This is a genomic window from Rhodanobacter sp. UC4443_H10 (assembly GCF_052978325.1).
On sequence record NZ_CM129668.1, the window covers coordinates 3,292,853 to 3,407,022 of the forward strand.

Annotated in this window: 100 protein-coding genes and 2 pseudogenes (2 of these 102 running past the window's edge); 64 read left to right on the plus strand and 38 right to left on the minus strand. The window is 68.9% G+C overall.

The genetic code is table 11. The annotated features are described in order from the left end of the window. Positions 1-135, plus strand: the 3' end of a protein-coding gene (gene hemF, locus ACVCMB_RS14900) for an oxygen-dependent coproporphyrinogen oxidase (protein WP_447105531.1). Its footprint begins 768 nt before the window's first position; the window shows 135 of its 903 coding nt (coding positions 769-903); its start codon lies beyond the left edge, outside the window; the stop codon is at positions 133-135. A 96-nt stretch (positions 136-231) separates the two neighbouring features. Here hemF and ACVCMB_RS14905 read toward each other — a convergent pair whose 3' ends face one another. Then, positions 232-888: a hypothetical protein gene (locus ACVCMB_RS14905; RefSeq protein WP_447105532.1), complete on the minus strand. Its 657-nt coding sequence runs from the start codon at positions 886-888 to the stop codon at positions 232-234. Positions 889-1,030: 142 nt separating this feature from the next. Here ACVCMB_RS14905 and gpmA point away from each other — a divergent pair, with 142 nt between their 5' ends. Together gpmA and ACVCMB_RS14915 are read left to right on the plus strand one after the other, a co-directional pair. Continuing rightward, complete coding sequence (gene gpmA / locus ACVCMB_RS14910) at positions 1,031-1,774, plus strand: 2,3-diphosphoglycerate-dependent phosphoglycerate mutase (protein ID WP_395116283.1); 744 nt, start codon at positions 1,031-1,033, stop codon at positions 1,772-1,774. A 103-nt stretch (positions 1,775-1,877) separates the two neighbouring features. After that, the gene (locus ACVCMB_RS14915; protein WP_447105533.1) at positions 1,878-2,438 is read left to right on the plus strand and encodes a DUF1453 domain-containing protein; all 561 of its coding nucleotides are present in this window, start codon (positions 1,878-1,880) and stop codon (positions 2,436-2,438) included. Between the two features lie 19 nt (positions 2,439-2,457). On the opposite strand, the gene ACVCMB_RS14920 is transcribed toward ACVCMB_RS14915, so the two are convergent. From ACVCMB_RS14920 to ACVCMB_RS14930, 3 genes are all read right to left on the minus strand, one after another. After that, a complete protein-coding gene (locus ACVCMB_RS14920; RefSeq protein ID WP_447105534.1) occupies positions 2,458-3,774 on the minus strand; it encodes an amidohydrolase in 1,317 nt (438 codons plus the stop codon). 95 nt (positions 3,775-3,869) lie between these two features. Next, entirely contained in the window at positions 3,870-4,988 is a 1,119-nt protein-coding gene (zapE, locus tag ACVCMB_RS14925) for a cell division protein ZapE (protein WP_447105535.1), read from the minus strand. Positions 4,989-4,996: 8 nt separating this feature from the next. After that, a complete protein-coding gene (locus ACVCMB_RS14930; RefSeq protein ID WP_447105536.1) occupies positions 4,997-5,686 on the minus strand; it encodes an alpha/beta hydrolase in 690 nt (229 codons plus the stop codon). Between the two features lie 42 nt (positions 5,687-5,728). Here ACVCMB_RS14930 and ACVCMB_RS14935 point away from each other — a divergent pair, with 42 nt between their 5' ends. Beyond that, the gene (locus ACVCMB_RS14935; RefSeq protein ID WP_447105537.1) at positions 5,729-6,319 is read left to right on the plus strand and encodes an acyl carrier protein phosphodiesterase; all 591 of its coding nucleotides are present in this window, start codon (positions 5,729-5,731) and stop codon (positions 6,317-6,319) included. Between the two features lie 345 nt (positions 6,320-6,664). On the opposite strand, the gene ACVCMB_RS14940 is transcribed toward ACVCMB_RS14935, so the two are convergent. Continuing rightward, positions 6,665-7,129 (minus strand): c-type cytochrome, encoded by a 465-nt coding sequence (locus ACVCMB_RS14940; protein ID WP_395121332.1) that lies wholly within the window; start codon positions 7,127-7,129, stop codon positions 6,665-6,667. A 503-nt stretch (positions 7,130-7,632) separates the two neighbouring features. On the opposite strand from ACVCMB_RS14940, the gene ACVCMB_RS14945 reads away from it, so the two are divergent. From ACVCMB_RS14945 to ACVCMB_RS14970, 6 genes are all read left to right on the plus strand, one after another. Further along, positions 7,633-8,850, plus strand: coding sequence for an efflux RND transporter periplasmic adaptor subunit (locus ACVCMB_RS14945; RefSeq protein WP_395116293.1), 1,218 nt, complete (start codon positions 7,633-7,635; stop codon positions 8,848-8,850). 84 nt (positions 8,851-8,934) lie between these two features. Then, positions 8,935-12,174 carry an efflux RND transporter permease subunit gene (locus tag ACVCMB_RS14950; protein WP_447105538.1) on the plus strand — a complete coding sequence of 1,080 codons (3,240 nt, stop codon included), beginning with the start codon at positions 8,935-8,937 and terminating at the stop codon, positions 12,172-12,174. Between the two features lie 160 nt (positions 12,175-12,334). After that, complete coding sequence (locus tag ACVCMB_RS14955; RefSeq protein ID WP_447105539.1) at positions 12,335-15,472, plus strand: efflux RND transporter permease subunit; 3,138 nt, start codon at positions 12,335-12,337, stop codon at positions 15,470-15,472. 76 nt (positions 15,473-15,548) lie between these two features. Next, complete coding sequence (locus ACVCMB_RS14960) at positions 15,549-15,863, plus strand: LysM peptidoglycan-binding domain-containing protein (protein ID WP_447105540.1); 315 nt, start codon at positions 15,549-15,551, stop codon at positions 15,861-15,863. Positions 15,864-16,120: 257 nt separating this feature from the next. Beyond that, positions 16,121-16,651: a hypothetical protein gene (locus ACVCMB_RS14965; RefSeq protein WP_447105541.1), complete on the plus strand. Its 531-nt coding sequence runs from the start codon at positions 16,121-16,123 to the stop codon at positions 16,649-16,651. A gap of 235 nt (positions 16,652-16,886) precedes the next feature. Further along, the gene (locus ACVCMB_RS14970) at positions 16,887-19,112 is read left to right on the plus strand and encodes an NADP-dependent isocitrate dehydrogenase (RefSeq protein WP_447105542.1); all 2,226 of its coding nucleotides are present in this window, start codon (positions 16,887-16,889) and stop codon (positions 19,110-19,112) included. Between the two features lie 18 nt (positions 19,113-19,130). On the opposite strand, the gene ACVCMB_RS14975 is transcribed toward ACVCMB_RS14970, so the two are convergent. Then, positions 19,131-20,075 (minus strand): aldo/keto reductase, encoded by a 945-nt coding sequence (locus tag ACVCMB_RS14975; RefSeq protein WP_447105543.1) that lies wholly within the window; start codon positions 20,073-20,075, stop codon positions 19,131-19,133. 102 nt (positions 20,076-20,177) lie between these two features. Beyond that, complete coding sequence (locus tag ACVCMB_RS14980; RefSeq protein WP_395116319.1) at positions 20,178-20,375, minus strand: hypothetical protein; 198 nt, start codon at positions 20,373-20,375, stop codon at positions 20,178-20,180. 108 nt (positions 20,376-20,483) lie between these two features. Between ACVCMB_RS14980 and ACVCMB_RS14985 the strand changes: the two genes are divergently transcribed. The 4 genes from ACVCMB_RS14985 (at position 20,484) to ACVCMB_RS15000 (ending at position 24,344) form a co-directional block, all read left to right on the plus strand. Further along, positions 20,484-21,404, plus strand: coding sequence for a LysR substrate-binding domain-containing protein (locus ACVCMB_RS14985; RefSeq protein WP_447105544.1), 921 nt, complete (start codon positions 20,484-20,486; stop codon positions 21,402-21,404). Between the two features lie 73 nt (positions 21,405-21,477). Continuing rightward, positions 21,478-22,590 carry an S-(hydroxymethyl)glutathione dehydrogenase/class III alcohol dehydrogenase gene (locus tag ACVCMB_RS14990; RefSeq protein WP_447105545.1) on the plus strand — a complete coding sequence of 371 codons (1,113 nt, stop codon included), beginning with the start codon at positions 21,478-21,480 and terminating at the stop codon, positions 22,588-22,590. A 234-nt stretch (positions 22,591-22,824) separates the two neighbouring features. Further along, entirely contained in the window at positions 22,825-23,784 is a 960-nt protein-coding gene (locus ACVCMB_RS14995) for a class I SAM-dependent methyltransferase (protein ID WP_447105546.1), read from the plus strand. A gap of 23 nt (positions 23,785-23,807) precedes the next feature. Continuing rightward, the gene (locus ACVCMB_RS15000) at positions 23,808-24,344 is read left to right on the plus strand and encodes a pseudouridine synthase (protein WP_395116325.1); all 537 of its coding nucleotides are present in this window, start codon (positions 23,808-23,810) and stop codon (positions 24,342-24,344) included. A 61-nt stretch (positions 24,345-24,405) separates the two neighbouring features. Here the strand turns inward: ACVCMB_RS15000 and ACVCMB_RS15005 are convergent, their stop codons facing one another. After that, on the minus strand, positions 24,406-25,203 hold the full coding sequence (locus ACVCMB_RS15005) for a TatD family hydrolase (protein ID WP_447105547.1): 798 nt from the start codon (positions 25,201-25,203) through the stop codon (positions 24,406-24,408). 205 nt (positions 25,204-25,408) lie between these two features. Here ACVCMB_RS15005 and ACVCMB_RS15010 point away from each other — a divergent pair, with 205 nt between their 5' ends. The 13 genes and pseudogenes from ACVCMB_RS15010 (at position 25,409) to gspD (ending at position 41,127) form a co-directional block, all read left to right on the plus strand. Further along, positions 25,409-27,001: a M4 family metallopeptidase gene (locus ACVCMB_RS15010; RefSeq protein WP_447105548.1), complete on the plus strand. Its 1,593-nt coding sequence runs from the start codon at positions 25,409-25,411 to the stop codon at positions 26,999-27,001. 134 nt (positions 27,002-27,135) lie between these two features. Then, positions 27,136-29,586, plus strand: coding sequence for an ESPR-type extended signal peptide-containing protein (locus ACVCMB_RS15015; protein WP_447105549.1), 2,451 nt, complete (start codon positions 27,136-27,138; stop codon positions 29,584-29,586). A 149-nt stretch (positions 29,587-29,735) separates the two neighbouring features. Then, the gene (gene gspE / locus ACVCMB_RS15020) at positions 29,736-31,466 is read left to right on the plus strand and encodes a type II secretion system ATPase GspE (protein WP_447105550.1); all 1,731 of its coding nucleotides are present in this window, start codon (positions 29,736-29,738) and stop codon (positions 31,464-31,466) included. 141 nt (positions 31,467-31,607) lie between these two features. Next, on the plus strand, positions 31,608-32,825 hold the full coding sequence (gene gspF, locus ACVCMB_RS15025; RefSeq protein ID WP_447105551.1) for a type II secretion system inner membrane protein GspF: 1,218 nt from the start codon (positions 31,608-31,610) through the stop codon (positions 32,823-32,825). A gap of 277 nt (positions 32,826-33,102) precedes the next feature. Continuing rightward, a pseudogene (gspG, locus tag ACVCMB_RS15030) lies at positions 33,103-33,492 on the plus strand (type II secretion system major pseudopilin GspG); the annotation flags it as partial. A gap of 8 nt (positions 33,493-33,500) precedes the next feature. Continuing rightward, the gene (locus tag ACVCMB_RS15035) at positions 33,501-33,983 is read left to right on the plus strand and encodes a GspH/FimT family pseudopilin (protein WP_447110573.1); all 483 of its coding nucleotides are present in this window, start codon (positions 33,501-33,503) and stop codon (positions 33,981-33,983) included. 116 nt (positions 33,984-34,099) lie between these two features. Beyond that, on the plus strand, positions 34,100-34,513 hold the full coding sequence (locus ACVCMB_RS15040) for a prepilin-type N-terminal cleavage/methylation domain-containing protein (RefSeq protein ID WP_447110598.1): 414 nt from the start codon (positions 34,100-34,102) through the stop codon (positions 34,511-34,513). Then, on the plus strand, positions 34,510-35,172 hold the full coding sequence (locus ACVCMB_RS15045) for a prepilin-type N-terminal cleavage/methylation domain-containing protein (RefSeq protein WP_447105553.1): 663 nt from the start codon (positions 34,510-34,512) through the stop codon (positions 35,170-35,172). The genes ACVCMB_RS15040 and ACVCMB_RS15045 overlap by 4 nt, the downstream gene beginning before the upstream one ends. Then, positions 35,169-36,041 (plus strand): type II secretion system minor pseudopilin, encoded by an 873-nt coding sequence (locus ACVCMB_RS15050; protein WP_395116338.1) that lies wholly within the window; start codon positions 35,169-35,171, stop codon positions 36,039-36,041. Before ACVCMB_RS15045 ends, ACVCMB_RS15050 begins: the two co-directional genes overlap by 4 nt. Next, complete coding sequence (locus tag ACVCMB_RS15055) at positions 36,038-37,192, plus strand: type II secretion system protein GspL (protein ID WP_395116340.1); 1,155 nt, start codon at positions 36,038-36,040, stop codon at positions 37,190-37,192. The genes ACVCMB_RS15050 and ACVCMB_RS15055 overlap by 4 nt, the downstream gene beginning before the upstream one ends. Next, positions 37,189-37,827, plus strand: a complete 639-nt coding sequence (gspM, locus tag ACVCMB_RS15060; protein WP_447097243.1) for a type II secretion system protein GspM — start codon at positions 37,189-37,191, stop codon at positions 37,825-37,827. The genes ACVCMB_RS15055 and gspM overlap by 4 nt, the downstream gene beginning before the upstream one ends. Then, the gene (locus ACVCMB_RS15065; RefSeq protein ID WP_395116344.1) at positions 37,824-38,546 is read left to right on the plus strand and encodes a hypothetical protein; all 723 of its coding nucleotides are present in this window, start codon (positions 37,824-37,826) and stop codon (positions 38,544-38,546) included. Before gspM ends, ACVCMB_RS15065 begins: the two co-directional genes overlap by 4 nt. A gap of 4 nt (positions 38,547-38,550) precedes the next feature. Continuing rightward, on the plus strand, positions 38,551-41,127 hold the full coding sequence (gene gspD / locus ACVCMB_RS15070; protein WP_447097242.1) for a type II secretion system secretin GspD: 2,577 nt from the start codon (positions 38,551-38,553) through the stop codon (positions 41,125-41,127). Between the two features lie 71 nt (positions 41,128-41,198). Here gspD and ACVCMB_RS15075 read toward each other — a convergent pair whose 3' ends face one another. After that, entirely contained in the window at positions 41,199-44,195 is a 2,997-nt protein-coding gene (locus tag ACVCMB_RS15075; protein WP_447105554.1) for a diguanylate cyclase, read from the minus strand. Between the two features lie 346 nt (positions 44,196-44,541). Between ACVCMB_RS15075 and hrpB the strand changes: the two genes are divergently transcribed. The 17 genes from hrpB to deoD all read left to right on the plus strand — a co-directional run bounded on the left by hrpB (position 44,542) and on the right by deoD (position 66,546). Beyond that, a complete protein-coding gene (hrpB, locus tag ACVCMB_RS15080) occupies positions 44,542-47,166 on the plus strand; it encodes an ATP-dependent helicase HrpB (protein WP_447107181.1) in 2,625 nt (874 codons plus the stop codon). 240 nt (positions 47,167-47,406) lie between these two features. Further along, entirely contained in the window at positions 47,407-50,019 is a 2,613-nt protein-coding gene (locus ACVCMB_RS15085; RefSeq protein WP_447105555.1) for a bifunctional diguanylate cyclase/phosphodiesterase, read from the plus strand. An 89-nt stretch (positions 50,020-50,108) separates the two neighbouring features. Further along, positions 50,109-51,350, plus strand: coding sequence for an NnrS family protein (locus ACVCMB_RS15090; protein WP_447105556.1), 1,242 nt, complete (start codon positions 50,109-50,111; stop codon positions 51,348-51,350). Positions 51,351-51,766: 416 nt separating this feature from the next. Next, positions 51,767-53,287, plus strand: a complete 1,521-nt coding sequence (gene nirK, locus ACVCMB_RS15095) for a copper-containing nitrite reductase (RefSeq protein ID WP_447105557.1) — start codon at positions 51,767-51,769, stop codon at positions 53,285-53,287. A gap of 2 nt (positions 53,288-53,289) precedes the next feature. Next, positions 53,290-54,054, plus strand: a complete 765-nt coding sequence (locus tag ACVCMB_RS15100; RefSeq protein ID WP_447105558.1) for a formylglycine-generating enzyme family protein — start codon at positions 53,290-53,292, stop codon at positions 54,052-54,054. A gap of 10 nt (positions 54,055-54,064) precedes the next feature. Continuing rightward, positions 54,065-54,637, plus strand: a complete 573-nt coding sequence (locus tag ACVCMB_RS15105; RefSeq protein WP_447105559.1) for an SCO family protein — start codon at positions 54,065-54,067, stop codon at positions 54,635-54,637. Between the two features lie 191 nt (positions 54,638-54,828). Next, positions 54,829-56,085 (plus strand): alginate export family protein, encoded by a 1,257-nt coding sequence (locus ACVCMB_RS15110; protein ID WP_447105560.1) that lies wholly within the window; start codon positions 54,829-54,831, stop codon positions 56,083-56,085. 68 nt (positions 56,086-56,153) lie between these two features. After that, positions 56,154-56,444: a DUF2249 domain-containing protein gene (locus tag ACVCMB_RS15115; protein ID WP_395116363.1), complete on the plus strand. Its 291-nt coding sequence runs from the start codon at positions 56,154-56,156 to the stop codon at positions 56,442-56,444. After that, on the plus strand, positions 56,425-57,678 hold the full coding sequence (locus ACVCMB_RS15120) for a hypothetical protein (RefSeq protein ID WP_447105561.1): 1,254 nt from the start codon (positions 56,425-56,427) through the stop codon (positions 57,676-57,678). Before ACVCMB_RS15115 ends, ACVCMB_RS15120 begins: the two co-directional genes overlap by 20 nt. Before the next feature lie 279 nt (positions 57,679-57,957). Further along, positions 57,958-58,983 (plus strand): quinolinate synthase NadA, encoded by a 1,026-nt coding sequence (gene nadA, locus ACVCMB_RS15125; RefSeq protein ID WP_395116368.1) that lies wholly within the window; start codon positions 57,958-57,960, stop codon positions 58,981-58,983. Next, positions 58,980-60,428, plus strand: a complete 1,449-nt coding sequence (locus ACVCMB_RS15130; protein ID WP_447105562.1) for an FAD-binding protein — start codon at positions 58,980-58,982, stop codon at positions 60,426-60,428. Before nadA ends, ACVCMB_RS15130 begins: the two co-directional genes overlap by 4 nt. A 124-nt stretch (positions 60,429-60,552) precedes the next feature. Next, on the plus strand, positions 60,553-61,068 hold the full coding sequence (gene fabA / locus ACVCMB_RS15135; RefSeq protein WP_395116372.1) for a 3-hydroxyacyl-[acyl-carrier-protein] dehydratase FabA: 516 nt from the start codon (positions 60,553-60,555) through the stop codon (positions 61,066-61,068). A 1-nt stretch (position 61,069) separates the two neighbouring features. Next, complete coding sequence (gene fabB / locus ACVCMB_RS15140) at positions 61,070-62,278, plus strand: beta-ketoacyl-ACP synthase I (protein ID WP_395116374.1); 1,209 nt, start codon at positions 61,070-61,072, stop codon at positions 62,276-62,278. A 255-nt stretch (positions 62,279-62,533) separates the two neighbouring features. Then, the gene (gene deoC / locus ACVCMB_RS15145; RefSeq protein ID WP_395116376.1) at positions 62,534-63,286 is read left to right on the plus strand and encodes a deoxyribose-phosphate aldolase; all 753 of its coding nucleotides are present in this window, start codon (positions 62,534-62,536) and stop codon (positions 63,284-63,286) included. After that, positions 63,283-64,617, plus strand: coding sequence for a thymidine phosphorylase (locus ACVCMB_RS15150; protein WP_395116378.1), 1,335 nt, complete (start codon positions 63,283-63,285; stop codon positions 64,615-64,617). Before deoC ends, ACVCMB_RS15150 begins: the two co-directional genes overlap by 4 nt. Continuing rightward, positions 64,614-65,822 (plus strand): phosphopentomutase, encoded by a 1,209-nt coding sequence (locus ACVCMB_RS15155; protein WP_395116380.1) that lies wholly within the window; start codon positions 64,614-64,616, stop codon positions 65,820-65,822. Before ACVCMB_RS15150 ends, ACVCMB_RS15155 begins: the two co-directional genes overlap by 4 nt. A gap of 10 nt (positions 65,823-65,832) precedes the next feature. After that, the gene (deoD, locus tag ACVCMB_RS15160) at positions 65,833-66,546 is read left to right on the plus strand and encodes a purine-nucleoside phosphorylase (protein WP_447105563.1); all 714 of its coding nucleotides are present in this window, start codon (positions 65,833-65,835) and stop codon (positions 66,544-66,546) included. A 22-nt stretch (positions 66,547-66,568) separates the two neighbouring features. Here deoD and ACVCMB_RS15165 read toward each other — a convergent pair whose 3' ends face one another. Beyond that, entirely contained in the window at positions 66,569-66,937 is a 369-nt protein-coding gene (locus tag ACVCMB_RS15165) for an ArsR/SmtB family transcription factor (RefSeq protein WP_395116384.1), read from the minus strand. A gap of 165 nt (positions 66,938-67,102) precedes the next feature. Here ACVCMB_RS15165 and ACVCMB_RS15170 point away from each other — a divergent pair, with 165 nt between their 5' ends. The 6 genes from ACVCMB_RS15170 to ACVCMB_RS15195 all read left to right on the plus strand — a co-directional run bounded on the left by ACVCMB_RS15170 (position 67,103) and on the right by ACVCMB_RS15195 (position 74,113). Continuing rightward, positions 67,103-67,309: a YgaP family membrane protein gene (locus ACVCMB_RS15170; protein ID WP_395116386.1), complete on the plus strand. Its 207-nt coding sequence runs from the start codon at positions 67,103-67,105 to the stop codon at positions 67,307-67,309. A gap of 18 nt (positions 67,310-67,327) precedes the next feature. Further along, positions 67,328-67,711 carry a DUF302 domain-containing protein gene (locus ACVCMB_RS15175; RefSeq protein ID WP_447105564.1) on the plus strand — a complete coding sequence of 128 codons (384 nt, stop codon included), beginning with the start codon at positions 67,328-67,330 and terminating at the stop codon, positions 67,709-67,711. 93 nt (positions 67,712-67,804) lie between these two features. Then, on the plus strand, positions 67,805-69,094 hold the full coding sequence (locus tag ACVCMB_RS15180; protein ID WP_447105565.1) for an NAD(P)/FAD-dependent oxidoreductase: 1,290 nt from the start codon (positions 67,805-67,807) through the stop codon (positions 69,092-69,094). Positions 69,095-69,198: 104 nt separating this feature from the next. Further along, a complete protein-coding gene (locus tag ACVCMB_RS15185) occupies positions 69,199-70,275 on the plus strand; it encodes an efflux RND transporter periplasmic adaptor subunit (RefSeq protein WP_447097228.1) in 1,077 nt (358 codons plus the stop codon). After that, complete coding sequence (locus ACVCMB_RS15190) at positions 70,272-73,520, plus strand: efflux RND transporter permease subunit (protein WP_447105566.1); 3,249 nt, start codon at positions 70,272-70,274, stop codon at positions 73,518-73,520. Before ACVCMB_RS15185 ends, ACVCMB_RS15190 begins: the two co-directional genes overlap by 4 nt. Positions 73,521-73,603: 83 nt before the next feature. Beyond that, a complete protein-coding gene (locus ACVCMB_RS15195) occupies positions 73,604-74,113 on the plus strand; it encodes a DnrO protein (protein ID WP_447105567.1) in 510 nt (169 codons plus the stop codon). A 20-nt stretch (positions 74,114-74,133) separates the two neighbouring features. On the opposite strand, the gene ACVCMB_RS15200 is transcribed toward ACVCMB_RS15195, so the two are convergent. From ACVCMB_RS15200 to ACVCMB_RS15235, 8 genes and pseudogenes are all read right to left on the minus strand, one after another. Further along, positions 74,134-75,333 (minus strand): acetate/propionate family kinase, encoded by a 1,200-nt coding sequence (locus tag ACVCMB_RS15200; protein WP_447105568.1) that lies wholly within the window; start codon positions 75,331-75,333, stop codon positions 74,134-74,136. Between the two features lie 13 nt (positions 75,334-75,346). Continuing rightward, on the minus strand, positions 75,347-76,318 hold the full coding sequence (locus ACVCMB_RS15205; protein WP_447105569.1) for a bifunctional enoyl-CoA hydratase/phosphate acetyltransferase: 972 nt from the start codon (positions 76,316-76,318) through the stop codon (positions 75,347-75,349). A 102-nt stretch (positions 76,319-76,420) separates the two neighbouring features. Beyond that, a complete protein-coding gene (locus ACVCMB_RS15210; protein WP_447105570.1) occupies positions 76,421-77,221 on the minus strand; it encodes a universal stress protein in 801 nt (266 codons plus the stop codon). Between the two features lie 357 nt (positions 77,222-77,578). After that, on the minus strand, positions 77,579-77,731 hold the full coding sequence (locus ACVCMB_RS15215; RefSeq protein WP_447105571.1) for an RHS repeat domain-containing protein: 153 nt from the start codon (positions 77,729-77,731) through the stop codon (positions 77,579-77,581). A 377-nt stretch (positions 77,732-78,108) separates the two neighbouring features. Continuing rightward, a complete protein-coding gene (locus ACVCMB_RS15220; protein WP_447105572.1) occupies positions 78,109-79,122 on the minus strand; it encodes an IS30 family transposase in 1,014 nt (337 codons plus the stop codon). 9 nt (positions 79,123-79,131) lie between these two features. Then, positions 79,132-79,614, minus strand: a complete 483-nt coding sequence (locus tag ACVCMB_RS15225; protein ID WP_447105573.1) for a hypothetical protein — start codon at positions 79,612-79,614, stop codon at positions 79,132-79,134. 308 nt (positions 79,615-79,922) lie between these two features. Continuing rightward, positions 79,923-80,390: pseudogene (locus ACVCMB_RS15230) on the minus strand (ATP-dependent helicase C-terminal domain-containing protein); the annotation flags it as partial. 49 nt (positions 80,391-80,439) lie between these two features. Next, entirely contained in the window at positions 80,440-81,174 is a 735-nt protein-coding gene (locus ACVCMB_RS15235) for a cyclic nucleotide-binding domain-containing protein (RefSeq protein WP_447100963.1), read from the minus strand. A gap of 227 nt (positions 81,175-81,401) precedes the next feature. Between ACVCMB_RS15235 and ACVCMB_RS15240 the strand changes: the two genes are divergently transcribed. Together ACVCMB_RS15240 and ACVCMB_RS15245 are read left to right on the plus strand one after the other, a co-directional pair. Next, a complete protein-coding gene (locus ACVCMB_RS15240) occupies positions 81,402-81,689 on the plus strand; it encodes a toxin-antitoxin system TumE family protein (protein WP_447105574.1) in 288 nt (95 codons plus the stop codon). Beyond that, a complete protein-coding gene (locus ACVCMB_RS15245) occupies positions 81,686-82,024 on the plus strand; it encodes an HVO_A0114 family putative DNA-binding protein (RefSeq protein WP_447100961.1) in 339 nt (112 codons plus the stop codon). Before ACVCMB_RS15240 ends, ACVCMB_RS15245 begins: the two co-directional genes overlap by 4 nt. An 89-nt stretch (positions 82,025-82,113) precedes the next feature. Here the strand turns inward: ACVCMB_RS15245 and ACVCMB_RS15250 are convergent, their stop codons facing one another. From ACVCMB_RS15250 to ACVCMB_RS15265, 4 genes are all read right to left on the minus strand, one after another. Beyond that, on the minus strand, positions 82,114-82,896 hold the full coding sequence (locus tag ACVCMB_RS15250; RefSeq protein ID WP_447105575.1) for a prephenate dehydrogenase/arogenate dehydrogenase family protein: 783 nt from the start codon (positions 82,894-82,896) through the stop codon (positions 82,114-82,116). Then, positions 82,893-84,848, minus strand: a complete 1,956-nt coding sequence (locus tag ACVCMB_RS15255; protein ID WP_447105576.1) for a pyridoxal phosphate-dependent decarboxylase family protein — start codon at positions 84,846-84,848, stop codon at positions 82,893-82,895. Before ACVCMB_RS15255 ends, ACVCMB_RS15250 begins: the two co-directional genes overlap by 4 nt. Beyond that, positions 84,845-85,249: a SirB2 family protein gene (locus ACVCMB_RS15260; protein WP_447107182.1), complete on the minus strand. Its 405-nt coding sequence runs from the start codon at positions 85,247-85,249 to the stop codon at positions 84,845-84,847. The genes ACVCMB_RS15255 and ACVCMB_RS15260 overlap by 4 nt, the downstream gene beginning before the upstream one ends. A 73-nt stretch (positions 85,250-85,322) precedes the next feature. Then, positions 85,323-87,605: a nitric-oxide reductase large subunit gene (locus ACVCMB_RS15265; protein ID WP_447105577.1), complete on the minus strand. Its 2,283-nt coding sequence runs from the start codon at positions 87,603-87,605 to the stop codon at positions 85,323-85,325. A 165-nt stretch (positions 87,606-87,770) separates the two neighbouring features. Here ACVCMB_RS15265 and ACVCMB_RS15270 point away from each other — a divergent pair, with 165 nt between their 5' ends. After that, positions 87,771-88,436: a DUF2238 domain-containing protein gene (locus ACVCMB_RS15270; protein WP_447105578.1), complete on the plus strand. Its 666-nt coding sequence runs from the start codon at positions 87,771-87,773 to the stop codon at positions 88,434-88,436. A 28-nt stretch (positions 88,437-88,464) separates the two neighbouring features. Here the strand turns inward: ACVCMB_RS15270 and ACVCMB_RS15275 are convergent, their stop codons facing one another. Continuing rightward, positions 88,465-89,313 (minus strand): universal stress protein, encoded by an 849-nt coding sequence (locus ACVCMB_RS15275; protein WP_447105579.1) that lies wholly within the window; start codon positions 89,311-89,313, stop codon positions 88,465-88,467. A gap of 27 nt (positions 89,314-89,340) precedes the next feature. Further along, a complete protein-coding gene (locus ACVCMB_RS15280; RefSeq protein WP_136257633.1) occupies positions 89,341-89,913 on the minus strand; it encodes a GNAT family N-acetyltransferase in 573 nt (190 codons plus the stop codon). 271 nt (positions 89,914-90,184) lie between these two features. Between ACVCMB_RS15280 and ACVCMB_RS15285 the strand changes: the two genes are divergently transcribed. Further along, the gene (locus ACVCMB_RS15285; RefSeq protein WP_447105580.1) at positions 90,185-90,748 is read left to right on the plus strand and encodes a cytochrome b; all 564 of its coding nucleotides are present in this window, start codon (positions 90,185-90,187) and stop codon (positions 90,746-90,748) included. 102 nt (positions 90,749-90,850) lie between these two features. Further along, on the plus strand, positions 90,851-92,200 hold the full coding sequence (locus tag ACVCMB_RS15290; protein WP_447105581.1) for a ferredoxin reductase family protein: 1,350 nt from the start codon (positions 90,851-90,853) through the stop codon (positions 92,198-92,200). Positions 92,201-92,342: 142 nt separating this feature from the next. Here the strand turns inward: ACVCMB_RS15290 and ACVCMB_RS15295 are convergent, their stop codons facing one another. The 6 genes from ACVCMB_RS15295 to ACVCMB_RS15320 form a co-directional block, all read right to left on the minus strand. Continuing rightward, complete coding sequence (locus tag ACVCMB_RS15295; protein ID WP_447105582.1) at positions 92,343-94,031, minus strand: cbb3-type cytochrome c oxidase subunit I; 1,689 nt, start codon at positions 94,029-94,031, stop codon at positions 92,343-92,345. Continuing rightward, complete coding sequence (locus ACVCMB_RS15300; RefSeq protein ID WP_447105583.1) at positions 94,031-94,993, minus strand: c-type cytochrome; 963 nt, start codon at positions 94,991-94,993, stop codon at positions 94,031-94,033. Before ACVCMB_RS15300 ends, ACVCMB_RS15295 begins: the two co-directional genes overlap by 1 nt. Further along, positions 94,990-95,241: a hypothetical protein gene (locus tag ACVCMB_RS15305; protein ID WP_447105584.1), complete on the minus strand. Its 252-nt coding sequence runs from the start codon at positions 95,239-95,241 to the stop codon at positions 94,990-94,992. Before ACVCMB_RS15305 ends, ACVCMB_RS15300 begins: the two co-directional genes overlap by 4 nt. A 226-nt stretch (positions 95,242-95,467) precedes the next feature. Then, positions 95,468-96,019 (minus strand): hypothetical protein, encoded by a 552-nt coding sequence (locus tag ACVCMB_RS15310; RefSeq protein ID WP_447105585.1) that lies wholly within the window; start codon positions 96,017-96,019, stop codon positions 95,468-95,470. Between the two features lies 1 nt (position 96,020). Beyond that, positions 96,021-97,409 (minus strand): hypothetical protein, encoded by a 1,389-nt coding sequence (locus ACVCMB_RS15315; RefSeq protein WP_447105586.1) that lies wholly within the window; start codon positions 97,407-97,409, stop codon positions 96,021-96,023. 145 nt (positions 97,410-97,554) lie between these two features. Then, entirely contained in the window at positions 97,555-98,946 is a 1,392-nt protein-coding gene (locus tag ACVCMB_RS15320; RefSeq protein ID WP_447105587.1) for an MBL fold metallo-hydrolase, read from the minus strand. Between the two features lie 163 nt (positions 98,947-99,109). Between ACVCMB_RS15320 and ACVCMB_RS15325 the strand changes: the two genes are divergently transcribed. From ACVCMB_RS15325 to ACVCMB_RS15350, 6 genes are all read left to right on the plus strand, one after another. Further along, on the plus strand, positions 99,110-100,531 hold the full coding sequence (locus ACVCMB_RS15325; protein WP_447107183.1) for a diguanylate cyclase: 1,422 nt from the start codon (positions 99,110-99,112) through the stop codon (positions 100,529-100,531). A gap of 66 nt (positions 100,532-100,597) precedes the next feature. Beyond that, the gene (locus ACVCMB_RS15330) at positions 100,598-100,870 is read left to right on the plus strand and encodes a PepSY domain-containing protein (protein ID WP_056081726.1); all 273 of its coding nucleotides are present in this window, start codon (positions 100,598-100,600) and stop codon (positions 100,868-100,870) included. Between the two features lie 30 nt (positions 100,871-100,900). After that, positions 100,901-101,497, plus strand: coding sequence for a cytochrome b/b6 domain-containing protein (locus ACVCMB_RS15335; RefSeq protein WP_447105588.1), 597 nt, complete (start codon positions 100,901-100,903; stop codon positions 101,495-101,497). A gap of 4 nt (positions 101,498-101,501) precedes the next feature. Then, positions 101,502-102,176 (plus strand): winged helix-turn-helix domain-containing protein, encoded by a 675-nt coding sequence (locus ACVCMB_RS15340; RefSeq protein WP_447105589.1) that lies wholly within the window; start codon positions 101,502-101,504, stop codon positions 102,174-102,176. Continuing rightward, positions 102,173-103,552 (plus strand): ATP-binding protein, encoded by a 1,380-nt coding sequence (locus ACVCMB_RS15345; RefSeq protein ID WP_447105590.1) that lies wholly within the window; start codon positions 102,173-102,175, stop codon positions 103,550-103,552. Before ACVCMB_RS15340 ends, ACVCMB_RS15345 begins: the two co-directional genes overlap by 4 nt. Positions 103,553-103,583: 31 nt before the next feature. Then, positions 103,584-104,006 (plus strand): OsmC family protein, encoded by a 423-nt coding sequence (locus tag ACVCMB_RS15350; protein WP_395116430.1) that lies wholly within the window; start codon positions 103,584-103,586, stop codon positions 104,004-104,006. Between the two features lie 92 nt (positions 104,007-104,098). Here the strand turns inward: ACVCMB_RS15350 and ACVCMB_RS15355 are convergent, their stop codons facing one another. The 5 genes from ACVCMB_RS15355 to ACVCMB_RS15375 form a co-directional block, all read right to left on the minus strand. Next, positions 104,099-105,418: an NRAMP family divalent metal transporter gene (locus ACVCMB_RS15355; protein WP_447105591.1), complete on the minus strand. Its 1,320-nt coding sequence runs from the start codon at positions 105,416-105,418 to the stop codon at positions 104,099-104,101. 196 nt (positions 105,419-105,614) lie between these two features. Beyond that, entirely contained in the window at positions 105,615-108,134 is a 2,520-nt protein-coding gene (locus tag ACVCMB_RS15360) for a cation-translocating P-type ATPase (RefSeq protein WP_447105592.1), read from the minus strand. Positions 108,135-108,156: 22 nt separating this feature from the next. Next, positions 108,157-108,594: a universal stress protein gene (locus tag ACVCMB_RS15365; protein WP_447105593.1), complete on the minus strand. Its 438-nt coding sequence runs from the start codon at positions 108,592-108,594 to the stop codon at positions 108,157-108,159. A 25-nt stretch (positions 108,595-108,619) separates the two neighbouring features. After that, positions 108,620-109,381 carry a glucose 1-dehydrogenase gene (locus ACVCMB_RS15370; protein WP_447105594.1) on the minus strand — a complete coding sequence of 254 codons (762 nt, stop codon included), beginning with the start codon at positions 109,379-109,381 and terminating at the stop codon, positions 108,620-108,622. A gap of 108 nt (positions 109,382-109,489) precedes the next feature. Next, positions 109,490-110,608, minus strand: a complete 1,119-nt coding sequence (locus ACVCMB_RS15375) for a PLP-dependent cysteine synthase family protein (RefSeq protein ID WP_447105595.1) — start codon at positions 110,606-110,608, stop codon at positions 109,490-109,492. A gap of 241 nt (positions 110,609-110,849) precedes the next feature. Here ACVCMB_RS15375 and ACVCMB_RS15380 point away from each other — a divergent pair, with 241 nt between their 5' ends. Beyond that, a complete protein-coding gene (locus tag ACVCMB_RS15380; protein ID WP_447105596.1) occupies positions 110,850-111,287 on the plus strand; it encodes a CopD family copper resistance protein in 438 nt (145 codons plus the stop codon). A gap of 25 nt (positions 111,288-111,312) precedes the next feature. Then, positions 111,313-111,813, plus strand: coding sequence for a thiol peroxidase (gene tpx / locus ACVCMB_RS15385; RefSeq protein WP_395116444.1), 501 nt, complete (start codon positions 111,313-111,315; stop codon positions 111,811-111,813). Between the two features lie 90 nt (positions 111,814-111,903). On the opposite strand, the gene ACVCMB_RS15390 is transcribed toward tpx, so the two are convergent. Then, on the minus strand, positions 111,904-112,311 hold the full coding sequence (locus tag ACVCMB_RS15390) for a group III truncated hemoglobin (protein WP_447105597.1): 408 nt from the start codon (positions 112,309-112,311) through the stop codon (positions 111,904-111,906). 88 nt (positions 112,312-112,399) lie between these two features. After that, the gene (gene azu / locus ACVCMB_RS15395) at positions 112,400-112,846 is read right to left on the minus strand and encodes an azurin (RefSeq protein WP_395116448.1); all 447 of its coding nucleotides are present in this window, start codon (positions 112,844-112,846) and stop codon (positions 112,400-112,402) included. A gap of 141 nt (positions 112,847-112,987) precedes the next feature. Between azu and fdxA the strand changes: the two genes are divergently transcribed. Continuing rightward, positions 112,988-113,311 carry a ferredoxin FdxA gene (fdxA, locus tag ACVCMB_RS15400; protein WP_447107184.1) on the plus strand — a complete coding sequence of 108 codons (324 nt, stop codon included), beginning with the start codon at positions 112,988-112,990 and terminating at the stop codon, positions 113,309-113,311. 465 nt (positions 113,312-113,776) lie between these two features. Here fdxA and katG read toward each other — a convergent pair whose 3' ends face one another. Then, positions 113,777-114,170 carry the 3' portion of a catalase/peroxidase HPI gene (gene katG / locus ACVCMB_RS15405; protein ID WP_447105598.1) on the minus strand. Its footprint extends 1,796 nt past the window's final position, so only the last 394 of its 2,190 coding nucleotides appear in the window; its start codon lies off the right edge, out of view; its stop codon occupies positions 113,777-113,779.

A 114,170-nucleotide genomic window follows, 5' to 3' on the forward strand; every position in this document is an offset into this window, starting at 1 on the left:
CAATCCGGCGGCCGCACCGAATCGATCCTGATGAGCCTGCCGCCGCGCGTGCGCTTCGAGTATGCGTACCAGCCGGAAGCCGGCTCCGCCGAGGCGAAGCTCGCCGACTACCTCAAGCCTCGCGACTGGCTTTGAGAGCCAAGGAGTGAGTGGAGAGGAGTGAGAAGCGAGAGAGTGCAGTCGAGCGCCGGCTTTTCTCCCTTTCTCACTCTTCTCCACTCACTTCCGCTCTTACGGCGTGGCCCCGCTGAACTTCTCCACCGTGGCACCCTTCACCGGGCCGATCTGCGCGCTGTCGCTGACTTTCAGTTCCACCTCGCGGCGGAACTCCAGCGTGCCCTGCACCGCGGCGTGGGGGCCGATGACCACCACCGGCTTGCGACCGTTGAAGTTGAACCAGCCGTGCGGCTTGTCGATCAGGATGCCGCCTTCGACGCGCGAGTTTTCGCCCACGGTGATGTCGCCGCTCACCGTGGCCAGACCGCCGGCGACGTGGGCGGCATCCAGCACGATGGCGCCGTTGACGTTGCCCAGCTTGCCGCCGACCTCGGCGCCGCGCGCCAGGCGGATGCTGCCGTTGACCGCGCTGACGTCACCACTGACCTTGCTGGCTTCGCCCAGCGTGATCGAGCCGTTGACGGTGTCCACCGCGGTGGCCTGGGCGCGGTCGCCGAGCTCCACCGCGCCGTTGACCGTGCCGGCCTTGCGCACGGTGGCGCCATCGCCGACATGGACCGCGCCGTTGACCGAGCTGACGTCGCCGGCCTGTTGGCCCGCCTCGACGCGTACCGCGCCGTTGACCTTGTCGATGTCGCCGTCGCGGGCCACTGCCAGGGCAGGCAGCAAGGCGAACGTGCACAGGAGAAGAATGGTCGAGATGCGGTGCATGGCAGGCTCCGTGGTCGGTGGGAGTCTCTAGGATGCCGCCGCCGCGGCAAAGGTTTGCCATGACCTGTGGCAGGGTGCGGATTTGACGCTGCCGGGGCCGCACTGCACCATTCGCGGTTCATCCCGTTTGCTGAGCACACCCATGCACAAGCTCGTCCTGATCCGCCACGGCCAATCGCAGTGGAACCTCGACAACCGCTTCAGCGGCTGGGCCGACGTCGACCTCACCGAGCAGGGCAGGGCGGAGGCGCGCGAAGCGGGCCGCCTGCTGACCGAAGGCGGCTACAGCTTCGACGTGGCGCACACCTCGGTGCTCAAGCGGGCCGTGCGCACGCTGTGGGGCGTGCAGGACGAGATGGGCCTGATGTGGCTGCCGGTGGTCACCGACTGGCGTCTCAACGAGCGTCACTACGGCGGCCTCACCGGCCTGAACAAGGCCGAGACCGCGGCGAAGTACGGCGAGGAGCAGGTGAAGATCTGGCGGCGCAGCTACGACGTGCCGCCGCCGCCGCTGGAGCGCGCCGCGAACGAGTCGGTGCACGATCCGCGCTACGCGAAGCTCGACCCGAAGGACATCCCCGATACCGAGTGCCTGAAGGACACCGTGGCGCGCGTGCTGCCGTACTGGCACCAGGTGCTGGCGCCGGCGATCAAGGCGGGCCAGCGCGTGCTGGTCGCCGCGCACGGCAACTCGCTACGCGCGCTGGTGAAATATCTGGACGGCATCTCCGACGAGGCGATCGTCGAGCTCAACATCCCCAACGGCGTGCCACTGGTGTACGAATTCGACGACGAACTGAAGCCGTTGCGCCATTACTACCTGGGCGATGCCGAGGCGATCGCGGCGAAGATGGCCGCGGTGGCCAACCAGGGCAAGGCGAAGTAGCCGGGATTCGGGCTTCGCCAGGAGCAAAATCGCCGGCAGCCGGTGCGGGTGCCTTTCCGAACCCCAGCCCCCAGCCCCAGTCCCTCATCCACCGGACCACGCCATGCCCGCCCATCTGACCAGTTACCTGATCATGCTGCCGCTGCTGGCCTGGATCGTGTGGCGGCGGGTCAGCCGGCAGTTCGGTCGCCAGCCGATCCGGCGCAAGCGGATGATCGCCCGCATCGTGATCTTCGCGGTCATCGGTGGCCTGCTGGCGCTGAGCGGTTTCCATCATCTGGCGTTGGCCGAAGGGTTGCTCGGCGGGGTGCTGATCGGCGCCGCGATCGGTCTGTTCGGCCTGCGGCTGACCCGCTTCGAGGTCGATCCGGTCAAGGGCGACTGCTACGTGCCCAATGCGTGGATCGGCGCCCTGCTCACCGTATTGCTGCTCGGGCGCCTGGGCTGGCGGTTGATGGTGGTATGGCCGCAGCTGCAGCACGCGCAGGCGGCGGCAGACGCGGGCACCTCGATGCAGCCGATGGGCTACGCGTCCAGCCCGTTGACCATGCTGGTGATCGGCCTGCTGGTCGGTTACTACATCGCCTATTACAGCGGCGTGCTGGTGCACCATCGGCGCTTCCTGCGCGCGCATCCTGCGGCGGCGGCCGCGCACGTCGAGTGATCCGGGGCGGCCCGGCGCTTCACGGCCCCGCGGCTCCCAGATAGTCCAGGCTTGCCTGCAGCATCGACTGCATGCCGACCTTCAGGGCGCCCTCGTCAAGGAAGAACTTCGGCGAATGGTTGGCCGGCGCGGTCGCGGCATCCTGGCCTTTCGGCGTGGCGCCGACGAAGAAATACACGCTGGGGACCGCCTCGGCGAACAGCGCGAAATCCTCCGACGCCATCCACGGTTTCGCCTCGCGCACCTGCGCTGCGCCGTTGATGCGCACCAGGCTGGCGCGCACGCCTGCGGCCAGCTTGTCGTCATTCACCAGCACCGGGTTGCTGAGCAGGGGAATCTGCTCGTCCACCGTGGCGCCATGCGCGGCGGCGACGTTTTCGGCGATGCGCTTGAGGCCGTCCAGCGCCTGCTTCCGCATGGCGGGGTCGAAGGTGCGCAGCGTGCCTTGCAACTCCACCTGGTCGGGCACGATGTTGTAGCGCGCCCCGCCATCGACGATGCCGAAACTGAGCACCGCCGGAAGCTTGCTGATGTCGAGCTGGCGGCTGACGATGGTCTGCGACGCGCTGATGATCTCCGCCGCGGTGACGATCGGATCGATTCCGTTCCACGGCATGGCACCGTGGGTCTGGCGCCCGTGCACGACCAGCTTGAACCAGTCCGAGCCGGCCATGGTCGGCCCCGGCCGCACCGAGACGGTGCCCACGTTGAGCGAGCTGACCACGTGCATGCCGAACATCGCATCCGGCTTGTAGTCGCGGAACATGCCTTCCTTCAACATCAGCTCGGCGCCACCTTCCTCGCCGGCCGGCGCGCCTTCCTCCGCCGGCTGGAACACGAACAGCACCGAGCCGTGCAGTTGCCTTTTCATGCCGGCAAGCGCCTGCGCGATGCCCAGCAGCATCGCCGTGTGCGCGTCATGGCCGCAGGCGTGCATCACGCCGGTCTCCTTGCCGCGGTACTCGCCCTTCGCCTTCGAGGCGAAGGGCAGGTCGACCTCTTCGGTCACCGGCAGCGCATCCATGTCCGCGCGCAGCGCCAGGCGCGGCCCGGGCAAATCGCCCTTCAGCAGCGCGACCACGCCGGTGTGGGCGATCCCCGCATGCACTTCCAATCCCAGCTTCTTCAACTCCCTGGCCACGAGCGCCGAGGTGCGCACCTCGCGGTTGCTCAGTTCCGGGTGCTGGTGGATATCGCGCCGCCACGCGGTGACCTGCGGCAGCTCCTGCTGCACCAGGGCCTCGACCTGACGGGTCGGCGTCTGGAGGGTGTCGGCGGCGCGCAGCGGCGAGGCGACCAGGGCGGCAAGCGCCAGGGCGAAGGCGGTGCGATGCATGGCTGTCTCCATGGCGGGGGTCGCTCGATGCTAGCGCCTGGACAGGCTGGTGCCTACGTGATGGCCGGCCTCTGCGCCGCGCAGGCGCCGCCGGCTCATTCGGGCCGATGCTCCAGCGCGAGGTATTCCTCGCTCTGCATCTCGATCAGGCGCGATTCGGTGCGGCCGAATTCGGCGCGCAGGCGCTCGCCGTCGTAGAGCTCGGTGATCGGCGCGGCGGCGGAAAGCACCAGCTTCACGCGCCGGTCGTAGAACTCGTCGACCAGTTGCACGAAGCGTTTCGCCGCGTCCTCGCTGTAGATGGTGAACTGCGGCACGTTGGCGACGATCACCGCCGGGCCGGCCTTGGCCAGCGCGATGTAGTCGGCCACGGCGCGCGGGCCCTCGCACAGCGCGGCGAACTGGAACCACAGGATGGTCTCGGCGCGCTTGTGGAACGGGATGTCGCGGCCGTTGATGCGCAGCATGCCGTCGAGTTCGATCGCGCCACTGGCCTGGCTGGCGAAGATGCGCTCCAGTGCCCGATGCGACTCGGCGCCCGGCGGGGTGAGGTAGACCGGCGCCTGGGTCAGCGCGCGCAGGCGCCAGTCATGCGCGGAAACCATCTCGACCACGTGGCAGTGCTGCTCGATCAGCGCGATCGCGGGCAGGAATCGGGCGCGCTGCAGGCCGTCCTTGTACAGGTTCGCCGGCGCGGTATTTGAGGTGGTGACCAGGCTCACCCCGCGCTCGAACAATGCGTCGAGCAGGTTGGCCAGGATCATCGCGTCGCCGATGTCGTTGACCAGGAACTCGTCCAGGCACAGCACGCGGCAGCGTCCGGCAATGCCGGCAGCGACCTCCACCAGCGGGCTCTGCCGCTCGCCCAGTGCGCGCAGGCTGTCGTGCACCTCGCCCATGAAGCGGTGGAAATGCCGCCGCAGCACCACGCCGTGCGGCAGGCTGGCGGCGAACAGGTCCATCAGGAACGTCTTGCCGCGACCCACGCTGCCCCACAGGTACAGTCCGGGCACGCCGGGCGGCGGCTCGTTGCCCAGCAGCGATTTCAGCCGGCCGAACAGGCCGCCTTCGCCGGCAGGTTCCGCGCACAGTGCCGCATGCATGCGGTCGAACTCGGCCAGCAGCGCCAGCTGGGCGGGGTCGGACTCCCAGCGATGGGCGGCCACGCCTTCGGCATAACGCGCGCTGGGCGCGAGCAAAAACGTTTCGGTCATGGAGGGGGTCAGGCCTGGCGTGTCGGCGGCAGCCAGTCGCGCACGGCGTGCTTGATCGCGCCGCGCAGATCCATCAGCCGGCGATGGAAGAAGTGGCTGGTATCGGGCATGCGCACCAGTTCGGGCGGGTGTTCCAGGCTGTCGAGCCAGTCGAACACCGCCTGCGGTTCGACCACCTCGTCGGCCTCGCCCTGCACGACCAGCCAGGGGCAGGTCGGCGGCGTGATCGCATCGAGCCCGTAACGGCCCGCCGGCGGCGCGATGCTGATCAGCGCATCGACGTGCAGCGGCGCCGCCTGGGCGATGCTCACGCCGCTGCCGAACGAGAAACCGGCCAGCCACAGCGCATCGTCGGGTCGCACGCGACGCACCCAGGCGACCACGGCGGCGAGATCGTCGCGCTCGCCGCGGCCCTTGTCGAAACTTCCCTCGGAACTGCCCGCCCCGCGGAAGTTGAAGCGTACGGTATCCAGCCCCGACTCGCGCAGCGCGCGTTCGACCATGGTCACCACCTTGTTGTGCATGCTGCCGCCTTCGCTGGTCAGCGGGTGGCAGATCACCGCCACGCCTCGGCGCGCGCCGTCAGGCTCGGCGATGTCGGTGACGGTTTCCAGCTTGCCGACCGGGCCGGTCAGCACGAAACTGGCGGCGACATCCGGAAAGCCGGCAGGGTCGGCAGGGAACGAGGCGGGTTTCATGCCCACGATGATAACCGCGACGCCGCGCTGCCGCCCGCGGCAATGAACCATCTGGCGCATGCGCTGCTGGCCGGCGATGACGAGGCACTGCAACTGGGCGGCCTGCTCGGCGACTTCGTGCGCGGCCAGCCCGATCCGGCGCAGTTCCCGCCACGGGTGATCCGCGGCATCCGCCTGCACCGCGCCATCGACGGCTACACCGACGCCCACCCCGCCGTGCTGGCCGCCAAGGCGCAGCTGCCGCCGCCGTATCGCCGCTACGCCGGCATCCTGCTGGACATGTGGTTCGATCACTTGCTGGCCCGGGAATTTGCACGCTGGAGCGCACAGCCGCTGGAGGACTACTCGCTCGGCCTGCGTGGACTGCTGCGGCGGCGCGATGCCTTGCTGACGCCTGCGTTGCGGCGGTTCCGCAGTTACATGGAAGCCAACGACTTGCCTGGCGGCTACGCCGACCGAGCGGTGCTGGGGCGTGCACTGGCCGGGATCGGCGAGCGGCTCACCCGCGCCAATCCGCTGGATACTGCCTTGCCCGTGCTGGTGGCGCGGGAGGAGGAGTTGCAGCGGCGGTTCGAAGTGTTTTTTCCGGAGTTGCGGGGGTTTGTGCGGGAGTGGATCGAGGGGCAGGGGTGAAGAGCCTGCCGCCGGGGCGGACCCGGGCTGCCTTCCTTCGCGAAGCGGGGAGGGTGCCGAAGGCGGATGGGGGTGCTGTTGATTTTACCGTTGCCTGATCGGGAAGCTGAGCCCAGGGTCGTGGCTTCCCCTTCCCAACCTTCCCCCGGAGGGGGAAAGGGCCAACGAAAACGCCGCCCAAGGGGCGGCGTTTGCTCTTGTTTGATTGGAGCGGCACGGGGCCGTGAACCCTCACCCCAACCCTCTCACCCGCAAGGGGACTCCCGTGGGTCGCCGGAGGGAGAGGGGGCAAACGAAAACGCCGCCCATGGGCGGCGTTTGGAGAAAGCTTGTTGGATCAGGCGACTACTTCGCCTGATCGACGATCCAGTGCACGGCGGCGGTGACCTGCTCGTCGGTGAGCGCGGGATTGCCGCCCTTGGGCGGCATGAAATTGCCGTCGGGGCCGTGGTAGCCCTCGATCGCATGCTTGACCAGCACGTCGATGCCCTGCTTGATGCGTGGGCCCCACATGGCCTTGTCGCCCAGCTTCGGCGCGCCGGCGATGCCGGCCGTATGGCAACTGGTGCACAGGTGGTCGTAGATTTCCTTGCCGTCGGTGGTGCCGCCGTAGGCCACCTGGGAGGCGGCGGCCTTGGCGGCCTGGTCGGCGGCGGCCTGCATGGCGGCACGGCCGGTGTCGCCGGCATAGACGGCGCCGGCGGGGGCGAGCCGTGCGGCGACCGTGGCCGGGTGGTTCGGATTGGTTTCCTTGGGCTCGCTGTTGTTGATCGCCAGCGCGGACAACACAAGGATCACGGTAAGAACCATCAGCGCGCCGATGGTCAGCGAGAACTGACGCAGGAAGCCCTGGTCGGATTTGCTAAGGGGACCGCTCACGCACGTACTCCTGTCAGTGGGCGGGCTTGGACCGCCTTGTTGCCTTACCGTCACGCCGGAATCGCGAAACCGCCGCAGCCGCCAGGGTCGAAAACCTCGATGCACCCCAACCCCTGCTGCCGGTGTCCGGATCGCGCCCTCGGGGGCGCGCTGGCGACCAGTCCGGTATTATAAACGAAGCGCCCGACAAGTTTCAGGGTGACCGATCGGGTGTATGCCGATGCGGTGCCCGGAACGTTGTGCACACGGCCCGGTCCCATGTGCGGCGGGGCGCAAAACCCTGCCATCGGTCATGCCCCACCCCTGTCGACCGGCATTGTTCAAAGCGGTTGCCGTCCACCTATGCTTTGTCCATGGGGGCGCGTCTGCCCACGTGGTGCCTGCGGCAGCGGCCTTCCCCGGTTGCTCGCCCCGGTTCAATCCAGGAGTTCCACATGTCGCGTTTTTGGAAGATCGCGTTGATCGTGCTGGCGGTGGTCGTGATCGCCGTGGTCGGCATCCGCATGTTGCACAAGCCGGGCGATGGCGCGGCGAAGGGCGCCAACGGCAAGGGCGGCGACGCGCCGCCGGTGCCGGTGACCGTGGTGCCGGTGGTCAAGCAGAACGTGCCGGTGTACCTGACGGCGCTGGGCACGGTGCAGGCGCTCAACACGGTAACGGTGATCCCGCAGGTGTCCGGGCGGCTGCTCAGCATCGAGTTCACCGAAGGACAGCCGGTGAAGCAGGGTCAGGTGCTGGCGCGCATCGACCCGCGCACCTTCCAGGCCAACTATGACCAGGCGGTCAGCCGGCGCAAGCAGGATCAATCCCTGCTGGCCACGGCGCGCAGCAACTACCAACGCTCGCAGGACCCCAAGTACAGCCAGTACGTGGCCAAGATCGACCAGGTCACCCAGAAGAACACCGTGGCCCAGTACGAGGCGGCCGTGGCGGCCGACGAGGCCGCGATCCGCGACGCCAAGGTGCAGCTCGACTACACCGAGATCCGCTCGCCGATCGACGGCCTGGCCGGTATCCGTGCGGTGGACCCGGGCAACGTGGTGACCACCTCCAGTGCGATCGTCACGCTGACCCAGCTGCACCCGATCAACGTGATGTTTACCTTGCCGGAGCAGAACCTGGACATGGTGCGCAGCGCGGCGCAGGGCGGCAAGCCACTGGAGGTCACCGCACTAGATCGCGTCGACGCCCATCCGATCGCCAGCGGCGGCGTGCTCAAGGTGATCGACAACCAGATCGACACCAGCACCGGCACGTTCCGCCTGAAGTCGGAGTTTTCCAACGAGCACGACGAGTTGTGGCCGGGCCAGTTCGTCAACGTGCGGCTGCTGGTGAACACCGTCGACGGCGGCCTGGTGATCCCCTCGCAGGGCGTGCAGCGCGGGCCGGACGGCGATTATGTCTACCTCGTGCAGGGCGACAACACGGTCAAGATGCAGTCGATCGTGGTGGCCGGCGAAGTCGGCGACAGCCACGTGATGGTCGGCAGCGGGCTCAAGGTCGGCGACAAGGTGGTGACCGAAGGCCAGTTCCGGCTCAAGCCCGGCAGCAAGGTCAACCCGCTCAAGCCGGGCGAAGTGCCGGCCGCGCCCACCGCGGCGGAATTGCAGAAGTCCAGGCAGGACAACAAGGGTGGCCGCGGTCGTCACTGATGTCCGCGTGAGCCCGCGGCGTTGCCGCGGGCTGGCGCGCGTCTCGAACGCGGCAACTGCCGCCCCACTTCGTCACGGATAGTCATGGGCTTCTCCACCCTCTTCATTCGCCGCCCGATCGCCACTTCGCTGCTGATGGTGGCGGTGCTGCTGCTCGGTATCCTGGGCTTCCGCCAGTTGCCGGTGTCGGCGCTGCCGGAGATCGAGGCGCCCAGCCTGGTGGTGACCACGCAGTATCCGGGTGCCAGCGCCACCACCATGGCGACGCTGATCACCACGCCGCTGGAGCGCAACCTGGGGCAGATCTCCGGGCTCAGCATGATGAGTTCGGACTCGTCCGCGGGCCTGTCGACGATCGTGCTGCAGTTCAACATGGGCCGCGACATCGACATCGCCGCGCAGGACGTGCAGGCGGCGATCAACCAGGCCAAGGGCACGCTGCCGGGCAACCTGCCGTATCCGCCGGTGTACAACCGGGTCAATCCGGCCGATGCGCCGATCCTCACCCTGGCGCTGCAGTCGGACAGCCGCCCGCTGCGCGACGTCAACGACCTGGCCGACTCGATCCTGGCGCAGAAGCTGTCGCAGGTGCAGGGCGTGGGCCTGGTCTCGATCGCCGGCAACGTGCGCCCGGCCGTGCGCATCCAGGTCAACCCGGCGCAACTGGCCAATCTCGGCCTGACCATGGAGGACGTGCGCAGCGCACTGACCCAGGCCAACGTCAACGCGCCCAAGGGCACGCTGAACGGCAAGACGCAGAGCTACTCGATCGGCACCAACGACCAGTTGGCCGATGCCGAGCAGTACAAGAGCACCATCATCAGCTACCGCGGCAACGCGCCTGTGCGGCTGTCCGACGTGGCCAGGGTGGTCGACGGCGTGGAGAACGACCAGCTCGCCGCGTGGGCCAACGGCAAGCCGGCGGTACTGCTGGACGTGCGCCGCCAGCCCGGCGCCAACATCGTGCAGACGGTGGAGCAGATCCGCCGCATCCTGCCCGAGCTGCGCAACGCGCTGCCGGCCGACGTGCACCTGGACGTGTTCGCCGACCGCACGGTGACCATCCGCGCCTCGGTGCACGACGTGGAGTTCACCCTGATCCTCACCGTGTTCCTGGTGGTGGGCGTGATCTTCGTGTTCCTGCGCCGGCTGTGGGCCACCATCATTCCGGCCACCGCGGTGCCGCTGTCGCTGCTGGGCACGTTCGGCGTGATGAGTTTCACCGGCATGTCGCTGGACAATCTCTCGCTGATGGCGTTGACGGTGGCCACCGGCTTCGTGGTCGACGATGCGATCGTGATGATCGAAAACATCGTGCGCTACATCGAACAGGGCAAGAGCGGCAAGGAGGCGGCCGAGATCGGCGCGAAGGAGATCGGCTTCACCGTGCTGTCGCTGACCGTGTCGCTGGTGGCGGTGTTCCTGCCGCTGCTGCTGATGCCCGGTGTCACCGGCCGGTTGTTCCACGAGTTCGCCTGGGTGCTGACCATCGCGGTGAGCATCTCGATGCTGGTCTCGCTGACGCTGACGCCGATGATGTGCGCCTACCTGCTCAAGCCCGACCAGTTGCCGGAAGGCGACGACGCGCACGAGCGCCACGCCGCCGCCGGCAGGCGCACCGTATGGGCGCGCACCGTGCACGTGTACGAGAATTCGCTGGACTGGGTGCTCGACCACCAGCGCCTGACCATGCTGGTGGCCGGCGCCGCGGTGGTGCTGACCGTGTTCCTGTATATCGCCATCCCCAAGGGCCTGCTGCCCGAGCAGGACACCGGCCTGATCACCGGCGTGGTGCAGGCCGACGACAACATCGCGTTTCCGGCGATGGAGCAGCGCACCAAGGCAGTGGCCGAGGCGTTGCGCAAGGACCCGGCGGTGGCCGGCGTGGCGGCGTTCATCGGCGCCGGCACGATCAACCCCACCTTGAACCAGGGCCAGCTCAGCATCGTGCTGAAGGATCGCGGCGACCGCGACGGCTTGGACAAGCTGCTGCCGCGGCTGCAGCAGAGCGTGGCCGACATCCCCGGCGTGGCGCTGTACCTGAAACCGGTGCAGGACGTGACCCTGGACAGCACCGTGTCGGCCACCGAATACCAGTACGCGCTGTCCCAGGTGGACTCCGCCGAGCTGGCCAAGTACGCCGACCAGATGACCCGCGCCATGCGCCAGCGGCCGGAGCTGGCGGACGTCAGCAACAACCTGGCCGACCGCGGCAACGCGCTCAAGCTGACCATCGATCGCGAGAAGGCCAGCCGCATGGGCGTGCCGGTGCAGACCATCGACGACACCTTGTACGACGCCTTTGGCCAGCGCCAGATCTCCACCATCTTCACCCAGCTCAACCAGTACCGCGTGGTGCTGGAGGTGGCGCCGGAGTTCCGCAACAGCAGCGACCTGCTCAACAAGCTCACCGTGCGCGGCAACGGCTCCGGCGCGCTGACCGGCAGCAACGCCACCAGCTTCGGCCAGGTGAAGTCGAGCAACTCGGCCACCCCCAGCGGCATCGGCAACACCGGCAACATCGGCATCGCGCTGGGCGGCGGCGGCACCATCCCGCTGTCCTCGCTGGCCAATGCCGAGGTCACCAGCGCACCGCTGGTGGTCAGCCACCAGCAGCAGCTGCCGGCGGTGACGCTGTCGTTCAACGTGGCGCCGGGCTATTCGCTGTCCGACGCGGTGTCGGCGATCCACCAGATCAACGCGGAGCTGAACTTCCCGCCGCAGGTGCGCGGCCAGTTCATCGGCAAGGCCGCCGAGTTCAACTCCTCGCTGGGCGACGAGGTGCTGTTGCTGCTGGCCGCGATCGTGGTGATCTACATCGTGCTGGGCGTGCTGTACGAGAGCTACATCCACCCGCTGACGATCATCTCCACCCTGCCGCCGGCCGGCGTGGGCGCGCTGCTGGCACTGATGATGTTCGGCATGAGCCTGTCGGTGGACGGCATCGTGGGCATCGTGCTCTTGATCGGCATCGTCAAGAAGAACGCGATCATGATGATCGACTTCGCGATCGAGGCGCGCCGCACCGGCCTCAACGCGCATGACGCGATCCGCCGCGCCTGCCTGCTGCGCTTCCGCCCGATCATGATGACCACCGCGGCGGCGATGCTCGGCGCCTTGCCGCTGGCGCTGGGCACCGGCATCGGCTCGGAGCTGCGCCGGCCGCTGGGCGTGTCGATCGTCGGCGGCCTGCTGCTGTCGCAGCTGGTGACGCTGTACACCACGCCGGTGATCTACCTGTACATGGAGCGTTTCTCCGACTGGCTCGCCGCACGCCGAGAACGGCGTGCGCTGGAACACGCGCGGGCCGATCGCACGACGTGATCCGATCGCTTGCCGCCTGCCCCTGCCCGCGCGACGCCGGCAGGGGTTTTTCCTTTTCGCGTCCCGATCAACCGTTTTGCCGCTGGTGCGTTGAGGGTGGGATGATCCGCCTGGATCCCGCCCGGCATCGTGCCGCCTGCACCACGGTCGTGTTTCCCGCATGAATGTCTCCGGCTCCTTCATCCGCCGTCCGATCGGCACCAGCTTGCTCGCGATCGGCCTGTTCGTCGGCGGCATGATCTGCTACTTCCTGCTCGGCGTGTCGGCGCTGCCGAACATGCAGTTCCCGGCGATCTTCGTGCAGGCCAGCCAGGCCGGCGCCGACGCCAGCACCATGGCCTCCACCGTGGCCGCGCCGCTGGAACGGCACCTGGGCCAGGTGCCCGGCATCGAGACGATGCGCTCGTCCAGTTCGGAAGGGCGCACCTTCGTCTTCATGATGTTCCGCAACGGCACCGACCTGGGTTCGGCCGCGCGCGACGTGCAGGCGGCGATCAACGCGGCCGCGCCGGACCTGCCCAGCGGCCTCAACGGCGCGCCCAGCTACCAGAAGGCCAATCCCAACGACGACCCGGTGATCGCCTTCGCGCTGACCTCCGACACGCAGGCCGCGGGCGATCTCTACAACGTCGCCGACACCTTGCTGGCGCAGCGCCTGCGCCAGTTGCCGGGCGTCTCGTCGGTGGAGATCGCCGGCGCCTCGACCCCGGCGATCCGCGTCGATGTGAACCTGCGCGCGCTCAACGCGATGGGCCTGTCGCCGGACCAGCTGCGCAACGCCTTGCGCGCGGCCAACGTGACCTCGCCGGAAGGCTTCCTCAGCGACGGCAAGACGCGCATGGCGGTGGCCGCCACCACCTCGCTGCACAGCGCCGCGGACTTCGCGAAACTGGTGGTGGCCAGCCACGATGGCACGCCGGTGCGCCTCGCCGACGTGGCGAACGTCTACGCCGGTACCGAGGACGCCTACCAGGCGGCGTGGTTCGGCGGCCAGCCGGCGGTGCTGATGTACGTGTACAAGAAGGCCGACGCCAACGTCATCTCCACCGTGGACCTGGTCAAGGCGCAACTGCCGGCGCTGCGCACGTTCCTGCAGCCAGGCACCCGGCTCACCCCGTTCTTCGACGGCACGCCGACCATCCGCGCCTCGCTGCACGAGGTACAGGCGACCTTGCTGATCTCGCTGGCGATGGTGGTGCTGACCATGGCGCTGTTCCTGCGTCGTCTCGCACCCACGCTGATCGCCGCGGTGGCGGTGCCGCTGTCGCTGGCCGGTGCGTTCGTGGCGATGTACATCCTCGACTACACGCTCAACAACCTCACCCTGCTGGCGCTGGTGATCGCGATCGGGTTCGTGGTGGACGACGCGATCGTGGTGATCGAGAACATCATTCGCCACATCGACGACGGCATGACGCGCATGCAGGCCACCCTGGCCGGCGCGCGCGAGATCGGCTTCACCATCGTCTCGATCACCGCCTCGCTGGTGGCGGTGTTCATCCCGCTGCTGTTCGCCGGCGGCATCACCGGCATGTTCATGCACGAGTTCGCGGTGACCCTGGTGGCGGCGATCGTGGTGTCGGCCGCGGTGTCGCTGACGCTCACGCCGGCGCTGTGCGGGCGTTTCCTCGGCGGCCATCGCGCACGCGAGGCCAGCGCCGGACCCGCGCGCAGCCACGTGCTGGACCGCTTCCACGCCCGCATGCTCGGCGTGTACCGGCGGGCGCTGGATTTCTCGCTGCGCCACGTGCTGGCCTTCTCGCTGACGCCCCTGGTGCTGATCGTCGCCACGTTCTACCTGTTCACCGTGGTCAAGACCGGTCTGTTCCCGCAGCAGGACACCGGCCTGATCTGGGGCCGCGCCACCTCCAGCGCCACGGTATCGTTCGACGAGAGCCGGCAGCGGCTGGAGCGGCTCACCGCGATGCTGTTGGCCGACCCGGACGTGGCCACGGTGGGCACGCGCCTGGGCAGCAGCCGCCAGGGTGCCAGCGGCTCGTTCAACATCGACCTCAAGACGCGCAGCGAAGGGCGCACCGACGACACCTTCACCGTGCTGGCCCGGTTGAGCGCCAAGGCCGCGAAGTATCCCGACCTGCACCTGCGCCTGCGCGCCGTGCAGGATCTGCCCAGCGGCGGTGGCGGCGGCACCAGCCAGGGCGCGCAATACCAGGTCTCGCTGCAGGGCAACGACCTCGCCACGCTGCAACTGTGGCTGCCGCGACTGGTGGCCGAGCTGAAGAAGAACCCGCTGCTGCGCGACGTCGGCAGCGACGTGGAGGAGGGCGGCCTGCGCCAGAACATCGTGATCGATCGCGACACCGCGGCTCGGCTCGGGGTGTCCATCGGCGCCATCGACGGCGCGCTGTACGACGCCTTCGGTCAGCGCCAGGTGTCGACCATCTACTCGGACATCAACCAGTACAGCGTGGTGGTCAACGCGCTGCCCGCGCAGACCGCCACGCCGGACGCGCTCAATCGCGTATACGTGAAATCGAACCAGGGCCAGATGGTGCCGATCACCGCGTTCGCCCGCCAGGAATCCGGCCTGGCACCGTCGCAGATCACCCACCAGAACCAGTTCACCACGATGGACCTGAGCTTCAACCTCGCGCCGGGGGTGAGCATGGGCCAAGCGATGCAGGTGATCCAGGCCACCGTGGGCAACATGCGCATGCCCGGCGACATCAAGCTCAACATGGGCGGGGATTTCCGCCGCTTCCAGGAATCGCAGAGTGGCATGCTGTGGCTGGTGCTGGCCGCGATCGTCACCGTCTACATCGTGCTTGGCATGCTGTACGAGAGCCTGATCCACCCCGTCACCATCCTTTCCACGCTGCCGGCGGCAGGTGTCGGCGCGTTGCTGGCACTGTGGCTGACCGACACCGAGTTGTCGGTGGTGGCGCAGATCGCGCTGGTGCTGTTGATCGGCATCGTCAAGAAAAACGCGATCATGATGATCGACTTCGCCCTGGTCGCCCAGCGCGAGCACCGCAAGCCGCCGCTGGAGGCCGTGCGCGAAGCCTGCCTGGTGCGCTTCCGCCCGATCATGATGACCACCATGGTTGCCATCCTCGCCGCGCTGCCGATCGCCATCGGCCTGGGCGAAGGCAGCGAACTGCGCCGCCCGCTGGGCATCGCCCTGATCGGCGGCCTGCTGATCTCGCAAAGCCTCACCCTGCTCAGCACCCCGGCGCTGTACGTGGTGTTCTCGTGCTTGGCGGAGCGGAGGAAGGCGTGGAGCGCGCGCCGGCGCGAGCGCAAGCTGGCACGGCGGCAGCGCCTGGCCGAGGTGTGAGCGGCGCGCTTCGTGGCAGGAGCATGAACGCCGGGACACCCGCGCTCACGGGGCGTTGATCGCGCAGCCGTTACCCATGGCGCTTGGCATCGGATCGGAGATCGACATGGGCGAGCGGAGTGACCAGCGCGAAGAAGTGCGCCGCCAGGCGGCGCGGATGTCGCCGGCGAACAAGGCGGATTTCACCGATACCGCGTCGCACGCCAGCGGTGCGGTGGACGGGACCCGCATCTACGAGGTCGCCGCCGGCGACGAGCTGCAGGGCATCGCCCGTCGCTTCTACGGCAATGCCGACGGCTGGCGGCGGATCCTGGACGAGAACCGCGACCTCATTGCCAACCCCGGTCGGCTCGTGGCGGGGCAGATGCTGAAGATTCCGGCGAAACCGTGAGCCTCGCGCGGCCAGGGCGACGCGCCGACATCGCGCGTTCAGCTGGCCGCCTCAAGCTGAACGGCGCACCGCGGTGCTGATGGCCTGCTCACGAGCCGTTTACCGCGCCGCCGTTACCTGTGGTCGCCAGCTTCCCGCAGTGCCTTGGTGAAGTCTCGTGTTCGACGCGCTTGGCGACGAACTCCCAACCCGGATCGGACCCAAGCCAGACGGGTCCGTGCAACCCCGGGCTTTCCGCGATGAAAAGAGGTGCCCCCATGAAAACTACCCGACAACCCCTGATGCTTGCCGCGTCGCTGGCCGCAGCACTGGCGCTGGGTGCGTGCGGCAAGAGTGAGCCGGCCTCGCCGGTGCCCTCCAGTCCGCCGCCGAGCGGAACGGCAGCGTCCACCTCGCCGGAGCCACCGGCATTTCCGCCCCCGGCCACCAGCACGGGCTTGGCCAATGAGAGCGCCGTCGCGGCCGTGAGCTTCACCTCGCTTGAAGTGGGTTCGAGCGTCGACGCCAACCACAAGGTCGTGGCCACGGCCACCAGCTTCGCGCCGAAGGACACCATCTACGCGTCGGTCGAGACCACGGGTTCGGGCCACGCCACGCTGACGGCCCGGTGGCTCGGCCCGCGGGACCAGGCCTTGCACGAGGACAGCAAGGAGCTCGATGCATCCGGCCCGGAAACGACGGCCTTCATGATCAGCCAGCCGGAGGGCTTCCCGCAGGGCGACTACAAGATCGAGATCTTGCTGGACGGGCAGCCGGTGGCGAGCAAGGACTTTTCCGTGAAGCCATGACGCTCCCTGCGCCTGGCCGCCGAAAGGGACGCGCTCGCCGCGTCCCTTTCGTTTTGCGGTGGAAAGGTCGGCGGGCATGACGGCATGAAGGCGACGCGCTTTCCCGTGGCACGCTAAAACGCGACAATGGGCAGATTGCACGCGCGATGATCGGGTCTTTCGCCGCCGCGATGACGCCGAGCGTGCAACGACATCCATCCCGCGCCACGCGGCAGCAGAGAGGTTCACTCATACCATGTCCACGTCGTCCAAGATCATCTACACGCTGACCGACGAAGCCCCGTTCCTCGCCACGCAGTCGCTGCTGCCGATCATCGCTGCCTTCGCCGGCACCGCCGGCATCGCGGTGGAGACGCGCGACATCTCGCTGGCCGGGCGCATCATCGCGCTGTTCCCCGAGCGCCTGCGCGAGGACCAGCGCATCGCCGACGACCTCGCCGAGCTGGGCCGCCTGGCCACCACGCCGGAGGCGAACATCATCAAGCTGCCCAACATCAGCGCCTCGATGCCGCAGCTGAAGGCCGCGATCAGGGAATTGCAGGGCCAGGGCTACGCGCTGCCGGATTATCCCGACGAGCCGAAGGACGCCGACGAGAAAGACATCAAGGCGCGCTACGACCGGGTCAAGGGCAGCGCGGTGAACCCGGTGCTGCGCGAGGGCAACTCCGACCGCCGCGCGCCGGTTTCCGTGAAGAACTACGCGCGCAAGCATCCGCACCGGATGGGCGCGTGGAGCTCGGATTCGAAGACCCGCGTGGCGCACATGGACGGCGGCGATTTCTACGGCAGCGAGAAATCCGTGACGGTGGAGCATGCCGGCAGCGTGCGCATCGAGTGGTTCGGCAAGGACGGCAGCCAGGTCGTGCTGAAGCCGAAGACGACGCTGCTTGCCGGCGAGATCATCGACGCGGCGGTGATGTCGCGCCGCGCGCTGGCCGCGTTCATCGACGCGCAGATCGCCGACGCAAAGAAGCAGGGCGTATTGTTCTCGCTGCACCTCAAGGCGACCATGATGAAGGTCTCCGACCCGATCATGTTCGGCGTGGCGGTGGGCGAGTTCTACCAGGACGTGCTGGTCAAGCATGCCGACGCGCTGAAGCAGGCCGGCTTCAACCCGAACAACGGCATCGGCGACCTGTACGCGCGCCTGGGTTCGCTGCCGGAAGCGCAGCAGGCGGCGATCAAGGCCGACCTTGACGCCGAATACGCGCAGCGCCCGGGCGTGGCGATGGTCAACTCGGACAAGGGCATCACCAACCTGCACGTGCCCAGCGACGTGATCATCGACGCCTCGATGCCGGCGATGATTCGCGACTCCGGCAAGATGTGGAACGCGAAGGGCGAGCTGCAGGACATCGTGGCGGTGATCCCCGACCGCAGCTACGCCGGCGTCTACCAGGCCACCATCGAGGACTGCAAGGCGCATGGCGCGTTCGATCCGGCCACCATGGGCAGCGTGCCGAACGTGGGCCTGATGGCGCAGGCGGCCGAGGAATACGGCTCGCACGACAAGACCTTCCAGATCGCCGGCGACGGCGTGGTGAAGGTGATCGACGAGGCCGGCAAGGTGCTGCTGCAGCATGACGTGGAAGCCGGCGACATCTGGCGCATGTGCCAGACGAAAGATGCGCCGATCCAGGACTGGGTGAAGCTGGCGGTGAGCCGCGCGCGGCACACGCCGGCGGTGTTCTGGCTGGACCCGCAGCGTGCGCACGACCGCCAGGTGATCGCCAAGGTCGAGCGCTACCTGAAGGACCACGACACCAGCGGCCTGGACATCCGCATCATGGATCCGGTGGCCGCCACCAAGTTTTCGCTCGAGCGCATCCGCCAGGGCCTGGACACGATCTCGGTCACCGGCAACGTGCTGCGCGACTACCTCACCGACCTGTTCCCGATCATGGAGCTGGGCACCAGCGCGAAGATGCTGTCGATCGTGCCGCTGATGGCCGGCGGCGGCCTGTTCGAGACCGGTGCCGGCGGCTCGGCACCGAAGCACGTGCAGCAGTTCCTGGAAGAGAACTACCTGCGCTGGGATTCGCTCGGCGAGTTCCTCGCGCTGGCCGCCTCGCTGGAACACCTCGGCAACCGCTACGGCAACGCCGAGGTCGACGTGCTGGCCAAGACGCTGGACCAGGCCAACGGCAAGTTCCTCGACACCGACAAGTCGCCCTCGCGCAAGGTCGGCGGCATCGACAACCGCGGCAGCCACTTCTACCTCGCCATGTACTGGGCACAGGCGCTGGCGGCGCAGGACGTGAGCGCCGCGCTGAAGGCGAGGTTCGCGCCGCTGGCCAAGGCGCTGACGGAGAACGAGGCGACCATCGTCGACGAGCTCGCCCGCGTGCAGGGCAAGCCGGTCGACATCGGCGGCTATTACCACCCGGACCGGATGAAGGCCGGCGCGGCGATGCGGCCCAGCGCCACGCTCAACACGGCGCTGGGGTTGTTGTCCGCGTGATGGCGTGATCGCGGCGGATCAGGCGCTGGCCTGATCCAGCGCCGCGATCTCGTCGGCGCGCAGCGAGAGCTGCAAGGCGCCGAGCAGTTCGTTCAATTGCGTCACGCTGGTGGCGCTGGCGATCGGCGCACTGATGCCCGGGCGCGCCATCAGCCAGGCCAACGCCACCTGGGCCGGCGTGGCGTGATGGGCGGCGGCCACCGCGTCCAGCGCAGCCAGCACGCCGAGTCCGCGCGGATTGAGGTGGGCGCGCACGCCACCGCTGCGTGCCGGATGGCCGGCGAGGTCGGCCGCCTGGCGGTACTTGCCGCTGAGGAAACCGCTGGCCAACGCGTAGTAGCAGATCACGCCGATGTTTTCGCGGCGGATCAGCGGCTCCAGTTCGGCCTCGTAGCCGCGGCGGCTGACCAGGTTGTATTCCGGCTGCAGCACGTCGTAGCGCGGCAGGTTGTGCTGCTTGGATACGGCCAGTGCGTCGGCGAAGCGTTCGGCGCTGTAGTTGGAGGCGCCGATCGCGCGCACCTTGCCCTGCTCGATGAGTCGCGCGAAGCCGCCCAGGGTGTCGGCCAGCAGCACGCTGGCGTCGTCCTCGTGCGCGAAATACAGGTCGATGTGATCGGTCTGCAGCCGCTGCAGCGAACCCTCCACCGCCTGCTGCAGGTTCACCGGCGCCAGCCCGCGGTGCCGCGTCCATTTGCCGACCTTGCTGGCGATCACCACCTGGTCGCGCTTGCCGCTGCGCCGCAGCCACTTGCCGATGATGGTCTCCGACTCGCCGCCGTGGTTGCCCGGCACCCATGCCGGGTAGACGTCGGCGGTGTCGATCAGGTTGCCGCCGCCATCGACGAAGGCGTCCAGCAGCTCGAACGCGCGCGGCTCGTCCACCGTCCAGCCGAAGACGTTGCTGCCGAAGGCGAGCGGCGCGATCGAAAGGGAGGTGCCGCCGAGTGACCGCTGTTGCATGGAACGCCTCTCCTGGTAACGAGCATGGAAAAAGGCGCGCGACGGTTGTCGCGCACCTTCATTCACATGGTGCATTCCAGACCGCATTCAAGCCGCGGATGGCTAGTGCGGCGCCACGATGCGCGGCCACACGGCGGCGCAGCAGGCCAGTGCCGCGGCCTTGGCGTCGCGGCTGACGGGTGCTTCGACGGCCTCGGTGTCGCCGGTGTCGGCGGCCGGTGTTTCCGTGCGCCATTCGAGGTCGTCCTTGTGCAGCAGGTGGCCGTGCAGGAACAGCAGATCTTTCCAGATCGAGCTCATGGGGTGCCTCCTCGGGAGGGTGTCAGGCTTGGGGTGTGCTCAAAATACGCGCGCGGACAAGCGCCAAAAAGCGATATATTCGCAAGCCAGACTTGAGAGATATTCAAGATGGGCAAGCTGCCGCTGGGACTGCTGCAACAGTTCGTGCTGATCGCCCGCCAGGGCAATCTGTCGCGCGCGGCGCGCGAGGCGAACCTCACCGTCAGCGCGCTCAGCCATCAGATGAAACAGCTGGAGGAGCGGCTGGATCGGCGCCTGTTCGAGCGCGGGCCGCGCGGGGTGACGCTGACCGTCGACGGCAACTGTTTGCTGGAAGCGGTGGGCGAGCACGTCGACGGCATCGAGCGCGCGCTCGGCGCCTATCGCACGCGCCACCACGACGCGCTCACGCTCAGCGCCAGCCCCGGCATCATGTCGAGCTGGCTGGTGCCGCGGTTGCCGAAACTGGTCGCTGCGTATCCGGAGCTGGAGCTCAGCCTGCAATCCGGTTCGACCCTGGTGAACTTCGCGCGCGAACCGGTGGACGTGGCGCTGCGTTACGGCCGCGGCCAGTGGCCGGAGCTCCTCTGCGAAAGGCTGTTCGGCGAATGGATCGCACCGGTGGCCGCGCCCGCACTGGTCGCGCGGATGGCCGGCGTCGATCCGCACGATTTGTCGCGCTGGCCGCTGCTCGGCGAGCCCGGCGAATCGACCCGCTGGAGCGACTGGTTCGGCCGCACCGGCGGCACGCCGCCGAAACGCTACGTGGCGCAGTTCGACAGCCTCGACGCGCTGCGCCATGCGGCGCTGGAGGGTCTCGGCGTGGCGCTGGGGCGGATGGTGACGTCGAAGTCGCTGATCGACGCCGGCCGCCTGCAGGTGCTGGGCAACAGCTACCTGGCGGTGAAGGAGGCCTATTGGCTGGTGTATCCGCCGCGCTCGCAGGAGCACCGCGGCCTGCAGCGCTTCCGCGACTGGCTGCTGGCGGAGGCGGCCGAATACCGGGGGCAGATGTCGAGCTTCCGGCCCGACGACCTGGCGGTCGATTGACGCAGTTGCGCAAAGTGGCTGAAAACAGGCCATCATCGCGGGTCATTGCCGATCCATTGCGAGGAGTCGAACCATGAAATCACGCGCCGCCGTCGCCTGGGCCGCCGGCCAGCCGCTCTCCATCGAACAGGTCGACGTGGCCGGCCCGAAGGCGGGCGAGGTGCTGGTGCGCATCGTCGCCACCGGCGTGTGCCACACCGATGCGTTCACCTTGTCCGGCGACGATCCGGAAGGGCAATTCCCGGTGATCCTCGGCCACGAGGGCGGCGGCATCGTCGAGGAAGTCGGCGCGGGCGTGACCTCGCTCAAGGTCGGCGACCACGTGATTCCGCTGTACACGCCCGAGTGCGGCGAGTGCAAGTTCTGCCGCTCGGGCAAGACCAACCTGTGCCAGAAGATCCGCGTCACCCAGGGCCGGGGCCTGATGCCCGACGGCACCTCGCGGTTCTCGCTCGATGGCAAGCCGCTGCTGCACTACATGGGCACCAGCACGTTCAGCGAGTACACCGTGCTGCCGGAAATCTCGCTGGCGAAGATCAACAAGGCCGCGCCGCTGGAAAAGGTCTGCCTGCTCGGCTGCGGCATCACCACCGGCATCGGCGCGGTGCTCAATACGGCGAAAGTGGAACCCGGCGCCTCCGTCGCGGTGTTCGGCCTGGGCGGCATCGGCCTGTCGGTGGTGCAGGGCGCGGTGATGGCCAAGGCCGGACGCATCATCGCGATCGACCGCCACCCGGAAAAATTCGCGATGGCCAAGGCGCTTGGCGCCACCGACTGCATCAACGTGGCCGACTACCCCGACACGCCGATCCAGCAGGTCATCGTCGAGCTCACCGATGGCGGCGTGGACTATTCGTTCGAATGCATCGGCAACGTGCACGTGATGCGCTCGGCGCTGGAGTGCTGCCACAAGGGCTGGGGCGAGTCGATCATCATCGGCGTGGCCGGCGCGGGCCAGGAGATCAGCACGCGGCCGTTCCAGCTGGTCACCGGCCGGGTGTGGCGCGGCTCGGCGTTCGGCGGCGTCAAGGGTCGCTCGCAACTGCCCGGCTACGTCGACCGCTACCTGGCTGGCGAGATCCACATCGACGAGATGATCAGCCAGGTGCTGCCGCTGGAGCGCATCAACGAGGCGTTCGAGCTTATGCACGGCGGCAAGGTGATCCGCTCGGTGATCCATTACTGAGCCGTTCTTGCGGGCTGCGGGATGCCGTAGAATGGGTGCGCGAGAGGGGCGGGCGCACGGCTCGCTTCCACCTGTCCACCTGGTCTGCACGGTCTTTCCGCCATATTGGCCGCCATCAACCGCTTTGTGCTCCACCTGCCCCGCGACGGCCTCGGCCGGAGGCGGGCAGTCGTGTGGCGCATTCGAACCACCACAGCATCGCGTCCGGACGGCCTGCGGGCCAGGGAGTCAACGATGAACCAAGCGAATCCTGCCAACTCTTCGTCCCGCGCACGATCGCGGCCGCGTTTCGCCTGGCTGCTGATCGCCGCGCTGGCGCTGCCGGCATGTGCGCAACAGGTGGCGCCGGGCGCCTCCACCGAAGCGGACCAGCCGGCCGATGCGCTGGTGCCGCCGACCAGCGCCAGCGATTTCACCGCCTCGCAACTGGACCAGGTGCTGGCGGGCAGCTGGCGTTCGCCGGCCAACCGTGCGCGTGACGTCTATCGCCATCCCAAGGCGACCTTGCAGTTCTTCGGCGTGCAGCCGGACCAGACGGTGATCGAGATCACCCCCGGCGGTGGCTGGTACAGCGAGATCCTGGCGCCGCTGCTCAACGACAACGGCCACTACATCGCCGCAGTGACGGCGCCGCGCCGCGACGCCGAGGCGCGCCGCGACGACAGCGCGCTGCATCGCCTGTTCGCCGCCGATCCGGCGCACTACGGCAACGCGAAAATCATCGAGTTCGATCCGCGCGCGCCGGTGTTCGGCCCGCCCGCCTCGGCGGACACGGTGCTGACCTTCCGCAATGTTCACAACTGGGTCCAGGCAGGTACCGCGCCGGCCATGTTCAAGGCGTTCTTCGCGGTGCTGCGGCCCGGCGGCGTGCTGGGCGTGGCCGACCATCGCGCCGCGCCGGGTGCCAGCCTCGAATCGGTGAAGGGCAGCGGCTACCTGCCCACCGACTACGTGGTGAAGCTGGCCGTCGAGGCTGGTTTCGTGCTCGACGGCAGCAGCGAGGTCAACGCCAACCCGCAGGACACGCACGACCATCCCAAGGGCGTGTGGACGCTGCCGCCCACGCTCACCCTGGGCGAGCAGGATCGGGCGAAGTACCAGGCCATCGGCGAGTCGGATCGCATGACGCTGCGCTTCGTCAAGCCGACCGCGCCGACGAGTGCCGCCACTGCCGCCGCCACGTCCGCCCGGTAATCCGGGCGGTCGCTGCACCCGTCATGCTGCTGGCGCTCAACAAGCCGTACGGCGTGCTCTGCCAGTTCACCGACCGCGAAGGCCGCGCCACGCTGGCCGATTACGTCGCGCAAACGGACGTCTATGCGGCTGGACGGCTGGATCGCGACAGTGAAGGTCTGCTGCTGCTCACCGACGACGGCGCACTCGCGCACCGGCTCACCGACCCGCGCCACAAGCAGGCCAAGACCTATCTGGCCCAGGTCGAAGGTTGCATCGACGAAGCCGCGCTGGCCGCGCTGCGCCGTGGCGTGAGATTGAATGACGGCCCGACCCTGCCGGCCGAGGCCGCCTTCGCCGCCGAACCGGACTGGCTGTGGCCGCGCGACCCGCCGGTGCGCTTCCGCCAGGCGATCCCCACCAGCTGGCTCAGCCTCACCCTGCGCGAAGGCCGCAACCGTCAGGTGCGTCGCATGACCGCCGCGGTCGGCTTTCCGACCTTGCGGCTGATCCGCGTGCGCGTCGGCGACCACGCGCTGGATGGCCTGGCCCCCGGCGAGTCGCGCGTGCTGACGGTGTAGGGCGGGCGCTGCCCGCCGCTCTTCACTCTTCGGGACGCGGAATCCGGCGGACAGTGCCGCCCTACGCCAGCGGCGGCAATCCGAAGAACGCCTCGGCGGTCGCCGTGCTGTTCGCGGCGGTGACTTCCGGACTCTCGCCGCGGTCGCGGGCGATCTCCTCGCAGATGTGCCTCAGGTACATCGGCTCGTTGCGCCGATGCGCCGGCGACGGACGCACCGTGCGTGGCAGCAGGTAGGGCGCGTCGGTCTCGATCATCAGGCGGTGCGCGGGGATCTCGCGCACCAGCTCGCGCAGGTGGGTGCCGCGGCGTTCGTCGCAGATCCAGCCGGTGATCCCGATGTGGCAATCCAGTGCGAGGTAGTCGCGCAGCGCCTCGCCGGTGTCGGTGAAGCAGTGCACCACCGCGCCGGGCACCTTGTCGCGCCAGCGCCGCAGCAGCGCGACGAAATCGTCGTGCGCATCGCGCTGGTGCAGGAACAGCGGCTTGTGCACATCCGCCGCGATCCGCAGTTGGCGCTCGAACACGGCCAGCTGGACCTCGCGCGGCGAGTAGTTGCGGTTGTAGTCCAGTCCGGTTTCGCCGATCGCGCGCACCGCCGGGTCGCGCGCCAGCTCGCGCAGCAGCGCCTCGGTGGCGTCGTCGAAGTCGATCGCGTGGTGCGGATGCACGCCGGCGGTGGCGAACAGGCGGCCGGCGTGGTCGTGTGCCAGGGCCAGCGCGTGGCGGCTGCCGTCGGCAGAGGCGCCGGTCACGATCATCCGGCTCACGCCGTGCTTCTGCGCACGCGCCAGCATGGCGTCGAAGTCGTGCCGGAACGATTCGTGGCCGAGATTGGCGCCGATGTCGATGAGCTGCATGAAAGGCCTGCGGGAAGCGTGAAATGGGCGACGAAAGAACACGAGTTTGGACAGGTTCTCGGAATTTTTCCAATTGACGGGCCGCGCACTGCTCACCTACGGTCGCCGATTCGCCGCTCCGGGGAGGGCGGCGGAATCCAGCTGACCGTGCTGCGGCGCCTGCGCGCCGCCACGGCAGATCGTCTGAATGTTTTGGGGGATGGAAATGCTCAACAAGAAACTCGTCGCTGCCCTGGTCCTGGCCCTGGGTGGCGCCACCGCCGCGTCGTGCATGGCCGCAGCGCCGCTGCACATTCGCGCCGGTGCGATGGGCCGGATCGCGCCTGCAACGCTGGCGAACCGACTGGGCCTGGGGACGGACGCCTCGTTCCAGGCGGATCGCCAGCTGCGCACCGCGCACGGCACGCTGAAATCGCGCGAGCGGCAGACCTGGCGCGGCGTGCCGGTTTACGGCCGCAGCGTGGTGGTGGAACGCGACACGCGCGGCGCGGTGCTGTCGGTGGCGGGCTCGGCCGAGCGCGACATCGGCGCGCAACTCGCTTCGGCGCAGCCGCGGCTGACGGCCGCCGCCGCTACCGCCGCGCTGCGCCGGCACATGGGCGATACCGGCCTGGCGGCACGCAATGTCGAGAGCGAGCTGTTCGTCTACCCGCAGGCCGGTCGCGCGCCGCGGCTGACCTATCGCGTGTCCTACGTGCTGGACAACCACGGCCAGCCGTCGCGACCGACCGCGATCGTCGACGCCGACACCGGCGCCGTGCTCAAGCAGTGGGACGGGCTCGCCCACGGCCGGCGTCCGCCGGGCGGCGGCAGCACGCCGGTCGCGGTCATCGTCACCGGCCCGGGCGGCAACGCGCTGACCGGCTCGTACAACTACGACAACTCCGGCCCGGGTCGCGAGCGCCTCGATGCGGTGCGCATCGGCAGCGTGTGCTACCTGCAGGACGCCGACGTGGCCACCTACAACCTGGCCGGCGGCCAGCGCGTCACGCAGTGGTCGTTCGGCTGTGCCGGCAGCAATCCGGCGCTGTGGGTGAGCCAGGGCGACGCGATCAACGGCGCATATTCGCCGATCAACGATGCGCATCATTTCGGCGGCGTGGTGCACGACATGTACTCGACCTGGTTCGGCGAGCCACCGCTGAAGAACACCGACGGCTCGGCGATGCAGCTGTCGATGTGGGTGCACTACGGCACCAACTACGAGAACGCGTTCTGGGACGGCCGCGAGATGGTGTTCGGCGACGGCGACCAGTACTTCTTCCCCTTCGTGGTGCTGGACGTGACCGGGCACGAGATCAGCCACGGCTTCACCGAGCAGCATTCGGGGCTGGAATACACCGGCCAGTCCGGCGGCATGAACGAGGCGTTCTCCGACATGGCCGGCGAGGCGGTGAAGTACTTCGACCGCGGCAGCAACGACTTCATGGTCGGCGCGGACATGGTCAAGCCGGCCACGGTGCCGCTGCTGGGCATGGCGGCGCTGCGCGACATGTGCACGCCGAGCAACGATGGTGCGTCCATCGACAGCGCGCGCGATTACAACGACTCGCTCGACGTTCATTACAGCAGCGGCGTGTACAACCGCGCGTTCTGCCTGCTGGCCAAGACCAGCGGCTGGAACACGCGCAAGGCGTTCGAGGTGTTCCACGACGCCAATGCGCTGTACTGGAGTCCGCAGGAAACCTTCGACGGCGGCGCCTGCGGAGTGGAACAGGCCGCCACCGACCGTGGCTATGCCGAGGCCGACGTGGCCGCTGCCTTCAACGCAGTGGACGTGGCCTGCGCCGCACCCTGAACCGGCCCGTTCGGGCCGAATCCGCCACCGGGCGTGACCGGCACAAGCCGCACGCCCGGGTGGCGGCACATCACACGCCAGGCACCGCCACGCGCATCGTCGCGCGGGCGGCGCCGCACAGGAATCTCAAAATCATGAACACGATCTACAGCAAGATCTGGAATGCCGCGCTGGGCGCGGTGGTGGTGGTATCGGAGCTGGCCTCGCGGCGCGGCCGTCGCGGCGGTTCGCGCCTGCGCCTGGTCGCCGCCGGCGTGCTGGCACTGGCGCTGGCGCCGCTGACGATCCACGCGCAGACCGCAGCCGCGAGCTGCACCTACACCGTCGACGGCGTCACCACCACGGTGCCGGTCACGCCCACCGGCGACGGCGCCTTCGTCTGCGGCGTGGATGCGGTCGCCAGCGGCGACAACGCCAGCGCATTCGGCTCCCACGCCAGCGCCACCGATGGTTCAACCACGGCGGTGGGCGGCGACTATGTCGATACCGACGGCACGGTCTACAGCACCGAGGCGAGTGCCTATGGCGCGACCGCGTTGGGCGCCGGCGCCGGCGCGGACGGCGTCGACAGCACCGCGGTCGGCTCGCTGGCGTACGCCACCGGGCAGGGCGCGTTCGCCGGCGGCGCCAACTCCGGCGCGGATGGCTACAACAGCGTGGCGCTCGGCGCCAACGCGCAGGCATCGGACCGCGGCGGCATCGCGATTGGCGGCGGCGATCCGGACCCGGCCAACGGGTTCCTCGCCACCGAAGCCCAGGGTGAGGGTTCCATCGCCGTCGGTTCGCTGGCGGCTGCCGAAGGGCGCGGCGCGATCGCGCTGGGCTACCAGACCGTCGGCGTCGGCGACAACGCCACCGCCACCGGCAACGGTGCCTGGGCGCAGGGCGCCGGCGCGACCTCGGTCGGCGGCGCGGCCTACACCGGCGCCGACGCGGCCACCGCGGTAGGCAACAACGCCACCGCGCTGGCGCAAGGCGCGTTGGCACTGGGCGCAGACAGCCATGCCGAAGGCGTGTTCTCCATCGGCATGGGTACGCAGGACAGCAACGGCTACGGCGGCGCCATTGGCGAACAATCGCTGGCGCTGGGCTACGACAGCGGCGCGCTGAATGCCGGCACGGTCGCGCTGGGCGGCTACAGCGTTGCGCCGGGCTTCCTGGGCACGGCGCTGGGCTACAACTCGATGGCCATCGGTGACTACTCCCTGGCCAGCGGCACGGGTGCAGCGGCCAGTGGCGCCAGCAGCGTGGCGGTGGGCGAGAACTCGGCGGCCAGCGGCGACGAGAGCGTGGCCGTGGGTGGCAGCGCCGTCGGCGGGCAGTTCTTCACCGAGGCATCGGGCGTCGGCGCGACCGCGCTGGGCGCCGGCAGTTACGCCACCGGCGACTATGCCGCGGCGTTCGGCTGGCTGGCCGGCGCCGACGCGGTCAACGGCACCGCGCTGGGTTCGGGCGCGTGGGTGCAGTCCACCGCCGACAACGCGGTGGCGCTGGGCGCGCAGTCGCTGGCCGATCGCGCCGACACGGTGTCGGTGGGCAGCGCCGGCTTCGAGCGCCAGATCACCAACGTGGCCGCCGGTACCCAGGGCACCGATGCGGTGAATCTGGACCAGCTCAATGCGCTGCAGGCGCAACTCGACCTGACCGGCACCGCGCTGGGCGACAATACCGCCGCGATCACCACCAACACCGCGGCGATCGGCGCGTTGGACGGCCGCGTCACCACCATCGAGGGGCAGATCGGCGATCTGCGGCAGAGCACGATGGAGCTGGGCGCGGTGGCGATCGATACGGTCGGCGACGGCAGCGACGACGCCAACGTGCTGGCCGGCTCCAGGGGCCTGGCGATCGGTTCGGCAGCCTCCGCCGGTGGCGATCATGCCACCGCGATCGGCGGTGACAGCCTGGCCGCCGGCGCGAACGACACCGCGATCGGCGGCAATGCCAGGGTGAACGCCGACGGCAGCACCGCCGTGGGCGCCAACAGCACGGTCGCGGCGAGCGCCACCAACGCGGTGGCGCTGGGCGAAGGCGCCTCGGTGACCGCTTCCGGCGCCGTCGCGCTGGGCCAGGGTTCGCTGGCCGATCGCGCCAACACGGTGTCGGTGGGCACGGCCGCGAACAACCGCCAGGTCACCAACGTGGCGGCCGGCAGCCAGGCCACCGACGCGGCCAACGTGGGCCAGGTCGAGCAGGCGCTGGTGACGGCCAAGAGCTACACCGACGCCAACGCGCAGCAGACCCTGCGCAGCGCCAACGCCTATGCCGACGCCAAGTTCGCCAACGTCGCCTCTACCGCTGACGTGAACGGCTTGCGCGACCAGATGAACGACCGCTTCCACGGCGTCGACAAGCGCATGGACCAGGTCGGCGCGATGGGCACGGCGATGGCGCAGATGGCGTTCAGCACGCAGGGCATCAACACGCCCAACCGGCTGGGCGTGGGTGTGGGCGGCTACCGCGGTGAAGCGGCGTTGTCGGTCGGTTATTCGCGGCAGCTGTCGCCGCGCGCCAACCTGACCTTCGGCGCGGCGGTGAGCGGCAACGAGGCATCCGGCGGCGTGGGTGTCGGCTTCGGCTGGTGACACGGTGGGGACGGCGGGCGGTCTGATGCCCGCCGTCCCCGTTTCGCGGTGGGTAATGCCCCGCAGGCTCCGTTGTGATACCAATGGCGTTTTCCGCGCGGTGTCGGGGGGCGCCGCGTATCGGGCATGCATTGAACGTGAGGTGACGGATGTCGGCAGCCATCGAGCCGGCGGGTGGCGGGGCAGGCGTGGGCGATGACCGCGAGGCCGCTGTCTGCGCCTGGCTGGTCGCGCGCGGCCGGCTGAAGGATTCCGACCTGGGCCGCGCACGGCGCCTGCACGAGGAATCCACCGAAGGTACGCTCACCACGCTGATGGCGCGGTTGGGGCTGGTTTCCGAACGCGACCTGGCCGAGGCCTGGGCCGAACTGTTGCAGGTGCCGCTGCTGGCCGCGCGCGACGCGCCGGAATTGCCGCCGGCCGAGCTGGAACTCTCGTTGCGCTTTCTCAAGCAGCAGCATGTGGTGCCCGTGCAGGAAGGCAGCGACGGGCTGGCCCTGCTGGTGGCCGATCCGGCCGATCCGTATCCGCTGCACGCGGTCGAGCTGGCCGCCGGACGCCCTGTCGCATTGCGCGTGGGGCTGCGTTCGGAGATCGATGGCCTGATCGAGCGCTATTACGGCTCCGGCCGTTCGGCGATGGGCACCATCGTGGAGAACCTCGACGGCAGCGCCGCCGAGGAGGACGACGTCGAGCACCTGCGCGACCTCGCCTCCGAGGCGCCGGTGATCCGGCTGGTGAACCTGATCCTGCAGCGCGCGGTCGAGCAGCGTGCCTCGGACGTGCACATCGAGCCGTTCGAGAACCGCCTGAAGGTGCGCTACCGCATCGACGGCGTCCTGCATGAAGTCGAAGCGCCGCCGTCGTCGTCGACCGCCGCGGTGATCTCGCGCGTGAAGATCATGGCGCGGCTGAACATCGCCGAGCGCCGCCTGCCGCAGGACGGTCGCATCCAGCTGCGCGTGCAGGGCAAGGAGCTGGACCTGCGCGTGTCCACCGTGCCGACCAGCTTCGGCGAATCGGTGGTGATGCGCATCCTGGACCGCGAATCGGTGGTGTTCGATTTCGAGTCGCTGGGTTTCACCGACAGCTTCAAGCAGCGCTTCGTCGAGGTGCTGAACAAGCCGCACGGCATCCTGCTGGTCACCGGTCCCACGGGCTCCGGCAAGACCACCACGCTGTACACCGCGCTGAGCCAGATCAACACCAACGACGTGAAGATCATCACCGTCGAGGACCCGGTCGAATACCAGCTCGAAGGCATCAACCAGATCCAGGTGAAGCCGCAGATCGGGCTGGATTTCTCCGGCGCCCTGCGCTCGATCATGCGCCAGGACCCGGACGTGATCATGATCGGCGAAATGCGCGACCTGGAAACCTGCCGCATCGCGATCCAGTCCGCGCTTACCGGCCACCTGGTGCTGTCCACGCTGCACACCAACTCGGCCGCCGGCGGCGTCACCCGACTGCTCGACATGGGCGTGGAGGATTACCTGCTCGGCTCCACCATCAACGGCATCCTGGCGCAGCGCCTGGTGCGCCGGCTCGATCCGGAAACCGCGATTGCCTACGAGGCCTTGCCCGAGGTGATCGCGCAGTTCGAACTGGAGAAATACACCGACGAACGCCCGATCCGCCTGTGGAAACCCGGCACCAGCGCGGCCAACCCCAGCGGCTACCGCGGCCGCCGCGCGATCATGGAGTTCCTCACCATGAGCGACCCGCTGCGTCGCCTGGTGATGCAGCGCGCCAGCGAGGGCGAGATCGAGAAACAGGCCCGCGCCGAAGGCATGCGCACCATGTACGAAGACGGCATCGCCAAGGCCGTCGCCGGCATCACCACGCTGGAGGAGGTGATGCGTGTCACGCAGGAAAGCTGAGAATGGGGAATCCCGCAAGGGGACTTCCTGGCGGTCGTCGGGAATAGGGAATAGGAAGAACAAGGGCCGGAGCCTCGTGGCGACCGGTTTTTCCCATTCCCCATTCCCTATTCCCGATTCCCGGCTCACGGGGCAAGCCCCGTGAGCCAGTTCCGCTACAAGGCCGTCAACGACGCCGGCGAAACGCTGCAGGGCCAGATGGAAGCGGGCAGCGTCGACGAGGTGATCGCACGGCTGCAGGACCAGGGGCACACGCCGCTGGAGGCACGCTCGGCGGAGGGCGCGGCGACCGGCAGTGGCCTGGCGGGCATGTTCAAGCGCGGGCCGTTCACCGGCGACCAGCTGGCGCTGTTCACCCATCAGCTGGCGACCCTGCTCGGCGCGGGCCAGCCGCTGGACCGCGCGCTGACCATCCTGCTCGACCTGCCCGAGGGCGAATCGGCGAAAAAGCTGATCGAGCGGGTACGCGACCGCGTGCGCGGCGGCACCACGCTGTCCGCGGCGCTGGACGAGGAGCACGGCGTGTTCCCGCGCCTGTACATCAGCCTGGTGCGCGCCGGCGAGGCGGGCGGTTCGCTGGAGGAAACCCTGCGCCGGCTGGCCGACTACCTGGAGCGCGCGCAGGCCTTGCGCGGCAGCATCACCAACGCGCTGATCTATCCGGCGTTCCTGATGGTCGGCGTGCTCGGTTCGCTGGTGCTGCTGCTGGCCTACGTGGTGCCGCAGTTCGTGCCGATCTTCCAGGACATGCAGGTGCCGATCCCGTGGATCACCGCGGCGGTGCTGGCGCTGGGCAACCTGCTGGCGGACTGGTGGTGGCTGATCGCGGTGCTGCTGATCGGTGGCGGGCTGGTGTGGCGCGCGCGGCTGCGCGATCCGGCGGCGCGGCTGGCCTGGCACACGCGCCTGCTGGGGCTGCGCGTGATCGGCCCGCTGCTGCTGAAGATCGAGACCGCGCGCATCGCCCGCACGCTGGGCACCTTGCTGCGCAACGGCGTGCCGCTGCTCGGCGCGCTGACCATTGCGCGCCAGGTCACCGGCAACGTTGCGCTGGACGCGGCGCTCGGTGCGGCGCACGAACAGGTCAAGGGCGGTGCCGGCCTGAGCCTTGCGCTGGGCCAGTCGAAACTGTTCCCGCGCCTCGCGCTGCAGATGGTGCAGGTGGGCGAGGAAGCCGGCCAGCTCGACGGCATGCTGCTGAAAGTGGCCGACACCTTCGAACTGGAATCGCGCCGCTCGATCGACCGCCTGCTCGCCGCGCTGGTACCCGCGCTGACCATCGTGATGACCGTGCTGGTGGGCATCATCATGGCCGCCATCCTGCTGCCGCTGCTGAGCATGACCAGCAGCATCCAATGATGGCCGGGCATCGGGAATCGGGAATCGGAAGAGCGGCTTCCGGCGGGTGTCGCCACGAGCAACATGACGATGAATTCATGATGGAGAAAGCGTGATGAAGATGACGGGATTCGGGATGACCAGACGTTCGTCTGTTGAAAACCGGGATTCGAGGTGGGTAATAACCAGGGCAAGAGCGGACGGCCGGCGCGCGCGCGCTTTTCCGGTTCCCGATGCCCGACGACCGTCCGGAAGTCCCCTTGCGGGGTTCCCGCACCCCGGGCGCGCGCAGCGCGCCGGCGGCTTCACCCTCCTCGAAATGCTCGCCGTGATCGCGCTGATCGGCATCGTGGCGGTGGCGGTGATCACCAAGGTCATCCCCAGTTTCGACAAGGGCAAGTACAAGACCGGCAAGATCCAGTTGAGCACGCTGTCGCAGGACATCGACAACTACATGCTCGACAACGGCACGCCGCCGCAGCAGCTGGTCGACCTGGTGAAAAAGCCCGGCAACGCGCCCAACTGGCAGGGCCCGTACGCCAAGGAGTCGCAGCTGAAGGACCCCTACGGCCACGACTACGGCTACCAGTACCCCGGCCAGCACGGCAAATACGACCTCGTCTTCTACGGCGAGGATGGCAAGCCCGGCGGCGACGGGCTCAATGCAGACGCCGGGAATTGGCAGTGAGAACGGAAATGGGGAAGTCCCCTTGCGGGATTCTCCACTCCCGGCGCGCGCAGCGCGCCACCGGCTTCACCCTCCTCGAAATGCTCGTGGTCATCGTGCTGATCGGGTTGGCGGCGGTGGCGGTGTCGGTGTCGGTGACGCGGGGGCTGGCCGGGGCGCGGGTGCGCGCGGCCAGCAGCGAACTGGCCGGGGCGTTGCGCGCGACGCGGGCGCAGGCGATCGTGCATGCCGACGAGCAGGTCTTCGACGTCGATACCCGCGCCAACAGCTACCAGGGTGCCGGCCATCGCGACGTCGCCCTGCCCAAGGGCCTCAAGGTCAGCATCACCAGCGCAAAGGAAGACCGCCCCGACGACCACACCGGCCGCATCCGCTTCTTTCCCGACGGCAGCTCCACCGGCGGCCGCATCACCTTGAAAGCCGGCCAGCGCGAATGGCACGTCAACGTGTCGTGGCTGACTGGCGAGGTGCGGGTGGTGGATCAGCCATGAGAGCCGGGAACAGGCCATGGGGAACAGGGAACCCGCAAAGCAGGTTGCCGCGGGGTCGCGGCCGTGGCTCGTCCCATTCCCTGTTCCCGACGACTGCCAGGAAGTCCCCTTGCGGGATTCCCCATTTCCGGCGCGCGCAGCGCGCCTTTACCCTGCTGGAGGTGATCGCCGCGATCGCCCTGCTGGCGATCGCGTTCACCGTGTTGATGCGGGTGGCGGGCGGCTCGATTCGCCTGAGCGAGAATGCCGCCGACCACAGCGAGGCGGCGTTGTGGGCGCGCAGCCTGCTCGACACGGCGTTCACCAACGAGCCGGTGCGGCCGGGCAGCACGTCCGGGCGGTTCGACCAGCGCTTTCGCTGGCAGTTGAACGTGGCGCCGTGGCGTCCGGGCTCGACGCCGGCGCAGGCACCGCTGCAGCTCTATCAGCTCGATCTGGAAGTCAGCTGGGGTCCGGCGGTCCATCCGCAGGTGGCCCATTTCCGCACCCTGCGGCTGGCCGCGGCGGAGCCGGCGCAGGCGCAGCCATGAAGAAGCGCGCCGCCGGCTTCACCCTGCTGGAAATTCTCGCCGCGCTGGTGCTGCTGGCGCTGCTGCTGCTGGGCGTGTACTCGGGCATCGCCAGCGCCAGTCGCAGCGTGCGCTCGGGCACCGCCGCGATCGAGCGGATGGACCAGCTGCGCGCGGCACAACAGTTCCTGCGTCGCGAACTGGCGCAAAGCCTGGCTGCGCCGATCAGCCGCACCGATCGTGGCGAGCCGGTCTATTTCCAGGGCGACGCGCACGAGATGCGTTATGTCGCGCCGCTGCCGGGCTACCTCGGCAAGCTCGGGCCGCAATTGCAGCAGTTGCAACTGGTCGACGACGGCGCCGGCGGCCTGCGCCTGGAGCTGCGCCTGGCCCTGCTGCCGCCCGATGGCGGCCCGCCGCAGGCGCTGGGTGAGCCGCAGGTGCTGTTCGACCACATTCGCGCAGGCGGCTTCCACTACCTGGGTACCGATGCCGACGGCAGCGCCTTGCCGTGGGCAGGCGAGTGGACGGCCGACCGCTCGCTGCCGCAAGTGGTGCGCATCGAGCTGCAGCCGCAGGGCCGCGCCAGCTGGCCGCGGCTGGACATCCCGCTGCGCATCGAACCGCTCGACACCGGCGGGCCGTTGCGCATCCACGTACTGCGACGTACCCCGCCATGAGCGGCCGTCTCGCGAATGCGTCCAGCCAGCGCGGGGTCGCCCTGCTGCTGGTGCTGTGGGCGTGCACCTTGCTGGCGATCCTGCTCGGCGGTTACGCCGCGCTGGCACGCACCGAGGGCTTGCAGGCGCGCTACCAGTTCGCCGGCACGCAGGCGCACTACGCCGCGGAGGCCGGTCTGATGCGCGCGATCTACGGCTTGCAGGACCCGCGCATCAAGCAGCGCTGGATCGGCGACGGGCGGCCTTACCCGTTCACCTACGACCACGCCAGCGTGGTGGTGCGTGCGATCGACGAGGACGGCAAGGTCGATCTCAACAGCGCCACGCCGGAGGTGCTGCAGGGCCTGCTGCATGCCGCCGGCTTGCGGCCGCGCGAGGCCGGCGAACTGGTCCGCCACATCGTCGACTGGCGCAGCCCGCCCAGCCTCGCCGGTGAAGTGGACAGCCAGCGCGCCGCCTATGCCGCCGCCGGTCGCGACTACGGCCCGCGCCACGGCCCGTTCGTCACCGTGGAGGAGCTGCAACTGGTGCTGGGCATGACGCCGGCGCTGTACCGCCAGCTGGCGCCGGTGCTGACGATCTGGTCCGGCAGCCCCAGCCCCAACCCGAACACCGCGCCGCCGCTGGCGCTGGAGGCGATTCCCGGGATGACTCCGCAGCAACTGGCCGCGATCCGCGCCACCCGGGCGAAAAACGCCAGCGATCCGAGTCTGGCTCTCAACAACGGAACCACGCATAGTATCGAGTCCGTCGCCACCCTGGCCGACGGGACGAGCGCGGTGTTGCGCGCGACGATCCGCATGCAGCCGGGGCAGGCTGGCGAGAAGCCTTACGCCGTGTTGCGCTGGCAGGAGGGAAAGTCCGAATGAGTACGGCGATGCCGTCGCTGCAGCCGGGTTGGGAGCGCGTTCGCCGCCAGTGGCGCGCCTCGCCGCTGCCGGGCTTTCTTGCCTGGTGGGGCGGCGAACTGCGCGCGCTGCTGCCGCCGCGCTGGCGCAGCTGGTTCGGCAGCGGCGCGGACTGGTACCTGCTGCAGGTCGAGGGCGAGACCTGGTCGTTGCGCCGGCGTGGCCATGCCGAGGTGCTGGCGCAGTGGAACGAGGCGGTCGAGGACCTGCCCGGGCGCAGCTTCGGCGCGGCGCTGGCACAGGTCGATCGCGAGGATCTGCGCGTCGCCCTGCTGCTGCCGTCCGCCCAGGTGCTGCGCCGCAGCCTGTCGTTGCCGCTGGCCGCGCGCGACAACCTGCACCAGGTGGTCGGTTTCGAGATGGATCGGCAGACCCCGTTCGGCGTGGCGCAGGTGTATTACGCCGTGCGCGAACTGAACGCGACGGCCGCCGGGCGCTGCCAGGTGGAACTGGTCGCGGCGGCCCGCGCCGGCGTCGATCCGCTGCTCGCGCGCCTGCGCACGCAGGGCATCGCGGTCGATGCGGTGGACGTGGCCGCGGCCGACGGCCGCCTCGGCGTGAACCTGTTGCCGCCGGAGCAGCGCCCGCGCCGCGCGCATCCGCGGCGACGGCTCAACCTGATCCTGGCTGCGGGCGTGGTGTTGCTGTTGCTGCTGGCCGGCCTGGAATGGCGGCACAACCGCGAGGTCGCGCTGGCCACCATGCAGGACCAGGTCGCCGCGATGCGCGGCGAGGCGGCGCAGGTCGCCTCGTTGCGCCAGCAACTGCAGGACAACGCCGGCGCCGCCGGTTTCCTTGCCCAGCGCAAGAAGAACGCCGTCGGCATGCTGGAGTTGCTGCGCGATGCCACCGCGCGCCTGCCCGACGGCACCTGGCTGGAGCGCCTGAGTGTCGATGCCACCGGCCAGATCGGCATGCAGGGACAGAGTCAGCAGGCGGCCAAGCTGCTCGATGCCTTGAAGGATTCCGGCGTGATCACCGATGCCGGTTTCCAGGGCAGCATCCAGCCCGACGCCGCCACCGGCAAGGAGCGCTTCTACCTCACCGCGCGCATCAAGCAGGCCGCCGCGGCCAGGCCCGCGCCGACCGCCGACGGCGGGGACACGCCATGACGCGCCCGACCCTCGCGCCGCGCGAACGCCGCATCGTTGCGGTGGCGCTGCTGCTGCTGGCGGTCGCGCTGGCTTACCTGGTGCTGCTGCACTGGTGGTTCGTCGCGCCGCTGCGGCAGATCCACGAGGAGATGGCGCACCTGCGCGACACGCACAGCCGCTACGCCGCCGCGATCGCGGAGAAGCCGGCGCTGCAGCGCCGGCTGGACGAGATGGGCGCGGGCCAGGCCGCCAGCGACGCGTTCCTCGCCGCCAGCGATCCGAACAATGCCGCCGCCGACCTGATGCAGCAGGTGGTGGACGTGGTCGGCCGCAACACCGGGCGCGGGCGCTGCGTGGTGAGCCAGAAGATGCCGTTGCCGACGCCGCCGACGTCGGCCGGCGAGCCGTATCGCAAGGCCGCCGTCAGCATCAGCCTGAGTTGCGACATCGAACCGCTGGCGGCGGTGCTGCAGGCGCTGGAGCAGGGCCGGCCGTACCTGTTCGTCGACGACCTCAGCATCTATCGCAACCCAGTCGCCGCACAGCGCGAGCAGGGCGCGCCGCTGGAAGTGCAGTTCACGCTCTCCGGTTACGTGCGCCCCTCGGCCGGCGCGCCGATGCCCGCCGATGCCGATGCCGGAGCCGCGCCATGAACGCCGCCCAGCAACGTCGACTCACTCCCGTGCTGGCCGGCGTGGCCGTGCTGCTGGGCGTGCTGCTGCTGATGCTGCTCGGCGGGGTCGGCCGCGCCATTCGCTGGACGGCGCCGCGCACGCTGTCGCCGCTGCCGCCGGCCGGCAGCGCCGACCTGCCGCAAGCCGTGCCGCTGCAGCAGTTCAGCGTGGTGTGGAGCAAGCCGCTGTTCAATCCCGACCGCAAGCCGGTGGCGCACGCCAGCGAGGGCGGCAGCAACCTGGGCGACCTGGAGCTGACCGGCATCATCATCACCCCCAGCCTGCGCATGGCGCTGCTGCACGACAAGAACGGCAACCACGAGATCCGCCTGCGCCAGGGCGAGAGCCTGCCCGACGGCAGCGTGACCCTGGTCGAGGTGCAACAGCGTTCGGCGGTGTTCGATTCGGCCGCCGGCCGCACCGAACTGAAACTGCCGGCCGGCGCGCCGATCGACCAGGTTCGCGGCGACGCCGCACCGGATCGCGACCGACCGCCGGCGGCGGGCGCCTCGATGCTGCACCCGCAGCCCGATGCCTCGGCGCGACCGCACTTCGAATCCGGTCCCGGGCCCGCCCGCTCGTCCATGGCGCCGGCCGCCTCGAACAGCCCATCCCGGTCGACGCTGGAACAACTGCGTCGCACCATCGAAAAACGTCGTGCGGAACGCGCTGCCGCGTCCCACGAAGGAGAGCACTGAACCCATGCCTCGCCGATTCCTCATGCGCACCGCGCGCACCGCCATCCTGGCCGCCGTGGTCGCACTCGCCGGCTGCGCCAGCCTCCCGCAGCCGCGCGACGACGGTGCGCTGCAACGCGAAGCGATGGCCGGCACGCACGCCCCGGTGCCCGCGCCGCTGCCGCTCAACCGCGACCTGGCCGCGCCCACCGCCGCGCCGCCGGCGGCCACCATCAGCGCCGGCAGCGGGCAGTTCGTGCGGCCCTCCGCGCTGGTCACGCCGCGCAAGAGCGCCACCGGCAAGGATGCGGTCACCTTCAACTTCGAGAACCAGCCGGTGCAGGCGGTGGTCAAGGCGATCCTCGGCGACCTGCTCAAGCAGAACTACACCATCGTGCCGGGCGTGGAGGGCAACATCTCCTTCTCCACCGCCGAGCCGGTCGAGCAGGAGCAGGCGCTGCCGATCCTGGAAACCCTGCTGGGCTGGACCCACAACGCGCTGGTCAAGCGCGCGGGCGGTTACGTGGTGTTGCCGGAGAAGGATGCCGTCGCCGGCAACCTGGTGCCCAGCCTCGGCGCGGCCGCGCCCGGCGGCGGCCTGCAGGCGCGGCTGTTCCCGCTGCGCTACATCTCCGCCACCGAGATGCAGAAGCTGGTCAAGCCGTTCGTGCGCAAGGATGCGGTGCTGCTGGTCGATCCCTCGCGCAACCTGATCGTGCTGGCCGGCACGCCGCAGGAGCTGGCCGACGACGAGCGCATGATCCGCACCTTCGACGTGGACTGGTTGCGCGGCACCTCGGTGGGCGTGTTCAACCTGCAGTACGCCCGCGTCGCCGAGCTGATGCCCAAGCTGGATGCGTTGTTCGGTGAACACGGCAGCACGCCGCTGGCCGGCATGCTGCGCTTCATCCCGATCGAGCGCACCAATGCACTGGTGGTCATCAGCACCCAGCCCGACTACCTGCGCGAGGTGGGCGAGTGGGTCGCCAAGATCGACGCCGGCGGCGGCAACCAGCCGCAGCTGTTCGTCTACGACGTGCGCAATCTCAAGGCCTCCGACCTGGCCCGTTACCTGGCGCAGATCTACACCAACGGCGCCGGCAGCGGCGGCGACAACGGCGGCCAGGTCGGGCCGGGCCTGAGCAGCGGCACGCTGGGCAGCGCCGACAACGTCAACGCCAACCCGCTGGGCAGCACCGCCGGCAGCTTCGGCAACACCGGCACCGGCGCGGTCGGCGGCGGCGCGATGAACGGCGCCGGCAGCGGCGGCTTCAACAGCGGCGGCGAGAGTCGCGACGGCAGCGGCAACGGCCAGCCGGGCGCGATGTCCGGCGGCATGGCGACCAGCTTCGGCAACAGCGGCGGCAACGCGGAAACCAGCCAGCAATACGCCTCCAGCGACGGCAGCGTGCGGATCAGCTCGGTGGACAGCAACAACCAGTTGCTGATCCGCGCCCGCCCCTCGCAGTGGGAGGAGATCAAGCGCGCGATCGACAAGCTCGACAACGTGCCGCTGCAGGTGCAGATCGAGACGCGCATCCTGGAAGTCAGGCTCACCGGCGCGTTCCAGTTCGGCGTGCAGTGGTACCTGAAGGGTTTCGTCGGCAGCACCGTCGACAACAACGGCAACTTCATCCCCGGCTCCACCACCGCCAGCCAGTACGGCGCGCTGGGAGTGGGCGGGCCGGCGTACGGCGGCCAGCCGTTCTTCTACTCCTTCCTCAACTCCAACATGCAGGTCGCCGTGCGCGCGATGGAGACCAGCGGCAACACCAAGACGCTGTCGGCGCCCTCGATGGTGGTGATGAACAACCAGGTCGGCGCGATCCAGGTGGGCGACAGCATTCCGATCAACCAGACCACGGTCAACACCGGTATCGGCACGGGCACCAGCTACAACTCGGTGGACTATCTCAACACCGGCGTCATCCTCAAGGTTCGCCCGCGGATCAATCCCGGCGGCCTGGTCTACATGGACGTCAGCCAGCAGGTCAGCCAGCGCGATTCCTCGCAGCAATTGGTCAACGGCAACCCGTCGATCTCGCAGCGCGCGCTGTCCACCCAGGTCGCGGTGCAGAGCGGCCAGACCGTGCTGCTCGGCGGCCTGATCCAGCAGGACGAGGGCGTCACCAACACCGGCATCCCCGGCCTCAACCGCATCCCCGTCATCGGCCGGTTGTTCGGCAACACCAACCGCAACCGCGACCGCACCGAACTGATCGTGCTGATCACCCCGCGCATCATCCGCAACAGCGACGAGGCCAAGCAGGTCACCGACGAGTACCAGGAGAAGTTCGAGTCGCTGGCGCCGCTGCGCCAGGGCGGCGAGGCGAGCGCCGCGAGCGTGACGCCGGTGGCTGCCGCACCCGCGCCGAGCTGGCCCGAGCAGTTGCAGCAACATGCCGAGCTTGCGCTGGGCAAGGCCGACTACGCGAACGCGGAGCGCCTCGCGATGCAGTCGTGGCAGCAGGGCACGCGCCAGGGCAGCCTGTGCGAGCGCAACTGGCAGGTGATCGCCCAGGTGCGCCAGCACAACCAGGATGCCGCCGGTGCGCAGACCGCACGCCAGAGCCAGCAAGCCTGCCGCCAGCCGTCGCCCTGAGAGCGTGTGAAAAAATCCCCCGCCTGCTGCGGACATCGCCGAACGCCCCTGGCGGGGGCCGCGCCGTTGAATCAGCCTGGGGCGGCCACGTCATCGAGCGACAGGACGGACAGGTAGCCTTTGGCGACCAGCACGTCCAGATCCACCGTGATTTCCCCTGGGTCGGTGGCCAAGGCCGCATCCGTCGGGACAACCCCGACCCAGCGGTTGCGGCCATCGCGTTTGGCCCGATACAGGCACTGATCGGCCAGGTTGACCACGTCCTCCCAGCCAAAGTTGTGCTTCGATGCGGCAAACACCGGGTACGAGGCAAAGCCGACCGAACATGTGCGGTGTATCGTCAAGCCGTTGCCGAGGTCGAAGGGATGATCGGCAACCATGGTGCGGATCCGGTCGGCAACGACGGGGCCGAAGGCATTGTTGGCGAAGCGCGCGACGATGAGGAACTCCTCGCCGCCCCAGCGTACCGGGGTGTCCGTCTCGCGCGTCGCCGCGACAAGAATGTCCCGCAGCTGCGCCAGGACGCGGTCGCCGGCAGCGTGCCCGTAGCGATCGTTGACCTCCTTGAAGTGGTCAAGATCCATCATCAGGAACAGCAGATTGATGTTGGCGTCGGCGTGATCGGCATAGCCCAGGGCGAGGTTCCGGTAGTTGCGCTGAACCGTGGCGATGTCCTTGTCGACATGGTCGATGACGTAACGCCGGTTTCTGAGTCCGGTCAGTGCATCCGTAATCGTCTGATCGACCAGCGCGGAGTTGGCGCACTCCAGCGCTTCGGTACGTTCCTCCACCAGCTTTGTGAGCGCCTGGTTTCGTCGACGCAGCGTGCGCAGACGCCAGCGCATGGCCCCCTTGGCGACAAGCAATAGCAGGGCGCACCACGTCAGGTAAGCCCACCAGCTGCGATACCAGGGCGGCAACACGCGAAAGCTGAAGTTTGCCTCGCTGCCGAGACCGCCATAGGCGTCGCGCGCGCGAACGCGGAAACGATAGGAGCCCTCGGGCAGGTTGGTGTAGTCGCGGTAAGTTTCGTTGGTCCACGCCGACCAAGTGTTATCCATGCCCTCGAGCATGACCTGGTAGCGCTCGGCAGCACCCATTTCGAAGTCGGGTTGCGCGTAGTCGAAGCGCAAGCTGTTCTCGCGCCAATCCAGCTCGGCGGGGGCAACCCTGCCGGCCCCGCCCCAGAGCAGTTTCCCGCCGTGCGTGGCGACGTTCCGCAGCAGCGTCGCGGCAGGTGTCGCGTAGTCTTTTTGCCTGTGGGGATCGTGGCGATAGAGACCGTCGTTCGTGCCCACCCAGATCACGCCATCCGGTTCCGACGTCAGGGCGAACACCGTCTTTCCCGACAACGCCTGCAAGGGGCGCTCCTGCCAGTGATAGCGGCCTTGGGCGTCGGCCACGGCGACACCCAGCGCCTTGAGGTGGCGAGCAGGGTCGACCGTGTACATCCACACGCTGCCGAACGCATCCTGCTCGAACTTCCAGACTTGCCGGGTGCCGGACCCGAACAACCCGGAGAAGCGTTCGTCCGGCACCAGCGCGCGCCCGCTCGCGTCGAGTTCTTGAATGCCTGAGGCCGTACCGAATCGGATGTCGCCGTTGATAAGGCCAAGAGTGACGAAGCGAGGTTCCTCCGGATGGGTCACACTCGGCTGGAGCCTTTCCATCCGGGGTGATGTTGCTGGCCGCGCCTGTCCGGAGAGATCAAGCCTTGCCGCACCTTCATCCATGAAGCCGATCCACAAGGTGCCGGCGGCGTCCGCGAGCAGCGAATGGATTTCGCCCGCCACGACCTTGCCCTCGTCGACCAGCCTGCCCGATGCAAACCGCATCGACAGCAAACCGTCACGCTGGCCTGCCAGCAAACGGTCATCGTGCGGGGCAACGCGCGCCAGGGTGAAGGAAAACTCTCGCGAGAGTTGCCGCGCCGCACGGTTCCCATCGACCTCGAAAAGACCTTGCGCGCTGGCAACCAGCAAGGACCCATCCATGTCCAGCATGTCCCAGACCTGGCCATGGATGCCCGCAACCCGAGTGAACCGGGCCTTCGTCTCGTCGAGTCGGAACAGACCCTTGGCCGTGCCTGCGTACAAGGTGCGTCCATGGCGGTGGATCGCCATGACCGAACCGTCCAGGCCGCTCATGCGGGTGAAACGGGTCAGCGGCGAACCCACTTCGACCCGCGCCAGGCCATTGTCCAGCGCGAGCCAGAGCCCGGCGTCGCGATCCTGGGTCATGCCGTAGACGGTGTCGCCGATGAGGCCTTCTGCCATGCCGACACGGCCCACTTCGTCGCCCTGGCGGTCGAGCAGCATCACGCCACCCTGCAGCGTGGCAACGGCGAGCCGGCCGTCGGCAAGCCACTGCGCGCCGTAGATCTGATCGGCTTTGAGCGCTTCGGCGCTCCGCGGGGACCAGGGATGGTAGGCATGCCCGTCGAAGATCAACCATCCGGCCTGCCGGCTTCCGATCAGGATGGACGCGGGTTTCCCCGCCTCGTCCCAGGGAACCATGGCGTAGATCCTGTCGGTCGCGAATCGCGCGCCGCCCTCGACCCGTTCCAGCCGACCGGCCACCAGCTTCTCCAGCCCCTGGTCCATTTGCTGGATGTACAACTGATGATCCAGGTAGTAGGCGAGGTGGAACTGGGTTTGTGCCTTCCACACCCGTACCTTGCCGGATGCCAGATGGAACAGCCGGCTGCTGGTTGCAAAGTAGATTCCATCGTCGCCAGGCAGGACGTTCCACACGTCGGCGAAATCGCGATCCGCTGGCGGTATCCGGTCGAGCAGCGACACGTAGTGCATGCGACCTGCGGCATCCGGCGCGAGATATCCGAAATCGCCGACGCAGCCGACGTAGACGCGCCCCCGCGCATCGGTGGCCAGTGAACGCACCGTGCTCTGGCGGGGAACCGCGATGTGCCGCCAGTGGGTGCCATCGAACTCCATGACGCCATCGTCGCCATTCCCGACGTAGATGATTCCCCGTGCGTCCTGCACCACGGCCCAGTTCTGCGGGTAGCCGCCGTAGTCCTCGGGATTGAAGTTCTTCAGCAGCGGCATGCCGATCGGGCGTGCGGACGGAGGCGCGACATCAGGCGCCGGGGGCGCGGCCCAGGCGGCGGCTGCGAAAACCCAAAGGCCCCCAAACAGGCAACGCAGGAAGCGAAGGCGCCGCCCCTTGCTGGATGGTGGCATGGTGAACAATCGGGATACTCCTGGTTCCATGAAAACGTGTGGCGACCCATGAGCGGTTAGCCCAATCAGTACATCGGCCACCTGAAGCCACGCTTGAGGCCAGCTCGCGGGCAGTACCCCTGCTCTCGCGAATCCCGAATCCCGACGCGGGAGCATCGCTCGCGAGCGGCTCCTGGCTGTCCTGGTGGGGCGGGCCTTTATCATGCAGCGGATGACTGCGCCCGATTTCCCGATCCTCCCGTTGCTGCCCGAGATCCGCGCCGCGCTCGCGGCAAATCCGCGGCTGGTGCTGGAGGCGCCGCCCGGCGCCGGCAAGACCACTCAGGTGCCGCTGGCCCTGCTCGATGCGCCATGGCTGGCCGGCCGCAGGATCGTGATGCTGGAACCCCGCCGTCTCGCCGCGCGCGCCGCCGCGCAGTTCATGGCGACGCAGCTCGGCGAGCCGGTCGGGCAGACGGTGGGCTACCGCATTCGCTTCGAGTCGAAGGTGAGCGCTGCCACCCGCGTCGAGGTGGTCACCGAAGGCATCCTCACCCGGCTGATCCAGGCCGATCCCGAACTGGCCGGAATCGGCGCGATCATCTTCGACGAGTTCCACGAGCGCCACCTGGCCGGCGACCTCGGCGCCGTGCTCGCGCTCGACGTGCAGGCCACCTTGCGGCCGGACCTGCGCCTGCTGCTGATGTCGGCCACGCTGGATGGCGAGCGCATCGCCGGCTGGCTCGACGCGCCGCGCCTTTCCAGCCCCGGGCGCAGCTTCCCGATACGCATCGAACATCCGCCGGCGCGCGCGCAGGAAAGCGCCGAGCAGCATCTCGCCCGCACCGTGCGCCAGGCGCTCGATGAAACCGACGGCGACGTGCTGGTCTTCCTGCCCGGTCGGCGCGAGATCGCGCGAACGCAGGCGCTGCTGGAGAGAATGCTCCCCTCCCCCTTCGGGGGAGGGGTTGGGGGAGAGGGCGCGGTCGGAGCCGAGTGCCCCGCTCCGCCCGTACCCTCTCCCGCCCCTAAAGGGGCACCCTCTCCCGGAGGGAGAGGGGAACAAATCGACATCGTGCCCCTGCACGGCGAGCTGTCCCTCACCGAGCAGCAATACGCCCTGGCCCCGGCCGAACCCGGCACGCGCCGCATCGTGCTGGCCACCAACGTGGCCGAATCGAGCATCACCTTGCCCGGCATCCGCGCAGTGGTCGACAGCGGCCTGGCGCGGGAGCCGCGCTTCGATCCGCACTCCGGCTTCACCCGGCTGGAGACGGTCACCATCTCGCAGGCCTCGGCCGATCAGCGCGCCGGCCGCGCCGGTCGCGTCGCGGCGGGCGTGGCGTATCGGCTGTGGCCGCAGAGCCGCCGGCTGGAGCGCAGCCGTGGCGCGGAGATCGCACAGGCGGAGCTGTCCGGCCTGGCGCTGGAGCTGGCGGCCTGGGGTGTCACGGCGGCGGATGGCGGCGACCTGGCCTGGCTCGATCCGCCGCCGCCCGGCGCGCTGGCGCAGGCGCGCGAACTGCTGCAGGCACTCGACGCGCTCGACCGCGACGCACGCATCACCGCGCTGGGTCGGCGCATGCTGGAGCTGGGCGCCAGCCCGCGGCTGGCCGCCGCCGCGCTGCGCGCGCCGCACGAACAACGCGCCGTGGTCGCCGACCTGCTGGCCCTGCTGGAGGCGCGCTCGCCGTTGCGCGGGGCGCAGGCGCGCAACGACGATCTGCGCGTGCGCGTGGCCGCCTTGCACGCCTGGCGCGACCGCCGCGGCGGCGCGCCGCGCGGCGAGGTCGACGCCGGCGCGCTGGCCGCGATCGAGCAGGCCAGCAAGGGCTGGCGCAGACGTCTGGACGTCCGAACCGCGGCCACCGGCGTACCCGACAGCCACGCCGTGGGCGACCTGCTGGCGCACGCCTTCCCCGACCGCGTCGCCCATCGCGATGGCGACGATCCGCGCCGCTACGTGCTGGCCAACGGCCGCGGCGCCCGCCTGCACGAACACACGGCGCTGCTCGGCGAACCCTGGCTGGTGGTGACCGACCTGCGGCTGGAGTCGCGCGACAGCCTGGTGTTCAGCGCCGCGCCGCTGGACCCGCGCACGCTGGAGCGCGACTTCCCCGCGCATTTCACCCGCGAACGCACGCTGCGCTGGAACGGGCAGCGCGGCGCGGCCGAAGCGTTCGAGGAAAGCCGCTTCGGCGCCATCGTGCTGAGCCGCCACAGCGTGCCGGTGCGCCCGGCCGATGCCTTGCCGGCCATGCTGGCGGCGATCCGCGCGCGCGGCCTGGACGCGCTGCCGTGGAGCGACCACGCCCGCCGCCTGCGCGCGCGCATGCAGGCCTTGCGCGCATGGCTGCCCGAGCGTGGGGTGCCCGACGTGTCCGACGCAAACCTGCTGGTCACGCTGGAGCAGTGGCTGGCGCCGTACCTGCATGGCAAGCACCGACTCGACGCCCTGGGCGCGGAGGAGTTGTCGCAGGCGCTGGCGTCGCTGTTCGACCATTCGCAGCGCCAGCTGCTGGACGCCCAGGCACCGGAACAAGTCGTGGTGCCCAGCGGCCAGTCACGCCGCCTGGAATATGCCGGCGCCGACTCGCCGGTGCTGGCCGTGAAACTGCAGGAACTGTTCGGCCTGGCCGACACCCCGCGCGTCGGCGGCGGCCGCATCCCCGTCACCCTGCACCTGCTCTCCCCCGCCGGCCGCCCGATCCAGGTCACCCAGGACCTGCGCGGCTTCTGGGAACGCACCTACCCCGAGGTGAAAAAGGAACTCAAGGGCCGCTACCCGCGCCACCCCTGGCCCGACGACCCGTGGACGGCGCAGGCCACGCATCGGGCCAAGCCGCGGGGAAGGTGAGGCCGGCCAGCAACAGCTCAATCATCCGCCCCCGCGGCCGATAGCCGGGAAGGGGGAGATTCCGCCGGTCGACATGGGCGGGGACCCTGCGGCCGTGCGCTTTTCATCTGGCGCGCGCATTCTGCTCCTGTAGCATCGAACACACTGGACCCCATGGCAGCGGAATTGCCACAGCTTATGGATCTCCACGAGCTCCATCCAACGCGAACGGATCGCCGGACCGGAGGTGCGTTCGAGCCCGTGGCTGTGGCAGCTTCGGGCTGGCGCCGCAGCGCCCTGTGGTGGAGCTTGCTCGCCTTGCTGGCGGGCCTGGCGCTGGCCTTCGCGGCCCACCTGCAACAGCAGCGGCGGCATCTCACCGAGCAGTCGCTGGTGCGTGGCGAGATGGCGGGCAAGACCTATGCGGCCCTGCTGAACCGCCTGCACGAGTCCGAATCGCTGCTGCGCGCGGTGCAGACGCTGTTCCTCTCCTCGGACGAAGTCACCGAGACCGAGTTCACCAACTTCTACGACAACATGCGCCCGCACGTGCAGTTCCCCGGCCTGCTGGCGCTGGCCTACGCGCAGCGCGAGAGCGGCCCGCAGGGCGAGCATTTCATCACTAGCTGGGTGCAGCCGCGCAAGGGCAACGAGGCCGTGGTCGGCCTCGACGTTGCGGCGCAACCGAGCAACCTGGCCGGCCTGCTGGCGTCGCGCGACAGCGGGGAGGTGGCGTTGTCCGCGCCGTTCCGCCCGGTACAGCAGACCGGCGCCGGCGCACCGGACGGGTTCACCATGCGCCTGCCGGTGTTCAGCCCGGGCGATCCGCCGCGCACCATGGCGCAGCGCCGCGAGCGCATGCGCGGCTCGATCGCGGTGTCGTTCCGCATCAGCAAGCTGCTTGGCAACGTGCTGCAGCCGGACGTGGGGCGGCAGCTGCGGCTGACCTTGCACGACGTCACCGACCCGGCGCGCGCAGTGCCGATGTTCGATTCCGCGCCCGCGGCGGCGACCGGCGACGACTTCCGCTTCGAGCGCCGGCTCGCCTATGGCGGGCGCGTGCTGGACGTGGTGATGCGCTCGCGCCCGATGCGCCCGACGGCGTTCGACTGGAGCCAGTCGGCGCTGCCGGTGGGCGTGCTGGCCAGCGTGCTGCTGGCCATGCTGGTGTACTCCATGGTCAACACGCGGCAGCGCGCGCTGGAACTGGGCTGGCAGATGAGCCGGCGCTACCGCGAGAGCGAGGAGCGTTTTCGCGCGCTCAACGAGTTGTTGCCGGCGCTGGTGATGCTGGCCGACGCCGACGGCGGGCGCATCACCTACGCCAATCAGGCGTCGCGCAATCGCCTCGGCGACCGCATCATCGATCAGCGCCTGCCCGAACTGTTCGACGACGACGACCTGCACCGGCAACTGCAGGCGCGCGACACCAGCGGCTGCGGCCGGATGGAGGCGCAGTTGCGGGACGCCGGCGGCGAGCGCTTCTGGGCCAGCGTGGCGGTTTCGCGGGTGGAGCTGGGCGGCCACGCCAAGCTGCTGCTGGTGGCCAGTGACATCAGCGAGGAGCGCCAGCTCAACCAGTTGCTGAGCTACCAGGCCAGCCACGACGTGCTGACCGACCTGTACAACCGCCGCGAGTTCGAGCACCAGCTGCAGGCGCTGCTGGCGGCCGGGTCGTTCGCCTCGCCGGTCGCCGCCCTGCTGTACGTGGACCTGGATCAGTTCAAGCTGGTCAACGACACCTCCGGCCACCCCGCCGGCGACCAGCTGCTTACCCAGCTGGCGATCGTGATGCGCCGGCAGCTGGGCACGGGCGACGTGCTGGCGCGGCTCGGCGGCGACGAGTTCGGCGTGCTGCTGACCGGCGTGGCCGACCGCGAGGAGGCCGAGCGCAGCGCCGAGCGCATCCGTCGCTGCATCGACGGTTACGTGTTCATCTGGGAGCAGACCAGCTACATGGTCAGCGCCAGCATCGGCGGCGTGCTCATCGACCACTCGGGCGTGTCGGCGCGCGACCTGCTGGCCCAGGCCGACACGGCCTGCTACATGGCCAAGGAGATGGGCCGCAACCGCGCGCATTTCTACTCCGGGCGCGACGACCAGACCGTGCGCCGGCGCAGCGAGATGGACTGGGCCAACCGCCTGCGCTGGGCGATCGACGAGCGCCGCCTGCAGCTGGCCTACCAGGAGGTGTGGCCGCTGCCGCCGGGCAGTGGCCGGCCGGGCATCGAGATGCTGCTGCGCTTCCGCGAGGAATCAGGCGAACTGATACTGCCCGGCGTGTTCGTGCCGGCGGCGGAGCGCTACGGCCTGATGCCGCTGGTCGACCGCTGGGTGATCGAGACCACGCTGGCGAATTTCGACCGGCTGCATCCGGCCGGCGGCGCGATGGAGATGGTGGCGATCAATCTTTCCGGCGCCAGCATCGAGGATTCCGCGCTGGTCGAGCGCATCATCGAATGGCTGCGCCGCTACCGCGTGGAGCCCTCGCGGGTGTGCTTCGAGATCACCGAGACGGTGGCCGCGCGCAGCCTCTCGGCGGTGGCGCGCTGCATGGCGCAGCTGCGCGCCGCCGGCTGCCGCATCGCGCTGGACGACTTCGGCGCCGGCATGTCCTCGTTCACGTATTTGAAGAACCTGCCGCTGGACATCATCAAGATCGACGGCAGTTTCGTGCGCGACATGCTGACCGATCCGGTCAGCCACCTGATGGTCAAGGCGGTCACCGACATCGGCCACCGGCTGGGGCTGGAGGTGGTCGCCGAATGGGTCACCGACACGCCCACCGTGGAGGCGCTGACCGCGCTGGGCGTGAACCGGGTGCAGGGCTTTGGCCTGCATCGGCCGGAGCTGGCGTTGTTCCAGCGCGAGTGACGGCGTCGGGCACGGCTGATGCAGGTCATGAGGACTGCATGCACGGCTGTGGCACGATGACGGGTCATTTGCATTCGCGGAATCACGCCATGTCCGACCAGACTTCCACTTCCTCGCCGCTTGCCGACATCCCCAAGCTGCTGGCGGCTGCACCGCATCGGCCATTGTTCCTTGCCGGCACCGTCGCGGTGATGTTGAGCATGGCGTGGTGGGCGGTGGAGCTGACCTCGATACGCTTCGGCCTGGCCGGCTGGCCGCAACCGTCGATCCCGCCGCTGTACGCGCACGGCATGCTGATCCAGTACGGCCTGTTCCCGCTGTTCATGTTCGGCTTCCTGATGACCACCTTCCCGCGCTGGCTCGGTCGCCCCGACCTGCCGCGCACGCGCTTCCTGCCGGTGGCCGGCTGCCTGTTCGTCGGCTACGTGCTGGCCCACGTGGGCCTGCTGGCGCTGCCGCGGGTGCTGGAGCTGGGCGTGGCGCTGATGCTGCTCGGTTACGCGATCGGGGTGTGGACGCTGGCCGGCGTGCTGCGCGCGTCGGTGGCCGAGCGCAAGGGGCACGCGCGCTCGTGCCTGGCGGCGCTGTCGCTCGGCACGCTGGGGCTGGCGATCTTCCTCGCTTACCTGTTCGGCGCGCCGGCGGAGTGCGCGCTGCTGGCGGTCAGGATCGGCACCTTCGGCCTGCTGCTGCCGATCTATTTCACGGTGATGCACCGCATGCTGCCGTTCTTCACCGGCAACATGGTCAAGGGCTATGCGGTGGTGCGCCCGGACTGGAGCATGCCGGTGGTGTGGCTGTTGCTGCTGGCGCACCTGGTGTTGTCGTGGCGCGGGGAGCTGGGCTGGCTGTACATGGTCGACGTGCCGCTGGCGCTGGTGTTCGCCTGGCACTCGCTGACCTGGCGGCCGTGGCGCGCGATGCATCCCGGCATTCTGGCGGTGCTGCACCTGGCGTTCGCCTGGCTGCCGGTGGCGTTCGTGCTGTTCGCCGTGCAGGACGTGGTCTACGCCACCAGTGGCCAGTTCATCCTGGGCCGCGCGCCGCTGCATGCGCTGGGCATCGGCTTCTTCGGCTCGATGCTGGTGGCCATGGTCACCCGGGTGACCCAGGGGCACTCCGGCCGGCCGATGCAGATGGGCGCGGTGCCGTGGCTGTGCTTCGTGCTGCTGCAGGTGGTGGCCTTGCTGCGCATCCGCGCCGAACTGGGTGGCGACATGTACCTGTGGCTGGTGATCGCCGCCTACGGCTGGCTGCTCGCCTTCCTGCCCTGGGTGCTGCGTTCGGCATGGATCTACCTGACCCCGCGGGCGGACGGCAAGCCGGGGTGATTTCCGCAGGTTCCGGAACTTGCCAGTTCCGGCAACCCGCCCCTCGTCATTCCTGCGAAGGCAGGAATCGCACTTCCGTCGTGCGGTGAAACAATGTGCTGGCCATGCTATCCGTTGGCCTTCCATGCGTGACGTGTTCCTTGTCGTCCAGATGCGATTCCTGCCTTCGCAGGAATGGCGACAGGGGAGGAGTGGGCATGTCGAGTCAAGATCACGGGTGACGCATGTTCGGCGTGGTGCCGCAACGTTTCCGACGCCCACCAGAAAAGTTGTGCCGGGCAGCTGTGCGTTCGCGGGAAACCGCTGTGGCGCGGTGACGCAGCGGGCGGGTTTCGGGGAGTCTTTTGACGCCGGTCAAATGGCGGCGGGTTTTGCCCGGCATGCTTCACGCAGGCACAACCACCGGGAAGATCCCCATGTCGCGTCCGCTGTCCACCGTCCTCGCCGCCCTCGCCGTGTTCGCGCTGGCGGCCTGCTCCGACAAGCCCCCGGCGTCGTCCGCCGCGGCCACCACTCCACCCGTGACCAGCACCTCGGTGGCCTCCGAGCGCGGCGATTTCGGCCCGCCGCAGGGCGAGCCGATCCATGCGGTGCTGACCAGCCCGCCGCACGTGCCGCCACCGATCCACCGCAACTACCCGGCGAAGGTCATCGTCGAGCTGGAAGTGATCGAGAAGGAAATGCCGATCTCCGAAGGCGTCAGCTACACCTTCTGGACCTTCGGCGGCACCGTGCCGGGCAGCTTCATCCGCGTGCGCCAGGGCGACACGGTGGAGTTCCACCTGAAGAACGCGCCGGACAGCAAGATGCCGCACAACATCGACCTGCACGGCGTGACCGGGCCTGGCGGCGGCGCGGCGTCCAGCTTCACCGCGCCGGGCCACGCCTCGCAGTTCACCTTCAAGGCGCTGAACCAGGGCATCTACGTCTACCACTGCGCCACCGCGCCGGTCGGCATGCACATCGCCAACGGCATGTACGGCTTGATCCTGGTCGAGCCGCCGGAAGGTTTGAGCCCGGTCGACCACGAGTACTACGTGATGCAGGGCGACTTCTACACCACCGGCAAGTACCGCCAGAAGGGCCTGCAGCCGTTCGACATGGAGAAGGCGATCGACGAGCACCCGACCTACGTGCTGTTCAACGGCAAGGAAGGTTCGCTCACCGGCGACAACGCGCTGACCGCCAAGACCAACGAGACGGTGCGCCTGTTCGTGGGCAATGGCGGGCCGAACCTGGTGTCGAGTTTCCACGTGATCGGCGAGATCTTCGACAAGGTACAGCCCGAAGGCGGCACCGTGGCGCAGCACAACGTGCAGACCACGCTGATCCCGTCGGGTGGCGCCGCGATGGTGGAGTTCCGCACCGACGTGCCGGGCAGCTACGTGCTGGTCGACCATTCGATCTTCCGCGCATTCAACAAGGGCGCGCTGGGCATCCTCAAGGTCGACGGGCCGGAGAACAAGCTGGTCTACTCGGGCAAGGAGGTCGACTACGTCTACCTGGGTGACCGCTCGGAGCCGAACCTGAAGGCGGTGACCGCCGCGGCCAAGGCGCACGCGGCCGGCACGCTGACCAGGGAGGAGCAGATCGCCGCGGGCAAGCAGCTGTTCACCGGCACCTGCTCGGTCTGCCACCAGGCGAACGGCGAGGGCCTGGCCAACGTGTTCCCGCCACTGGCCAAGTCGGATTACCTGGCTGCCGATCCGAAACGCGCCATGTCGATCGTGACGCACGGCCTGACCGGCAAGATCACCGTCAACGGCCACGAATACGACTCGGTGATGCCGCCGATGAGCCAGCTCAATGACGACGAGGTGGCCAACATCCTCACCTACGTGATCAACAGCTGGGACAACCCGGGCGGCCAGTACAGCAAGGAAGACGTGGCCAAGGCGCGTGCCGAAGCCGGCCCGCACACGGACCCGGAGCACTGAGCATGCGCTTGTGGCTGGCCCTGGCATGGCTCGGCCTGATGCTGGCACTCCCGGCAGCGGCGGCGGAATACGTCGCCTTGCCGGGGGGCACGTTTACCAGCGTGCTGCCGGCTGATGGCAAGGTGGCCGCGGCACAGGTAGCACCGTTCCGCCTGCGCACCGAGCTGGTCACCAATGGCGAGTTCCTGGCCTTCGTGCAGAAGCACCCGCAATGGCAACGCGACAAGGTCGCCGGCATCCTCGCCGACGCGCGCTACCTCACCCAGTGGGCCGGCGCCAATGAACTCGGTGAGCAGGCACTGCCGCGCCAGCCGGTGACGCGGGTGAGCTGGTTCGCCGCCCAGGCATATTGCGAAAGCGAAGGCGCGCGGCTGCCCAGCTGGTACGAGTGGGAGTTTGCGGCAGCGGCGGACGCCACCCGTCGCGATGCGCGGACCGATCCGGTCTGGCGCGAAAGCATCCTGGGCTGGTACTCGCGGCCATCGAGCGCCGCGCTGCCCGCCGTCGGCGGCGTCGCCAACGTCTACGGCGTGCGCGACATGAATGGCCTGGTGTGGGAGTGGGTCGACGATTTCAACGCGCTGATGGTGGCCAGCGACAGCCGCCAGCAGGGCGATCCCGACCTGCTGAAGTTCTGCGGCGCCGGCGCGATCAGCATGCAAGAGAAGGAGAACTACGCGGTGCTGATGCGCATCGCCATGCTCTCCGCGCTGAAGGCCGCCGACACCACCAATAACCTGGGCTTCCGCTGCGCGAAGTCGAACTGAAGGAGCGGTGATGAAACGTCTACTGCCCGTACTGGCATTGCTCTCCGTGCTGTTCGGCGGCAATGCCGCAGCCGCCACGCCGCCGCCCGGCGATTCGGTCTACAACCTGCCGGTGCAACTGACCACGCAGGATGGCCAGCAGCAGATGCTGGCCGCGCGTCGCGGCCGGCCGCAGCTGGTCACGATGTTCTACACCTCGTGCCAGATGGTCTGCCCGATGATCATCGACAGCCTGCGCCTGACCCGCAACGCGCTCGATCCGGCCACGCGCGCGAAAATCGACCTGCTCGCGGTGAGCTTCGACCCGGCGAAGGACGACGTGGCCACGCTGAAGAGCTACGCGGAGAAGCGCAAGCTGGACCCGCGCATCTGGACCCTGGCCCGCGCCGAGCCGGCGCAGGTGCGGCAGTTGTCCGGCGTGCTGGGGTTGCAGTACCGGCAGTTGCCCGATGGCGAGTTCAACCATTCCAGCGAGCTGATCCTGCTCGATGCCGAGGGCCGCATCGCGGCGCGTACCACGCTGATCGGCCGGCTCGATCCGGCGTTCGTGAAGGCCATCGGCGAGACGGTGGCCAAGCCGTGAGTTGAAGGTTTGGCTTGGACGTCCATGCGTCCATTGCTCCGCGGAGCGCCGCCGTCAAGGCGGCGTTTCTTTGTGTGGACCTGCGCGGCGTGTTGTCACAGCGGCTGCTTTCGTGGCGCAGATCTGACCGCGGTCAATCGGCGGCGGCCGGGCGGCGCACAGACTGCGCGCATCCACCATGGGGAAACACGATGAAGCCGATCCGCCGAATGCTCACCGCCAGCTGCATGCTGGCTGCCACGCTGGCCGCGCCAGCAGCCTGGGCCGCCGCAGATGCGGCCGCGCAACCGGCGCCAGCGAACGCGCCGCTGCAACTGGAATGGGATGCGCGATTGCGCCACGAACAGGTCGACGATGACGCCTTCAGTCGAGACGCGGACGCGACCACCTTGCGCCTGCGATTAGGCCTGCGCGCAAGCTTCGGCGAGGGCTGGAGCGCGCTGCTGGAAGGCGCCGGCGTGGCTGCCGCCAACGAGCATTACAACAGTGGCGCGAACGGCCGCACGCAGTATCCGGCGATCACCGATCCGCACGGCAGCGAACTCAACCAGGCCTGGCTCGCATGGCAAGGCGACGTGTTCGGCGCCACGCTGGGACGCCAGCGGCTGCTGCTGGACAACCAGCGCTGGGTCGGCAACAGCGGCTGGCGCCAGCACGAGCAGACCTACGACGCGGTGGCGCTGCAATGGCAACCGCTGGACAGCGTGACGGTGCGCTACGACTGGCTCGACCGCGTACATCGGGTGGCCGGTCGCGACGCGCTCAATCCGCTGGCGCGCGAGCGCGCTCTGGACACGCACCTGCTCAACGCCGCCTGGGTCCGCGGCGCGCAGCAATGGGTCGGCTACGCCTACCTGCACGAGGACCGCGACGTGGCCAGCGCATCGAGCGCCACCTGGGGCGCGCGCTGGAGCGGCAAGGCGCTGCGCGATGGCAACGGCCCGGGCTGGACGCTGGAGGCGGCGCGGCAGCGCGACTACGCCAACAATCCGCTGCATTTCGCGCACAACTACTGGCTGCTGGAACCGACCTGGACGCAGGGCGGCATCACCGCGAAGCTGGGTTGGGAACATCTGGGCGGCAACGGCCGGCATGCGTTGCAGACGCCGCTGGCGACGCTGCACGCGTTCAACGGCTGGGACGACCAGTTCAACGTGACGCCCGCCGGCGGCCTGGAAGATCGCTACGTCGGCGCCGCCGGCAAGTTCGGTCGCAGCGGGCTGGCCGGCAAGCTCGCCTGGGTGGTGGCCTACCACGACTACCGCGCGGATCGCGGCGGCCGCTACGGCAGCGAGTGGAACGCATCGCTGAGCCTTCCGCTGATCGCCGGCCTCGACGCCATGCTCAAGCTGGCCGACTATCGCGCCGATGGTCTCGGTCGTGACAACGCGCGGGTGTGGCTGCAGCTGGAATGGCGCGGCCGGCAGGCGCTGGCGGGCGCGCGTTGAGCGTCGCTGGCGCGGCTGCGTTGACCCAGGTCAGCGCGCCCGCGCCCCTGCTGCGTTGAGATGGCCGCATGCCTGTCTCTCCACCGCCGGCCCACCACGACCACGCCACCGACGATGGCACCACCATCGCGCTCGACCTGCGCGCGCTGCCGGCGCCGGAGCCGATGATGCGTGCATTGGAGGCAGCCGATGCGTTGGCGCCGGGGCAGACGCTCGAGCTGCTCACCCCGCTGCTGCCGACACCGCTGCTCGACCTGCTGTCCGGTCGCCGTCTGCATGTCCGTGCGGAGATGCTGCCCGCCGGCGGCGCGCGCGTGCGGATCCATCGCCCGGACGACGATGGCCCGACTGGCGCTTGACCAGGCGCCGCCGGCATCGTTGCCGCGGCGGTTCCTGCTGAGTGCGCCGCTGTGGGGCGTGCTCGCCGGCGCGCTGCTGCTCGTCGACGGCGACGTTGCGCTGCGCACGCGCTGGCAGCCGGCCACGCTGGCGCTGGTGCACGTGTTCACCCTGGGCGTGTTCGGCAACGTGATGTTCGGCAGCGTGCTGCAATTCCTGCCTGCCGCCGCCGGCGTGCGGGTGCGTGGCGGCGTGCGGCTGGGGCGACCGCTGCACGCCGTGTTCAACCTCGGCGTGCTGTTGCTGGTGGCCGGCCTGCACGAAGGCTGGCGCGGCGCGCTGCGCGGCGGTGCCGTGCTGTTGCCGCTGGCGTTCGCAACGTTGGCCGGGATGACCGTGCCCGGCCTGTGTGTCGCCGCGGGTCAGCGGCTGCTGCGCGCGGGCATCGGCGCGGCGATCGGCTTCGGCGTGCTGACCGCGCTGCTCGGCGCGCTGTTGGCGCTCGCGCTGGTCGACGGCACGACGCTGTCGATGGCGGCGCTGGTGGACGTGCACGCCAGCTGGGGCGTGCTGGGCTGGATCGTGCTGCTGCTGGCCAGCGTGGCGCGGATCGTGATGCCGATGTTCCAGGGCACGACGGCCATGCCGGAGCGGGCGCAGACCCTGTGGCTGGCCAGCGTGCTGCTGATGCTGCCGGCCGCGGCATGGTGGCGCTGGGTCCGCGACGACGGCCGCTGGCTGCTCGCCACCGTGGCGGTGCACGTCGCGCTGTTCTCCGGCGCTGCGTTGTGGCTGCAGTGGCGCTCGCCGCGCGTGCGTCGCGCACCCTTGCTGTGGAGTTGGCGCGGCGGCCTGATCGTGCTGGCGCTGGCCGCCGTGCTGCTGACCGGCGGCGCGCGCGGCGCCGTGCTGGCGGCGACGCTGGGGCTGGGCATCGCGCTGCCGCTGCTGCTTGCCGGCATGGCGCTGGAGATCGTTCCCTTCATCGGCTGGATCGACCTGCACCGACGCTGCGGCCGCGGCCTGCAGTTGCCCGGCGTGCAGCGGCTGCTGCCCGACAGCGACAAGCTCGGCGTGCTGCTGGCGCAATGGCCGCTACTGCTGTTGCCAGCCGCGGTGCTGTGGCCGTCGCCGTGGCTGGCGCGTGCGGCTGGCGTGGCGCTGGCGTGCGCGTGGCTGGGCACGTGGTCGGCGTTGCGCGGCGTGCACCGGCGCGCCGAGGCATTCGTGGCGGCGTTGCCGCAGCACCCGTGAGCGGAGCGGAAAGCGTCCGACGTCATCGCGGTGGTGCGTCGGTTGCGGTTGACCTCGATCAAGGCGCGCCCGCGCGGTTGCCGGCGATGATGCGCGCCATCATGCCAAGCCTCTCGTTGCGTTGCTCCGTTCTCCCGCGCCTGCGGCCGCCGCCATCGCGGTTCGCCTCGCGCCCGCACATCGGGTTGCACTGCCTTGCGCGCATCGCGGCTCGTCGGGCGGACTGAACCGGCCAGCTGCGCCCTCGGATACTTCGCCAACCCTCCACCGCGGATCGCCATGCACGACCTCGCCGCCGTCCCCGTGCCTGTCTGGCGCGATGAACTCGAACACGAATACGCCGCGCTTGCCGAGCGGCTCGAACCGCTGGTGCCGTGCCTGGAGATCCCGCTGCACCTGCCGTGGATCGACGCGATCAACAAGCTGAAAAAGCAGCGCGGCGCGGTGATCATGGCGCACAGCTACCAGTCGCCGGAGATCTTCCACGGCGTGGCCGACATCACCGGCGACTCGCTCGGCCTGGCCCAGGCCGCGGCCGAGTGCGAAGCCGAGCTGATCGTGCTGTGCGGCGTGCACTTCATGGCCGAGACCGCGAAGATCCTGGCGCCGCACAAGACCGTGCTGCTGCCCGATCTCGAAGCGGGCTGCTCGCTGGCCTCCTCGATCACCGCCGCCGACGTGCGCGCATTGCGCGCGCAGCACCCCGGCGTGCCGGTGGTGAGCTACGCCAATACCTCCGCCGCGGTGAAGGCGGAGTCCGATGCGATCTGCACCTCGGCGAACGCGGTGCAGGTGGTGGAGGCGATGGGCGCGCCGAAGGTGATCTTCCTGCCTGACGAATTCCTCGGCCGCCACGTGGCCAAACAGACGGCGGTGGAAATCATCCTGTGGCACGGCCGCTGCGAAGTGCACGAGCGCTTCACCGCGCAGGAAGTGCGGCACGTGCGCGAGCAGTTCGGCACCCGGGTGGTGGCGCATCCGGAATGTTCGCCCGAGGTGCTGGCCGAGGCCGACTTCGTCGGCTCCACCACCGCCATGGGCAAGTGGCTGGCGCGCGAGAAGCCGGCCCGGGTGGCGATGGTCACCGAGTGTTCGATGGCCGACAACCTCAAGTCGCAGTTCCCGCAGACCGAGTTCATCAAGCCGTGCAACCTGTGCCCGCACATGCAGCGGATCACCTTGCAGAACATCTACGCCTGCCTGCGCGACCTGCGCCACGCGATCGAGATTCCCGCGGACGTGAGCGTGCGCGCCCGCGCGGCGCTGGAACGCATGCTCGCCGTCGGCCGGCGCGAACGCGTGTGAGGCGAGCGCACCTGCCGATCGTGGTGGTGGGCGGCGGCGTGGCCGGGCTGGCGACCGCGCTGGCCGCGGCGCCCGCGCCGGTGCGCCTGCTGTGCCGCGCCCACGACGGTTGCGGCAGCGCCACGGCGCTGGCCCAGGGCGGCATCGCCGCGGCGCTCGATCCGCATGACAGCGCCGCCGCCCACGCTGCCGACACGCTCGCCGCCGGCGCGCAGCACAACGACGCGGCGATGGTGGCGTGGCTGACCGCCGCGGCACCGGCGGCGATCGACTGGCTGCAGGCGCAGGGCGTGGTCTTCGATCGGACTTCGGATGGCGCGCTGCAACTGGGTCGCGAAGGCGGCCATGCAACCGCCCGCATCGTGCACGCCGGCGGCGATGCCAGTGGCGCGGCGGTGTTCTGCGCCTTGCGCGAGCAGGCGCAGGCGGCCAGCCACGTGCAGTGGCGCGGCGGCGTCGATGTCGATGGCTTGTTGCTGCGCGGCGGTCGCGTGGTCGGCGTGCGCACGTGCGACGAGCGCGGCCGCCACGAACAGGTCGAGGCGGCGGCGGTGGTGCTGGCCACCGGCGGCATCGGCGCCCTGTACGCGCGCACCAGCAATCCGCCGGGTGCCGATGGCGCGGGCCTCGCGCTCGGCCTGGCCGCCGGCGCGGCGGCGCGCGACCTCGAGTTCGTGCAATTCCATCCCACCGCGCTCGACGTGCCCGGCCACTGCCTGCCGCTGCTCACCGAGGCGCTGCGCGGCGCCGGTGCGCGATTGCACGACGATACGGGCACTGCGCTGATGGCCGGCGTGCATCCGCTCGGCGACTTGGCGCCGCGCGACGTGGTGTCGCGGCGCGTGGCTGCGGCGCAGGCCGCCGGTGGCCGCGCCTGGCTTGACGCGACGGCGGTGGAGGGCGCCTGGGAGCAGCGTTTTCCCACCGTGCTGGCCGCGTGCCTGGCGCATGGCATCGATCCGCGCCGGCAGGCGTTGCCGGTGACGCCGGCGGCGCACTTCCACATGGGCGGGCTGGCCACCGATGCGGACGGACGCACCAGCGTGCCGGGTTTGTACGCCGTGGGCGAGGTGGCCTGCAATGGCGTGCACGGCGCCAACCGGCTGGCCAGCAATTCGCTGCTCGAAGGCGTGCTCTGCGGACAGCGGCTGGGTCACGGCTTGCGTGCGGCTGCCGCCGCGGACGTCGGCGTCGGCCCGCTGCGCGTCATCGAACGCGGCGCCAGCCTGCCGCCGGCAGAGCTTGCCGGCTTGCGTGCGCTGCTGTGGCACGCGGCCGGTCCGCGGCGCGAGGCGGGTGCATTGCGCGACGCCTGGCGGATCGGCGCGGCGCTGGCCGACTCCGGCTGGCAGGCACGCCTGGCCAAGGCGCTGCTGCGCGCGATGCGCCTGCGTCGACGCTCGCTCGGCGCACACTGGCGTGAAGATCGCGGCTGCCCGTCCTGATGCCTGCGGACGTCGTCGCGAAGGCTTCACGATGCGCTGGCGTACGGCCGTCGCACGCGTCGCACGTCAAGACAGGACGGCGTCCAACTGGCACACTTGGCATTCCCCCACCCCCGAGCATTTCATGACACGTCCTTCCTCTTTCGACTACGAGCAGCTGCGCGCCTGCGGGCGCGGCGAACTGTTCGGCGACGACAACGCGCGGCTGCCTTCGCCGCCGATGCTGATGTTCGATCGCATCACGCACATTTCCGAAGAGGGCGGCAGCCACGGCAAGGGCTGCATCCGCGCCGAAATGGACATCCATCCGGACCTTTGGTTTTTCGGTTGCCACTTCATCGGCGACCCGGTGATGCCCGGCTGCCTGGGCCTGGATGCCATGTGGCAGCTCAGCGGTTTCTACCTGCCGTGGCTGGGCGAACCCGGCCGCGGCCGCGCGCTCGGCGTGGGCAACGTGAAGTTCTCCGGCCAGGTGATGCCCACCGCCAAGCTGGTGCGCTACGAGATCGACATCCGTCGCGTGATGCGCGGCAAGTTGCGGCTGGTGATCGCCGACGGCAAGACCTTCGTCGACGACCGCCTGATCTACGAGGCCAGCGACATGCGCGTGGGCCTGTTCCAATCCACCGAGGGTTTTTGACATGCGTCGCGTGGTGGTGACGGGCATGGGCATCGTCTCGTGCCTTGGCAACGATCTGGAAACGGTGGCTGGCGCCTTGCGCGACAGCCGCAGCGGTATCCGCGCGATGCCCGAATATGCCGAGCTGGGCATGCGCAGCCATGTGGCGGGCGTGCCGAACATCGACCTGGAGGCGGTGATCGATCGCAAGCTGAAGCGCTTCATGGGCGACGCGGCGGCGTATGCGTACGTGTCGATGCGTTCGGCGATGGCCGATGCCGGGCTGGATGCCGATCAGGTGCGCAACCCGCGCATCGGCGCGATCGCCGGCTCCGGCGGCGGTTCGCCGCGCTGGCAGATCGAGACCGGCGACCTGCTGCGCAACAAGGGCGTGCGCAAGATCGGCCCGTACATGGTGCCGCGCACGATGTGCTCCACGGTGTCGGCCACGCTGGCCACCACCTTCGGCATCCTGGGCCTGAGCTATTCCATCTCCGCCGCCTGCGCCACCTCGGCGCACTGCATCGGCGCGGCCGCCGACCTGATCCGCCACGGCGCGCAGGACGTGGTGTTCGCCGGCGGCGGCGAAGAGGAACACTGGGGCATGACCTCGCAGTTCGACGCGATGGGTGCGCTGTCCAGCCACCACAACGACACCCCGGTCAGCGCCTCGCGTCCCTACGACACCACCCGCGACGGCTTCGTCATCGCCGGTGGCGGCGGCATGCTGGTGCTGGAGGAGTACGAGCACGCCAAGGCACGCGGTGCGCGCATCCACGCCGAGCTGGTTGGCTACGGCGTCACCTCCGACGGCGCCGAGATGGTCGCGCCGTCCGGCGAGGGCGCGGTGCGCTGCATGCAGATGGCGCTGGCCGACGTCAAGGCGCCGGTCGACTACCTCAACACCCATGGCACCGCCACGCCGCTGGGCGACATCGTGGAACTCGACGCCGTGCGCGCCGTGTTCGGCGACGCGGTGCCGCCGCTGTCCTCGACCAAGGCGCTGACCGGCCACTCGCTCGGCGCTGCCAGCGTGCACGAGGCGATCTACAGCCTGCTGATGCTCAAGGAAGGCTTCGTCGCCGGCTCGGCCCACATCACCGACCTCGACCCCCGCGCCGAAGGCTTCCCGATCCTGCGCGAAAGCCGCCCGGCCACCCTGAACACGGTGATGTCCAACAGCTTCGGCTTCGGCGGCACCAACGGCACCTTGGTGTTCGCGCGGGTTTAGGCAGCTCTGCTCATCCTCCTCCTGCTTGCAGGGGGAGGCTGGCGACCGAAGGGAATCCTTGAGGTGTGGGGGTTGCCCCATGCCGCACGAGCGACTTCGCTACAGCCATTTCACCTGGCATTTGCCCGGGCTGACCGGCGCCACCTGCGACCTTTTGCCGTGCTGCCTTGCGCACACTGATCGGCTTGCCACAGATCAAGAAGGCGGTTGTCCGGACGACCTACGCTGCGCGGCAATCGACTTGTGGAGCGGCCCGTGTCCATCGACGCCCGTAGCCCGCGCGCCCTCGCGGCGCGCCTGTTGTCCCTGCTCGACCTGACCAGCCTTGGCGAAGGCGACACGCCTGCGCGGATCGAAGCCCTATGCGCGTCAGCGCGTGCCGCGCCGGTCTTGCCAGCAGCGCTGTGCATCTATCCGGAACACGTCGGCAGCGTGCGCCGCAGCCTGCAGGGAACCGCCGTCAAGGTAGCGACCGTGGTGAATTTCCCCGATGGCGGCAGCGACCCGCAGCGGGTGGAAGGCGAGACGCAGCGTGCGCTGGCTGCGGGGGCCGACGAGATCGACCTGGTGTTGCCGTATCGGGCGCTGCTGGGTGGGGATGCCGCGGGTGCGCGTGCCGTCGTCAGGCGCTGCCGCACTGTCTGCGCCGACGGCGTGCTGCTGAAATTGATCCTTGAAACCGGCGAACTGGGTACGCCCGAGCTGATCCGCATGGCGTGCGCGATCGGTATCGAAGAAGGCGCGGACTTCCTCAAGACCTCCACCGGCAAGGTGCCGGTCAACGCTACCCCGCAGGCTGCCGCCGTGATGCTCGATGCGATCGCCGCTGCCGGTGGCCGCTGTGGCTTCAAGGCGGCCGGTGGCATTCGCACGCTGGCGGCCGCGGTGACCTATCTCGATCTGGCCGAAGCGCGGCTGGGCGCCGGCTGGGCCGATCCGGCACATTTCCGGATCGGTGCCAGCACACTGTTCGGCGAGTTGTGCGCCACAGCCTCGTCCGCTGCATGAACAGCCTGTCTGCCGCCGCCCTGATTCGCTGCAAGCGCGACGATAGGCCGCTCGATGGTGGTCAGCTTCATGCGGTGGCGCAGGGCATCGGGGACGGCTCGTGGAGCGAAGGCCAGATCGGCGCGTTCGCGATGGCGGTCGCGTGGCGTGGCATGAGCGCGGAAGAGTGTCGCCATTTCACCCTGGCCTTGCGCGATTCAGGCCAGCGGCTGCATTGGGAGCACTTGCCGGGGCCGGTACTCGACAAGCATTCCACCGGTGGCGTGGGCGACGGCGTGAGCCTGTTGCTGGCGCCGCTGCTGGCTGCGTGCGGCGGCTATGTGCCGATGATCTCCGGCCGTGGCCTGGGGCATACCGGCGGCACCCTGGACAAGCTGGAAAGCGTGGCCGGCTACGACGTTCATCCGGGCATGGCGCGCTTGCGCGAGGTCGTCGAGGAGGTGGGCTGCGCCATCGTCGGCCAGGGTGCCGAGCTGGTGCCGGCCGACTGCCGGCTATATGCGGTACGCGATGTCACCGCGACGGTGGACGTGGCCGAGTTGATGGTGGCCTCGATCCTGTCCAAGAAACTGGCCGGCGGCGCGCGGGCGCTGGTGCTCGACATCAAGACCGGCAATGGCGCGCAGTTGCCGGGCATGGCGGCGGCGCGCGACCTGGCCGAACGCATGCTGGCGACGGCGCAGGGTACCGGCATCGACGTGCGCGTGGTGTTCAGCGACATGGACCAGGTGCTTGGCCGCGAGGCAGGCAATGCGCTGGAGCTGCGCGCCGTGCTCGACCTGCTGCGCGATCGTGGCGACAACCCGCGGTTGCGTGCATTGACCCTCGAACTGGCTGCCGAGTTGCTGCGCATCGGAGGCCTGAGCCACGACCGTCTCGATGCCGAGCGCCGCGTGCGGGTGGCGCTGTCGTCGGGCGCGGCCGCCGAACGCTTTGCACGGATGGTGAGCGCGCTGGGCGGTCCGCCCGATCTGCTGGAACGGCCGGATGCGTATCTGGAGACCGCGCCGATTCGGCGCGTGGTGACGGCGTTCGCATCGGGCCATGTCACAGCGGTCGACGTGCGTGCGCTGGGGCAGGTGGTGGTGGATCTGGGGGGTGGCCGCACGCGTCCGGGCCAGGCTATCGATCATGCCGTAGGCCTGGCCGAGTTGATCGGGCGGGGCGACACCGTCGCTGCGGGCCAGCCGCTGGCCATCGTGCATGCGCGCACGGCGCATGCGGCGGACAAGGCCGAGGCGAGCGTGCGCGAGGCCTTCCGCGTCGCGCCGGAAGCTCCGCCTTGCGCACCGCTGTGGCAATGGCACACGCCGATGGAGCGTGTTGCATGAGCCGCGCGATCTGGCTGGTACTCGATTCGCTGGGGCTGGGCGCCGGGCCCGATGCCGCGGATTACGGTGATGCGGGTGCCGACACCTTCGGTCATGTCGCCGCCGCCTGCGCCGCGGCGGCGCGGGGACCGTTGCGCCTGCCGAACTTCACGACGCTCGGCCTGCCGCAGGCGCATGCAGCGGCGCATGGGCAGCCCGCGCCAGGCTTCGGGAAGCTGCCCCCACCCGCGGGGCTGTGGGGTTACGCGGTGGAGCGCGCCTGCGGCAAGGACACGCCATCCGGCCACTGGGAAACCGCCGGCGTGGTGCTGAGCGAGCCGTTCGGCGTCTTTGCGCAGGCGGAGCATGCGTTTCCGCCCGCCTTGCTGCAGGCGCTGGTGGCACGGGGCGGGCTGCCCGGTGTACTCGGCGACTGCCATGCCTCCGGCACCGAGATCATCCAGCGGCTCGGCGCGGAGCATCTGCGCAGTGGCTGTCCGATCGTCTACACCTCGGCCGATTCGGTGTTCCAGATCGCCGTACACGAGCAGGCGTTCGGCCTCGATCGCCTGTACCGCCTGTGCGAGCTGGCGCGCGAACTGCTGGAGGACTACCGCATCGGCCGGGTGATCGCGCGGCCGTTCGCCGGCACGGTGGAGTCGGGCTTCAGCCGCACCGTGCATCGACGCGACTACGCCCTGCCGCCACCGGCGCCGACGCTGTTCGACGCGCTGCTGGCTGCCGGTGGCGAGGTGGTCGCGATAGGCAAGATCGGCGACATCTTTGCCCACCGCGGCGTGTCCCGCTGCATCGAGGCACACGGCCACGATGAGCTGTTCGATGCCACGCTGGCCGCCATGACGCTGGCCGGCAGCGGCAGCCTGATCGCGACCAACTTCGTCGATTTCGACATGGTGTATGGCCACCGGCGCGACGTGTTCGGCTACGCCGCCGCGCTCGAGGCGCTGGATGCGCGGCTGCCGGAACTGCTGCATGCGCTGCGCCCCGGTGACCTGCTGGCGATCAGTGCGGACCACGGCTGCGACCCGACCTGGCCGGGCAGCGACCATACCCGCGAATGCGTGCCGGCGCTGGTATTCGGCCCGGGCCTGGCGCCGCGGGCGCTGGGACGGCGCGACAGTTTTGCCGACATCGGCCAGAGCATGGCCAGCCACCTCGGCCTGCCGCCGCTGGCGGCCGGTCGCAGCTTTCTTCCCTCTGCATGATCGCCATCGCATGAGCACGCCCCATCTCGACGCCGCCCCGGACATGATCGCCGACACCGTGTTGCTGCCCGGCGATCCGCTGCGCGCGCGACACATGGCCTGCGAGTTTCTCGACGACGGGCGCGAAGTGAACACGCGCCGCAACATGCTCGGCTACACCGGCTTCTATCGCGGCATGCGCGTCTCGGTAATGGGCAGCGGCATGGGCATTCCCTCCTGCGCGATCTATGCGACCGAGCTGACGCGCGTGTTCGGCGTGCGCCGGATCGTGCGCGTCGGCACCTGCGGCGGCGTGGGCGACGTCGAGCTGGGCGACTTGCTGCTGGCGCAGGCGGCGTCGACCGATTCGAACTTCAACCGCCTGCATTTCGGTGGCCATGACCTGGCCGCCTGCGCCGATTTCGGCCTGATGCGCGCGGTGGTCGACACCGCTGCGGCACAGCGGATCGACCTGCGCATCGGCGGAGTGTTCAGCACCGACTGCTTCCATGGCGGCGACCCGGAGCTGGTCATGCGGCTGCTGCAGCACCGCATCCACGGCATCGAGATGGAATCGGCCGGCCTCTACGGCGTGGCCATGCGCGAAGGCTTCCAGGCGCTGTCGGTACTGACCGTGAGCGACCACGTGCAGCGCGGCACGCACATGCCGGCGGTGCAGCGCGAGCAGGGCCTGTCGCGGATGACCGCGCTGGTGCTCGACAGCCTGCTGCCGGCATCGGGCTGAGCAGGGTCGATTGTTCCGACGCTCAGCCCGGTTCTGGCTTTGTGCGCCGGCGCCTGGACCGGCGTGGGGCGGCGTCGGCTGCGCAGTAGATCCCGTACAGCGTGGCGATGATGGCGTGCGCGGGGCCCGCAGGCAGGGCGTACCACACCGTCTGCGCCTCACGCCGGGTGCTGACGAGATTCTCGTCGCGCAGCCGGGCCAGGTGCTGGGACAGCGCCGACTGGCTGAGTTCGGGTAGCTGTTCGTTGATCTGGCCCACCGACATCTCGCCGTCCAGCAACAGGCACAGCACGCGCAGCCGTTGCGCGTTGCCCAGGGTCTTGAGCAGCTGCGACGCGTCTTCGGCGCGCGATTGCATGAGGTCAAGATCCGCATCGGCAGGGATGTTCAACTTCGGATTCCTCCGGAAGGGCGCGGCTGTCTGTTTCATGGGGTTGACTTTACCATGGAAAACTAATTAAGATAAACCTAATTTAGTTAATATGAATTTTCGGCCCGCCGCCGGGCCCGTGTCGGCTGGTTGCGCACAAGGTTCCACTCACTTCAGGAGTTCGCCGTGAACGTCGATCGCATGGTTCTGGGTTTTGCCGGCACGGTCGTGCTGGCCGGTATCGCGCTGGCGCATTTCGTGGCGCCGGGCTGGATCTGGCTGTCGGTGTTCGTCGGCGCCAACCTGCTGCAGTCCTCGTTCACCGGCTTCTGCCCGCTGGCGATGATCCTGCGCAAGCTGGGGCTGAAGCCCGGCTGCGCGTTTCCTTCCTGATCCGAGCGAGGCTACGCCATGTACCACATCGTGGAGACATCCAAGAGCTTCGAGCAGGCTGCGGCCGACCTCGCCACCGCCGTCGCCGCGCACGGCTTCGGCGTGCTGCACGTGCACGACCTGGGCGGCACCTTGCGCGGCAAGGGCGTGGAGTTCGGCCAAGAGTGCAAGGTGTTCGAGGTGTGCAACCCGCGCCAGGCCGGCCGCGTGCTGGCCAACGACCTGCGGCTGAACATGGCGTTGCCGTGCCGGGTGTCGGTCTATACCGAGGAGGGCAAGACCTGGATCGGCATGATCCGGCCGATGCCGATGCTCGGCATGCTCTCTGCCGATCCCGCGCTGGCGGCGATCGCACGCGAAGTGGAGCAGACGCTGGTGGACGTCATCGCCGAGGCGGCGTAGCGCCAGCGATATGTCCCGAATTGACCAGGCTCAAATCCGTTGCGGTGCCGCCAGCGCACGCTGTCGGCACCCTCAGTGCAGGAGTTAGTCACCATGAGCGACGTCGTCATCCTGGGTTCGGGCCTGGGCGGCACCAGTGCCGCCTATGAGATCAAGGCTGCACTGGGCGACGCCCACCGCGTCACCGTGGTCGGCGAGGGACGCCTGTTTTCCTTCACGCCATCCAATCCGTGGGTCGGCATCGGCTGGCGACAACCGGCCGACGTGCAGCTCGACGCGGCCGCGGCGATGGCACGACACGACATCGCCTTCATCGATTCGCCGGCCAGCGCGGTGCGCCCGGCCGACAACCTCGTGCTGCTGGCTGACGGCCGCGAACTGAAGTACGACTACCTCGTCGTCACTACCGGCCCGCGGCTGGCGTTCGACGAGATCCCCGGGCTGGGCCCGGTCGACGGCTACACGCAGTCGGTCTGCACCACGCCGCACGCGACCGCCGCGTGGCAGGCGTACCGGCAGTTCCTGGAGAATCCCGGCCCGGTGGTGGTCGGCGCGGCGCAGGGCGCCAGCTGTTTCGGTCCGGCCTACGAGTTCGCGCTGATCCTCGACACCGACCTGCGCCGGCGCAAGTTGCGCGACCGCGTGCCGATGACCTTCGTCACCAGCGAGCCGTACATCGGCCACATGGGCCTGGGCGGGATCGGCGATTCCCGCGGGCTGCTGGAGCGCCAGTTGCGCCAGCGCCACATCAAGTGGATCTGCAATGCGCGGATCGACAAGGTCGAGGATGGCAGCATGCACGTCACCGAAGCCGACGCGCATGGCCAGGCGCAGGAGCAGCACGCGCTGGCGTTCCGCTACGCGATGGTGATCCCCGCCTTCACCGGCGTCGCCGCCGTGCGTGGCATCGAGGGCCTGGTCAATCCGCGTGGCTTCGTGCTGATCGACAAGCACCAGCGCAACCCGACCTTCCGCAACGTTTTCTCCGCCGGCGTGTGCGTGGCGATCCCGCCGGTGGAGGCCACGCCGGTGCCCACCGGCGCGCCCAAGACCGGGTTCATGATCGAGTCGATGGTCAGCACGCTGACCGCGAACATCAAGGCGGACATCGAGAACCGTCCGGCCACGGCCGAAGCGACATGGAACGCGGTGTGCCTGGCCGACATGGGCGACAGCGGCGCGGCGTTCGTGGCACTGCCGCAGATCCCGCCGCGCAACCTGACCTGGGCGAAGGAGGGCAAGTGGGTGCATCTGGCCAAGGTGGCATTCGAGAAATATTTCATGCACAAGATCCGCACCGGCAATACCACGCCGGTCTACGAGAAGTACGTGATGAAGGCGCTGGGCATCGCGCGCATCCGGCCCGGCACGGGTGGCGAATGAGTACTCCCCGCGAACCGCTGACGGAAGCACGCGATGCAAACCCGCCATCCCGCCTGGCGTGTCGCGCGCGCCCACGCCGACCCGCGTTGCGAGGTCGCGTCGTGATGCGCGCGCTGCGCCCGGCCATGCTTGCGCTCGCGCTGGCCGCGCTGGCCGCGTGCGGGCGCACGCCGGCGCCGCCGGCTGCCACGGCACCGCCGCCGCTGGCTGCGCTGACCGTGCACCTCGAAACGGCGCACGACGAGCAGGCCTGGGATGGCGTGGTCGAGGCGGTGCACGAGGCGGTGATCTCGGCGCAGACCAATGCGCGGGTGGTCGAGTTGCCGCATGACGTCGGCGATGCCGTGCGCAAGGGCGACGTGCTGGTGCGTTTCAGCGACGTCGAGCAGAAGTCCGCAGGGCGCGCCGCGCAGGCGCAGATCGCCGCGGCGCAGGCGGCGTATACCGAGGCGGATACGTCCTACCGGCGCTTCGCCGGGATATTCGAGAAAGGTTTCGTTTCCAAGGCGCAGCTCGACGCCGAGCGTGCCCGTCGCGACGCCGCGCTGGCGGCGCTGCAGTCGGCCCGCGCGCAGTCCAGCCAGGTCGGCCAGCAGCTCGATTACACGGTGCTGCGCGCGCCGTACGACGGCATCGTCACCCGCCGCTACGTGCAGGTGGGTGAGGCGGTGCAGTCGGGGCCGCCGGCGCCGCAGCCGCTGATCGCGCTGGCCTCGCTGCAGGATCTGCGGGTCGGCGTGCAGGTGCCGCAGAGCGCGATCGCCGCGATCCGCCGCTACCACGCCGCCGAGGTGGTGCTCGACGACGGCCGTCGCGTGGCGGCCGGCAAGCTCACCGTGTTTCCCTATGCCGACCCGCAGACGCACAGCTTCCGCGTGCGGCTGGAACTGCCCGGCGACGGTGCCGGCCTGGTGCCGGGCATGACGGTGAAGGTCGCCTTCGCCAGTGGCGAGGCGAAGCGATTGCTGCTGCCGATGAGCGCGCTGGTGCAACGTGGCGAGCTGGTCGGCGCGTACGTACTGGGCGCGCATGACGTGACGCTGCGCCAGTTGCGCCTGGGCCATCGCCACGGCGATCGCGTGGAGGTGCTGGCCGGGCTGGACGACGGCGAGCGCGTCGCCACCGATCCGGCCGCGGCGGCGCGCTGGCTGGTCGCGCAGCGACGCGGGGACGCGCCGTGAGCGGGCCTCGGCTCGGCTTCTCCGGCCGCATCGCGCGCGTGTTCCAGGATTCGCCGCTGACCCCGATCCTGGCGATCGCGGCGCTGCTGCTGGGCCTGGTCGCGGTGATGATCACGCCGCGCGAGGAGGAGCCGCAGATCGACGTGACCATGGCCAACGTGATGGTGCCGTTTCCCGGCGCCGACGTGCGCGACGTGGAGAACCTGGTGGCGTTCCCGCTGGAGCAGAAGCTCGCCGAGATCGAGGGCGTCAAGCACGTCTATTCGGTGAGCCGGCCCGGCATGGCAGTGATGACGGTGGAGTTCCAGGTCGGCGTGCCACGGCAGGCGGCGATCGTGCGGCTGTACAACCAGGTGTTCCAGAACCAGGGCTTCGTGCCGCCCGGCCTCGGCGTGGGCCCGCCGCTGGTGCGGCCGATGGGCATCGACGACGTGCCGGTGATGGCGCTCACGCTGTGGAGCGACGACCCCGCGCAAGGCCCGGTGCAGCTGGCCGAGGTGGCGCATGCTCTGGAGACCGAATTGAAGCGCGTGCCCGGCACGCGCGACGTCTACACCATCGGCGCGCCGACCCGCGCGGTGGTGGTGCAGCTGGACGCGGCGAAACTGGCTGCCTACGGCATGACCGCGGGCGACCTGTCGAACGCCTTGAAGGCGGCCAACGCGGTGACCCAGGCCGGCGACCGGGTGAGCGGCGACCGCGATGTGCCGGTGACCGCCGGGCGTTTCCTCGCCGACGCGGCGGAGGTGTCGCAGCTGGTGATCGGCCTGAAGAACGGCCAGCCGGTGTTCCTCTCCGACGTGGCCACGGTTCGTCCGGGCGCGGACCTGCCCGACAGCTACGCCTGGTTCGGCGCGCCGGCGGGCCGGGCCGGGCCGGCCACCGGCCACGCGCCGGCCGTGACCATCGCGGTGGCGAAGAAGCCCGGCACCAACGCCGCCGACATCACCGGCGCGATCCGCCAGCGGCTGGCCGCGCTGCGCAACGTGGCGATTCCCGCCGATGTGCACGTGGTGGTCACCCGCGACTACGGCCAGACCGCCACCGACAAGGCGGACAAGCTGATCCACAAGCTGATCTTCGCCACCTTGTCGGTGGTGCTGCTGGTGCTGCTGGCGTTGAGCTGGCGCGCGGCGGTGGTGGTCGGCAGCGCGGTGATCGTCACCCTGGCGCTGACCCTGTTCGCCTCGTGGGCGATGGGCTTCACCATCAACCGCGTCTCGCTGTTCGCGCTGATCTTCTCGATCGGCATCCTGGTCGACGACGCCATCGTGGTGGTGGAGAACATCCACCGGCACATGGTGCTGGGCGGACGCACCTTGCGCGAGGCGATCCCCGAGGCGGTCAGCGAGGTCGGCGGGCCGACCATCCTGGCCACCTTCACGGTGATCGCCGCGCTGCTGCCGATGGCCTTCGTGTCCGGCCTGATGGGGCCGTACATGCGGCCGATCCCGATCAACGCCTCGGCCGGCATGCTGCTGTCGCTGGCCGTCGCGCTGGTGGTCACGCCGTGGCTGGCGCTGAAACTGCTCGGCCACCAGCCACATGCCGAGGCCGCGCCGACGGGCGCCGACGGCACGCACGACACGCGCCTGCACCGCACGTTCCGACGGCTGATGCTGCCCTTCCTCGATGGCCCCCGCGCGCCGCGCCGACGGCACCTGCTGTTCGCCGCGATGGGCGCACTGGTGCTGGGGGCGGTGGGGCTGGTGGTGGTCAAGGCGGTGGTGCTGAAGATGCTGCCGTTCGACAACAAGTCCGAGTTCCAGGTGGTGGTGGACATGCCCGAGGGCAGCACGCTGGAGCGCACCAACCGCCTGCTCGGCGAGCTGGCGCAGGCGGTGGCCAAGCTGCCCGAGGTGAAGGACTGGCAGGGCTATGCCGGCACCGCGTCGCCGATCACCTTCAACGGACTGGTGCGCCAGTACTACCTGCGCAGCGGCCCGATCGTGGGCGACCTGCAGGTGAACCTGGTCGACAAGCACGAGCGCTCGCGGCAGAGCCACGCCATCGCGCTGGCCGTGCGCCCGGCGCTGGCGCAGATCGGCGCGCGCTACGGTGCCTCGGTGAAGGTGGTCGAGGTGCCGCCCGGGCCGCCGGTGCTGGCGCCGATCGTGGCCGAGGTCTACGGCCCGGACTACGCCACCGTGCGCAAGGTGGCGCTGGGGCTGGAACAGGATTTCAGGGCCAACCCGGACATCGTCGACGTCGACACCAGCGTGGAAGCGCAGGCGCCGCGCGACGTGCTGGTGGTCGATCGCGCCCGCGCGGCGCGGCTGGGGCTGGATCAGGCGGGCATCGCGCAGGCGCTGCGCACCGCCTTGTCCGGCGACGACGCCACCTGGCTGATGGACGGCCACGCGAAGTACGCGGTGCCGATCCGCCTGCGCCTGGGCGCGGGCGACCAGGCGTCGATGGAGCAGCTGCTGGCGCTGCGCGTGCGTGCGGCCGGCGGCGCGCTGGTGCCGTTGTCCGAGGTGGTCCGCGTGCAGCCGGCGCAGCGCGAGCAGGCGATCTGGCACAAGGACCTGCTGCCCTATGCCACCGTCACCGGCGACGACGCCGGCAGTACCGACAGTCCGCTGTACGGCATGTTCTCGCTGGTCGGCAAGCTCGGCCACGACAAGGTGGCGGGGCAGCTGCTGCAGCAGCACTTCATCGCGCAGCCGACCGATACCACCGACGCCGCGGTGAAGTGGGACGGCGAATGGCAGATCACCTACGAGACGTTCCGCGACATGGGCCTGGCCTATTCGGCGGGCCTGCTGCTGATCTACCTGCTGGTGGTCGGCCAGTTCAAGAGCTACCTGGTGCCGCTGATCATCATGGCGCCGATCCCGCTGACCGTGATCGGCGTGATGCCCGGGCATGCGCTGGTGGGGGCGCAGTACACCGCCACCTCGATGATCGGCATGATCGCGCTGGCCGGCATCATCGTGCGCAACTCGATCCTGCTGATCGACTTCATCAACCACGCGCTGGCTGCCGGCAGTCCGCTGCGCGAGGCGGTGGTCGAGGCCGCGGCGGTGCGCGCCAAGCCCATCATGCTGACCGGGCTGGCGGCGATGATCGGCGGCTTCTTCATCATCGACGATCCGATCTTCCAGGGCCTGGCGGTGTCGCTGATCTTCGGCATCCTGGTCTCCACCGCGCTGACCCTGCTGGTGATCCCGCTGCTGTACTACGCCTGGCTGCAGCGGCGTGCCGGGCCGGATGGCCGATTGTCGCAGGCGCCGCCGGCTTGACCCCGATCAGGCCGGAGTGCGGGCGCCGGGCGCTAGCATGCATGTGTCCGCGGCGTCCGCGCCGCCAAGCCGGAGATATCCGCATGAAAGCTGTACGCATTCTTCTCGCCAGCGCCTGTGCGCTCGGTCTTGCCACTGCGGCGCAGGCCGGTCCGCAACACGCCCACGCCGAGCACGACAGCCACGCGGCACACGCCGCCAGCGCCGCCACGCAGGTGCCGCCGGCGCAGCGCTGGACGCCGGATGCCCCGCTGCGCGCGGGCATGCGCCGCGCGCACACCGCGGTGGCCGAGCTGGCCCACTACGAGATGGGCCACATGAGCGCGCCGATGGCGGTCGATCGCGCCACCGAGGTGGAAAGCGCGGTGACCTACATGTTTGCCAACTGCAAGCTGTCGGCCGAGCCCGATGCCGCGCTGCACGGCATCCTGGTGCCGCTGCTCACGGCCGCGCAGGCGCTGAAGGCCGAACCGGCGAAGGTGTCCGCGGTGGCCGACATGCGCGCGGCGATCGCGCATTACCCGCAGTACTTCGACGACCCCGGCTGGGACAAGCCGGTGCCGGCCGAACACGTGATGCACGACGAGCCCTGAACATCGCGCCGCGCCTGTAGTCAGCCGATGTCGCCGAGTACCACGGCGGCATCGCGCGCGGCGATCCATTCCTCGTTGGTCGGTTCGACGCCGACGATCACGCGACTGCCGTCGGCGGAGATGATCGGCGCGTGTGCCGCGTTGCGGCCCTCGTCCAGCGCGATGCCGAGGAAGGCAAGATCGCGGCACACGCGCTCGCGCACGAAGGCGTTGTGCTCGCCCACGCCGGCGGTGAACACCAGCAGCTCGAGCCCGCCCAGTACCGCCGCCAACGCGCCGATCTCGCGGACGATGCGGCGCACGTAGAGTGCGAGCGCCAGGCGTGCGCGTTCGCCGGGCTCGCCCGCGTCGCCTTCGTGCTGCACGATCACGCGCGGTTCGGACGACACGCCGGAGACGCCGAGCAGGCCGCTGCGCTGGTAGAGCAGGTGGCCCACCTCTTCGAGCGAGAGCTTCTCGATCTCCATCAGGTACAGCAGCGCGCCGGGGTCGAGTGCGCCGGTGCGCGTGCCCATCATCAAGCCGTCGAGCGCGGAAAATCCCATCGTGGTGGCGACGCTCCGGAGGTTGCGCATCGCGCACAGGCTGGCGCCGCTGCCCAGGTGCGCGACGATGGTGCGCCCGCGTGCGGCCTCGCCGTGGCGTTCGGCCAGCGCGGTCGCCATGAACGCATACGACAGGCCGTGGAAACCGTAGCGGCGCAGGCCGCGCTGCCAGGCATCCCACGGCAGCGGCAGGATCTGCTCGACCGTCGGCATGGTGTGATGGAAGCCGGTGTCGAAACAGGCCACCTGCGGCAGCTCGGGCGACTCGCGCAGCAGGATCTCGATCGCCTCCAGCGCGAACGGCTGGTGCAGCGGCGCCAGCGGCACGTAGCCCGCCAGGTCGGCCAGCACGCCGGCATCGATCCGCGTGGGCTCGAAGTAGCGGCTGCCGCCGTGCACCACGCGATGCGCGACCGCGGCGAGGCGTCGGCCGTCCAGCCGCGCGCGCACGCGCTGCAGGATCAGCGTCAGCGCCGCGCGGCAGGGCTGTGCCGGGTCGAGCGCAATCGCGAACGGCGCGACCCCGGTTTCGCCGAAGTCGGGCGTCGGGCCACCGATGCCCTGCACCTTGCCGTTCCACACCGGCTTGCGCGGCAGCGGCGCGGCGGCCGCGTCGAACAGCGCGAACTTGATGCTCGACGAGCCGCAGTTGAGGACCAGGATCAGGGGCGTCATGGTCGCGGTCGGATCAAGGCGGGCTGGTGCGGTAGTGGTGCGCCAGCAGCAGCGCGATGGCGCACGAGGCGAGCCGCGAGCGGCGCGAATCGGAGCGGCTGGTGAGCACGATCGGCACGCGCGCGCCCAGCACGATGCCGGCGCTGTCGGCATGGCCCATGTATTCCAGCTGCTTGGCCAGCATGTTGCCGCTTTCCAGATCGGGCACCACCAGAATGTCGGCCTGCCCGGCCACGGCCGAGACGATGCCCTTGACGCGCGCGGATTCGGGCGAGACCGCGTTGTCGAACGCCAGCGGCCCGTCCAGCAGGCCACCGGTGATCTGGCCGCGGTCGGCCATCTTGCACAGCGCTGCCGCATCCAACGTGGAGGGCATGCGCGGGTTGACGGTTTCCACGGCGGCCAGGATCGCCACCTTCGGCTCGGCCACGCCGAGGACGTGGGCGAGGTCGATCGCGTTGCGCACGATGTCGGCCTTGTCCTCCAGCGTCGGCGCGATGTTGATGGCCGCGTCGGTGATGATGAACGGGCGCGGATAGGCGGGCGTTTCCATCACGAAGCAGTGGGTGATGCGCCGCTTGGTGCGCAGCCCGGCGGCGGTCGGAACGATCGCGGCCATCAGTTCGTCCGAATGCAGGCTGCCTTTCATCAGCGCATCCACCTCGCCGCGGCAGGCCATCGCCGCGGCTTCGGCCGCGGCGGCGTGGCTGTGCGGCACGTCGATGCACTGGATGCCGTCCAGGTCGATCCCGGCTGCCGCGGCAGCAGCCTGCAGCCTGGCGCGCGGGGCGACCAGCACCGGCCGGATGATGCCGGCATCGCGCGCGTCGATCGCGCCGGCGAGGCTGAGTGCGTCGCAGGGATGGACGACCGCCATGCGCACCGGCTCCATCGCCTGCACGTGGGCAATCAGGCGTTCGACCCCGCGCAGCACGGGCTGCGCCGACGGCGCATGAACGGTGCTGGCAGGCTGGCTGCGGCTCATGGTGTGTCCCTGGGTTTTGGCGTCGACGATCGGCTTGCGGCACCGATGCATGGACGCTAGCTGAAGAGGCGCGGCGCGCGCAAACCGGCCTGGACCGGCGATTCAGTGCGCGAGAAACAGCGGCAGGCTCGCGTTCCTGAGCATCCAGCGCGTGACGCCGCCCATGGCCAGCTCGCTGAGGCGCGAGCGGCCCCAGGCGCCCATCACCAGCAGGTCGGCGTCGAACGCCCGGGCGGCGGCCAGCAGCGCGGGGCCTTCGTCGTGTTCGGCCGGGAACGGCTGCCATTGCGCCTCGATGCCGTGGCGCGCGAACCAGCCGCGCAGCGGCAGCGGCGGCGGACTGATGCCGGGCAGGCCGCCACGCTCGCCATCGAGCACCCGCACGACGGACGCCTGTGCCAGCAGCGGCAGCGCAGCCTTCACCGCCTGCGCGGCTTCGCCGGAGCCGTTCCATGCGATGACGATGCGCTGCGCCTGCAGCGTGTGGCTGCCGAGGTCGGGCACCAGCAGCATCGGTGAGCTGCGGGCGAACAACGCGCGGGTGACATCGTCGCCACCGAGCGCGGCATCCGGGTCGCCGACCTTCAGTTCGCCGATCATGAAGTCGGCCAGCCGCGAGCGCTTGGCCAGCGCCTGCGCGGAGATGCCCCGCATCACTTCCCATTCGCCCTCGACGCCCGCGCTTCGGCACTGCTGCAGCCACCAGTCGCGTCGGGCCAGCGCCGCCTGTTCCTCGGCGGCCAGCACGTCGATCACGTCCGGTATCGCCATCAGCGAAGGGCACACCGCGACCACCTGCAGCCCGGTGACGAAGGCGCTTTGGCGCTTGGCCAGCGCCAGCGCCGCGCCCGGCCACGACGGGTTGTCCGAGGTTCCGCCCACGTTGACGATGATGTCCAGCACGATCTCTCCCGCACCGGCCGTGATGGCCGGGCACGCTGGCATGCTCTGGCCGATGGTGCCGCGCGGTTTTGACCGTGGTCAAACGCCGGCACGAAAACACGGAGGTAGGCCCAAGCAAGCCTTCGCTTGATCATCCCGGCGAAAGCCTACGTGAACAATGGTGTCGCCGCATTTCGCCAACCGCGCAAACGGACCGTACGTATAGGTCGTCACGTCATTGACCGTGGTGATGCTTCCGTAAGTGTTGTAACCATACGTGGCACTGATGCCGCCGCTGGCGCTGGTGAGGCGATTGCTGCTGGCGGCGTGCGCGAAGTTCGTGGCAACGCCATTGGCGACCTAGTGGACGGCGTCGTTTTACTGGTAGCTCTCACTGCACGCGCCGGAGGTCATCGAGGTCAGTCGGCCGACTGCATCGTAGCCGAGGTTCTGCGTGTAGCTGCCGTTGATGTCATTCGTGATGGTCGTGATGCGGTCAGCGGCATCCCAGGTGAATGCCAGGCTCTGCACGCCGGGACACTGATGGCCGTGAGCCGCAGATCGCCATACTTTAACCGAAATTAAACAGCACGATTCCGGTAAAGGTGGTTATCTACACGGTTGCCGGTACCAAACTACGTGCGACTGAGAAAGTAAATCGCAATAGATAAATTGAACGCAATGAAGTAAATGAAATTCCTGAACGAAACAACTCGCTTCTCCGTGCAAAAGAAACGGAAGGCTCCAAGATCTAATAGCATAAACACAACATACGCGAGACCTGAGTAATTATTAAGTGTATGCACTGCTGCGCCGACGCTAATTGCGACAACTACGGCTGCAATCAAAGTAAGTAAAAAATTCATGCAGCCTCGCGAGGGCGGTTTCAAGGTCCACGTGCAACATGATCAGTGAATCGTTCCTGCTTCTGCCTCAGCCAGTCTGAGGTGGTCGTTGTAAACCTCCAGCGGGGTGCGGAATTGATGGCGCTTTCGCGGCCGCGTGTTGAGGCTCAGGGCGATCTGGTCCAGCTCGGCCTGGCTGTAGACGGACAGGTCCGTGCCCTTGGGCAGGTACTGCCGCAACAGACCGTTGGTGTTTTCGTTGCTGCCGCGCTGCCACGGGCTGTGCGGGTCGGCGAAGTACACCTGCACGCCGGTGCGCAAGGTCAGTGCCGCGTGATAACTCATCTCCTTGCCCTGGTCGTACGTCAGCGTCTTGCGCAGCGCTTCGGGGATGCCCTTCAAGGCCTTGCCGAAGCTCGCCAGCGCGTCGGCCGCGCTGGCGCTGCTCATCTTGGCCAGCACCACGAAGCCGCTGGTGCGCTCGACCAGCGTGCCCACCGAGGAACGGTTGCCTGCGCCCTTGATGAGATCGCCCTCCCAGTGACCCGGGATCAGGCGATCGGCAACCTCTGGCGGGCGGACGTGGATGCTCTGCATGTCCGGGATCTGGCCGCGCCGGTCGGTGCCGCGCGTGCGTGGCTTGCGTGTGCTGCGGCCTTGCCGCAAGCATCCGATCAGTTCCTTGCGCAGTTCGCCGCGAGGCACCAGGTACACCGCGGTGTAGATCGTTTCGTGGGACACCCGGTAGCTCGCTGTATCAGGAAACCCTCGCGCCAGTATCCCGGCGATCTGCTCCGGCGACCAGCGCGCCCGCAGCAGCGCTTGTACCGTCTCCCACAGGGCGGGGTCACCCAGTTTCCGTGGTACCCGTGGCTTGGCCCGGCACTGCTCGCGGTGATGTTGTGCCGCCTGCGCCTGGTAGCTATCCGGGGAAGCGCTCGCTCGACGGCACTCGCGACTGATCGTGCTTGGTGCGCGCCCCAGCGATCTTCCCATGGCTCGCAAGCTGTCGCCCGACGCCAGGCGCTGCTGGATCTCCACTCGCTCGTTCAGGGTCAATTCGTTGTACGTTCTCATCGCAACAGCCTATGTCAGATGCGGCATGGTGTTGCACGTGGAGTTTGAGTCGGCCCTGAGACCCCCTTCTTCCGGCAAACTGAACAACGTAACGGCGTGCGTTTCGACCTGATGGGCAAGGTCGATGGAATGGCCTTCCGCCTTGCCGTCGCAGGGGTTTTTGTCCTTTTCTTCGTCGGTGGTGGGCGTCGTGTTGTTCGCGACGTTTCCGCCGCCTCCGCCACTACCCACTGAAGGGCCGGGTCCTGGGGACCGGCCGCCCCCGAAATCAAATGCGCCTGAGGATGCACACCCCACAAGTTCTTTGCCGCGCGAGATTGCGATGGTTCCCGGCGGACAGGGCGCATGTCCAGTCACCGTCTGCCCCGGCAGATCCTTGACCTTGGCGTAAACTGGAGAACAAATGGCAACCAGCACCACGGCACAACCCGCCGCCGCAAGCGTGCGCCAATATCGCAGATGCATTGTGACCCCCAATGGCCAATTGGCCATGCAATCATTCCGTAATCACGCACTCATCCCAGTATCGGCTCCTTCGCGTTGAGCCTCCTGTTTGCAAGAACATGCGCGTGAAGCCGACCACTCCGCGTCATTCCATCAGCATCGTTGGATCGAAAGCCGGATGAACGCGTTCCGCTCCCCTCGCACCGCGAGCTTTCTGCAGTAACCATCACACGTAATAATTTGCGATGCAAGCAGTCCGGGAGGGGCTGTTACTCAGGGTCCTGCCTAGCTCGGCAAAAGAGGGCAAGCCCGGGAGTAGGTTTGCGAGCGACGCAATACTTTTCGAACCGCAATGTTCATCTTCCCCTTGGCTTGGCCCGATGCGTGGCCTGCGCCGTCCACGGGTCGTCGGGCCAGGGGTGGCGCGGGTAGCGGCCCTTGAGTTGCTTTTTCACCTCGGGGTAGGTGCGTTCCCAGAAGCCGCACAGGTCCCGAGTGACCTGGATCGGGCGGCCGGCGAGGGAGAGCAGGTGCAGGGTGACGGGGATGTGACCACCGCCGACGCGCGGGGTGTCGGCCAGGGCCGAACAGTTCCTGCAGTTTCACCGCCAGCACCGGCGAGTCGGCGCCGGCGTACTCCAGGCGGCGTGACTGGCCGCTGGGTACCACGACTTGTTCCGGTGCCTGGACGTCCAGCAGCTGGCGCTGCGAATGGTCGAACAGCGACGCCAGCGCCCGCGACAACTCCTCCGCGCCCAGGCATCCAGTCGGTGCTTGCCATGCAGGTGCGGCGCCAGCCCCTGTTCGCGCGACGCACGAAGGGCAACCGTGACCGGTCGCGGGTTGGCCTCAAGTTCGAGCACGTGTCGGGCACTACGCCATGTCGATGTCGCCGCCGCAGAGTTCGTCGAGCAGGTCGCGGCGCAGGATCTGCACCGACTTGCGATTCACCGAGAGGATGCCGGCCGATTCCATCTTGCCGAACAGCCGGCTGACCGTCTCCAGCGCCAGCCCGAGATAGTTGGCGATGTCCTCGCGCGACATCGGCAGGATCAGCGCCAGCGGGTCGCGCGACAGGCGCGCATAGCGGTCGGACATGCGCCGGATGAAGAACGCCAGCCGCCGCTGCGCCTGCTGCTTGCCCATCAGCACCAGGTGGCTCTGCTCGTTGACCAGCGCGCCGCTGATCACCCGCATCAGCTGGTGGTTCAGCGCCGGCAGGTTGGCGGTGGCCTCCTGCAACTGGGCGTAGCGCAGTTCGCACACGCTGGAGCGTTCCAGCGTCTGGGCGGTGCACGGGTAGTGCTCGTTGATGAGGCCGCCGATGCCCATGATGTCGCCGGGCAGGTGGAAACCGAGGATCTGCACGTCGCCTTCGGAACCTTCCACGAAGGTCTTAAGCGCACCGGCACGCACCACGTACAACGCGCTGAACTTGCGCCCCTGCGGGAACAGCGTCTGCCCGCGATCGAGCGGCAGCATGTCGTGCGCGGAGGCGTTGAGCGTGTGCAGGTCGCCCGCGCTGAGTCCCACCGGCAGCTGGAAATCGTGGATCGCGCAGTAGCCGCAGTTGCGCCTGAGCTCGTCAAGATCTGGATCTGATGTCATGCCGTTCGACGCCATCACGCGTTCATTCGCCCTCCGGCCCGCACGTGGAACCGACCCTGCCGCGCCATCTCGGGTGGCGGACGGCTCAGGTTAACCGTTCCCGCGGCCAGGCGTGCACATGGCAATCAGTCGCACCCGGGAAGCAAGGCCCGCGCGGCTTCCGTCGCGCGATGCAGTGGTGTTGGAGCAATTGCCAACATTGTTCCGGTGTTGGTACTCTGGCCAACATGAAGGCCGAATTGCTGTTGCGCGAACGCCAGGCATTGACGACCACGGCCTTCGCGGAAATGGTGGTGTGGCGTCTGCGGCAGCCCGTTCCGGGCAGCACCCATCTTTTCAAGTACAGGCTGGCGTTGATCACAAACGGTGCTTGTGTGTTGCGTTACGACAACGAGAGCGGCAAGGGCGATCACAAGCACGTCGGTGGGCGTGAAGTGGCCTATCGCTATCGCGACCTGGCGGCCTTGCAGGAAGATTTCTGGCGGGATGTGGAGGCATGGGAGTCCGAATCATGAAAACCGTCACCCTGGGTGTTTCGTCACGTGCCGCCAGCAAGCGGCGGCTCGCAGGCGCCCTGGCCGGGCAGGCGCAAGGCGAGTTCATCGCCTTCGCCTCGGTCGAGCTGCTGTGGAAGGTGCTTACCGCCAAGCGCTGGGAGATCCTGCGCGCCTTGACCGGGCAAGGCGAACTGTCCATCCGCGAGGTTGCCCGTCGCGTGGGGCGCGACGTGAAAAGTGTGCACGGCGACGTGACGGCGCTGATCGACGCCGGCGTATTGGATCGCGGCAAGCAGGGCGTGTGCTTCCCCTATGACGCGGTGCATGTGGAGTTCACCTTGAAAGCCGCCTGACGCGAGCCCCCACGAAATCCATCAGTCAATGAGCGTGGCCAGCTGTCGCCGTCTGGCGTGCGGATACCTTGGTCATGAACAACGCCGACTCAACCGGGTGGCGCAGCGATGGCCAAGGTGTCGGGGTCGTCGTCTGCCAGCAACTGCCGGTGGATGCGCTCCAGTTCGCGCAGCAGGCTTTCGCGCGCTTCGGCGGCGTACGGGTTTTCGCGCTGGATCGCGCCGAACAGGTGGCCGGCATCGCCGCGCACCGCCGCCAGCATGCGCTGCAGGCCCTGGAACGACGGCGGCGCCATCGGCATGCCCTCGTCCACGCCCATGTCGATCAGCCCCTTGGCGATGAAGAACGCCAGCGCGTGCGTGCCGGCCATGGCGCGGTCGTGGCTTGCCGGGTCCTGCACGATGACCTCGCAGTCCAGTGCGCGGAACAGTTCGCCGGCGCGCGCGGCGGCTTGCGGGTGCGCCGCAGCGGGACACAGCACCACGCGGCGCGGGCGATCGCCGCGGGCGAGGCTGAGCGGGCCGAACAGCGGATGCGTGCCGAGGTGCGGGATGTCCGTGCCGAGCAGTTCGTCCATCAACGCGCACGGATGCAGCTTGACGCTGCCCACGTCGAACACGGTCTGCCCGGCGCGCAGCAGCGGGCGCAATGCCGGCAGCGCGGCGCGCAGGTGCGGCACCGGCATGGCCAGCACGATCCAGTTGGCATCGGCAGTTGCCGCGACCAGCGAGGGTGCCGCCAGCTCCGCCGGCACCGTCGCATGCGGGTCGAACACCCGCACCGGATGGCCGGCCTGCAGCAGCAGTTCGACGAAGGCCTTGCCGAAGCGGCCGTAGCCGAGCACGGCCACGCGCGGCAGCGCGGCGCTCACGGCGGCGCGACCGGCGTCGCAAGCAGGCTGCGCACGCGACGGGCGAGGAAGTCGAAATAGCGGTCGATGTAGCTGATGCCGTTCTCGTGGTCGAGCAGGAACGGGTTCATCAGCGTATGGCGCAGGATCAGCAGGCGGTCGTCCTCGGCGACGAAGCTGGCCGGGTCCAGCCCGAGTGCGGCAAAGATGCGTGCGGTCTGCGCCGTGCCGAGCATGTCCGCGCGCAGGCTGGTCACCGAGCCGAAGAACTCCTTGGTCTGCAGTGGCTGGCGCGGATCGCAGCGCAGTTCGTCGTGCAGCGCGCGCACGAAGGCGTTGGCCGTCGCCACCGACGTGTTGCCGCGCGGGTTGAGCGCGAGGCAGACCAGGTTGCTGTCCGGCGCGAACGGCACCAGCGCGTGCACGCCGTCGGCCAGCTCCAGCGCGAAGCGCTGCGCACGCGCGTGGAAGGTCTCGGCGGCGCGCACGGTGGCGCGCGGCAGGGCGCCGAAGTGGGCATGGTCCAGCGGCAGCACCTTGTGCGTCACGTACACCGCGGCCGCCGCGGCGCCGGATTTGGAACCTTCCGGGATGAACTGGCCGAGGCTGCGGTAACGCGCCAGGTAATCCTTCGGCGTGCCGCCGTGGAATACGTAATCCGCGCGCTCGGCCAGCAGCGCCATCGCGCGGTGGTCGCGGCAGACGAAGGCACCCGAGCCGTAGGGCAGGTAGCCGAGCTTGTGCGGGTCGACGGTGGCCGAGTCGGTATTGCCCAGCGCGGCGAAGGCGGCGTGCACTGCCGGCGTGGGGAACTGCACGTAGTCGGCGGCCACCTCATCGCGTGTGCGCAACGAGCCGTCCTCGTGGCGGAACACGGTGGCCAGGTAGCCGCCCCAGGCGGCGTCGACGTGCACGGCGAAGTCCAGCCCGCGCCCGCGTGACGCCTGCCGTGCGGCCAGCACGGCGTCGATCGGGTCGATGGTGCCGTACTCGGTGCCGCCGAGCACGGCCACGCACATCAGCACACTCTGGTGTTCGCGCGCGCAGCGTTCCAGCGTGTCGCACAAGGCGGCGCCGTCCAGCCGCATGCCGTCGGTGGGCAGCAGTTCGAGCTGGTCGCGGCCGAGGCCGAGCAGCTTCAGCCCCTTGCTCCACGAGTAGTGCGCGGTGACCGGCGCCAGCACCAGCGGGACCTTCAGCTGCACATGCGCGGCGAAGAAGCCGACCAGGCCGCGCTGTTCGATGCGCTCGCGCTCGACGCGCCGCAGCCAGCGCGAACGTTCCGCCGGCGTCTGCGCGGCGAGCCAGGCTTGCCACGCCGTCAGCAAGGCGATGCTGTCGGCCTGGGTGAGGTTGAAGGCGCTCCAGTCGTCCGTCGGCAGGTCGAGATCCGGCACCTGCGCCGCGCGCAGCGTCACCGGGAATGCCTTCAGCGCCAACGCCAGGCGCAGCGCCTGGTAGTTGGCCAGGGTGCCGCCGGAAGTGAGATGGCCGAACGCGCAGGCGTCCTGCGCCGGATCGTGCGGGTAGCCGAGCATGCGCGCCAGCTGCAGGCCGGCCTGCACCTCCATGTCGACGGTGACCGGGGCGGCGTCCTCGCTGACGTTGTTGGGGTTGTACGGCAGCGTGAGCATCTGCGCGGCCAGCCCCGGCAGCAGCAGGTCGCTGGCCATGTGCCCGATGTAGCGCGGGCTGTGGAACGGCACCGACTTCTTCAGCGCGGCGGAGAGCTGGTGCAACTCGCGGCGCATGCGCGATTCGAACGCGAGGTAGTCCGGGTGATGCGCGGCGCCGGTGCCGATCGCCGGCGGATCTTCGGGGTGGAAATTGCGCCGCCAGTACACGTGGTCGCGCAGGAACTCGACCAGCATCTTCTCCAGCAGCGTGTCGTTCTCGCCGTAGGGGCCGAGGAAGCACGCGTCCAGCGTGTGGTCGCGCGAGACGTCGTGGTTGAATGGCTGCGCCGCGCTCATGCCAGCCATCCGTGCAGCCAGCCCAGCGGGTGGTGCATGCGCGCGACGCCGAGCATCCAGGCGTAGGTGGCCAATGCAGCCACATAGAAGATCATTCGGGCGCGCGGCGCATGCACGCGCTTCATCGCCAGCATGGCCAGCACGACGTAGGCAAGCAGCAGGATCAGCTTGACCGTGAGCCAGCCGTTGGCGAACAGCGCACCGGGCAGGATCGATACCAGCATCAGCGCGGCGGTCAGCAAGACGGTGTCGATGGTGTAGCTGAGCAGGCGCAACGGCGCGCCCTGCGCCACGCCGGCCAGCCGCGTCTGTGCCATCAGCCCGCGCAGCGCGAACAGGCCGCCGCTGAGCAGCACGCAGAGGATGTGGACGGCCTTGATCTGGGGGTAGAACTCGATCATGTCGGCGCCGGGATTCGTGATTCGGGACTTGGACAAGCATCAGGGCGCGCCATGTGGCGCGCCCTGATGTGGGTCATGCGCTCTCGGACGCTGCGTCCGGCAGCGGCGTGGCGGCGACCTGTCGTTTCGGCCACAGCCACAGCGAGGCGACGAAGCCGGCGATCAGCATGGCGCCGATGGCGAACACGGTGTCGCCGGGCACGCGCATCCATACCAGCATGTGGATCAGCGGGCGGTCCATGAACTCGGCCGAGCGGGCGAACCAGTAGCCGTGTTCCAGCACGGCCTTCAGTTGCAGGATGCCCAGCGGCAGCAGGGTCAGCACGGCCATCAGGCCGAGGCCGAGGTTGAGCGTCCAGAACGAGCCCTTCAGCCAGCCCTCGCGCCACTCGGCCTGCGGCTTGATGCCGCGCAGGCAGAACAGCATCAGGCCCATGCCGAGCATGCCGTAGACGCCGAACAGCGCGGTGTGGCCGTGCGCGGCGGTGAGGTTGAGGCCCTGCATGAAGTACAGCGCGATCGGCGTGTTGACCAGGAAACCGAGCAGGCCGGCGCCGACCAGGTTCCAGAAGCTCACCGCCACGAAGAACATGATCGGCCAGCGGTAGCGCGCCATCCACGGCGCGGCGTGCTGCTTCTTCCAGGTGTCCCAGGCTTCCAGCCCGATCAGTGCCAGCGGCACCACTTCCAGCGCCGAGAAGCTGGCGCCGAGCGCGATCACCGCCGTGGTGGTGCCGCTGAAGTACAGGTGGTGCAGCGTGCCCAGCACGCCGCCGGCCATGAACACGATGGTGGCGAACAGCACGCTGGTGGTCGCCGTGCCCACGCGCAACAGGCCGAGGCGCACGAACAGGTAGCTGATCACCGCGGTGGCGAACACCTCGAAGAAGCCCTCCACCCACAGGTGCACCACCCACCAGCGCCAGTACTCCACCATCGCGATGTGGGTGTGTTCGCCCCACATCAGGCCGGCGCCGTAGAGCAGGCCGATCGCCACGGTGGAGAGAAACAGCAGGCCCACGATGGAGGCGCCTTCCTTGCCGCCGCGCATCGCCGGCCACAGCGCGCGGCCGACCAGGAACAGCCACAGCATCAGGCCGATGAACAGGAAGATCTGCCAGAAGCGGCCGAGGTCGACGTATTCCCAGCCCTGGTGGCCGAACCAGAAGTTCTTCGACAGGTCCATCTTGTCCATCACCGCCATCCACTGGCCGGCAAACGAGCCGACCACGATGACCAGCAGGCACACCCACAGGAAGTTCACCCCGAGTCGCTGGTATTTCGGCTCGTGGCCGGAGATCAGCGGCGCGATGTACAGGCCGGTGGCCAGCCACGCGGTGGCGATCCACAGCACGGCCAGTTCGGTATGCCAGGTGCGGGTGAGGGCGTAGGGCAGGTAATTCGCCAGCGCGAAACCGTAGGCCTGCTGGCCTTCCACCTGGTAGTGCGCGGTGGTGGCGCCGAGCAGGATCTGCACCAGGAACAGGCCGATCACCGTCCAGAAATACTTGGCGGTGGCCTTCATCGACGGCGTGGGTTTCAACTCGGTGAGTGGATCGCGCGCGGGGATCGGCGGCAGCGGCTCATGGCTCACCTGGCGCGCGTGGTGCCAGCCGAGCAGGCCGATGCCGAGGATCAGGAACAGCACGCTGAAAACCGACCACATGAAGTTGGCCGCGGTCGGCGTGTTGCCGGCCAGCGTGTCGTGCGGCCAGTTCTGCGTGTAGCTGATGGTGCTGTCCGGGCGCTCGGCCGCGGTGGCCCAGCTGGCCCACCAGAAGAACGCGGTGACCGCGCGGCGCTGGTCCAGCTCGGCGATGGTGTTGTCGCGCATCGCGTAGGTTTCGCGCAGCTTGGCGGTGGCCGGGTCGTTGCTGAACAGGCTCATGTAATGCGCGCCGACCACCAGCATCGCCTGCGCGCGCAGCGGGGAGACGTAGATGGTGCCCTTGGCCGGGTCCCAGGTATTCGTGCGCAGCTCGCGCTGCACGCGCGCCTGCAGCGCGGCCTGCTCCGGCGCGTCGAGTTCGGCGTAGGAACCGGCACCCTCATCGCGTGCCAGCAGCTCCAGCATGGCCACGCCTTCGCGGTGCAGCCAGTCGGCGCTCCAGTCCGGCGCGAGCAGGGCGCCGTGACCCCAGATCGAGCCCAGCTGCTGGCCGCCGATGCGCTGCCAGACCTGCTTGCCCAGCTCGATGTCGTCGCCGGTGAACAGGGTCTCGTTGCCGCTGGTGACCACCGCCTGCGGCAGTGGCGGTGCGTACTGGTGCACCTGGTCACCCACCCACAACAGCACGCCAAACGAGGCGATCAGCAAGGCTGCCAACCCCAGCCAGAGTTTTCGAGTACTGCTCATTGCGCGACTCCCTGAAAGATGCGCGCATGCTCATTGACGGCTGCCGGATCGCTCTTGATGCAGGTCAAGCGGTCCAGCGCTCGCCGTGCGCGAATTGTCGCGGCTTGCGGCGGGGCGCGTGGCATCATCGGCACGACGCATGACGCGGAGGGATGGCACACAGCAATGAACGAACGACCCGGATCGAAGGACGCCCGTTTTCCGCTGCTGCTGCTGGCCGTCTTCCTGGTCGTGGCGGTGGCGCTGGGCATCGCGCCGCACTATCGCCAGGACTGGCTGCTGGAAAACGTGCTGGTGATGCTGGCGTTGCCCGCGCTGGTGTTCGGCTTTCGCCGGCTGCGCTTTTCCGATCCCAGCTACGCGGCGCTGTTCGTGTTCCTCGTGCTGCACGAGATCGGCGCCCACTACACCTATGCCGAGGTGCCGTGGGATCGCTGGTTCGCCGCGCTGTCCGGCTTCTCGCTGCACGACGCGCTGGGCCTGTCGCGCAACCCTTTCGACCGCGCCATCCATCTCGCCTACGGTCTGCTGCTGACGCCGGCGGTGGTGGAACTGGTTGCTGCGCGCACGGTGTCGCCCGGCGCCTGGCGCTGGATCGTGCCGGTCAGCATGGTCACTGCCAGTTCCGCGTTGTTCGAGCTGTTCGAATGGGCCGCCGCGGTGCGCTTCGGCGGCGATCTGGGCGTGGCCTACCTCGGCACCCAGGGCGATCCGTGGGATGCGCAGCAGGACATGCTCCTCGCCCTGCTGGGCAGTGTCGTCACCGTGGTCGTGCTGGCGGTCGTGAGCGGGCATCGCCGCCGGCGGGCCGCAGCATCCGCCAACCAATAGCGCCTGCGCCGCTGCGGCGGCACGTCGGCTAGTGCTGCATCAGCACCGGGATGGTGGCTTCCTCCAGCACGCGCCGGGTGGCGCCGCCGAACACGCGTTCACGCATGCGCGAATGGCCGTAGGCACCCATCACCAGCAGGTCGGCGTCGATGTTGCCGACTTCCTGCAGCAGGATTTCCCCGGCCATCGCGGAGGAGGCGCGGACGTAGCTGGGCCGGGGCGTGATGCCGTGACGCAGCAGGTAGACGAACGGGTCGAAGCGCGGATACGCATCGTCGCCGTTGCCCAGGTCGCCGTCGACCAGGGTCACCTGTTTCGCCACCTTGAGGAACGGCAGCGCGGCGTGGATTGCGCGGATCGCCTCGGTGCTGCCGTTGCAGCCGATCACGATGCGTTCGAAGCGGATCTCCCGCCGCCACTGCGGAGGCAGGACCAGGCACGGCACGCCGCAGGACAGGATCGCTTCGCCGAGAATGTCGAGCAGGCCCGATGCGTGCACCATGTCGCGCTCGATCACCGCCAGGTCGTGCCTTGCGCCGAGCCGGCGCAAGGTGGATGCGATGTCGGTCCGGGCGATGACCCAGTCGGCGTTGCGCAAGCCGGACTGGCGTGCAAAGGCTGCGAAGGCGGCGTGCTCGTCGGCGGATTCGATGCGCGGTTCGAGCAGCAGGCCGAGCACGGTGGGCTCGCTGCCGGCTTTGCCGCCGGCGGGTTTGCGCAGCGCCGGGTCGATGAAGCATCCGGTCAGGTTGGCCTCCCAGCGCAAGGCGATGGCGATGGCGGCGACGGCAGCCGGGCTCCACGGCTCGGTCGCGGTCACCAGCGCGAGGATGTCGCCCGGGCGCGTCGTGCGCGGTATTTGTTCGGTGCTTGTCATGGCGATGCGGCCCGGGTTCGGCGTCGTTCAAAGATCCAGGGTGTGGATCACCTGCGTGCCGTCGTCCGGGTCGAGCCGGCGCTGGAAGCCGAGGTAGCCGGCCAGTTCGCGCATCGGTTCGTTCTCCGCGGCATCGATCGAGAACATGGTGTGGAAGCCGTTCTTGCGCGCGATGTCGATCAGGCGCCGCATCAACAGCACGGCGAGGCCGCGCTGGCGCCAGTCGTCGGCCACCGTCACCGCGCATTCGCACTGCTTCTCGTCGCCGCTGGCGCCGTAGCGGCTGACGCCGACCATGCGCAGTTCGCCGTTGTCGTGGGCGAGCGCGACGAAGGCCATGCGGCTGCGCTGGTCGACATCCATCAGCTGGTCGAGCAGGGCCGGGCTGGCTTCCTTCAATTTGCCCAGGAAGCGGAAGCGGCAAGCCTGCTCCGACAAGCGCTTGATGAAAGCCGTTTCGCGCTGGCGATCCTCCGGGCGCAGCGGGCGGATCAGCACCGGGCTGCCGTCGTTCAGGGTCTCGATCCAGTGGGTGCCTTCGATGGCGCCGAACGGCGTGGCGGAAGCAGTGTGGTGGTCGGCGGAACGGATCTCGGACATGGGCGGTTCCCGATGGTGCAGCGTGATGCTCATTCGTGCCGGATGGACGGCCACTCGGCGCAGCCTTGCCGGATCAGTTCTACGCCGGGTCGTGCGGGTCCGAGTTGACCGCGGTCAATTTGGACAGGCGCGCAGGCATGCGGCAATCGGCCGCTGCCGTGGCGCTGTTCGCGCGCATTTGACGGGGATCAAATCACGCTGGCACCGTTCGTCGCAGGCTGCCGGCATGGGCCGGATCGAGGCCGCCGAGACACCACCTGCGGAGATTGCCGTGAACTGGAAAAACACCACTGACCGCTACGGCTCGCTGTCGATCGGCATGCACTGGCTGATGCTGCTGTTGCTGGTTGCCGTGTACGCCTGCATCGAGCTGCGCGAGTTCTACCCGCGCGGCAGCGACCTGCGCGACGGACTGAAAACCTGGCACTTCATGCTGGGCCTGAGCGTGCTCGCGCTGATCTTCGTGCGGCTGGCGATCCGCCTGGTGTCGGGCCCGATCCCGCCGATCCGGCCGGCACCGCCGGTGTGGCAGGAGCGCCTGGCCGCGCTGATGCACCTGGCGCTGTACGCCTTCCTGATCGCGATGCCGCTGCTCGGCTGGCTCACCCTCAGCGCTTCGGGCAAGCCGATCCCGTTCTTCGGACTGCAGCTGCCGGCGCTGGTGGGTGCGGACAAGGCGCTTGCCGATTCGCTGAAGGAGATCCACGAAACCATCGGCACGGTGGGCTATTACCTGGTCGGCCTGCATGCGGTGGCCGCGCTGGTGCACCACTACGTGAATCGCGACGACACCTTGCGACGCATGCTGCCAGGACGGGGCGGACAGGCCTCGTGAGGCCATGCGCCGACGCCGCCGGCCCCGGCGGCGGACGCAGCACGCGGCGAGCGTCGGCGGCCTGCGAAGTGCTCCTGCATCGCGACGGCTGCAAGGGGCCACATGCGTAACCTCAAGCGTGCATTCTGGGGGACGCTCGCCTTCCTGGTCCTGCCGTGGCTCGTCGTCGAGCCCACCATGTTCCGCTCGGGCACCTTCTTCGGCCTGCGCGATGCGATGTTGCAACTGACGGGTTTCGTGGCGATCGGGTGCATGAGCCTGGCGATGGTCCTGGCGCTGCGGCCGCGATGGCCCGAGCAGTGGCTGGGCGGCCTCGACAAGATGTACCGCATGCACAAATGGCTCGGCATCGCCGCGCTGGTCGTTGCCATCATCCATTGGCTATGGGCGCAGGCGCCGAAATGGGCGGTGGGTTGGGGCTGGCTGGAACGCCCGGCGCGTGGCATGCGGGGCAAGCCCGACAACCCGGTGGCGTCCCTGCTGTCGAGCCAGCGCGGCGCCGCGGAGAGCGTGGGCGAATGGGTTTTCTACGCCGTCGCCGTGCTGATCGTGCTGGCCCTGATCCGGCGTTTTCCGTACCACTGGTTCTACCGGACGCATCGCCTGCTTGCCGGCGGCTGGCTTGCCTTGGTCTTCCATGCGGTCGTGCTGTTGAAGTTCGGCTACTGGGCGACGCCGCTCGGCTGGCTGACTGCGGTGTTGCTCGCCTGCGGCAGCTGGGCGGCCATCGTGGTGCTGTTGCGCCGGGTGGGCACGCGCTCGCAGGTGGAGGGGAGAATCACCTTGTTGCACCATTTCGACGGGGTGAATGCGCTCGAAATCGAAACCGAGGTGCAGGGGTGGCCGGGCCACAAGCCGGGCCAGTTCGCCTTCGTCACCGCGGACCCCGCCGATGGCGCGCACCCCTACACCATTGCCTCCGGCTGGCGGAAGGAAATCCCCAGGATCACCTTCGTGGTCAAGGATCTGGGCGACCATACGCATCGCCTCCACGAGAGGCTGCGCGTGGAGCAGGCCGTGAAGGTCGAGGGTCCGTATGGGTGTTTCACGTTCGACGACGGCCGCCCGCGCCAGATCTGGGTCGGCGGCGGCATCGGCATCACCCCTTTCATCGGGCGCATGAAGCACATGGCGTGGCAGAAAGAGGATCGGGATTGGCCCGAAGGCCAGAAGATCGATCTCTTCCACAGCACCGCGGATGTCGATGAGGAAGCACTCGACCGGCTGGCGGGTGACGCCCGCTCCGCCAACGTGCGGCTGCACGTGCTGATCGACGCGCGTGACGGCTACCCGACGGGCGAGCGCATACGGGCCGCCGTGCCCGAATGGCGCGAGGCGAGCATCTGGTTCTGCGGGCCGACAGGCTTCGGCGACGCATTGAGGCGCGATCTGGCCGGGCAGGGATTTCCGGTGGAGCGGCATTTCCACCGGGAGTTTTTCGCGATGCGCTAGGTCGCCACCGCCACCGCTGTCGGTGCGATGGCGCCGGTGAACGTGCGGCGGAAGGCGGTGACCGGGACCAAGGGAAAAGGCCGCGGGGTCTCCCCCGACGGCCTTCCCCGTTGCTCCTTGCCACCGTTTCCGGTGTCGGCGCTCAGCCCTGCGCCGGCAGTACCCGCAGCAGCGGCGAGATGGCCGGTGCGCTGGCCCGCGCTTCCAGCGAGGCGATGAAGCGCCACACGAACAGCAGGGTGACCAGCAGCAGGCCCGGGTAGCCCACGCCGGCCAGCATGTAGGGCAGGGTGGGGTCGCCCGCCACGCGCACGTGCGGCAGGTTGAAGCTGAGCAGGCCGAGCGTGATGATCGTGCCGAACAGCCACATCAGCAGCAGCCAGATGCCGGCTTCGAATCCGGTCAGTGGCCGCCGCCAGCCGGTGGCCGGATGCGGGGTCGTTTCGGCGTCGACGGCAGCCTGCGGACGCATGCGCCGGCCCAGGGTGAACAGGTCGTACGCCAGCACGCCGGCGCCGGTGCTCAGCACCAGGCCGAACAGCGGCAGCATGACCTTGTAGGTGCCCATCGCGCGGTTGACGTCGCCGCCGAACCAGTCAAGCCCCAGGATGCGATAGACATAGACCTGCACCGTGCCGCCGATGGCGAACGCGAACGCCATGCCCAGCACGCCGGTGAACACCAGCCAGAAACCGAGCTTGCCCAGGCGCGGATCGAACTGCGGCACCTTGCGCAGGATCGGCGTGGCGTAATACGCCGCGGCGATGCCGAGCATGCCGAAGGTGCCGAACAGCGCCAGGTGCGCGTGCCCGGCGGTGACCCAGGTGCCGTGCGACCACACGTTGGTCAGCGCGAAGGTCATCACGAAGCCGAGGATGCCCGCGCCGACCAGCTCCAGCACGGTCGAGCCGAGCAGGAAGTAGAACGCCGGCGCGTTCTCCAGCGGGCGCTTGTTGGTGTGCGCGTCCAGGTAGATGTGCCAGAAGCAGAACACCAGCGGCAGCGGCTCCAGCGCGCTGAACAGCGAGCCCCAGAATTGCCAGAACTCCGGCGTGCCGATCCAGAAGTAGTGGTGCGCGTTGCCGATCAGTCCGGACAGCCACACCAGCGCGATGCCCCAGAACACCGCGAAGCCCACCGACTTCACGTCGGCCTTGAACATCAGCACCAGGAAGTAGCCGATCAGGCTGATGTGGATCACCTCCCACACGCCTTCCACCCAGTAGTGCACCACGAACCAGCGGAAGTATTCCTGCAGGTCCAGCCGCGCCACGTAGAACAGGCCGAACACCCACACCACCGCCAGCGCGCCGACGCCCAGGCCCAGGCCCCAGTGCACCTCGTTCCATTCGCGCACGCGCGGGAACGTGCGCAGCACCACGAAGGCCAGGATCAGGAAGCCGACCAGGATCAGCAGGCCGGCGATGCGCCCGGCTTCCAGATACTCAAGCCCCTGCTGCAGCCACGGTTGCCCCAGCCACCAGCCGGCGATGCCGCGCTCGGCCAGGAACTGGGTGAAGAAGTTCCAGACCACGATGCCGATGACCGCGTAGAACAGGAACTTGACCAGCCACGGCGCCACCAGCTCGCGCTTCGCCAGCAGTGGCGCCACGAACAGGATCGCGCCGATGAAGCCGCACACGATCCACATGATGCCCAGGTTGAGATGCTCGGCGCGGGCGACGTTGAAGTTGAGCCAGCCTTGCAGGATGGTCGGGTCGACCTGCTGCGCGGCCAGGATCATGCCGTAGATCACCTGCACCACGAACAGCACCAGCATCAGCATGAAAAAGCGCAGGCTCAGGCGTTGGGTCTGGTATTCGGTCTGCATCACTGCTTCTCCAGCGTGTGGAGGTAGGCCACGATGGCGTTGACTTCTTCGGTCTTGAGCAGGGTGTCGTAGGCCGGCATCACGCCCGGCGGATAACCGGCCACGATCTTCGCGTTTGGCTGGCGGATCGATTCGGCCAGGTAGGCATCGTCGGCGCTGACCTTGCCGCCGTCGGCCAGGCTCACGCTGGACTCATACAGGCCGCCCCAGCCTGGTCCCACCAGCTTCTTGTCGTCGCTGGCATGGCAGGCCACGCAGCCGTAATCCTTGACCAGTTGCGCGCCCAATGCGGCCGGATCGCTTGCCACCGGCGTTGTCGCCGCAGCCACCGCAGGCACGACCTGCGCCAGCGCGATTGGGCCGTGCGCCAATTGCAGGCGGCGGTCCAGCGTGCCGGCCTCGACCTTTGGTGGCCAGCCCTCGGTGTTCATCGCCGAGGTGTACTTGAGGTAGGCGATCAGCTGGCCGATCTCGTCCTTGCTCAGTGGCAGGTTCGGCATCAGCGTGGTGCCGCCGCCGCGTCGCTGGATGCGGGCCGCCGCACCGGGATATTTCTGCAGGTAGGCGTCGATGGTGTCGGTGCCGGTGTCGGCGTGCTGGTTCGGATCAAGCAGCTGGGCGCGCACCGCCGCCTCGGTCGGCCAGCCGCCGGCCGAGGGCAGGAACGCCGCCAGCCACGCCGGTCCGGCGTGCTTGTACACCTCGGTGAGGTCCGGCCCCAGATAGGCGCCGTTGCCGACCATGGTGTGGCAGCCCATGCAGTTGTAGGCCTGGAACACGCGCTTGCCGTCGTTGGCCTGGTACGGGCCGAAGCTCACCGTGTCGGGGGTGGCCTGCCCGCGCGAGGGCAGGAAGGAGAACACCGACAAGGCGATGAAGATCAGCGCCATGAGGCCCAGCAAAACCAGCGCGGCGCGGCGCCGCGGTTTTTCGCAACTGCTGTCACCCGATCCGCAGCTCATGGCCGGCTCCCCTTGTCGTCGACGGAAGGCGGCGTGGCCTGGGTGTCGTGCAGGAACAGGATGCGCAGGCTGCCGATGAACATGCAGAACACCCACACCGCCAGCACGAAGCCGACGGCGAAGTAGATCCACCACGCGAGGTGCGATTCGGGCCAGTACTCGAAATCGCGCCAGAAAGGCCAGGACAGCCAGAACGCCGCCACGCAGGCCAGCACCGAAAGCGTCAGATCCGAAATCCGCTGCGACATGCGACTCTCCCCTACGGTTCGAAGCTTGCCGGGAAGCCTCGGAAACCGCGCGTCCCTCCCCCGAGGAATCCGCGTCAGTCGCGTCGACTATAGGGATGGCGGCAGGCGGCGCTTCTGATCCAGGTCAAGCGGATGTGCACTTTCGACACGCACGGCACGAGCGGCGGACTTCACTACGGCGGGACGACGCTGCCGCCTCGCCGGTGACGGGCGGCTGCGGGCTCTTTCAGTGGCCCGGCTGGGTGACTGGCTGCAGGATCCGTCGACGCACGCGCTGTTCCTCGGCCGGGGTGATCAGGCCTTCGTCCAGCAGCTCCTGCAGCACCTCGAGCTGGCGCAGCCGTCGTTGCGGCACGGATGGCACCGGGGCCGGCGGCAGCGTCGCCGGGGCTGCCGGCGGCGCGGGCGCCCGGCTGGCCGCGGGCGTCGACGCCGACGCGATGCAGTCCAGGCGCAGGTGCAGGTCCTGCTTGAGGTCGTCCAGCGTCACCCGATGGGTCAACGGCTCGCAGCCGGCGTGGCGCAGGGTGATCATGCCGTAGCGTTCGGCGCGGGCGTCCGGGTAGCTGTTCGGGTAGATGTCGCGCTCGGTGATCGTCAGCGGCGTGACGCCGGCCTTGCCGCCGATCAGCTCGACCGCCGCGCCCGACGGCGTCGATTCGACGCGAAGGGTGCCCACCTGCAACGCCTGCGCCTGCGCGTTGCCGGCGGCGGCCAGCACCAGCATCAGCACCGCGAGGTGCACGGATGACCGCGTGGGGAAGCGACGGGAGCGCACGTCAGAACGCCGTGTCGAAGCCGAACAGGATGTAGTTCTCGCTGCTCAGGTGGCCGGTGAAGTAGGGGCCGGTGGGCCGGGTTCGGTTCTGGAAATCGACGTTGAGCTCGATGATGCCCTTGACGTTGCGCATGAAGTAATACGACGCGGTCAGGCTCAGGCTGTTGATGTCGATGCCTTCGAAGATGGTGTTGGTATGCGCCAGGTCGCCGGCGCTGGCGCGGTTGTACAGCGCGGAGAACGCCCAGCGGTCATCGGGGATCCAGTCCACGCCGGCGAAGCCGCCGCTCCAGCGGTAGTTGCGCGTCGGGTCGGCATCGAGGAAGCCGTCCCAGTCGTTCCACAGGTATTGCGTGTACCAGTGGGTGTTGGCGCCGATGTCGCCGGACGCGTCCAGGCCGACGACGCGCTTGTCGGTGTTGCGCCGGCTCTTGTCCATGCCGGCCGGACCGGCGGCGCCGCGCTGCTTGCCCGCGGCGCCGAAGACGCCCACCGCCACCGGGCCGATGTCGGTGCCGATGTGGGCGAAGGTGGTCTTGGAACTGTCGCTGTCGAACATCCGGTCCGGCCGCGAATAGCCGGTGCCGTTGATCTTGAAATTGTCGGTGATGCCGTTGCCGTTGGTGAAGCCGAGGTCGATCCCGAAGCGTCCGATGTCGCGGTCGAACAGCACGCCGCGATCGTAGGTGACGCCGGCCATGCGGTAGACCATGTAATCCTGGAACGGCAGGCGGATCTCGCGCGGGAACATCGAGTCGGACAGCGAGAACTGGCCGAGCATCATGCCGATGCCGCTGCCGAAGATGTCGGCATGGCGGAACCAGGCGTCCTCCACCAGGATTTCGCCGTTGCCGCCCTTCTCCCCCATGATCGCGTAGAAGTAATAGGTGATGTTCTTGCTCAGCGGCGCGCTGGACAGCAGCTTGAGCAGGTACGGCGACTGGAAGTCGGTCGCGGCGGATTGGCGGGCGCCGCTGATCGGGTCGATCGCCTGGCCCTGGCGGCCCTGCAGATAGGCCTGGGCGCGGATGGCAAGCGGCACGTGGTCGGGCAGCCCGAGCCGATCGTCGTTGAGCTGGGCGGAGGTTTCCATCCAGTTCGGCAGACGCATGTTGTTCTTGGCGAAGATCTCGCCGAACTTGTTGAGGCGCGGGAAGGCGGAGTGGCAGGCGACGCAGCTGAGGCTGTAGCGGCGCGCGAACTCGGGCATGGCCGAGGCATTCTGCGTTGGCAGGATCGCCAGCCACGCACCCAGCAGCAGCCACGGCACGGCGCGCCACAGGGACCGGGTCGCACGCGCGCGCTCGGTGCCGCTGCCGGGCGACGGGAGCACCATGGCATGGAGGTCGTGGCGCGCAGGGAAGCACGGAAGATGGATCCGCTTCATCATGATTTGCTCTCGACGTGAGACGGCCGCCTTCCCTTGGGGCGACAGGCGGCGGACCCAGTCTGCGCACCTGCGGCCAGCGTCTCTTTGACCAGCGTCAACTGCGCGGCGTGTCGTGTTTCGTTCGGTTGTCCGGCCGCCGGCGGCTTCAGTCGAGCTTGATCGGCTCGTGCAGGCCAGGCAGCTGGCAGGCGATGCCGCGCCCGGCCAGCACCTCCTGCATCACGCGCATGCCGCGGCCGTATTCGCCGTGTACCAGGAATACCTTGCGCCGCGGCGCGTCGCCCAGCCAGGCCAGCAGCGAGGGCCGGTCGGCGTGCGCGGAGAAGCCGTTGATGGTCCACACCTGCGCGCGTACCGGGATCTCCTCGTTGAACACGCGCACGCTGGGCGCCCCGTCGATGATCCGCCGCGCCAGCGTGCCTTCCGCCGCATAGCCGACGAACACCACGCTGCAGCGCTCGCGCCACAGGTTGTGCTTGAGGTGGTGGCGCACGCGACCACCGTTGCACATGCCCGAGCCGGCCAGGATGATCGCGCCGCCGTCGACGTTGTTGATCGCCATCGACTCGGCCGTCTCGCGGGTGAAGTGCAGGCCGGGCATGGCGAACGGGTCGCCGTGCCGCAGCTCGGCGAGGAAGCCGTCGTCGAAGCATTCCGGGTGGCGACGGAAGATTTCGGTGGCGGAGATCGCCATCGGCGAATCCAGGAACACCCGCACGTGCGGCGGGATCGCGCCGTCGGCGATGCCGCGGTGCAGGTAGTAGAGAATTTCCTGGGTGCGCTCCAGCGCAAAGGTGGGGATCACCACGTTGCCGCGCCGGTTCACCGTGTCGCGGATGGCCTGGTACATCTCGTCCACCGAGTCCGGCACCGAGCGGTGCGGACGGTCGCCGTAGGTGCTTTCCATCACCACGTAGTCGGCTGGTGGGGCGGGCGTCGGGTCGCGCAGCAGCGGGCGACCCGGGTTGCCGAGGTCGCCGGAAAACAGCATGCGCCGTTGCTTCTCGCCGTCGTCGATCTGCAGCAGGATCGAGGCCGAGCCGAGGATGTGGCCGGCATCGAGAAAGCGGGCGCGGATGCCATCGGTGACCTGCACGGTTTCGTCGTAGCCGACATCCGGGCCGAAGAAGTCCAGCGCGTGCAGCGCGTCGTCCAGGGTGTACAGCGGCGGCGCCACCGTCTCGCCGCGTCGGTTGTTGCGTTGCGCGCGGCGCGCGTCCTCTTCCTGCAGGCCGGCGGAATCGAGCATCACCACCCGCGCCAGTTCGCGGGTGGCGGCGGTGGTGACGATGCGGCCGCGAAAGCCCCGGCACACCAGCAGCGGAATCCGCCCGCAATGGTCCAGGTGCGCGTGGGTCAGCAGCAGCACGTCGATGCTGGCCGGGTCGAAGCCGAACGGTTCGGCATTGGCCCGCTCGACCTCTTCGCTGCCCTGGAACATGCCGCAGTCGATCAGCACGCGGCGATCGTTGCAGGTGATCAGGTGGCAGGAGCCGGTGACCTGCTTGGCGGCACCGTGGCAGCTGTAAATGAACATCATTTCCTCGACGGCGCAGGCGGCTGGCGCAGACTCTGGCAGGACGCGCCGGTCGCCGGCTTGATCGTCGTCAAGTCGGGGCACCGGCCGACTGTGCCATGGTGGGCCTGGTGCCGTCGTACTGCCGAAACCACGGCAGGCTCGCCGGAGCATGAGGGTGGCGATGATCACCGTGCCGTTCCATCACGATCTCGGCGCCGTGCGCGGGTTCCTGCGTTTCTCGCGTGCAGCTGCGTTGCTGGACTGCGCGACGGCGCTGGTCGTGCTCGCCGGCTGGTGGTCGCAGCGTCCGCTGCTGACCACGATGTGGCCGGGACAGCCGGCGATGAGCGCGACTGCGGCGGTCGGATTCGTGTTGTGCGGAGGCTCGCTGCTGCTCAGCCACCATCCGGTGCCGTCGTGGTCCGGCATGGGCCGCTGGCTGTCGTTGGGCGTGCTGGCGCTCGGCGCGGCGACGCTGGCGGAGCATCTGTGGCTGGTTGACTTGCGCATTGATCGCCTGCTTGGCGAGCTGTCGGCCTACGACTCCGGACGCTGGCCCGGGCGCATGGCCGAACCGGTTGCGGCGGGCTTCGTGCTGCTCGGTGCGCTGGGCCTGCTGCCGGCGCGACGCTGGCCGCGCCTGCGCGACGCGCTGGCCCTGGTCGCGTTGGTCATCGCGATGAGCGGGCTGGCCTCCTATGGCATTGCGCTGGCCGGCAAGGGCGCCACGCCGTTCGGGCGCATGCCGCTGCACTCCACTTTGTTGCTGCTGCTGGCGACGCTCGGCTGGCTGTGCGCCTCGCCCACGCTCGGGCTGACCCGCGTGGCCACCGCCGACACGCTGGGCGGCGCCTTGGCGCGGCGGCTGCTGCTGCCGGCCTTGCTGCTGCCGGCGGTGTTCGCGTTCGTGTTCGAGTTGCTGCAGTCCTGGCTGGGCCTGCCCGAAGCGCTGGCCTTCGTGTTCGTGGCCCTGTTCAGCGGCGGCGCGGTGGCCGGGCTGGTGTGGTGGGTGGCCAACCTGTTCGACAAGCTGGAACGCCAGCGCCGCGAAAGCATCGCGTTGCGCAACGATGCCGGCACCGACATCCTCACCGGGCTGCCCAACCGGCGCGCGCTCGACGAGGCGCTGGCCGGCCTGCTGCGCGGGCAGCGCGAGCACGACACGACGTTCTCGCTGCTGATGCTCGATCTGGACCGCTTCAAGACCTTCAACGACGACTTCGGCCACCTGGCCGGCGACCAGGTGCTGCGCATCACCGGCCACCTGCTGCGCGCGGCGCTGCGCCCGGCGGACATGGCCGCGCGCTACGGCGGCGAGGAGTTCGTGCTGCTGTTGCCGGGTACCGACTTGAGCGGCGCCGGCGAAGTGGCGGCGCGCCTGCTCGACGCATTCCGCGGTTTCGCCTGGCCGCGGTGCACGGTCACGGTGAGCATCGGCATGGCGCAGGCGGTCCCCGGCGATGCCGCGGAGGACCTGATCCGGCGCGCCGACGGCTCGCTGTACGACGCCAAGCGCGGGGGACGCGACCGTGCGGTGGCGGCGATCGCGCCGCCCGAGGTGTTGCGCCCGGGAGCCTTCCCGCGCGCCGTTTCGGGTTCTTAAGACCCACATAAGCCGTCCCGGTTGCAATGCCGTCCAAGGCAATCCTGCCGATACCGGAGACGCACCATGAAACGCATCGTCATCGCCCCGTTGTTCCTCGCCGCCGCCGTCCTGTCGGCGTCCGCCTTCGCCGCACCGCAATGCACCAGCGCACCGCGTGCGCAGTGGCTGACCGAAGCGGCGATGAAGCAGAAGGTGCTCGACCAGGGCTACACCATCAAGGTGTTCCAGGTCTCGGGCAATTGTTACGAGATCTACGGCAAGGACAAGGCCGGCAAGAACGTGGAGATCTACTTCGACCCCACCGACGGCCGCATCGTCAAGAAGAAGGGCGGTTGATCGTCACCTGACCCCTAGCGAGGACAAGCCATGAACGCGATGGTCAAAGTGTGGGACCCGCTGGTCCGCCTGTTTCACTGGTCGCTGGCGGGCTTGTTCCTCGCCAACTTTTTCACCGAGGACGGCGAGCTGGTCCACCGCGGGATCGGCTACGCCGTGCTGGCCCTGCTCGCGGTGCGTTTCGTGTGGGGCTGGGTCGGCACGCGGCACGCGCGCTTCGCCGACTGGGTGCCCGGCCCGCGCCGGCTGCGCGATTACCTGCGCGAGCGCCTGGCCGGGCGCTCGCGGCGGCAGCTCGGGCACAATCCGGCGGCCGCCGTGATGATCCTGGCCCTGCTCGTTGGCGTGCTGCTGGTCGGCGTCACCGGCTGGCTGCAGACCACCGACCGATTCTTCGGTGAGGGCTGGCTGGAGGAGCTGCACGAAGCGCTGGCCTACGGCGTGCTGGGACTGGTCGTGCTGCACGTGCTGGCCGCGGTGGGCGAGAGCGTGCATTACGGCGAGAACCTGGTCGCCGCCATGATCCACGGCCGCAAGCGCGCGCTGGGGCAGGATGCCGCAGCCGGCGAAAAGACGGCGCCAATTGCTGCAAGTCAAGTGAGCGGCCCGATCGCGCGACAAGAATGAGGCCATGCGCATCCTGCTAGCCGAAGACGACCGGGCACTGGGGCAGGCGCTGGCCGACGGCCTGCGCCAGCTCGGCTATGCGGTGGACTGGATCACCGACGGCAACCAGGCCGCCGCGGCGCTGGCCGACACGAGCTACGCCGCGGCGGTGCTGGACTGGAACCTGCCGCGCAGCAGCGGCCCGGCGATCATCGCCGGCATGCGCCGCCGCCAGGACGCCACCCCGGTGCTGCTGCTGACCGCGCGCGACGAACTGGCCGACCGCGTCGCCGGGCTGGATGCCGGCGCCGACGATTACGTGGTCAAGCCGGTGCATCTGGACGAACTGGCCGCCCGCCTGCGCGCCTTGCTGCGGCGGGCCGACGGCCAGGTCGAGCCGGCGATCCGCGTGGGCGCGCTGGAAGTCACCCCGGCCGCGCGCAGCGCCACGCTTGCCGACGCGCCGCTGGAGCTGACCGCCCGCGAGTACGCGTTGCTGGAAATGCTGGTGCGCCATCCCGGGCGGGCGTATTCCCGCGAGCAACTGGAAGACGCGCTGTACGGCTGGGACCGCGAAGTGGCCAGCAACGCGGTGGAAGTGCACATCCATCACCTGCGCCACAAGCTGGGACCGGGCTGGATTCGAACCCTGCGCGGCATCGGCTATGCCATCAACCCGCCCGGCGGGGTCGCCGCGTGATCCGCCCCTCGCTCAACCGGCGGCTGGTGCTGCGGCTGCTGGCCGGCATCGTGCTGGTGTGGTGCGCCGCCGCCGGCTGGTTGGCCTGGCGCAGCCTGCACGAGGTCGATGAGATCTTCGACCAGATGCTGGTGCGCACCGCCGCCAGCGTGTTTGCGGTGATGCCCGACGACGTCGCCCGCGTCGGCGCGGTGCGCCTGCCGGACAAGCCGCTGCTCGACTCGGACGACACCGCCCAGCGCCCGGCCATCGTGCTGCGCGATGCGCGCGGCGAACTGCTGGTCGAGAGCGCCGAGCTGCCGCTGCTGCGTTTCGATCCGGGCGACGCGCATTTCCATTCGGTCGTGCACGACGACCGACGCTGGCGGGTATTCCAGCGCTGGGATGCGCAGCATCGGTACTGGGTCCAGGTCGGCGCGCCGCTGGACGAGCGCGACGAGCTGCTGCGCAAGCTGCTGGCGCCGGCGCTGCTGGCCTTGCTCGCGCTGCTGGTGCTGGTGCCGCCGATCGTGTTCGCCGGTTTGCGCAGCGGGCTGAAACCGCTGCGCCAGCTGGCGCGCGGCCTGTCCGCCGGCGCCGATCCGGGCGCCGCCTCGCTCACCGACGCGCGGGTGCCGATCGAGCTGGCGCCCTTCACCGAGGCGATCGACAAGCTGGTCGATCGCCTGCGGCTCAGCCTGGAACACGAACGCCGCTTCACCGCGGACGCCGCGCACGAACTGCGCCACCCGCTGGCGGCGCTGCGGCTGGAGCTGGACCTGGCCGGGCGCGGCGACGATGTGCCCGCGCGCACGCAGCACCTGCAGCGCGCGCAGGAGGCGCTGGACCGCATGCAGCGACTGGTGGCCCAGCTCCTGATGCTGGCGCGGGTCGAGAAACTGGCCGAGCTGGACGACGCCGGCCCGCTGCGTCTGGCGAGCGTGGCCGAAGCGGCCTTGCGTGACGCCAGCGAGCGCGCGGCGGCGCGTTCCATCGAGCTGTCGCTGGACCACGACGGCAACGACTTCGTGCTGGGCAGCCGCAGCCTGCTCGACATCCTGGTGCAGAACCTGCTCGACAACGCGCTGCGCCACGCGCCCGAGCACGGCCAGGTGAACGTGCGCGTCGGCGGCCGCGACGAGCAGGTGACGCTGGAGGTGAACGACAACGGCGGCGGCTTCGCGGACGCCGCCGTGGCACGACTGGGCGAGCGTTTCCACCGCCCCGAAGGCAGCATCGGCGAGGGCAGCGGCCTGGGGCTGTCGATCGCCTGGGCGATCGCCCGCCTGCACCACGGCGAGCTGGCCTTCGGCCGCTCCGCGCTGGGCGGCGCGCAGGTCAGTTTCAGCCTGCCGCGCGTGGCAACCGACGCGGCGCATGCGCCCGGCTACGTTTGACCCATCGGCCGTCTCATTCCGGAGAACTCCCATGACCGAACCCGCTGGCAAGCTGAGCTTCCACGTCATTGCCCATCGTCTCGATGCCCACGGCAGCGTCGCCCGCTGCAAGAGCGCCGAGCTGTCGCTGGACACGGCTCTGTCCGGTCGCCTCGATGCGTTCAATCCCGCCGAACTGCTGCTGGCCGCCCTGTCGGCCTGCATGATCAAGAGCATCGAGCGGGTCACGCCGATACTGAAGTTCCAGTGGCGCGGGGTCGAGGTGCGCGTGCACGGCGTGCGCCAGGAGGTGCCGCCACGGCTGGAATCGATCGACTACGAGATCCTGGTGGACAGCGACGAGAGCGAGCAGCGGCTGGCCCTGCTGCACGACAACGTGCGCAAGTTCGGCACGGTGTTCAACACGGTCGCGCCGGGCACCCGCCTTTCCGGTGTGCTGCGGCGCGCGGGCTGACCCAGGACCGATCTTCGACGTGCGGTCCGGAAGCGCCTTCGCGGCACCGTCGCGACCAGTGCCAACTGGCAATCTTCCTTCGCGACGCGCCTTCATTTCCCCCAGGTGACGAACATCACCACGGCCGCCGTCGCCATGGCTGCGGTAGCCAACCAGCCGAAAATCCTGAGCGGCCACGGCATGGTGAATTTGCCCATGACCTTGCGCCGCGAGCCCATCAGCATCATCACGACCATCAACGGCACGGCGGTCACGCCGTTGATCACCGCGCTCCAGTACAAGGCCTTGATCGGGTCCAGCGGCGTCAGGTTCAGCGCGATGCCGGCCAGGCTGGCGACGATCAGCACGCCGTAGAAAAACCTGGCGTTTTGCGGCTTGTACTCCAGCCCGCTGCGCTGGCCGAACGCGCCGGCGGCGGCATAGGCGGTGGCGCCGGCCAGCACCGGTACGGCGAGCAGGCCGGTGCCGATGATGCCGGCGGCAAACAGCGCGAATGCCATGTCGCCGGCCAGCGGTCGCAGTGCCGCGGCCGCTTCGGCCGAGGTCTGGATGTCGACCTTGCCATGCGCGTGCAGCACGACCGCGGCGGCAAGAATGATGAAGAAGGAGATCATGTTGGAGAAGATCATGCCGACCGTGGTGTCGATGCCGATGCGACGCAGGGCGCTCGGTGCCTGCTTCGGCGCGCGGCGCAAGGGCTTGCGGCGCTTGCTCGACTCCATTTCCTCGACCTCTTGTGCTGCCTGCCAGCAGAACAGATAGGGGCTGATGGTGGTGCCGAGCAGCGCGACCAGGCCTACGGCGTACGACGCGTTCCACGTGATGGGCGGCAGCACCAGGCTCTTGAGCACGGCCAGCCACGGCACGTCGATCACCAGCACGGTGGCCACGTAGGCAAACAGGCTGAGGGTGAGCAGCTTGAGGATCGGGGCATAGCGGGTGAACGGGATGAACACCTGCAGCACCAGCGACAACAGGGCGAAACCTGCGGCATAGATCAGCGCCGGCCCGCCAATGAGCAGTTTCAGCGCGGCACCCATCGCGCCGATGTCGGCCGCCAGGTTGATCACGTTGGCGATCACCAGCGAGGCGGTCAGCGCGTAGACCAGCGGATGCGGGTAGTACTTGCGCATGCCGTCCATCAGGCCGTGGCCGGTGACGCGGCCGATGCCGGCGCTGACCGCTTGTATCGCGATCATCAACGGCATGGTCACCAGGATGCACCACAGCATGCCGTAACCGAACGCGGCGCCTACCTGCGAGTAGGTGGCAATGCCGCTGGGGTCGTCGTCTGCCGCACCCGTGACCAGGCCCGCACTCAGATTGGCCCACAGCGGTTTTTCGGTGCCGCCGTCCTCGGTGTTCCTGCGGCCGGATGGCACCGTGGCCGTGCCGGCGGGCGTCTTCTTCATGCGTGGCTTCCGGTGAGCCAGCGGGGCGTTGGGGGTGGCTGATCGCGCAGGCCGACGACGTACTGTACGCGTGTATCGATGGCCGATGGGGGTTCGGGAAACCCGCATGCGGGTGGTGCCACCGAGGGTCGCCTCGGCGCCCGTGAGGTCACGGCAGGAGCGCCGTGGGAGGCGTCGCCTGCTGCCGTGTCGCGGGTCAGCGCGGCACGCGCGCGCTGGTGCGCATCGAGCGACGCAGCAGTTCCAGCCAGGCGACGGCGGCGGCCAGCATCCCGGCGACGGTGAGCAGCATCGCTGCGTTCGGTATCGCCAACCCCATCACGTCGCGGAAGAACGGCACGCCGATCACGATCGCCAGCATCAGCGCCACGCCGCCGAACATGCGCACCAGCCAGGGATTCTTCGCCGGTGTGCGGACCAGTGCCGGGCGGGACGCGTCGCGGTTGGCCAGGGTCAGCAGGAACAGGCCCAGCACCAGCGCGATGAACACCGCGCCGCGGCTTTGCGCGGCGTCGAGGCCCTGGCCGAGCAGCGCGCCGTAGCCGAGCAGCAGGATGCCGGCGAAGCCGAGTCCCTGGATCACCGCGTAGCGCAGGTTGGCAACGGCGAACGGGGAGTCCGACGGTGCGCGCGGCGGTCGTCGCATGATGTCGTCGGCGGCGGGCTCGGCCTCGTACACCACCGAGCAGGCCGGGTCGATCAGCAGTTCCAGCAGCACGATGTGCACCGGCATCAGCAACACCGGCCAGTGCAGCAGGGTCGGCACCAGCGCCAGCGCGATGATCGGCATGTGCACGGCGAACACGAAGCGGGTGGCCTTGGTGATGTTGTCGTAGATGCGCCGGCCCTGGCGGATCGCGCCGACGATGCTGGCGAAGCTGTCGTCCAGCAGCACCAGCGCGGCCGCCTCGCGCGCCACGTCGGTGCCGCGCTCGCCCATCGCGATGCCGACGTCGGCGGCCTTCAGCGCGGGCGCGTCGTTGACGCCGTCGCCGGTCATCGCCACCACCTCGCCGCCTTCGCGCAGCAGCTGCACCAGGCGCAGTTTCTGCTCCGGCTTGAGCCGCGCGCACAGGTCGACGCGATGCAGGCGTTCGCGCAACGCGGCGTCGTCCAGTGCAGCCATTTCCACGCCGGTGACGACCTCGGCGCGCTCGCTCAAGCCCACCTCGCGCGCGATCGCCCGCGCGGTGGCCGGGTGGTCGCCGGTCATCATGATGATGCGGATGCCGGCGCTGCGGCATTCGGCGATCGCCGCCGGCACTTCCGGCCGTGGCGGGTCGACGAAGCCGAGCAGGCCGAGGAAGCGGAAATCGAAGTCGTGCTGGCTTTGCGGCCACGCTTCGCCGTGCCACTCGCCGCGGGCCACGCCGAGCACGCGCAGGCCGCGCTCGGCCATCCCCTCGACCTGGTGCAGGATGGCCGCCGCGTCAGTGGCGGCCAGATGGCACAGGTCGATCACCGCTTCCGGCGCGCCCTTGGTCGCCAGCAGGTGCGTGCCGCGCGCGTCGCCGCGGAACACATGAGTCATCGCCAGGATCTCCGGCGACAGCGCGTACTCGAATTCCGGCGCCCACTCGGCGTGCACGTGCTCGGTATCGGTGAGCCAGTGCAGCCCGAACTGCTGGATCGCCTTCTCCATCGGGTCGAACGGGTCGGCCGGCGTCGCCAGCATGGCGAACTCGACCAGCGCATGAAACGGCTCGGGCAGCTCGTGCGCGTCCTGGTCGTGCGTGCTGCCGTCGACCAGGCGCAGTTCGGCGACCTGCATGCGGTTCTGGGTCAGCGTGCCGGTCTTGTCCACCGCCAGCACCGAGATCGCGCCCAGCGCTTCCACCGCGGGCACGCGGCGCGTCAGCACCTTGTGCCTGGAGAACCGCCACGCGCCCAGCGCCAGGAACACGGTGAGGATCACCGGGATCTCTTCCGGCAGGATCGCCATGGTCAGCGCGATGCCGGCGAGCACGCTCTGGAGCAGGCCGTGGCCGTCCCACAGCCAGCCGAGCAACGCGTACGCCGCGGCCAGCAGCAGGCCGCCGACGGTGAGGTTGCGGATCAGCCGGCGCGAGGCCTGTTGCAGGCCGGACACCGGTTCGACGGTGTCGGCCAGCGCCTGACCGATGCGGCCGACTGCGGTGGCACTGGCGATGGCGCGGACCTCGGCGACGCCGACGCCCTTGGTCGCCACGGTGCTGGCGAACAGCTGGCCGGTATCCTCGCCGGGGAGCTTGGTGACCGGCACCGCCTCGCCGGTGAGCAGCGATTCGTTGACGTCGAGATGGCCGTCCAGCAGCACCGCGTCGGCGGCGATGCGATCGCCCTCGTGCAGCACCAGCAAGTCGCCTACCACCACTTCGCGGCCGGGAATGCGCTTTTCCTCGCCGCCGCGGATCACCAGCGCGCGCGGCGCGGACAGCTCGCGCAACGACTCCAGCGCCCGCTGGGTCTTGCGCTCCTGCGCCAGCGTGATGCCGATCACCACGAACACGAACGACAGCAGGAACGCCGCCTCGGCGCGGTCGCCCAACGCCAGATACAGGCCGCCGGCAACCAGCAGCATCAGGAACATCGGCTCGGTCAGCACGCCGCCGACGATCGCGAGCATGCTCCTGGGGGCGCTGCCCGGCAGCAGGTTCGGGCCGTGTGCCGCCAATCGGCGCGCCGCCTCGGCCGGGTCGAGGCCGCTGCGGGCGGGCGGCGCTGTCTTCCCGTTCACGCCGCGGCCCGCCGGCCGTTGCTCAACGGCAAACCAGCACCGGCACGTCGCCGTTCAAGATCACCTTGTGCGTCTCGCTGCCCAGCAACAGCCGGTCGAAGCCGCGCCAGCCGTGCGAGGCCATCACGATCAGGTCGCACTGCTGCTTGCGCGCGGCGCCGACGATGGCCGAGTAGGGACGCGCATCGATTTCGTGGCTGCCTTCGCAGGCAACGCCGGCGGCTTTCGCGCGCTGGCGCACGTCGGCCAGGTAGCGTTCGGCATTGGCGATGGCTTCGCGGGTGTAGCCCGGTTCGTTGGCCACGACGAACTCGGCGAAGTAGACCGAGGCAGGGAACGGCGCGATGACGTGGAACGCGTACACGCGAGCGCCCAGCCTGGCGGCCAGTTCGATGCCGGTGTCGACCGCGCGCAGCGACAGCTCGGAGCCGTCGGTGGGCAGCAAAATGTGCTTGAACATGGTGGATTCCTCCAGCGGGGGATGGTCAGCGGCAGGTGTAGCCGCCATCGATGACCAGCTCGCTGCCGGTCACGAATTTCGCTTCCTCGGACGCGAGATAGACTACGCCCCAGGCGATGTCGTCGGGCTCGCCCATGTGGCCCAGCGGGTGCAGTGCGCCGACCTCGCGCCGGTGCGCGGCGGGGTCGCCGCCCATCGAGGCGATATGCTGTTCCACCATCGGCGTCCAGATGAAACCGGGGTGGATCGAGTTGACGCGGATGCGATCGGGCGCATACAGCACCGCGTCGGTCTTGCTCATCAGCCGCACCGCACCTTTGGACGCGTGGTAGGGCGGTGAATCCGGCGCGCCGACCAGGCCGTAGATCGACGACAGGTTGATGATGCTGCCGCCGCCGGCCGCGCGCAGCGGCGCGATCGCGTGCTTGATGCAGAAGAACACGCCCTTCACGTTGATCGCCTGCACCCGGTCCCACTCGGCTTCGGTGATTTCGTGGGTCGGCTTGTTCGCGCCGGCGATGCCGGCGTTGTTGACCAGGACGTCCAGACGTCCAAACGCGGCGACCGTGCCGGCTATCGCCGCGGCCACCTCGGCCTCTACCGCCACGTCGGCGTGGAAATAGCGCGCGCCCTCGCCGAGTTCCGCGGCCAGCTGCTGGCCCGGTCCGTCGTGCATGTCGACCAGCGCCACTTTCGCGCCGGCTTCCAGCAGCCGGCGCGCGCAGGCGGCGCCGATGCCCACGGCGGCGCCGGTCACCAGTGCCACCTTGCCGCTCAGTCTGCCCATCGCCGTGTCTCCCGTGAAATATGGAAGCCAGCATGGGCCGGCTGCGGGTGGCCGGTGTTGACCATGGTCAAATCGGCCCGGCGGTGCCTGCGGCGGATTGGCGCGGCGTCAGGCGGAGGCTGCCCGGCGCAGCGGTGCGCAGCCGGTCTCGATGCTGTGGCGCAGCGACGCTTCGCTGTGCGAGCGGTCGATGCCATGCGCGGTCAACCAGTGCGGGTCGAACAGGGTTTCGGCGTAGCGCTCGCCGCGATCGCACAGGAGGCTGACGATGCTGCCGCGCTGGCCTTCGGCGCGCATCGTGGCCGCCAGGGTCAGGCAGGCGACGAAGTTGGTGCCCGAGGAGCCGCCGTAGCGATGCCCGAACAGCTCGCCGAGCAGCCACGCGCCGGCGATGGAGGCTTCGTCCGGCACGCCGATCACGTGGTCCACCACTTCGAACACGAAGCCCGGCTCGACCCGCGGCCGGCCGATGCCTTCGATCAGGGTGGGGCGGCTGGCCACGGCGCTGCGGTCGTTGTTTTGCCAGCCGCACACGAAACCGCTGCCGACGGGGTCGGCGATGCACAGCCGGGTGTGCAGGCGGCGATAGCGCAGGTAGCGGCCGATGGTGGCCGAGGTGCCGCCGGTGCCGGCACCGCAGACGATCCAGTGCGGCTCGGGCGAGCGCTCACGGGCGAGCTGGCCAATGATCGACTCGGCGATGTTGTTGTTGCCGCGCCAGTCGGTGGCGCGCTCGGCCAGGCCGAACTGATCCAGGTGACAGGCGCCGCGCGCCGCGTGCTCGGCGGCGCGCGCATGCACCTTGGCGGGGTCGTCCACCAGGTCGACCTCGCCGCCCAGCGCCTGCACGTCGCGGATTTTCCCCGGCGCGGTGCACGCCGGCATCACCGCGACGAAACGCAGGCCGAGCAGGCGCGCGAACCAGGCCTCGGAGATCGCGGTGCTGCCGGAGGAGGCATCGACCACGGTCTGGTCCGGGCCGAGCCGGCCGTTGCACAACGCGTACAGGTACAGCGAGCGCGCCAGCCGGTGCTTGAGGCTGCCGCTGGGATGGCTCGCCTCGTCCTTGAAGTAGAAGTCGATGCCGTGGAAGCCGGGGAAGTTGAGTTTCAGCAGGTGCGTATCGGCCGAGCGCGCGGCTTCCTGGGCCAGGCACTCGAGCGCTTCGTGGACCCAACGCCGCCCGGCGTGGCGCAACGGATGGATGAGGGGGGCGACACTGTTCACGCGGAGCCTCGACTTGCCACGGGTGGCGAAAGAACGCGAATGCCGGCAATCGGCAGGGGACATGCTCGCGGCGGCGCGCGGCGGCGGCCCTGATGCAGGTCAACCGCGATGGCGGCGACGCGGGGCGGATTGTCACAGACCGTGCAGCGGCTGCGCCGCCGGTACCGGTTGATGCAGGTCATGGCCGGCGCCGCTTGGGCGGCGGATGCTGGGCGTTGGTTTTTTCTCATGGCCAACGCGCATGCTTGCCTGGTATCCGTGGATCGTTCTGCTGCACCTGGCCTGCGCCATCGTGTTCGTCGGTGCGGTGGCGTTCGAGGTGATCGTGGTGGAGTCGCTGCACAAGCACTTCGACATCGTCACCATGCAGCGCATCGAGCAGGCGGTGATGGCGCGGGTGCGGCGCTACATGCCGGTGGTGGTAGTGCTGCTGTTCGCCAGCGGCTTCATGCTGTTCGACATCCGCTGCGACGGCTTTGCCTGCATCGGCTCGCGCTTCGGCAACTGGCTGCTGCTCAAGGTGGTACTGGCGTTTGGCGTACTGGGCGTGTTCGTCAACGCGATGTGGGCGATGCGCCACGGCAAAATGGACGTCTGCCGGTTCAAGCACACCCACCGCATCGTGCTGGCGCTGATGGTCGGCATCGTGTTTCTGGCCAAGACCATGTTCTACTTGTAGCCTTTCACAAAGCAGGAGTCGCACCATGTCCACAGTTACCCTCCACGGCAAGCCGGTTCGCGTCGACGGCAGCTTTCCCGCGGTCGGCGCGGCCGCACCGGCGTTTTCGCTGGTGGCGGGCGACCTTTCCGACGCCGGGCTGTCGCGTTTCGCCGGCAAGCGCAAGGTGCTCAACATCTTCCCCAGCGTCGACACGCCGACCTGCGCGGCCTCGGTGCGCCACTTCAACGAGGCCGCGGGCAAGCTCGACAACACCGTGGTGCTGTGCATTTCCGCCGACCTGCCGTTTGCGCAGAAGCGGTTTTGCGGCGCGGAAGGGCTGGACCAGGTGGTCAACCTGTCGATGATGCGCGGCCGCGCATTCCTCGCCGATTACGGCGTGGCGATCGCCGACGGCCCGCTGGCCGGCCTTGCCGCCCGGGCAGTGGTGGTGCTGGACGAGCACGACAAGGTGCTGCACACCGAGCTGGTGGGCGAGATCGGCGACGAGCCGGATTACGCCGCCGCGCTGAAAGCGCTGGGCTGAGCAGAGCCTTCGATTGCCCCGTGCGCGCAGGGCGGGCAATGCCCGCCCTGCGCTACTGCAATGGCCTTGCGCGAATCGGGGTGTGGCCGATCAGCGATGGATACCGATCACAGGCACGCCGAACGGCTTCGCTTCGGGGTGCAGGCCCAGGCCGTACTTCAGGCTGCGGCCGATGCGCTGGGCGTACTCCAGCATGTGCTCGGCGTGGACCGGATCGAGTTCCTCGCCGCAGGTTTCACGCCACAGTGCCAGCCAGCGATCGAAATGCTCGGCGCGGATCGGGTGCGGGCGGTGTGCTGCCATCGGGTTGCCGCGATAGCTGCCCGCACGCAGCGCCACCGAACACCAGAACGAGGTCAGCAGGCGCTTGTGCTCGTCCCAGTCGTGCACGGCTGCATTGAACACCGGGCCGATCTCCGGATCGCGCCGCACCTTCTCGTAGAAGTGGTCGACCAGCGTGGCGATGGCGGTTTCGTTGAAGGGCTCGGCTGGGTTCATGTCGGGGCAGGGTGCACGAAACGGACGCGTGACGCAGAAAAGGCGCACCCGGCCATCTCGGCCGGGCGCGCTGCCGTTGCGGCAAAGCTTACTTGCCGAGGCTCAGCGTGCCCTTCATCAGGGCGGCATGGCCGGGGAAGGTGCAGAAGAACGCGTACTGCTCGCCGGCCTTGAGCTTGGCCACGTTGATCGTGGCGGTGTCGCTCTCGCCGGCGCCGATCAGCTTGGTGTGGGCGATGATGCGGCTGTCACCGGGCTTCTCGTAGCTGTTGGCCGCGCCGGCCTTCATGCCGTCGGCGACCACGCCGGCTTCATCCGAGGCGTGCGACAGCACCCAGTTGTGGCCCATCGCGGTGACCGGCAGCTTGCCGGTGTGCTTGAGCGTGACCTTGAAGGTCTTGCAGGTACTCGGCACGGTGATGGTCTTCTTGTTGAACTGCATCGCATCGCTGCCCTCGATGGTGGTGGCGCACTCGGCAGCCATCAACGGAGTGGAGAGCAGCCCGAGCAGGGCAACGGCAATCAGTTTGCGCATGGTGTCGCTCCTTGGGGAAGATGAGGAATCGGAAGGATTCTGCGTGGGCGGCGACCGTGGCACACTGATCTGGATCATGGTCACGGCAGCAGTTGCCGCGGACACTGTAGTTACCGCGGCGAGGCTGCGGAAGGAGGCATGATGACGCACGTCGTCACCGACAACTGCATCAACTGCAAGCACACCGACTGCGTCGAGGTGTGCCCGGTCGACTGCTTCCATGCCGGCCCGAATTTCCTGGTGATCGATCCGGACGAGTGCATCGACTGCACCTTGTGCGTGGAGGAGTGTCCGGTGGGCGCGATCTTCCCCGAGCTGGACGTACCGGCCGGGCAGGAGATCTTCATGTCGATCAACGCCGAACTGGCGCAGGAGTGGCCGGTGCTGACCAGCAAGATCGCCGCGATGGAAGACGCCGCGAAGTGGGATGGCGTGCCGAACAAGCGTCCCTTGCTCGAGCGCTGAGGCGACCGAGGTCGAGGATTGGTCGGGCACCGGCCAGGCATCAAGGAAGGGTGTCCGGATTCAAGTGTTGGTTCCGGGGTGGGTTGGTGCCGTGCTCTTCGTTATGAAAACCGGATTGAAATGTGGGATGGCGGCGCACCGTGCTGACTTGAAAACTGGATTTCGCTGTGGGGGAAGCCGTTGAATGATCTGCTCGGCTTGGAGAAGTTGTGCGCGATGCGCGTGCACGAAAGCGAAGGGGAATGCGCAATCGAGGCTGAGCGGACGGCTGTAGTACCCGCTTGTTCTAACTAAGGCCGATTCTGGGTCGCCTGTACAGACACGACGCGCGAACGCAGTCGTTCCAAAGTACCCCGATGCGTGAGATGCCGATTCCTACAGAGCAAATCGCCGTGGCGCCTTGCGGTGCCTTGGCGATCAAGGGATGCCACGGGGCGTGAACCCCGTGGCATTGCCGGAACAGCCCTACGCGAGTTCGAAGCGGTCCGCGTTCATCACCTTGTTCCAAGCCGCGACGAAGTCCTCGACGAACTTGCCGTGCGCATCGTCCTGCCCGTAGACCTCCGCGATCGCACGCAACTGCGAGTTCGAGCCGAACACCAGATCCGCACGGCTGGCAGTCCACTTGACCTTGCCGGTCTTGCGGTCGCGGACTTCGAATGCTTCCTTGGCGTCCGAGATGGGCTCCCACTCGTTGTTCATGTCGAGCAGGTTGACGAAGAAATCGTTCGTCAGCGACCCGACGCGATTGGTGAACACGCCGTGCTCGCTGCCGCCGTAATTGGCGCCCAGCACCCGCAATCCACCAACCAGCACCGTCATTTCCGGCGCGGACAGGTTCAGAAGCTGCGCCTTGTCG

Coding starts and splice junctions, on each gene's coding strand:
- ACVCMB_RS14940 (WP_395121332.1), bottom strand. CDS start 7,129: ATGGTTCTTACCGTGATCCTTGTGTTGTCCGCGCTGGCGATCAACAAC.
- ACVCMB_RS14935 (WP_447105537.1), top strand. CDS start 5,729: ATGAACCATCTGGCGCATGCGCTGCTGGCCGGCGATGACGAGGCACTG.
- ACVCMB_RS15260 (WP_447107182.1), bottom strand. CDS start 85,249: ATGATCGAGTTCTACCCCCAGATCAAGGCCGTCCACATCCTCTGCGTG.
- ACVCMB_RS15075 (WP_447105554.1), bottom strand. CDS start 44,195: ATGCCGCTGCTGAAGAACTTCAATCCCGAGGACTACGGCGGCTACCCG.
- ACVCMB_RS15090 (WP_447105556.1), top strand. CDS start 50,109: ATGTCCGACCAGACTTCCACTTCCTCGCCGCTTGCCGACATCCCCAAG.
- fdxA (WP_447107184.1), top strand. CDS start 112,988: ATGACGCACGTCGTCACCGACAACTGCATCAACTGCAAGCACACCGAC.
- ACVCMB_RS15280 (WP_136257633.1), bottom strand. CDS start 89,913: ATGTCCGAGATCCGTTCCGCCGACCACCACACTGCTTCCGCCACGCCG.
- ACVCMB_RS15300 (WP_447105583.1), bottom strand. CDS start 94,993: ATGAGCTGCGGATCGGGTGACAGCAGTTGCGAAAAACCGCGGCGCCGC.
- ACVCMB_RS15295 (WP_447105582.1), bottom strand. CDS start 94,031: ATGCAGACCGAATACCAGACCCAACGCCTGAGCCTGCGCTTTTTCATG.
- nirK (WP_447105557.1), top strand. CDS start 51,767: ATGTCGCGTCCGCTGTCCACCGTCCTCGCCGCCCTCGCCGTGTTCGCG.
- ACVCMB_RS14945 (WP_395116293.1), top strand. CDS start 7,633: ATGTCGCGTTTTTGGAAGATCGCGTTGATCGTGCTGGCGGTGGTCGTG.
- ACVCMB_RS15290 (WP_447105581.1), top strand. CDS start 90,851: ATGCGTAACCTCAAGCGTGCATTCTGGGGGACGCTCGCCTTCCTGGTC.
- hrpB (WP_447107181.1), top strand. CDS start 44,542: ATGACTGCGCCCGATTTCCCGATCCTCCCGTTGCTGCCCGAGATCCGC.
- ACVCMB_RS15155 (WP_395116380.1), top strand. CDS start 64,614: ATGAGCCGCGCGATCTGGCTGGTACTCGATTCGCTGGGGCTGGGCGCC.
- nadA (WP_395116368.1), top strand. CDS start 57,958: ATGCACGACCTCGCCGCCGTCCCCGTGCCTGTCTGGCGCGATGAACTC.
- ACVCMB_RS14960 (WP_447105540.1), top strand. CDS start 15,549: ATGGCGCTTGGCATCGGATCGGAGATCGACATGGGCGAGCGGAGTGAC.
- ACVCMB_RS15330 (WP_056081726.1), top strand. CDS start 100,598: ATGAAACGCATCGTCATCGCCCCGTTGTTCCTCGCCGCCGCCGTCCTG.
- ACVCMB_RS15350 (WP_395116430.1), top strand. CDS start 103,584: ATGACCGAACCCGCTGGCAAGCTGAGCTTCCACGTCATTGCCCATCGT.
- ACVCMB_RS15265 (WP_447105577.1), bottom strand. CDS start 87,605: ATGAGCAGTACTCGAAAACTCTGGCTGGGGTTGGCAGCCTTGCTGATC.
- ACVCMB_RS15110 (WP_447105560.1), top strand. CDS start 54,829: ATGAAGCCGATCCGCCGAATGCTCACCGCCAGCTGCATGCTGGCTGCC.
- ACVCMB_RS14975 (WP_447105543.1), bottom strand. CDS start 20,075: ATGCAACAGCGGTCACTCGGCGGCACCTCCCTTTCGATCGCGCCGCTC.
- ACVCMB_RS14905 (WP_447105532.1), bottom strand. CDS start 888: ATGCACCGCATCTCGACCATTCTTCTCCTGTGCACGTTCGCCTTGCTG.
- ACVCMB_RS15000 (WP_395116325.1), top strand. CDS start 23,808: ATGCTGCTGGCGCTCAACAAGCCGTACGGCGTGCTCTGCCAGTTCACC.
- ACVCMB_RS14980 (WP_395116319.1), bottom strand. CDS start 20,375: ATGAGCTCGATCTGGAAAGATCTGCTGTTCCTGCACGGCCACCTGCTG.
- ACVCMB_RS15050 (WP_395116338.1), top strand. CDS start 35,169: ATGAGCGGCCGTCTCGCGAATGCGTCCAGCCAGCGCGGGGTCGCCCTG.
- ACVCMB_RS14995 (WP_447105546.1), top strand. CDS start 22,825: ATGAACCAAGCGAATCCTGCCAACTCTTCGTCCCGCGCACGATCGCGG.
- gspD (WP_447097242.1), top strand. CDS start 38,551: ATGCCTCGCCGATTCCTCATGCGCACCGCGCGCACCGCCATCCTGGCC.
- ACVCMB_RS15305 (WP_447105584.1), bottom strand. CDS start 95,241: ATGTCGCAGCGGATTTCGGATCTGACGCTTTCGGTGCTGGCCTGCGTG.
- ACVCMB_RS14955 (WP_447105539.1), top strand. CDS start 12,335: ATGAATGTCTCCGGCTCCTTCATCCGCCGTCCGATCGGCACCAGCTTG.
- ACVCMB_RS15270 (WP_447105578.1), top strand. CDS start 87,771: ATGAACGAACGACCCGGATCGAAGGACGCCCGTTTTCCGCTGCTGCTG.
- ACVCMB_RS14985 (WP_447105544.1), top strand. CDS start 20,484: ATGGGCAAGCTGCCGCTGGGACTGCTGCAACAGTTCGTGCTGATCGCC.
- ACVCMB_RS15200 (WP_447105568.1), bottom strand. CDS start 75,333: ATGACGCCCCTGATCCTGGTCCTCAACTGCGGCTCGTCGAGCATCAAG.
- azu (WP_395116448.1), bottom strand. CDS start 112,846: ATGCGCAAACTGATTGCCGTTGCCCTGCTCGGGCTGCTCTCCACTCCG.
- ACVCMB_RS15240 (WP_447105574.1), top strand. CDS start 81,402: ATGAAGGCCGAATTGCTGTTGCGCGAACGCCAGGCATTGACGACCACG.
- ACVCMB_RS15055 (WP_395116340.1), top strand. CDS start 36,038: ATGAGTACGGCGATGCCGTCGCTGCAGCCGGGTTGGGAGCGCGTTCGC.
- ACVCMB_RS15340 (WP_447105589.1), top strand. CDS start 101,502: ATGCGCATCCTGCTAGCCGAAGACGACCGGGCACTGGGGCAGGCGCTG.
- ACVCMB_RS14915 (WP_447105533.1), top strand. CDS start 1,878: ATGCCCGCCCATCTGACCAGTTACCTGATCATGCTGCCGCTGCTGGCC.
- ACVCMB_RS15275 (WP_447105579.1), bottom strand. CDS start 89,313: ATGACAAGCACCGAACAAATACCGCGCACGACGCGCCCGGGCGACATC.
- ACVCMB_RS15175 (WP_447105564.1), top strand. CDS start 67,328: ATGTACCACATCGTGGAGACATCCAAGAGCTTCGAGCAGGCTGCGGCC.
- ACVCMB_RS14990 (WP_447105545.1), top strand. CDS start 21,478: ATGAAATCACGCGCCGCCGTCGCCTGGGCCGCCGGCCAGCCGCTCTCC.
- ACVCMB_RS15120 (WP_447105561.1), top strand. CDS start 56,425: ATGGCCCGACTGGCGCTTGACCAGGCGCCGCCGGCATCGTTGCCGCGG.
- ACVCMB_RS15390 (WP_447105597.1), bottom strand. CDS start 112,311: ATGAACCCAGCCGAGCCCTTCAACGAAACCGCCATCGCCACGCTGGTC.
- ACVCMB_RS14930 (WP_447105536.1), bottom strand. CDS start 5,686: ATGAAACCCGCCTCGTTCCCTGCCGACCCTGCCGGCTTTCCGGATGTC.
- ACVCMB_RS15195 (WP_447105567.1), top strand. CDS start 73,604: ATGAAAGCTGTACGCATTCTTCTCGCCAGCGCCTGTGCGCTCGGTCTT.
- ACVCMB_RS15010 (WP_447105548.1), top strand. CDS start 25,409: ATGCTCAACAAGAAACTCGTCGCTGCCCTGGTCCTGGCCCTGGGTGGC.
- fabB (WP_395116374.1), top strand. CDS start 61,070: ATGCGTCGCGTGGTGGTGACGGGCATGGGCATCGTCTCGTGCCTTGGC.
- gspE (WP_447105550.1), top strand. CDS start 29,736: ATGTCGGCAGCCATCGAGCCGGCGGGTGGCGGGGCAGGCGTGGGCGAT.
- gpmA (WP_395116283.1), top strand. CDS start 1,031: ATGCACAAGCTCGTCCTGATCCGCCACGGCCAATCGCAGTGGAACCTC.
- ACVCMB_RS15315 (WP_447105586.1), bottom strand. CDS start 97,409: ATGATGAAGCGGATCCATCTTCCGTGCTTCCCTGCGCGCCACGACCTC.
- ACVCMB_RS14970 (WP_447105542.1), top strand. CDS start 16,887: ATGTCCACGTCGTCCAAGATCATCTACACGCTGACCGACGAAGCCCCG.
- ACVCMB_RS14965 (WP_447105541.1), top strand. CDS start 16,121: ATGAAAACTACCCGACAACCCCTGATGCTTGCCGCGTCGCTGGCCGCA.
- ACVCMB_RS15005 (WP_447105547.1), bottom strand. CDS start 25,203: ATGCAGCTCATCGACATCGGCGCCAATCTCGGCCACGAATCGTTCCGG.
- gspM (WP_447097243.1), top strand. CDS start 37,189: ATGACGCGCCCGACCCTCGCGCCGCGCGAACGCCGCATCGTTGCGGTG.
- ACVCMB_RS15205 (WP_447105569.1), bottom strand. CDS start 76,318: ATGAGCCGCAGCCAGCCTGCCAGCACCGTTCATGCGCCGTCGGCGCAG.
- ACVCMB_RS15320 (WP_447105587.1), bottom strand. CDS start 98,946: ATGTTCATTTACAGCTGCCACGGTGCCGCCAAGCAGGTCACCGGCTCC.
- ACVCMB_RS15185 (WP_447097228.1), top strand. CDS start 69,199: ATGCGCGCGCTGCGCCCGGCCATGCTTGCGCTCGCGCTGGCCGCGCTG.
- ACVCMB_RS15045 (WP_447105553.1), top strand. CDS start 34,510: ATGAAGAAGCGCGCCGCCGGCTTCACCCTGCTGGAAATTCTCGCCGCG.
- ACVCMB_RS15035 (WP_447110573.1), top strand. CDS start 33,501: ATGGGGAAGTCCCCTTGCGGGATTCTCCACTCCCGGCGCGCGCAGCGC.
- ACVCMB_RS15355 (WP_447105591.1), bottom strand. CDS start 105,418: ATGAAGAAGACGCCCGCCGGCACGGCCACGGTGCCATCCGGCCGCAGG.
- ACVCMB_RS15225 (WP_447105573.1), bottom strand. CDS start 79,614: ATGGCCAATTGGCCATTGGGGGTCACAATGCATCTGCGATATTGGCGC.
- ACVCMB_RS15380 (WP_447105596.1), top strand. CDS start 110,850: ATGCTTGCCTGGTATCCGTGGATCGTTCTGCTGCACCTGGCCTGCGCC.
- ACVCMB_RS15220 (WP_447105572.1), bottom strand. CDS start 79,122: ATGAGAACGTACAACGAATTGACCCTGAACGAGCGAGTGGAGATCCAG.
- ACVCMB_RS15365 (WP_447105593.1), bottom strand. CDS start 108,594: ATGTTCAAGCACATTTTGCTGCCCACCGACGGCTCCGAGCTGTCGCTG.
- ACVCMB_RS15235 (WP_447100963.1), bottom strand. CDS start 81,174: ATGACATCAGATCCAGATCTTGACGAGCTCAGGCGCAACTGCGGCTAC.
- ACVCMB_RS15015 (WP_447105549.1), top strand. CDS start 27,136: ATGAACACGATCTACAGCAAGATCTGGAATGCCGCGCTGGGCGCGGTG.
- ACVCMB_RS15150 (WP_395116378.1), top strand. CDS start 63,283: ATGAACAGCCTGTCTGCCGCCGCCCTGATTCGCTGCAAGCGCGACGAT.
- ACVCMB_RS15245 (WP_447100961.1), top strand. CDS start 81,686: ATGAAAACCGTCACCCTGGGTGTTTCGTCACGTGCCGCCAGCAAGCGG.
- tpx (WP_395116444.1), top strand. CDS start 111,313: ATGTCCACAGTTACCCTCCACGGCAAGCCGGTTCGCGTCGACGGCAGC.
- ACVCMB_RS15325 (WP_447107183.1), top strand. CDS start 99,110: ATGATCACCGTGCCGTTCCATCACGATCTCGGCGCCGTGCGCGGGTTC.
- zapE (WP_447105535.1), bottom strand. CDS start 4,988: ATGACCGAAACGTTTTTGCTCGCGCCCAGCGCGCGTTATGCCGAAGGC.
- ACVCMB_RS14920 (WP_447105534.1), bottom strand. CDS start 3,774: ATGCATCGCACCGCCTTCGCCCTGGCGCTTGCCGCCCTGGTCGCCTCG.
- ACVCMB_RS15065 (WP_395116344.1), top strand. CDS start 37,824: ATGAACGCCGCCCAGCAACGTCGACTCACTCCCGTGCTGGCCGGCGTG.
- ACVCMB_RS15115 (WP_395116363.1), top strand. CDS start 56,154: ATGCCTGTCTCTCCACCGCCGGCCCACCACGACCACGCCACCGACGAT.
- ACVCMB_RS15255 (WP_447105576.1), bottom strand. CDS start 84,848: ATGAGCGCGGCGCAGCCATTCAACCACGACGTCTCGCGCGACCACACG.
- deoD (WP_447105563.1), top strand. CDS start 65,833: ATGAGCACGCCCCATCTCGACGCCGCCCCGGACATGATCGCCGACACC.
- ACVCMB_RS15370 (WP_447105594.1), bottom strand. CDS start 109,381: ATGGGCAGACTGAGCGGCAAGGTGGCACTGGTGACCGGCGCCGCCGTG.
- ACVCMB_RS15335 (WP_447105588.1), top strand. CDS start 100,901: ATGAACGCGATGGTCAAAGTGTGGGACCCGCTGGTCCGCCTGTTTCAC.
- ACVCMB_RS14950 (WP_447105538.1), top strand. CDS start 8,935: ATGGGCTTCTCCACCCTCTTCATTCGCCGCCCGATCGCCACTTCGCTG.
- ACVCMB_RS15105 (WP_447105559.1), top strand. CDS start 54,065: ATGAAACGTCTACTGCCCGTACTGGCATTGCTCTCCGTGCTGTTCGGC.
- fabA (WP_395116372.1), top strand. CDS start 60,553: ATGACACGTCCTTCCTCTTTCGACTACGAGCAGCTGCGCGCCTGCGGG.
- ACVCMB_RS15100 (WP_447105558.1), top strand. CDS start 53,290: ATGCGCTTGTGGCTGGCCCTGGCATGGCTCGGCCTGATGCTGGCACTC.
- ACVCMB_RS15180 (WP_447105565.1), top strand. CDS start 67,805: ATGAGCGACGTCGTCATCCTGGGTTCGGGCCTGGGCGGCACCAGTGCC.